This is a genomic window from Bosea sp. 685, assembly GCF_031884435.1.
Classification (GTDB): domain Bacteria; phylum Pseudomonadota; class Alphaproteobacteria; order Rhizobiales; family Beijerinckiaceae; genus Allobosea.
On sequence record NZ_CP134779.1, the window covers coordinates 6173275 to 6285798 of the forward strand.

Here is a 112524-nt window from a genome sequence, read left to right on the forward strand (position 1 = left end):
GGCCCGCATAGCAGATCAGCACCACGATCAACGACGCCGTGCCGATGAGGCTGGCGAAATGGCGCCGGCCCTGGGGCAGCAGCATGCCCGAACCGGCGATCGTCAGCACCACCAGCGTGAAGCGGAAGGCGCGCATCGAGACGTCGGGATTGGCGGACTGGATCACGCCGATCGTCATCCAGGTGATCAGCAGGATCCAGCTCGGCCTGAGATAGGCCTGGGCCGCCCGGCCGCCCGACAGGGCGGCGCTCGTGATGCCGAGCACGGCGATCAGCGAGAAGCTGAGCTGGTTGATGACGTTCGAGGTGTCCTCGTTGGGAACGTCGTAGCTGCCCTTGAACGGGCCGGTCGAGATCCAGACCAGCAGGAAGGCCGCAACGAAGACGAAACCGCGCAGATAGAGGCCGGCTTCGCTTCCGGCCACTGCGGGCGTCGCGCGCGCCTCGATGCCGGTCGCGCTCATCAGGCTTCGTTGACGACGAAGCCGCGGATCTTGGCGGCGTTGGGGCCAAGTGCGTCATGGGCCTGCGCCAGATCGCCGGCGGCGACCTCGCCCTTGCGGATGACGAGGATGATGTCGTCGACGGCGTCCGCGAAGCGTTGCGACAGGCCGTCGCTGCCCAGCGCCGCGCCGTCGATCACGATGGGTCCAAAACGCCGCGCTGCAGCGAAGAAGCTATCGCTGATCTGCTCCGGCGTGACGAGATCGACCCGCCCGACGCGGGGCAGGAAGAACAGCCCAGTGCCTTCGTCCTGCAAGGCGGCGCGCACGAGACCGGCCGCCCCCGTCGCGATCTCATAAAGGCCGGTTTGCGCGTCCCCCGCGAACACCTTGGTCAGGCTGTTCTCGCCGAGGCCGGCATCGACCAGCAGCGCGGGCAAGCCCTCCTGCGCCGCATCGAGCGCGAGATTGAGCGCGAGCGTCGAGGCGCCGGCATTGGCGCGCAGCCCGAGCACCAGGACGCGGCGCCTGGCACTGGAGGCGCCCTCCTTGGCCAGCGCCATCCCGGCTGTCCTGATCGCCTTGGCGAAGGCGGCGTTGGGCTTGTCGAGCACATCGACGAGATGCGCCTTGGACTGGAAGACCGAGCGCGGCTCGTCCTCGTTGCGCCGCCAGCGCCGGTGCCTGACGGCCGGCAATGTGGCGAGCAAGGGAGCGGTGGCGGCCTGGACGATCTCGGGAAGGCGCTCGGCCTGCCCGCCCTGGATGGTGGTGAAGCGCCGCCAGCCCGTCTTCGCGCCAGCGGGCTGGGGGGCTGGCGCGGTCGGAGTTGTGTCCGGAACAGGAGCGGGAGCGAGATCTTCGGGCGGGCTCGCTTCGGCGGCAGGCGCGTCCGGCTCTGCGGGCGCTGGCATGCGCGCCCGACGCCGCCAGAAGCTGAACCCGGCCACGGGCTGCGCGGCGGGCGCCGGAAGCGGGGCGCTGGCCATCAGAGCCAGTCCGATCGCGAGCATGGCGCCCACGCCGCCGCCGCCGATGCCGCCGAGCATCGCGATGGTCCGCCGTGTGATGCCGCTCTTCTCCAGCGGCGGCATGGCCTGGCTGATGATGCGGGCATTGGTGGTGTCGATGCCGGCGAGTTCGCCGGTTTCGCGCGCGCGCCGCAGAAAGGCGTCGTAGACGACGCGAGAGGATTCGACCTCGCGCTCGAGCTCGCGCAGCTCGACCGAGGCGCGGCTCGCGGCATATTGCGTCTTGGTCAGCTGGTCGACCCGCTGGGAGATCTGGCGCTCGGCCTCGACGGCGCGGTCGTACTCGACCTTGGCGGCGCGGCCGATGCGGGCGAGTTCCTCTGCGATCTGCCGGCGCGCATCGCGCACCTGCGCCTGCGCCGAGGCGAGCGCGGGGTGGCGCGCGCCCAGGGAGGCAAGCAGATCGGCCTCCTTGTTCAGCGCTGCGCCGAGCTGCGAGCGCAGCGCCGTCATGGTGTTGGAGGCGACGGCCTCGGGCACCGCGCCGGCCTCGATGCTGGCGGCGCGTGTCGCCAGCGTCTGGTCATATTTCGCCTTGGCCTCGGTCGCCCGCGTGCGCAGCGCCACAAGCTGGGCGTTGTTCAGCGCGAGCTGCTCCTCGGTCATCGATTTGCCGCCGAAGCCAACGATGTTGTTGGCTTCCTTGTATTTCTCGGCCTTGTCCTCGGCGAGGCGCAGGCGGTTGCGCAATTCTTCCAGGCGGCCGGTGAGGGCGCCGGTGGCGCGCTGCGCGGCATCGGCCCTGACCGAGGCCTGGTCGTCGAGATAGGCGTTGGCCAACGCATTGGCGATGCGCGCGGCCTTCGCGGCCTCCTTGGACGTCACGGAGATGTCGATGACGAAGGTGCGCTCGCCGCGCCGGACAGCAACGCTCTTGTCGAGCGCGGCCAGCGCGTAGAGCATGCCTTCATGGGCCGGTGCGCCACTGCCCGGCAGAAACTCGGACAGGATGCGCATCAGTCCGGACTTGCTGGCCTCGCCGCCGAATTCAGGATCCTTGTCGAGCCCTTCACTCTCGACGACGCGCGATTTGATGCTGTCCGAGGCGATGACGCGCGCCTGGCTTTCGAGATAGCCGGTGATCGAGGTCGGGTCCCCGCTGACCGCGTTCGGCGAGACCTCATTCTGGAGCACGCGCAGGTCGCGGGGGTCGATGAAGAGCTGCGCCGTCGAGATGTATTTCGGCGGCAGCATCAGGCTCGCCAGCCCGGCGAGAACGAGGCCCAGCAGCGCCGAGAGGATGATCAACCCCTTGCGGTTCCAGAGCGTGGCGGCGAGCCAGGCCGGATCAGTCAGGCGCGCGAGCGCGTCGGGCGCAGCTGCGGCTGCAGCCGGGGCCTGTGCCTGCTTGCGGCGCTCCGGCGGTTTTTCGGCGGGCTCGTCCGCTGCCGTTTCAGTGGTGGTGAACATTATACCACGCTTCACTCTGTCGCTCCTGCCTGAGCGTCGACGGCGCTGATCGCCGCTCCGCAGGCATGCATCCGGCCAGGCATCAACCCGCGCTCCGTCGATAACGGTTGAGCACGTTCATCATCAGTTTCGGCTTGTAGTCGGCGTCCAGCGGCAAGGGCCGCGCCTTCGCCGTGTCTTGCCGCGGAAAAGTCTCGTGAATCCAGGAATAGCGGTCGCTCAACCCCCAGGTCACGATCGCCTTGGGCGGGCGGGCCGTGGTGACGGCGTTGAGATAGGTCGAGACCAGGCTGGCGGCGGCGCGATCGCGCGTCGCCGCGTCGGCCGGCAGCTTCCAGTCGATCACATCGAGCTCGGTGACCTCGACATCGAGCCCGAGCTTGCCGAGCGCGGCGACGAAGGCCTGCACGGCCGCGGCATCGATCGGCTTATCGGCGTAGAGATGGGCCTGCATGCCGACGCCATGGATCGGGATGTTTTTGTCCTGCAGCTTGCGGACGAGGTCGAGCGCTGTCTGCCGGCGCGCGGCGATCAGCGGGCTCGGCTCCTCGAAGGCGAAGTCGTTCAGCACGAGCCGCGCCTTGGGATCGACCCTGGCGGCGGTGCGGAAGGCGATCTCGACATGTTCGGGGCCGAGCAGGCGTTGCCAGAGCGTATCGCGCATCGGCTCAGGGCGCGGATCGAAGCGGATGACCTCGTTGACCACATCCCAGGTCGCGATCCGGCCCTTATAGCGGTCGACCACCACCTCGATATGGCGGATCAATTCGCGTTCGGCCTCAGCGCGGCTGGTCATCGCCTTGGCCCATTGCGGCAAGGCCTCGCCCCAGAGCAGGGCATGGCCGCGCAGGGCCTGACCGTTGCTCTGCGCGAAGGCGACGAGCTCGTCGGCGCCCGAGAAGTCGAACCCGGCCCGGTCGTGCCGCAGCGCCTCCCATTTCAGGTCGTTCATCGGCACGATCACGTCGCAATAACGCTTCAAGGCGTCGCGATAGAGCGGGTCGGCGCGGAAGGTCTCGATCTGCGCGGCCGAGCCGAATGGAATCGGGGCGGGCTGCGCCGCCGCGCGCGAAGCCGTGAGCCCGGCCGCAACCAGCCCGGCGCCAGCGAGCAGCGCGTCGCGCCGCGTCGAAGGCGCGTCATACCGGGGCAAGGCGGGCTCGTTCATCGTGCGGTCAAAGCTCCGTTTCGTTTAGGGTCGCTCAACGCCTCTCGGCTAAGGAAGACGGGAAATTCGGCAAAGCGCAGGCACGAGCCGAGCCAGCCATCGCTGCTTCAACGGGTTCCATGTCGCCTGACCGCTCCACCATCCTGACCTACCTCACGATCCTGAGCGGCTCGGCAGGTCGGCTCGTCATCTCCCTTGTCTACTTCCTCATCGTTGCGAATACGTTGACTCTCGGCGAATTCGGTTTGTTCGCGACCGCCTCCGCCAGCGGCCTGATCCTATCGCGCTTGCTGGCCTTCGGCTTCGTCTCACCGGTCTACCGCGTCGCCACCGTCAAGCCGCGATTGCTCGGGGCCTATCTCGCCGGCTTCGCCGGGCTTGCCTGCCTCTCCGTTCCGGTCATCATCCTTGCGGCGGCAGGCGTCTACCTGGCCCTGTTCGCCGATCGGCTCGCGCTCCTGCCCTTCGCCCTGATCATCGGCGCCGAGATCGTCGGCTGGCGACTGGTCGAGGTCGTCGCCATCATCAATAACGGGCTGCGGCGCTTCCGCGAGGCGGCGCTGCTCGTCATCATCGGCTCGTCGCTGCGGACGCTGGCCGCGATCCTGTTCTATCTTTACGGCCATGCCAGCCTCGCCGTCTGGGCCTGGGCCTATCTCGCCACCACGCTGGCGACGGCGCTGCTCGCGCTCGCATTCTTCCTGCCGAAACTGCGCTGGCGCCTTGCGCATCGGCTTTATCCGCGCCGCATGGCCGACGCGCTCTACGCCAGCGCCGCCGAGATCGTCTTCTATATCCAGGCCGAGCTGGACAAGCTCCTGGTGCTGGCGCTCGCCGGAGAGCGCACGGCCGGGCTCTACGCCATCGCGCTGCGTGTCGTCGATCTGACCGCGATGCCGGTGCGCAGCTTCAATCAGATGCTGGTGCAGAAGATCATGCAGGAGCGCGGCCTTGGCGGCGGGCTCGGGCGGCGGGCGCTGATCGAGTTCGGCATCGCGCTGATCTCGGTCGCGGGGCTTGCCGCCATCATCCTGCTGCTGAAGCCGTTTCCGGGCGCGCTCGGCCGCAACGTCTCGGAGGCGGCTTATCTCTTCCTGCCGATGCTGCTGGTGCCCGCCTTCCGCAATCTCATCGAATATCACGCCGAATTGCTCTATGCCCGGGAGCTCACCGGTTCGCGCATCGTGCTGCTCTGCGCCGTGACGGCGCTGAAAGCCGCGCTGGTCTCCTGGGTGATGACGCGCTTTGCCGCCGGCGATGCCTGGGCGCTCTGGCTCAACGCCGTCTTCGGGCTGGTCTACATCCTGTCGGCGGCCGTGACCTACCGGCTGCTGGCTACTGCGCCTCGAACAGCGCCTTCAACCGCTCGACCGGCTGGCCGATGAAGGATTGCACGCCGACCGCGACCTGGCCCTCGTCGAGGACATCCTCGAAGGAGCGCAGGCTCGCAAGCCCGCCGGCATCGCCACCCCAATAGACCTTGCAGAGTTCGAAGCCGTCCGGGGTGTGGCCCGCAGCCTCGAGGCCGAGCACGCGCTCCACGAAGTAGCCATAGATCATATATTCCGAGAATTGCCGCTGGGAGGCGATCGCGCTGACCCAGTCGCGACCACTGATCTGCTCGATACGCGTCAGCAGCGCCCGGACATTGTCGCTGCGCCAGCTCACCAGATTGTTGATGTAGTCGGGGCTGGGCATGGCCGGCTGGGGCAATCCGAGCAGCCGCGCCGCCATCTCGCACCAGGCGACATGCTCGCTCATGTCCGCGGTGATGCCGGCGGGCTTCACATAGAGGCGGACCGCCTGGCCCTCGCCGAGATAGGTCAGATCGAACGGGCGCAGGAACAGCATGTCGGAATCGGCGAAGAGGATCACGTCTTCGCCGCTGACCAGCGGCAGGGCGAATTTCCGCAATTGCTGGGCGTGCCAGCCGCGCAAGGGCGGGATGCCGCGCCGCAGCGCGCGAAAACCGGTCCAGACCCGCCGCCGGCCGAGCGCGAGCGGATCGGGCCGGGATTTGAGCCAGGATGGCAACAGCGCGGATTCGGCGATCACCTGCCGGCGCGGACCTGCCAGCGGCTTGAACAGCGCGACGTCCTTATCCTCGACCAGCAGGTAATGCATCGCATGGCCGGTGACGAAGCGGTCGATGCTGGCGCAGAGCAGCCGGCAGCGCTCGATGTCGCCGGCATAGCTCGGCGTGGCGATGGCGTAGCTCGGTTTCATCGCGTGGATCGACGCTCGAACAACCGGGCGCGCAGCATGCGCAGGACGAAGACCGGATTGCCGAGCACGTAACGGCGCCAGAGCCGGCTGGGTTCCAGCCAGAGCCGGAAGAGCCATTCCAGCCTCAATTGGCGGAACCCCTCGGGGGCGCGCGGAACCTCGCCGGCCAGGAAATCGAACAGGGCCCCGACGCCGGCCGCAACCGAACAATGCTGCGCACCGAGCCTCCCGGAGATCCAGCGTTCCTGTCGAGGATTGCCGAAAGCGACCAGAAGCAGGTCCGGCGGTGTGGCCTCCAGCTTCGCCAGCAGCCCGGCCTCCTCACTGGGAGCAAAATAACCGTGACTGAGCACGCTGAAGCGATGCTCGGGATATTGCAGGGACAGGCGCACGGAGGCGCGGGCGGCGACACCAGGGCGCCCGCCGATCAGGGCGACGCGCAGCCGCCGCTTTTCCATCGCGAGCAGGCCGGGGATGAAGTCCGTGCCGTTGAGATTGGCCGGGAAGCCGGCGCCATGCAGCAGCCAGCCGCCGAGATCGACGCCAAGCCCGTCGGCGAGGACCAGGAAGCCCGCAAGCTCGCGGCGCAGCGCCTGGTCATGTGCCGCCAGATTGACGAGATGGGCGTTGCAGAAGGCGAGCTTGAGATGCCGGCGATTGGCCATTGCGTCGCCGACTTCGGCAAGCGCGTCAGCACGCGTCAGCACCGCGATCCCGATGCCGCCAATATCGCGCGTGGCGAAGCCGGGCTTGGCCGGGGCGTTCGCATGGCTCGCGAGATCAAGGGATAGGGTGGCGACCACGGGTTCACGTCTTGCTCAATGGAACTGGAGCTTACGTCAGCGCCGATAGGAGCTATGGGTCAAGTTGAACCAAACGGGAGGGTGAACGGCTTCTTCCTGCAATTGTAGCTACCGGGTTAATCGAAAAGCGCCGTAAATCGAAGGTCTGTTTCGATCCGGCACGTTGTCGAGACGTCGCTTGCGCAATTGCAACTAGGCGTTGAAAAATCTGAACTTTCTGCGGCGCACGCTTCATTTTGGCACGGCGCCTACCGGCTCGACGATTACCGATATGGTTACTGAAATCTACCGTTTGGCATCACGTTTTAATGCAGCCCGGGTAACGGCGCGTTCCTGGCTGGCCTCTGCTCCAGCCGAACCCGCGCTTCCTGCGGGCGGGGCCTTATGCCGGAACGGGTTCACAGCCTCGGCGATCACGCACGAGAACCGGATGATGTCAGATTGGATTACTTGGTGATCCCATCTGACATCTGAATCCGTCTCTCAGCCAAGAGCGAGAGCAGGATGCGAAAAACCGGTTCCCACTTTTTCGCATCCTGCTCTAGGTTGCGGCACCACCGAGCCAGGGGCCGAAGATGAACCAAATCGATTTAAGGAACCGCGTCGCCATCGTCACCGGCGGAGCCCAGGGCATCGGCCGCGCCGTCGCCGAGCGTTTCGCCGCCAGCGGTGCCAAGGTCGCGATCTGGGATCTCGACGGCGATCTCGCGCGCAAGGCCGCAGCCGAGATCGGCGGCGAGGCGACGGGCCTCGCCATCGACGTGACGGACGCGGCCGCCGTGAAGGCGGCGAGCGACGCGCTGGACGCCCGGCATGGCAGCGTCGACATCCTCGTCACCAGCGCCGGCATCGCCGGCCCCAACCTCAAGACCTGGGAATACCCGCTGGAGGAATGGGCGCGGGTCATGCGCCTCAATGTCGACGGCACGCTGCATTGCTGCCAGGCGGTGATCCCGGGGATGATCAAGCGCAATTACGGCCGCCTCGTCCTGGTCGCCTCGATCGCCGGCAAGGAAGGCAATCCCAACGCCTCGGCCTATTCCGCCTCAAAAGCGGCGGTGATCGCGCTGACGAAGTCTCTCGGCAAGGAATTGGCGACGCAGGACATCGCGGTGAATTGCATCACCCCGGCCGCAGCCCGCACCCGCATCTTCGACCAGATGAGCGAAGAGCATATCGGCTACATGCTCGCCAAGATCCCGCGCGGGCGCTTCCTGCTGCCCGACGAGGTCGCCGCCATGGTCGCCTTCCTCGCCTCGGCCGAGAACAGCTTCACCACCGGCGGCGTTTTCGATCTTTCAGGCGGCCGGGCGACTTACTAAGCTTGATGACATGACTCAGATGCTTCCCTCCGCCGCCGTGCTCGGCGCGCGCGCCTTTGCTGCGCTTCAAGGCCTCAACCGTTTCACCGACGAGCCGGGCAAGCTGACGCGGCTTTATCTCTCGCCGGCGCACAGGCAGGCGGCCGAGTGGACCAAGGGCGCCATGGAGGTAGCCGGACTGACCGCCTTCATCGACGCCGCCGGCTCCGTGCAGGGTCGGCGCGAAGGCGCGACGCCCGGCCTGCAGGCGGTGATGATCGGCTCGCATATCGACACGGTGAAGGATGGCGGGCGCTTCGACGGCAATCTCGGCGTCGTCGCCGGCATCCTGGCGGCGCAGGCCTTGCGGGATGCAGGCATCGTCCTGCCCTTCGCGCTCGAGGTCGTGGCCTTCGGCGATGAGGAGAATGTCCGCTTCCCCACTCATCTCTCGACCTCCTGCGCGCTCGCCGGCGATCATGATCCGGCCTCGCTCGAGGCGCGCGATTCCGATGGGACGCGGCTCGCCGACGCGCTCGTCGCCTTCGGCGGCGATCCCTCCGCCATCGCCAAGCTGGCTCGCAAGCCCGGCTCGGTGAAGGCCTATCTCGAAGTCCATATCGAGCAGGGCCCGGTGCTCGAGGCCGAGAACGAGGCGGTCGGCATCGTCACCGCGATCAACGCGCAAAGCCGCGCGCGCATCCGCGTCACCGGCGAGGCCGGCCATGCCGGCACGGTGCCGATGAGCCTGCGCAAGGATGCGCTTGCTGCCAGCGCCGAGATGGTGCTGGCGCTTGAGGCGATCGCGGCGGCCCATGACCAGGCGGTCGGCACGGTGGGCGTGCTGCGGCCCGACCCCGGCGCCACCAATGTCGTGCCCGGAGCCGTCGATTTCACGATCGATTTCCGCAGCCCCTCGAACGAGACGCTCGCGCTGGTGGAGGCCGATATCCGCGCCCGCTTCGCCGAGATCGCGGCGCGCCGGGGCGTGACGATGGCGCTGACGCCCTACGCCAAGGCCGAGGCCGTGCCGATGGATGAGGGCCTGCAGGCGGCTTTCGCTGCAGGCATTGCCCGCACGGGCGCGAATCTGAGCGCGCGGCGGTTGCCATCGGGGGCCGGCCATGACGCCATGACGATGGCGAAGCTCTGTCCGGCCGCGATGCTGTTCGTCCGCAACGAGAGGGGCATCAGCCATTCGCCGCTGGAGAATATGACCGAGGCCGATGCCGGTATCGCGATCCGCGTGCTATTGGAGACGCTGCTGGAACTCGCGCGCCGGGAAGCTTGAGGCGCGATCGGGGCATTTCCCCCGCGACACCGCGTGCCATTTCGCGCCTGCGCCGGTTTGCGTAGGAAGTAGGCCGTCAGGAGGCTTCCGATGGACTACGAGAACTTCTTTCGTGCAGAGCTCGACGGGCTCCACAGGGAAGGCCGCTACCGGGTCTTCGCCGATCTCGAACGCCATGCCGGCCATTTTCCGCGCGCGACCTATCACGGCACGCAGGGCCCGCGCGACGTCACCGTCTGGTGCTCGAACGACTATCTCGGCATGGGCCAGCATCCCGATGTGCTCGCCGCGATGCATGGCGCCCTCGATGGCTGCGGCGCCGGCGCCGGCGGCACGCGCAACATCGCCGGCACCAACCATCACCATGTGCTGCTGGAGCGCGAGCTTGCGGATCTACACGGCAAGGAATCAGCCCTACTGTTCAACTCCGGCTATATGTCGAACTGGGCTTCGCTCTCGACGCTCGCGTCCCGCCTGCCCGGCTGCGTCGTGCTGACGGACGCGCTGAACCACGCCTCGATGATCGAGGGTATCCGCCATTCGCGCGCCGAGAAGCACGTCTTCGCCCATAACGATCCCGAGGATCTGCGCCGCAAGCTGAAGACGATCGACCCTGGTCGACCCAAGCTGATCGCCTTCGAGTCGGTCTATTCGATGGATGGCGACATCGCGCCGATCGCGGCGTTCTGCGACATCGCCGACGAGTTCGGCGCCATGACCTATATCGACGAGGTCCATGCGGTCGGGCTCTACGGCCCGCGCGGCGGCGGCGTCAGCGAGCGTGAGGGCTTGAGCCATCGCCTGACCGTGATCGAGGGTACGCTTGCCAAGGGATTCGGCATCATGGGCGGCTATATCGCCGCTTCCACCGCGACCTGCGACTTCATCCGCAGCTTCGCCTCGGGCTTCATCTTCTCGACCTCATTGCCGCCGGCATTGGCTGCCGGTGCGCTGGCCTCGATCCGCCACCTCAAGCAGAGCCAGGCCGAGCGTCAGGGCCAGCAGGACCGCGTTGCCGCCGTCCGCGCCCGGCTCGACATTGCGGGTATCCCGCATCTGCCCAACCCCAGCCATATCGTGCCGGTGATGGTGGGCGACGCCGTGTTGTGCAAACGGATCAGCGACGAATTGCTCGAGCGCTTCGACATCTATGTCCAGCCGATCAACTACCCGACCGTGCCGCGCGGCACGGAGCGCCTGCGCATCACGCCCTCGCCGATGCATTCCGACGCCGATATCGACCATCTCGTCGGCGCGCTGACGGCGATCTGGGGCCAGGTCGGGTTGAAGCGCGCAGCGTGAGGCGTGTCATCCCGCACGCGCCGCAGCACGCAGTGCTGCTGCGCAGATGCGGGATCGTAGGACGTCAGGGCGCCTATTCCTGATGGCGGTCCCGTGTCTGCGCCGCGGCACTTCATGCCGCAGCGCGCACGGGATGACCGCGGTTCTCAGACCGTCGCCAGCGCCTGCTTGATATCCGCGATCAGGTCATCGGGATGCTCGAGCCCGATCGAGAGCCGGATCATTCCGTCGGTCACGCCCATCGACGCCCGCACCTCGGGCGTGAAGCGCTGATGCGTCGTCGTGGCGGGATGGACGATCAGGCTCTTGGCATCGCCGAGATTGTTGGAGATGCGGATCAGCTTCATCGCGTTGAGCAGACGGAAGGCTGCGTCCTTGCCGCTGGCGACCTCAAAGGCGATCAGCGTCGAGGGGCCGCTCATCTGCTTGGCGATGGTCGCAGCCTGGGGATGGTTCTTGTGGCCGGGGAAGATGACCTTGGACAGCTTCTCCTGGCCGGCCAGCCAGTCGGCGATGATGGCCGCGCTCTGCGCCTGCCTCCGCACGCGCAGCGGCAAGGTCTCCAGCGCCTTCAGCATCACCCAGGCGTTGAAGGGTGACATCGCCGGGCCGGTCTGGCGCAGATAGGTCTGGATCTCGGTCTGGATGAGTTCCTCGGAAGCGAGCAGCAGCCCGCCGAGACAGCGTCCCTGGCCGTCGATATGCTTGGTGGCGGAATAGACCACGATGTCCGCGCCCAGCTCCAGCGGCCGCTGGAAGAGCGGCGTCGCGAAGACGTTGTCGACGATGAGCTTGGCGCCGACTTCCCTAGCGATCGCCGCCACCGCCGCGATGTCGATCACCTCCAGCGTCGGATTGGAGGGGCTCTCGAGGAAGAACACCTTGGTGTTGGGCCTGACCGCCTTGCGCCAGGCCTCGATGTCGGGCCCGTTCACCAGCGTCGAGGCGACGCCGTAACGCGGCAGATGCTCCTCGACGACATAGCGGCAGGAGCCAAACAGCGCCTGCGCGGCGACGACATGGTCGCCGGCGCGCACCAGCCCCATCACCGCCGCGGTGACCGCGGCCATGCCCGTCGCGGTGGCGCGGCAGGCCTCGGCGCCCTCGAACGCGGCCATGCGCTGCTCCAGCATGGTCACGGTCGGGTTGGAGAAGCGGGCATATTGGAAGCCCGGATCCTTGTTCAGGAAGCGCGCCTCGCATTGCTCGGCGCTGTCATAGACATGACCCTGCGTCAGGAACAGCGCCTCGGAGGTCTCGCCGAATTGCGAGCGCAAGGTGCCGGCATGGACCAGCCGTGTTTCGGGGTGCAGGCTCGCCCCCTTGTCTTGTCCGGTCATGATCACTGTCCTGTTCGTTATAACGGACGAAAGCGATAACAGATCAAAACTGGTCCGTAAAGACGAACGATCTGCCTCGCTAGAGCCGTTGTCGCAACGATTTTTCTCCAGAGGCATTCACCCGGCCGCCGCAGGCCGCCGGCTGGCCAAGCCTGGAAATCTCGGCCAAGGTCCTAACCTCTCCTCAGCAGACAATCCGACTTCGAGACACAAGCGATGCGCCTGGGCGACTGCCATAATTTCCATGATTTCCGGGCGATGGCGAAGCGGCGGCTGCCGGGGCCGATCTTCGATTATATCGACGGCGCAGCCGATGACGAGGTGACTCATCGCCGAAACAGCGAGAGCTTCGAACGCTGCGATCTGGTTCCCAACGTCCTGCGCGGCGTCGGGCAAGTCGATATGTCGGTCACCGTCATGGGCCAGAAGCTGGCGATGCCGGTCTATTGCTCGCCGACGGCGCTGCAACGCCTGTTCCATCATGAGGGCGAGCGCGCCGTCGCGGCGGCAGCGGCGAAATACGGCACCATGTTCGGCGTGTCCTCCCTGGGGACGACCAGCCTCGAGGAGCTGCGCAAGCGTCACGACACGCCGCAGGTCTACCAGTTCTACTTCCACAGGGATCGCGGCCTGAACCGCGCCATGATGCAGCGCGCCAGGGAGGCCGGCGTCGAGGTGATGATGCTGACCGTCGACAGCATCACCGGCGGCAACCGCGAGCGCGACCTGCGCACCGGCTTCTCGATTCCATTCAAGCTGACGCTTGCCGGCATGCTGCAGTTCGCGCTCAAGCCGGCCTGGGCCCTGAACTATCTGACGCATGAGCGCTTCAAGCTGCCGCAGCTCGACCAGCATGTCGACATGGGCGGGGGCGCCATGTCGATCAGCCGTTATTTCACCGAGATGCTCGACCCGACGATGAGCTGGGACGATGTCGCGGAGATGGTCAAGCTCTGGTCGGGGCAGTTCTGCCTGAAGGGCGTGATGTCGGTCGCCGACGCCAGGAGGGCCGTCGATATCGGCTGTACCGGCATCGTCCTCTCGAACCATGGCGGCCGCCAGCTCGACGGCTCGCGGGCGGCCTTCGACCAGCTCGCCGAGATCGTCGATGCGGTCGGGGACCGGATCGACGTGATCATGGATGGCGGCGTGCAGCGCGGCACGCATGTGCTGAAGGCGCTGTCGCTCGGCGCCAAGGCCGTCGGCCTCGGGCGTTATTATCTCTATCCGCTGGCCGCGGCAGGCCAGCCGGGCGTCGAGCGCGCGCTTGGCGCGATGCGCACCGAAATCGAGCGCGGGATGAAGCTGATGGGCTGCAGCAGCATCGACCAGCTGTCGCGCGAGAACCTGCGCTTCCGGTAGAGCCGGATCGCTCCGACTTCAGGCGCCTTGACCTGCCATGCCGCCCTCTCGCCCCAGCGGCGCCAGGAAGCGGGTCAGATCGTCCGTGACATAGTGCACATGCCCGGCCTCGATCGCGGCCTGCTCCCAGACCTCGCGGAAGGGGTCGGGCGTGCGCGGAATGATCAGCACGGTCTTCATGCCGAGCGCGCTGGGAACGACGAGGTTCTTCTCGATATCCTCGAACATCGCCGCCCGCCCGGGGTCGACCGCATGCTTGGCGAGGAAGTTCTCATAGGTCGCCCGCTCGGGCTTGGGCAGGAAGCCGGCCTGGACGATATCGAAGATGTCCTCGAAATGATGCAGGATGCCGAGCTTGCCGGCGACATTCTCGGCATGGCCGCGCGAGCCGTTGGTCAAGATCAGCTTGCGCCCGGGCAGGGCCGCGATCGCGTCTCCCAGCGCCGGGTCGGGATCGAGCAGGGTCAGGTCGATCTGGTGGGCGAAATCGAGGAAGTCGTCGGGATCGACGTCATGCTCCTCCATCAGCCCCTTCAGCGTCGTGCCGTAGCGCTCGTAATAATAGCGCCGCAGCGCATGCGACGACAGGCCATCGAGGCCGAAGAGTTCGAGCAGGAACAGCGTGATCCGCTCATTGACCTGCGGCCAGACCTTCGCCTCGTGCGAATACAGCGTGTTGTCGAGATCGAAGACCCAGTGATCGACATGGGCGAAGGCCTCCACGGGCAGCGGCGGCACGGAGGCGGGAGGTGAGGCGTGCGTGTTCATGGGGACTCGGAAATGTGGAGCGCCCAGCCTGACATGCAAGTCCTCTGCTAAGGTTTAAGCACGAGGCCGGCTCCACGCCGTCATTGCGAGCGCAGCGAAGCAATCCAGCTGGCTGCGCGCTGCGGCCCTGGATTGCTTCGTCGCCATGCTCCTCGCAATGACGGATGGAGAGGTGCGGATTACCGCCGGATGATCGTGCCCGAGCCGGTATCGGTGAAGAGCTCGATCAGCGCCGCATGCGGCACCTTGCCGTCGAGGATGACGACGGCCTCGACGCCTTTTTCCAGCGCGTAGATGCAGGTCTCGATCTTCGGGATCATGCCGCCCGAGATCGTGCCGTCGGCGATCAACCTGCGGCATTCCTCCACCGTCAGCTCCGGGATGAGCTCCTTGTCCTTGTTCAGGACGCCAGGCACGTCGGTCAAAAGCAGCAGGCGCTTGGCATTGAGCGCACCCGCGATCGCGCCCGCGAAGGTATCGGCGTTGACATTATAGGTCTGTCCGTCGGCCGCCGAGCAGACCGGTGCGAGCACGGGGATGAGTTCGGCCTTCAGCACGGCGTCGAGCACCGTAGTGTCAACCTTGTCGGGCTCGCCGACGAAGCCGAGATCGAGGATTTCCTCGATCTTCGAATCCGGATCGACGATGGTGCGCGTCACCTTGCGGGCGGTGACCATATTGCCGTCCTTGCCGCACAGCCCGATCGCCTTGCCGCCCTCGCGCGAGATGTAGCCGACGATCTCCTTGTTGACCGAACCGGCGAGCACCATCTCGACGATCTCGACCGTCGCCTGGTCGGTGACGCGCAGGCCCTGCTTGAATTCCGACTTGATGCCGAGCTTGGTCAGCATGCGCGCGATCTGCGGCCCGCCGCCATGGCAGACCACGGGCTTCACGCCCGACTGCTCCAGCAGCACGATGTCCTCGGCGAAATCCTCCGCCGTCGCGGCATCGCCCATGGCGTTTCCGCCATATTTGATCACCACGACCTCTTGGTCGTAGCGCTGCATATGCGGCAGTGCGACGACCAGGAGGTCGGCTGATTGCGACGGCGTCAGAAGGGCGGGGTTGATCATCGAGCAGGCTCCGCGAGCGCGCGCAAGACAGCCGCGCCGGTGCGCCTTCTAGAGCATCATGCCGAAAAGTGGAAACCGGTTTTCGGCGATCTCAGTTGCGTGGCGCAAGCGCTGCGGCCACAGCCAGCCCGAGCCAGCCACCGAGCATGAACCAGCCGCCGATCGGTGCGGCGCGCGGGAACAGGCCCTCGTTGAAAAAGCCCCGCCGCGTCAGGTCGGCAGCGAACAGGGCCGCACCCAGGATCAGCGCCGAGATCGCCAGCCGCGCCACGAAATCGGTCAGGAAACCGGCCTTGCGAGCTGCGGTCGCGCCGATCACGGCAGGGGCGTGGAAGAGCAGGATCTGCCCGGCAGTCTGGACATTGACCGTCCCGGTAATATGCGCGGCGGCCGCCAGCAAGGCGACGCCGGCAAACCCCATCAGGGCGGCGAGGGTGAGATGAATCTTCGCGGCGGTCATGGTGATTCTCCAACTGCCCTCGCAACAACCGCGTCGTCATCCTGGGCGCCCGGAGGGCGTCCCGGGATCCATCATAGGGCTATGCGGCGCCCCATGATGGATCCCGGAGCTGCGCCGCTTCGCGGCTTGTCCAGGATGACGGCTGAGTATGTGATGAACCTCTATTCCCGCTCCGCCAGCACGCGGCCCACGGCAGCACGCAATTCGGGGATGCCGAGACCGCTCTCGCTGGAGGTCAGCAGCACCTCGGGGAAGGCGGCCGGGCGGCGCTTGATCTCGTCATAGGTCGCCTCGATCATGAACTGCTGATCGGCCTTCTTGAGCGCGTCGCCCTTGGTCAGCACGACCTGGTAGGAGACGGCGGCCTTGTCGAGCGTCTCCAGCACCGCGCCGTCGACATCCTTGATGCCGTGCCGGGCGTCGATCAGCACATAGACGCGCATCAGGTTGGAGCGCCCGCGCAGATATTCATGGATCAGATTGGTCCAGGCCGCGACCTTGGCCCGGCCGACGGCGGCATAGCCATAGCCCGGCATGTCGACGATGGTCAGGCGCTCATCGGCGCCGACCTGGCGGAAGAAATTGAGCTGCTGGGTGCGCCCGGGCGTATGCGAGGTCCGCGCCAGCGCGTTGCGGCGGGTGACCGCGTTGATCAGGCTCGACTTGCCGACATTGGAGCGCCCGGCGAAGGCGATCTCCTGGCCAACCATCGGCGGCAGGTCGTCGACATGGGTCGAGGCCCAGACGAAGTCCCAGGGGCCTTCGAACAGCTTGCGCGCGCTTTCGATCTCGTCGTCGCCATAAGGCGTGGTCAGGCTCGTCGTCATCGTGCTTGTCTACTCATCGTCCTTGCCTACACGGCCGCGCGCAGCGCGTCGATGTCAGCCGAGGCGATGACGCCGATATTGCGCGCGATTCTCTCAGGCTCCCAGTCCCACCAGCGGATGGAAAGCAATTCGGCCACGATCTCGGGCGCAAAGCGCATCTTCACGACGCGTCCGGGATTGCCGACCACGACGGCATAGGGCGGCACGTCGCGCGCGACCTGCGCCCGCGTGCCGATGATGGCGCCGTCGCCGACCGTGACGCCGGGCATGATCACGGCCTCGCGGCCGATCCAGACATCGTTGCCGATACGCGTGTCGCCGCGAAAGCCGGTGTTTTCACGGGTATAGTCGGGCGCGTTCTCGAAGCCGAACATGCCGAAGGGAAAGGTCGAGAAGCCGCCCATCGGATGGTTGGCGCCGTTCATGATGAATTGCGCGGCTTGCGCGATGGCGACGAATTTGCCGATGATCAAGCGGTCGCCGATGAAGTCGAAATGATAGCGCACGCAGCGCGCAACGAAATGCTCGGGCCCGCGCGAGTCGTCGTAATAGCTGTAGTCGCCGACCTCGATCAGCGGATTGTCGACGATCGCCTTGAGGAAGGCCGTGCCCTTCCAGCCGGGAATGGGGTGGCGGGTCAGGGGATCGGGGAGGGTCATCACGGCCTCCTCGCCATCCCGTCGACCGCTGGTCGACCGGGATGACGGTATCTGGAGCGGCGGCTGGAGTGGTCGCCGCCTTACTTCTCGTTGCTGTTTGCCGGCTTCTCCGGCTCAGGCGTGGCGGCAGCGGGCTCCGACTTCTTGTTGTTGGCCGTCTTCGCCACGGCAGCCTTTGTCGATGCTTTGGAGCCGATGAGCTTGGTCGAGCCGGCCGCAGGCGGCGGTGCAGCTGGCGGTGTCGCCGGCTTCTTGCCGAACAGGCCCTTGATGTTGTCGAACAGCTCGATCTTGGCGCCGTTCTTTTTCATAATGTAGCCCTGCTGGCTCACCGAGAGCAGGTTGTTCCAGCTCCAGTAGATCACCAGGCCGGCCGGGAACGAGCCGAGCAGGAAGGTGAAGAACACCGGCATCCAGGTGAACATCATCTTCTGCACCGGGTCCGGCGGCTCCGGGTTCATCTTCATCTGGATGAACATCGTGATGCCCATGAAGATCGGCCAGGCGCCGATATGCAGGAAGGCCGGCGAGGCGAAGGGCAGGAGCCCGAACAGGTTGACGATCGAGGTCGGATCCGGCGCGGCCAGATCCTTGATCCAGCCGAAGAACGGCGCATGCCGCATCTCGATGGTGATGAACAGGATCTTGTAGAGCGCGAAGAACACCGGGATCTGCAGCAGCACCGGCCAGCAGCCGGCGATCGGGTTGATCTTCTGCGTCTTGTACAGCTCCATCAGCGCCTGCTGCTGCTTCATCTTGTCGTCCGCATAGCGCTCGCGGATCGCGACCATCTCCGGCTGCACGGCCTTCATCTTCGCCATCGAGGCGTAGGATTTGCTCGCGAGCGGGAAGAACAGGCCCTTCAGCAGCAGCGTGACGCCCAGGATCGCGATGCCGAAATTGCCGACATGCTTGTAGATCCAGTCCATCACGAAAAACATCGGCTTGGTGATGAAGTAGAACCAGCCCCAGTCGATCAGCAGTTCGAAGCGCTTGATGCCGAGGTTCTTCTCGTAGCCGTCGATCGCGGCGACTTCCTTGGCGCCGGCGAAGAGATGCGCCTGGCTCGCCGCGCTCGCGCCGGGCGCGACGGTGATGGCCTCGCCGAGAAAATCGGCCTGATAGGTGCGTTGCGACCCGGTCTGGACCGAGGAATAGCGACCTTCATATTTACGCGCCTGGTCGGGGGCGACTGCCGCGGCCCAGTACTTGTCGGTGATGCCGACGAAGCCGCCGACGGCGTCCTTCCAGACCTTGCCGTTGGCGCCGGGCGAGAGCAGCGGCTCCTTGTCGATCTTGTCGTAGGTGTATTCCTGCAGGCCCTGCTCGCCGAGATTACCGATCAGGCCCTCATGCAGGACGTAATAGCCCAGCGTCGCCGGCTTGCCCTGGCGCACGACCTGGCCATAGGGGAAGAGCGAGACGGGCGCGCCGCCCTTGTTCTCGACCTGATTGTTGATCGTGAACATGGCGTTGTCGTCGATGGTGATAACGCGCTTGAACAGCAGGCCCTGGCCATTGTCCCAAGACAGCGTCAGCGGCGTGCCGGAACGCAGCACCGACCCATCGGCGCTCCAGAGGGTCGAGGCGTTGGGCAGCGGCACGGCGGCGCCGGGCGCGGCCACCCAGCCGAAATCGGAATAATAGGCGTTGGGCCCGCCGAGCGGCGAGAGCAGGATGATGTTGGCGCTGTTGGGATCGACCGTCTCGCGATAGGCCTTGAGCGAGACGTCGTCGATGCGCGCGCCGGTGAGGGCGATCGAGCCGGCGATCTTGGCCGTCTCGATGCGGACGCGTGGGCTGCGGGCGAGCGCCTGCTCGCGGGTCTCGGAGGCCAGTGTCGCGGGGACGGCGCCCGGAGCGGCTGTGCCGGCAGGCTGGCCGGGCACGGTCGAGGGGGCAGGCGTCGTGGCGGGCGAGCCGGCGGGCGCGGATTGCGCCTGCTGGTTCTGCTGCGCGATCTGCTTCTGCTTCTCCATCTGCGGCACGCCGTAGAAGAACTGCCAGCCGAGCAGCACGACCACGGAGAGCGCGATCGCCAGAAGCAGGTTGCGGTTGTCTTCTTTCATCATGATCGGAAACAAATCTCGCTGACGCCCGACGGGGCTTAAGGTTTGGCCGGCGCGCTGCCGCTATCGGGCGCGCGTTGCTTGTCTTGCGGGGGCTTGCGGCCGGATCTGGCCGCATAGGGCTTGGCCGGCCGGGCGCGGTCGAGCGCGATCGAGAGATCGGCGACCAGGGCCTCGAAGCCGGCGCTCAGCGTTTCAGTGCGCGCGATGATCACGACATCGCAGGCCCGCCCGGCCTGGGCGCCGAGCGCGAGCGCCGCTGCGGCGCGCAGGCGGCGGCGGATGCGGTTGCGCTTGACGGCATTGCCGACCTTGCGCGAGGCGGTCAGCCCAAGGCGCAGGCCGTCGCGGCCCGCCTCCTCGGCGGCGTCGCGCACCTGCACCGTGAGGACCGACGAACGAAAACGGCGGCCGTGTTCGGCCGCCGCCAGGAATTGCTTGCGTTGGGTCAGACGGGCGAGGCGCATGGCGATTGGCCAGTCTTCCAGACAAGAAGGCGCGCGAGGCTCACGCGCCGGCAGCTCAGGCCGAAAGCTTCTTGCGGCCGTGGGCGCGGCGGGCTGCGATGACCTTGCGGCCGCCGACAGTCGCCATGCGAGCGCGGTAGCCGTGGCGGCGCTTGCGAACCAGCTTGCTGGGTTGATAAGTTCTCTTCACGATCCGTCTCCGGGGCCTTGTCAGCCCGGCGGTCGCGGCTTCCCTCGGGAAGCGTGACCATGCGAGCTTGTCATGCAAAAGGTTCTGCGCCGCCTACAAGGCTGCGCAAGTGGCGGGCTTATGGCGGATGGCTCCGCCCAAGTCAATGCTGAATGCCCGGCCGAATGCCCGGTTTGGGCGCGCCGGCCTGCGACCCTTCGTCCTTGGCGATGGGCTGGGCGATGGGCTGGGCGATCATTTCCTCGCAGCGCCTTGCCTGACGCTGGCCGCGAGGACGCCAAGGCAGCCGAGCGTCAACAGGGCTTCCACCAGCAGGGGCTGGCCGGGGAGGCCGAAGGCGGCGAGCGCGCAAAGGCCGACGACGGCAAGGATGGACAAGGCGAGGCGCTCGTCATCGACGAACAGACCGGTGATCTCGCGCGCGATCAGGCGAAGGGCGTTCATCGGGCGATCTCCGGGGCGGTCTGGCGGATCAGGGCGGCAAGGCCTAGGCCGACGCCAAGGAAGATGGCGGCAAGGCCCAGGATGGCGAGATCGTGCCCAGGCCAGGCCGCGCCGAGCCCCTCGCCCGTCCAGTAGACGCCGAAGGCGGAGAGCATCACGCCGACGCCGAATTTGAGCGTGTTCTCGGGCACGCGCGCCAGCGGCTTGTGAACGATGGCGCCGAGGATGAGCACGAGCAGGCAGGCGGCAAGCGCCCCCAGGCTCGCCGGCCAGATCAAGTCGCGCCCGGCCCCGACGGCGATGACCACGAACACGACCTCGATGCCCTCGAGCATCACGGCCTTGAAGGCGGTGAGGCCGGCCATCCAGTCGAGATGCCTGGCCTCGCGCTCGCGCGCTCTCGCGGCGTTGAGCGCATTCGTCTCCTTCGCAAAGGCTGCGAGCTCGTCATGCAGCGGGATGAAGCCGGCGGAACGCAGGATCGCCTTGCGCAGCCAGCGCAATCCGAACAGCAGCAGCAGGACGCCGATGAAGAGCTGCAACGCTTGCAGCGGAATACTGCCGAGCACGGGACCGAGGACCAGCACCAGCAGCGCGAGCGCGGCGAGCGCGCATGCGGTTCCGGTCAGGGCCGGCTTCCAGCCGCGCACGGTTCCCACCGCAAGCACGATGGTGAAGGCCTCGACCACCTCGACGAGCGAGGCGAGGAAGGCGGCGGATATGGCGGGGGCAGCTGTCGTCCAGGTCATCGGCTGGGGCTCGCTTGCAGGGGCGGCTGGCCGAAGGGAAGGAAGCCTGTCACAATGGCTCTCGCCCAGCGGTCGGTTTGATCGCTTGTAAATGTAACGGCCGTAACATTCAAGAGGTTCCATGGCGTCGCTGGAGTGGCTTTTGCTGACCTATAAGATCCCGGCCGAGCCGGCCCGCAAGCGCGTCTCGGTCTGGCGCAAGCTCAAGGGCATGGGTGCGGTCTATCTGCAGGGCGGCGTCTGCCTGCTGCCGAAGACGGACGACCATCTGCGGCGTCTGAAGGTGGTCGAGAACGAGATCGCCGAGGCCGAGGGCGAGGCGCTGCTGCTGGCGACGGTCGGACTCGACCAGAAGCAGGAGGAGAAGATCATCGGGCGCTTCAATGCCGACCGCGACGACGAGTACAAGGAGTTCGTCGAGAAATGCGTGGCCTTCGAGGCCGAGATCGCGGAGGAGACCCGCGTCTCGCATTTCACCTTCGCCGAGCTCGAGGAGAACGAGCAGGAACTGATGAAGTTCAAGAACTGGATCGAGAAGATCCGCAAGCTCGATTTCTACAAGGCCCCGCGCGCCGATGAGGCGGCTGAGCGCCTCGCCCGCTCCGAGGCCATCCTCGACGCCTACGCCCATAACGTCTTCGCGGCGCAGGAAGAGAACCGGCCCTCCGAGCCGCCCAGGTCGGCTTGAACCGGGGAGTCCGCTTGAACCGGGAACAACGACAGGCAGGCTTGCACACAGGGCAGGCTTGCGCTCGGGCGCGACATCCCCGATATAGCGCCCGGGAGGTTGGCGAGGGACGTCTCACTCGCCAACCGGGTCAGGTCCGGAAGGAAGCAGCCCTAACGAGACCGAACGGGTCTTCGTCCAGCCTCCCACCTCATGCGTATGATCGGCATGCGGCCTGGCGGCGCGATTGCGCCATCTGCGACGCCCTTCAGGCCATTCGCGACAAGACCAGGCCTTGACCGTCACCAGGCCTTGACCGTCACTAAGCGTTGACCGTCGCCTCGCGATTGGCGAAAGCAGTCTGATGACCGACGAGACCGACGCCGCCTCCACAGACGAACCCGGCTTTGCCGGCTTCGAACCGGCGCCCGCCGCGGCTGCGCCGACGCCGTACCGCGTGCTGGCCCGCAAATACCGCCCCGCCCATTTCGGCGACCTGATCGGCCAGGACGCGATGGTGCGCACGCTCACCAACGCCTTCAGCGCCGGCCGCATTCCCCAGGCCTGGATGCTGACCGGCGTGCGCGGCGTCGGCAAGACCACGACCGCCCGCATCCTGGCGCGCGCGTTGAACTATCAGACCGAGGATGGCGGCGGCGCGCCCACGACCGACCTCGCCCGTTTCGGTATCCACTGCAAGGACATCATCGAGGGCCGGCATATCGACGTGATGGAGATCGACGCCGCCTCCAATAACGGCGTCGACAATGTCCGCCAGATCAACGACGCGGTGCGCTACGCGCCGGTCTCGGCCCGCTACAAGGTCTATATCATCGACGAGGTGCACATGCTCTCGGCCGGTGCCTTCAACGCCTTCCTGAAGACGCTGGAGGAGCCGCCGCCGCATGCGCGCTTCATCTTCGCGACGACCGAGATCCGCAAGGTTCCGGTGACCGTGCTGTCGCGCTGCCAGCGCTTCGACCTGCGCCGCGTCGACGCGAGCCTGCTGGTGTCGCATCTCTCGGGCATCTGCAAGGCCGAGAGCGTCGAGGCCGAGGACGAGGCGCTGGCGGCCATTGCGCGCGCGGCCGAGGGCTCGGTGCGCGATTCGCTCTCGATTCTCGATCAGGCCATCGCCCATGCGGCGGGCACGATCATGCTCGACGATGTCCGCTCCATGCTCGGCCTCGCCGACCGGGCTCGCATCATCGACCTGTTCGAGGTGGTGATGAAGGGCGACATCGCCGCCGCGCTCGGCGAACTTCGGGCGCAATATGACGCTGGCGCCGATCCGGTCGTGGTGCTGACCGATCTCGCCGAATTCACCCATCTGGTGACGCGCCTCAAGCTCGTGCCCGAGGCGCTGAAGGACAACACGCTGAACCAGGCCGAGCGCCTGCGCGGCGGCGATTTCGCCCAGCGCCTGTCGATCCGCGTGCTGGCACGGACCTGGCAATTGCTGCTCAAGGGCATCACCGAGGTAAAGCAGGCCGACAGGCCGGTCATGGCGGCCGAGATGGTGCTGGTGCGCCTCGCCCATGCCGCCGATCTGCCGACGCCCGACGAGGCCCTGAAGATGCTGCGCGACGGCTCCGGAGCCATGTCCGGCGGCAATGGCGCGCCCTCCTCCGCGCCGCGCCCGCCCTCGGGCGGCGGCAATACGGCGCTGGCCGCGCGGCCGGTGCTCGCCAGCGCCAACCCGATGCCGGCTCCCATGGCTGCCCCGCGCGCCATGGCCCAGCCGCTCGTGCAGGTGGCTTCGCTGGAGGATGTCGTCGCGCTTGCCTCGCAGCATCGCGACATCACGCTCAAGATCGCGCTCGAGCGCGATGTCCGCCCGGTGCGCTTCGAGCCCGGCCGGATCGAGTTCTCCGTGACCTCGGGCGCATCGCGCACGCTTGCCACCGACCTCTCGCGCAAGCTGAAGGAATGGACCGGCCAGACCTGGATGGTGGCGGTCGTCACCGCCGAGGGCGGCGCGACCCTGCGCGAGCAGGCCGAGTCCGAGAAGGACCGGCGCGAGAGCGACGCGGCCTCGCATCCGGCGGTCAGGGCGGTGCTCGAGCGCTTTCCGGGCGCGCGCATCGTCGATGTCCGCGATCCGCGCGCCGCGGCCTCAGAGGCGCCTGCCGCGGCGTCCTCCGAGGATGATTATCTGCCCGAGGCCGAGCCGCTCTTCGACGATAGCGAGCCGGATTTCGACGGCATCGATTTCTGATTTTCCGATATCCGGTTTCCAAAAGCAGTCAGGGACTACGGGAGAAGCGACCATGCGCGATATGATGGGCCTGATGAAGCAGGCGCAGGAAATGCAGCAGAAGATGGCCAATGTTCAGGCCGAGCTCGACACCATCGAAGTCGAGGGTGCCGCCGGCGGCGGCATGGTCAGCGTCACCATGACGGCCAAGGGCGCGGTCAAGGCTGTGAAGATCGACCCGGCTTTGATGCTCGCCGATGAGCGCGAGATCCTGGAAGACCTGATCGTCGCCGCCTGCAGCGATGCGCGCGGCCGCTCCGAGCGGGTCATGCAGGAGCGCATGGCCGAGATCACCAAGGGCCTGCCGATCCCGCCCGGCATGAAGCTGTTTTGAGGCTCCGCCGTCATGCTCGGGCTTGACCCGAGCATCTTGTGCAGGAATGCCTCTGGATGAAGAGTTGGTCGGCTCAGGGCCGACCATGACGCGAGCCTCAAGGCCCCACATGTCCCGCGCCATCGCCGGCCCCGAGATCGAACGCCTGATCCAGCTCCTGGCCAAATTGCCGGGGCTCGGGCCGCGTTCGGCCCGGCGCGCTGCGCTGCACCTCGTCAAGAAGCGCGAGCAATTGCTCGGCCCGCTCTCGGAAGCCATGGCGGTTGCCCGCGAGCGTATCGTCGTCTGCTCGAACTGCGGCAATATCGATACGAGCGACCCCTGCTCGCTCTGCCGCGATACGCGCCGCGACGACGGGCAGATCGTGGTGGTCGCCGACATCGCCGATCTCTGGGCGCTGGAGCGCTCGGGCGCGGTCCAGGGGCGTTATCACGTGCTGGGCGGGATTCTGTCGGCGCTGGACGGCGTCAGGCCCGAGCATCTGACGCTCGAGGCGTTGGTGGCGCGCGCCTCCGATCCCGCGGTCAAGGAAATCATCCTGGCGCTCAACGCCACGGTCGACGGCCAGACCACGGCGCATTTCGTCACCGACCTTCTGGCGCATCTGCCGGTCAAGGTGACCAAGCTCGCCCATGGCGTGCCGGTCGGCGGCGAGCTCGACTATCTCGACGACGGCACACTCGCCGCCGCGATTAGGCAGCGTACGGGTTTCTAGGGCTTGTGGGGATTCATCGAGAATTGATGACGGCAGCAGAGAGGTAGATCATTGCTGAGAAGCTTTGGTCGGTTTTGTCGGCGCGCATGGCGACGCGCTTGAACTCCTTGAGCTTGCAAAAGAAGTTTTCGATGAGATGGCGCCATTTGTAGAGTTCGCGGTCGAGCGGCAGCGGCTTGGTGCGGCGCGGGTGCTGCGAGATGACAACCTTGGCGCCGCGCTTATTGAGATCGGCGACGATGACGTTGCTGTCGAACGCCTTGTCGGCGATCAGGCCGCCAAAATCGATACCCTCGATCAGTGGCTCGACGCCCACCGTATCGAAGCGATGGCCAGGCAGGAGTTGGAAGCGCACAAGGTTGCCGAGCGCATCGGTGAGCGCGAGGATCTTGGTGGTCATGCCGCCTTTGGAGCGGCCGATGGCCTGGCTTTGAGTCCCCCTTTTGCGCCCTGTCCGTGGCGGTGGACCTTCACGATCGTGGCGTCGACCATGGCATATTCCATATCGGGCTCTTCCGAGCAGGCGTCGAAGAGGCGTTTGAAGACATCGGCGGCGCGCCAGTCGCGGAACCGTCGAAACGCCGTGCTCCAATTCCCAAAATGGGCCGGCAGATCACGCCACGGACTGCCCGTGCGCGCGATCCACAGCACCGCCTCGACGAAACGCCGGTTATCACCTCCGCTACGCCCAGGATCAGTCGGCTTACCCAGGCAATGCGGTTCCATCTTCGCCCATTGGGCGTCCGTCAAAACAGAGCGATCCATCCAAAGCTTGAATCACATGCAAACCGTCTTGTGAATCCCCACGAGCCCTAGAGCGCTTCTGGCCCGTTTCCATCGTCATTGCGAGCGAAGCGAAGCAATCCAGGAGTGCGCCTGAAGCTGGATTGCTTCGCCGAGCCTGTACTTGGGCTTGCCGAAGGCAAGACCCGGGTGCTCGCAATGACGGGGACTGGCGCGCAGAACCGCCGCCAGCATCCGCTCAGAATTTGTAGGCGAGGCTCGCCCGCACGGTATGCGTCTTCGCCTCCTGCTCGCCGGCGAGGCCCAGCGCGGTGTTCCGGGCAGTGGGGTCGAACTTGCCGTAATCGGTGTAGCGGTATTCCGCTCCCAGGATCAGATTGTTGGTCAAGGCGTAGTTGACGCCGCCGCCGAGCGTCCAGCCGGCCCTGGAAACCTGCGTGCTCCCACCGAGGCCGGAGGCGGGATCGTAGGATCTGAGATTGAATTCGGTGAAGGCCGCGCCGCCCGTGCCGTAGATCATCACGGTGTCGAAGGCATAGCCGATGCGGCCGCGCAGCGAGGCCTGCCAGTCGCGCTGGCTGCGTCCGAGGCTGAAGCTGCCACGCTCCTGCAAGGCTTCGAGATCGCCTTCGAGGCCAAGCACGATCGAGTCGAACTGGACATTCAGGCCGGCCTGCCCGCCGCCGAGTGCGCTTCCGGGCGTGCTGCGGAAGGCGCCGGCATAGCCCAGCCCAGTGGCGGAGAGCTGCCTGATCCTATCCGAACCCCAGGAGTAACCGCCTTGCGCGCCGAGATAGAAGCCGGTCCAGGAGTAGAAGCTCGGCAAGGCCGGCGCGGGCGGCAATTGCTTGCCCGAGGATAGATCGGCGGCCATGGCGCCACCGCCAGTCAGGACCAGCAGGGCGGCCAGCGCGGTTCTCAGCGGCGTTCTCATCACGATCTCAACTCTCAAACGACATCTGGGACTCAAGGCTCTGGCGCCGCGCCTTGCAGCGCGGCCCATCGGGAGCATCCGAGCCCTTCCGCGCGTTCGTCACGCGCGCCGGTCCTTGAACAGAAGAAAGCGTTAAGGTTAACAATCACCTAAGCCACCGCATCGGGGCTGATACGGAACAAGCGTTGCGCTGCGTTGTTGCAGCTACGCTGTCGTCATGGCGGTGGAGACGATCAGCCGATGGCCTTCCTGAAACGCATTGCCGGGTTGGCCAGCGCGGCCGTGGCTCTGGGCTATGCCTATGGCGCGGTATCGCGGCGCTTTACACGGAGCTCGCGGGAGGCTGCGCGCGGGCGCACAGCCTCCTCCCCGCTGGAGATGACCTGGCTCGGCTGGAAGGACGTGCTGCTGCGCTTTTCCGGCAATGTCGCCGACAACCGGCTGGCCTCGCTCGCCGGAGCGGTCGCCTTCTACACCTTGCTGTCGCTGGTGCCGGCGCTCTCGCTCCTGGTGACGATCTACCGTTCCTTCACCGATCCCTCGACCATCGCCGAGCAGCTCGACGGCCTCACCATCGTCTTCCCGCAGGCTGCGCGCGACCTGATCCATGAACAGGCCATGCGGCTTGCCGGGCAGAGTTCCTCGGCCCTGTCGCTCACCGTCCTGATCAGCGTCCTCGTCGCCTTCTGGAGCGCAAACGCCGCCGTGAAGGCGATTTTCGATGCGCTCAACATCATCTATCGCGAGCGCGAGAAGCGCAGCTTCCTCAAGCTCAACGCCCTATCGCTGATGACGACGATCAGCGGCGTGGTGCTGCTGGCGGCGGCGTTGATCGTCATCGCCTCCGTGCCTGTCGTGACCGCGCTGTTCCCCTTCGCCTATGAGCTGGAGCGGCTGTTGCGACTGGTGCGCTGGCCGTTCTTCCTCATCGTCGCGATGCTCTCCATCGCCTGTCTCTACTGGATCGGCCCGAGCCGGCGCGCGGTGCGCTTCGCCTGGGTGATGCCCGGGGCGGTCGGTGCGGCCTTGCTCTGGGCCGCCGCGTCCTGGGCCTTTTCCTGGTATGTCGGAACGCTCGGCAACTACACCGCGACCTATGGGTCGCTTGCGACCGTCGTGGTGTTCATGACCTGGCTCTGGCTTTCGGCAGTGATCGTGCTCGCTGGGGCCGAGTTCAACGCCGAGCTCGAACACCAGACCGCTCACGACACCACCATGGGCAACCCGAAGCCGCTGGGCCAGCGCGGCGCGGCCATGGCCGATTCGGTCGGCGGGCCGACGGCGGATTGAGGCTGATGCTCGATCCCGACACCACCCGCCAGGACGATCTGCGCAGCGGCCGCGGCCCATGGCTCGCTGGCCCGGCGCGTCCAGCCAGCGAAGAGCTGGAGGCCGATATCCAGTGCGATGTCGCGATCGTCGGCGGCGGCATCACCGGCGCGATGGTGGCGGAACATCTCACCGCCTTCGGCCACAAGGTCGTCGTGATCGACCGCGAGCGGGAGGGTTTTGGCAGCACGGCTGCAAGCACCGCCATGCTGCAATGGGAGATCGACCTGCCGCTGCGCCGGCTGGCGGAGCTTTACGGCTTCGACCGCGCCGCCGATCTCTATCGCCGCAGCTTCCGCGCCGTAGCGGGCCTGGGCGAGCTGGTTGCGCGGCTGGAACTCGGCGCGGCCTTCGTCTCGCGCGACACGGTCTATCTCGCGGCGGGCGAGGTCGGCCCGCGTGAGCTTCGGGACGAGCATGCCCTGCGCGAGCGGGCCGGGCTTCCCGGCGCTCTGCTCGACCATGCGACGCTGCTCGGCGCCTTCGGTTTCGACCGGGCGGCCGCGCTCGTCTCGCCGCGCTCCGCCGAGGCCGATCCGCTCAGCCTGTGCCACGCCTTGCTGGCGCGAGCCACTGGGCGCGGCGCGCGCCTGATCCGGGACGAGGCGGTTGCTTTCGAGAGCAGCTCGCAAGCTGCCGCCGTCAAGCTCGCTGGCGGCCGGACTGTCGAAGCCGGCCATGTCGTGCTCGCGACGGGCTATGTGATGCCCGCTTGCGTGACGAGCGACCTGCACAGAACCGCCTCGAGCTGGGCAATCGCAACCCTGCCGCAGCCGCCGGCGGCGCTCTGGCCCGGTCCGGCGCTGATCTGGGAGGCTTCTGAGGACTATATCTACTGCCGCACGACGACCGATGGCCGCATCGTGCTCGGCGGCGAGGATGAAGCGACCGAGGATCCCGAACTGCGCGAGCAGCTGGGGCCGCAGAAGACGAAAGCCTTGCTCGGCAAGCTCAAGGCGCTTCTGCCGCAGGCCGAAGCGACGCTTGGCCATGCCTGGTCGGGCGCCTTCGGGCAGACTTCGGACGGGTTGCCATTGATCGGGCGGGTGCCCGGGCAGGCGCGCATGCTCGCAGCCTATGGCTATGGCGGCAACGGCATCACCTTCAGCTTCCTCGCCTCGCGCATGCTCGCTTCGCTGATCGGCGGGGTGGAAGCGCCATGGTTCCAGCATTTCGCGATCGACCGGCGCGACCCGACCAAGCCTTGAGCCCTGTGTCCTGAGCCCTACCCGCGATTGCGCTGCTGCAATCATGAGCTTGCCACCACCAGGGGCGACAAGGCGGGCGAAGATCACCATCTTCCGGCTCACACGGCCAGTGAAGGCCGGCTCATTTTCGGAGGCTGCCATGCTCGCGGTCCAAGATTCCAACCGGGATTCTAAATCCGCCTCGCCCGTCCGGCTCGAAGCGCTGGATGCGCCCTTCCATATCGGCGCGGTGGCGTTGAGGGTTCACGACCTGGCGAAGCTGACGGCGTTCTATCGTGACGCGATCGGCCTTGCTTTGATCCATCAGGAGCCCGGCCTCGCCACGCTCGGCGTCGATGGCGAGGTTCTGGTGCGGCTGGAGGCGGGCGCCGAGCGCCCAACCTCGCTGGCAGGCCTGTTCCACCTCGCCATCCTGCTGCCCTCGCGCAGCGCCCTGGCCGATTGGGTCGGCCATGCCGCCAATGCGCAGATCGCGCTCGAAGGCGCCTCTGACCATCTCGTCAGCGAGGCGCTGTATCTGTCGGACCCCGAGGGCAACGGCATCGAGATCTATCGCGACCGCCCGCGCGCCGACTGGCCGCGCCGCGACGGTGCGATCAAGATGGCGACCGAGCGGCTCGATCTGCAGGCGCTGCTAAGCGAAGCCCAGGCTAGCCCCTATGCCGGCATGCCCAGCGGCACGCGCATGGGCCATATCCATCTGCGCGTCGGCGAGACGGCTGAGGCCGAGGCCTTCTATGCCGGCAAGCTCGGCTTCGAGCTGATGGTACGCTATCCCGGCGCGAGCTTCCTCTCCAGCGGCGGCTATCATCACCACATCGCCGGCAATATCTGGAACAGCCGTGGCGCCAGCGCACGCGGCGAGGGCGAAGCGGGGCTCGGCTTCTTCGAGCTGGTGGCTCGCGATGCCGGGGATTTCGAGACGATGCGCCAGCGCATCCTGGCGGCCGGCGGCAGCGAGGATGCCAAGGGACCCTCGATCGCCGATCCCTGGGGCAACAGGCTCATACTGCGTCGCTAACAGGTGGCCGGGCTTAGCGCTCCAGCAGATGTGTGCGCGTCGCGCCGCTGAGATCGCGCCGAAAACCTTCCGCATCCCAGAAGGCGGCGGCGCGGTCGTCGGCAGCGCGGAGGGAGAGCCGCGCCGCCACGGCAAAACCCTGCTGGATCAGGGCCGCCGCAATGGCGCGCCCGACACCATGGCGGCGCCAGGCGGGACGCACATAGACATGGCGCAGCCGGGCGAGATCCGGTTCCGGATCGTAAGGGTCGGGTGTGAGGCCGCCCAGCCCCGCCAATTCGCCCTCCGCGAAGGCTGCGAAGAGCACAGGCAGATCGCCATCGCCGGCATAGTCGCCGCGCGCGACCTCGTCAGTCAGCCGGTCGAGGAAGGCGTAATCCTCCCCGGCCGCCTCTTGTCGCAAGGCCTCGAAACCGTCCGGCAGCGCAGCACCGACGCGGACGATCTGAATCGTGGCCGGCGTCACAGACCCTCGAACAAGGCGCTCGAAATATAGCGCTCGGCGAAGGAGGGGATGATCACGACGATGGTCTTGCCGGCATTCTCCGGCCGCGCGCCGACTTCGAGCGCCGCAGCAACTGCCGCGCCGGACGAGATGCCGGCTGGGATGCCCTCGCTCTTGGCAAGGGCGCGCGCCGTCTCGAAGGAGGTCTGGTTGCCGACGGTGACGACCTCGTCGATGACCGAGCGGTCGAGGATGCCCGGCACGAAGCCCGCCCCGATGCCCTGGATCTTGTGCGGGCCGGGCGCGCCGCCCGACAGCACCGGCGAATCCTCGGGCTCGACCGCGATGATCTTCACGCCGGGATTGCGCGCCTTGAGCACCTGGCCGACGCCGGTGATGGTGCCGCCCGTGCCGACGCCGGAGATGAAGATGTCGACCTTGCCGTCAGTGTCGTTCCAGATCTCCTCGGCGGTCGTCTTGCGATGGATTTCCGGATTATGCGGGTTCTCGAATTGCTGCGGGATGATCGAGCCCGGAATCTCCGCCTTGAGCTCCTCGGCCCGGGCGACAGCGCCGCGCATGCCGCCGGGACCGGGCGTCAGCACGAGCTCGGCGCCGAGCAGCGCCAGCATCTTGCGGCGCTCCAGCGACATCGTCTCCGGCATCACCAGGATCAGGCGATAGCCGCGCGCGGCGGCGACAAAAGCAAGCGCGATGCCGGTATTGCCCGAGGTCGGCTCGATCAGCGTGCCGCCCGGCTTCAACGCGCCGGAGGCCTCCAGCGCATCGACCATGTTGACGCCGATGCGGTCCTTGACGCTGGAGATCGGGTTGAAGAATTCGAGCTTGGCCAGGATCGTCGCCTTGACGCCGCGCTCGGCCGGCAGGCGGTTGAGCTTGACCAAGGGGGTGTCGCCGATGGTGTCGGTGATCGATTCATAGACCCGGCCGCGGCCTGGGGCCTTGCTCGGAGCGGAGTGGAGCGTGCGCGCTGCCTCGGTCATGGAATCCTCCTGGGAATGATCGTGATTTATGGCGACGCTAGTTCAATTCACAGTCCATGTCGATGATAGACATTATATACAAATTTAGATTGTGAAATCGGTGGTCGCGCTTGCCCCGTCAAAGGCCGCGCTGCGCTCCGCCTGCTGGCACAGCTCCTCGACGGTGACCCCATCCAGTGTCGAGAGAAAGGCCTGCGAGGCTCGTTCCACCTGCGGGCCGACCACGAGGTCGATCAGGCGCGATTGCGGCATGGGCCCGAGTCCATCCTCGCCAACCTCCTGCATCGCCGCGCGCGCGATCTCGCCGGCGGTGATCCGGCGGCGCTCGCGCGCCAGCTCATAGCCGCCGCGCGGACCGCGCACGCCCTTCAGGATGCCGACCCGGACCAGCGCCTGCAGCAGCGTCTCGAGATGGCGCGGTGGCAGATCATGCCGCGCCGCCAGCATTTTGGCCGCGACCGGCGAGGGCCGCGCATGCAGGGCGATATCGACCACCGCCGCGATGGCGAGCAGGCTGCGGCGCGAGAGCAGGTTCACGCGACCGCTCCCTTGTCCGTGTCCGACTTGACGGTGTCCGATTTGGGCATGTCCGAGACGCCGGTCGAGCCAAAGCCGCCGGCGCCGCGCGCGGTTTCGTCCAGGATTGTCGTCTCGACGAGATTGGCCTGCGTGACCGGCGCGATCACCAATTGCGCGATGCGGTCGCCGCGACGGATCGTGAAAGGCTCCTGGCCGAGATTGATCAGGATGGCCGTGACCTCGCCGCGATAGTCGCTATCGACCGTGCCCGGCGCGTTGAGCAGGGTGATGCCATGCCGCAACGCCAATCCCGAGCGCGGGCGCACCTGCGCCTCGAAACCGGCCGGCAATTGCAGGGCAAGGCCGGTGGGAACCGCAATGCGCTCGCCGGGAGCCATGACGAGCGTGTCGCCCTCTGCCAGCGCCGCGCGCAGATCGAGCCCGGCCGCGCCCGCGCTTTCATAGGCCGGCAGCGGCAGCCCGGCGCCATGTCCGACGCGGCGTACGGGGATCGTGACCATGCCTAGGCTCCCGCCTTCGAGACGCCCGTCAGCCCGGCGAGATGCGCGATCAGGCGGCTCGCGACCTCCTCCTTCGCCAGGGTCGGCCAGGTCTCGACGCCGTCGCGGGTGACGAGATGGACGGTGTTGGAATCGCCGCCCATCACGCCGGTGCCGCCGACGTCATTGGCGACGATCAGGTCGCAGCCCTTCCTCGCGAGCTTGGCGCGGGCATAGTCGATGACGTTTTCCGTTTCCGCCGCGAAGCCGACGACGAGAGCCGGCCGGCCGGTCTTGCGATGAGCGACGGTCGCCAGGATGTCGGGGTTCTCGACCAGCGCCAGGGCCGGCGTCCCACTAGTGCCCTTCTTCATCTTCTCCGGCGCTGCGTCCGCGACGCGCCAATCGGCGACGGCGGCCGCGAAGACCGCGATGTCGGCGGGCAGCGCCGCCTCGGTCGCCGCCAGCATCTCGCGAGCGGATTCGACATGGATCGTGGTGACGCCGTCGGGGTCGGGCAGGCCGACGGGGCCGGAGACCAGCGTCACGCTGGCGCCAGCGGCTGCAGCTGCGGCCGCGATTGCATGACCTTGCTTGCCCGAGGAGCGGTTGGCGATGTAGCGCACCGGGTCGATCGGCTCATGCGTCGGTCCCGATGTCACCAGCACATGCTTGCCGGCGAGCGGCTTCTGCGCGATGGCCGCGCCGCCCGGCGTGCGACCGAGGAAGCCGATCGCACGCGGTTGTGCCGCCATATCGCCGGCCAGAGCACGCTCGATCGCGGCCAGGATCTCGAGCGGTTCGGCCATGCGGCCCGGCCCGTTCTCGCCGCGCTCGGCCATGGCGCCGGAATTGGGCCCGACGACGAGCACACCGTCCTTCTCGAGCTGCGCCATGTTGCGGCGCGTCGCCGGATGCTCCCACATCCTGGGATTCATCGCGGGCGCGATCAGGATGCGCTTGTCGGTGGCGAGCAGCGCGGTCGAGGCGAGGTCATTGGCAAGCCCCGTCGCCATCTTGGCGATGAGATCGGCGGTGGCGGGCGCGACGACGATGAGGTCGGTCGAGCGCGACAGCGCGATATGGCCGATATCGGCCTCGTCGGTCAGCGAGAACAGATCGGTGAAGCAGCGTTCGCCGGCGAGCGACGAGACGGAGAGCGGCGTGACGAACTCCTCGCCCGCCTTAGTCAGGATGCAGCGCGAGGCGATGCCATGATCCTTCAAGCGCCGGATCAGCTCCAGGCACTTATAGGCGGCGATGCCGCCGCCGATGATCAGGAGGATGGAGCGGGAGGCGGGCAAGGCGGAGGTTCCTGAGCCGGGATACCCTTCACCTAGCATCCGGCGGGCGGGGCTGTCATGGGGCGGGCCGCCTTGCCGTCATGCTCGGGCGCAGACCCGAGCATCTCCTGCCAGAGATTCTCGGGTCTGCGCTTCGCTAAGCCCGAGAATGACGGCAACGAGCCTCACCGAAACGGCGGCTCGTCGAAGCTCCTGAGCTTGCGCGAGTGAATGGTCGAGCCCGCTTCCTTGAGCTTCTCCAGCGCCGCGAGCCCGATCTTGAGATGCTCGCCGACGGCGCGCTCATAGAAGGCGTTCGCCGCGCCGGGCAATTTGATCTCGCCATGTAGAGGCTTGTCGGAGACGCAGAGCAAAGTGCCGTAGGGCACGCGCAGACGGTAGCCTTGCGCTGCGATCGTGCCCGATTCCATGTCGACCGCGATGGCGCGCGAGAGGTTGATGCGGCGGCGCTCCTTGGTCCAGCGCAGCTCCCAGTTACGGTCGTCCTGCGTCACGACGGTGCCGGTGCGCAGCCGGTTCTTCAGCCGGTCGCCCTGCTCGCCCGTCACTTCCGCCGCCGCCTGTTGGAGGGCGACCTGGACCTCGGCGAGCGCCGGGATCGGGATGTCGGGCGGCACCAGCTCGTCCAGGATGCCGTCCTGCCGGAGATAGGCATGGGCCAGGACATAGTCGCCGATGATCTGCGTCTGGCGCAGACCGCCGCAATGGCCGACCATCAGCCAGCAATTGGGCCTGAGCACCGCGAGGTGGTCGGTGATGTTCTTGGCATTGGAGGGGCCGACGCCGATATTGACCAGCGTCACGCCGTCGCCCTTGCTGCGGATCAGGTGATAGGCCGGCATCTGGAAGCGATGCCAGGGCGCCGACATCACCCGCTCGGCTGCCGAAACGTCGATGCCGTCGCGCTCGATCCGCACACCGCCCGGCGTCACCAGGGCCTCGGCCGTGCCGGCTTCGATCTCAGCCAGCGCCAGCCGCACGAACTGGTCGACATAGCGGTGGTAGTTGGTCAGCAGCACCCAGGGCTGCACGGCGCGCCAGTCGGTGCCGGTGTAGTGCACCAGCCGCCGCAGCGAGTAGTCGACCCGCACCGCATCGAACAGCGAGAGCGGGCGCGGCTCGCCCTCGACGATGTCGAAGGTGCCGTCGGCGATCTCGTCGCCGACCAGGGAGAGCAGGGGCGTCGGGAAATGCCGGGCGAGCTCGGCCGCCGTGACCTTGCCGCGCCCGAGCTCGTCGCCGCCTTCGAGCGCATAGGGGTAGGGGATTTCCTGATGGCTCACACCGGTCTCGATCGTGGCGCCATATTCCTCGACGAGCGGCTGCAGCTGGTCGAGCAGATAGGCGCGGAATTCGGCCGGCTGCGTCACCGTGGTCGAATAGATGCCGGGCGCTGCGAATTTGGCGAAGCCGCGCCGCGTCGCGGCGGGCAGCTTCGAGGGCTCGTAGGTGACGCGCAGCAGCGGATAGCGATAGCGCGCGCGCTCTTCTAGCGTCGGCGCCTCGCCCGTATCGAAAAAGCGCTGCAGATCGCCGCGCAACGCCGTCTTCGCGTCCGCATAGAGCAGCTCCAGCCGGTCGACGGCGGCGTCTGGCGTGGCGGCGGTCTCGAATGTCATGGGGCGAACGTACCTCTCGTTCGGTCGAGCTTCTAGCTGCGCCACTGCCCCGCTGACAACAGGGATGGGTCCCATGCAGGCCGGTTGGAGTGTGGCGCTGCCCGCTTGACAGCGAAGCGGCACGGCATTATTGAACCATCAAGTTAATTAACTCATCGGTTTAATTCAATGTCGAGCGACCCGCTCAGCCTCACCCTGTCCGCCCTTGCCGACCCGACGCGGCGCGCCATCCTGGCGCGGCTGTCGCTGGGCGAGACCTCGGTGACGGAGCTGGCCGAGCCCTTCGCGATGAGCCTGCCGGCCGTCTCCAAGCATCTCAAGGTGCTGGAGCGGGCCGGGCTGATCACGCGCGGCCGCGAGGCGCAATGGCGGCCCTGCCGGCTCGACCCCGGCCCTCTGCGCGAGGTGTCGGAGTGGCTGGAACATTACAGCCGTTTTTGGGACCAGAGCCTGGGACGATTGGAGGAGGTGCTGCGCGAGATGCAGGCAGCGCCGGCCGAGGACGGTCAACCGTAACGCGGTTTCGAACGAAGCGGACATCGGTCCGCGTAAAGAAAACGCATTGAAACAAAAGCAAGAGCCGCGTGGCGGCGTCAAACGAGGAAAACCCATGCTCAAGACCGTTCTTCTCAGCCTGCTGACGATCCTCGCCATCGGCATCGTCGTGGTGCTGATCCTTGCCGCAATGAAGCCCGACAGTTTCCAGGTCCAGCGCGCCATCGCCATCAACGCGCCGCCCGAGCGCGTCTACCCGCTGATCGCGGATTTCAGGGCCTGGGGCGCCTGGTCGCCCTGGGAGAAGAAGGATCCCAACCTGAAGCGCAGCTTCAGCGGGGCCGAGACCGGCAAGGGGGCGATCTATGCCTGGGCGGGTGACAAGAATGTCGGCGAAGGCAGCATGGAAATCGTCGAGGCCGAACCGTCAAGCAAGATCGGGCTCAAGCTCGACTTCATCAAGCCCTTCGAGGCCCATAACGCCGCCGTCTTCGCACTGCAGCCGCAAGGCTCTGCAACGAACGTGACCTGGACGATGACGGGACCAACCCCGTTCTTCGCCAAGATCATCCATGTCTTCTTCAACATGGACCGGATGGTCGGCGGCGATTTCGAGGCCGGCCTCGCCAGCCTCAAGGCGCAGGCCGAGCGCCGGTAGCGGCCAAAGACGACGCGGACACAGAGCCGCGCTTTCGACAACCACATGATCAGGGAGATCGCCCGATGCTAGCCGAACCACGCAAGGAACACGCCTGGCTCCAGCAATTCGTCGGAGAATGGGCATCCGAGATGGAGTGCTCGATGGGGCCGGACAAGCCGCGCCAGACATCGACCGGGACCGAGAGCGTGCGCTCGCTCGGCGGCCTCTGGACGCTGGGCGAAGGCAAGGGCGAGATGCCCGGCTGCGGCCCCGCGACGACGCTGATGACGCTCGGTTTCGACCCCGAAAAGGGCCGCTTCGTCGGCACCTTCACCGGCTCGATGATGACGCATCTATGGGTCTATGACGGCTTCCTCGACGAGACCGGAACCGTGCTGACGCTGGAGACCGAGGGGCCGAGCTTCGCGGGCGACGGCAAGATGGCGAAATATCGCGACATCATGACTGTCCTGAGCCCCGATCACCGCGTCCTGACCTCCAATGTACCAGGCGAAGACGGACGCTGGACCGAATTCATGACAGCCCATTACCGCCGGACCGCGTGAGCGCGGCCTTATCCCCTCCAGATGCAAGGACAGATCCCATGAAGATCGCCCCCTATCTCTTCTTCCCCGGCAATTGCGAGGAAGCCTTCACCGCCTATGAAAAGATCCTCGGTGGCAAGATCATCGCCATGATGAGCCATAAGGGCACGCCAGCCGAGGGCCAGGTCGCTCCCAACTGGGTTCCCAAGATCATGCATGCCTGCCTCCAGCTCGACGGCGGGCAGATGCTAATGGCGTCCGATTCCCCGCCCGAGCGCAGCGAGGGGCCGATGCAGAGCGTTTCGGTCAGCGTCACGGTCAAAGATACGGCCGAGGCCGAACGCATCTTCGCCGCGCTCTCGGATGGAGCCAGGATCAAGATGCCGCTGGAGGAGACCTTCTGGGCGCCGCGCTTCGGCATGCTCCAGGACCGCTTCGGCACGCATTGGATGATCAGCAGCGCCCCTGCGGAAGCCTGCGTGGTGGCCTAAGCGATCTGCTCCACCTCCCCGTCATGGTCGGCCTTGTGCCGACCATCCACGTCTTGCGACCGCGATGAAGCAAAGACGTGGGTGCTCGGGACAAGCCCGAGCATGACGGCAGTGGCTGGGCCTATGTCGAGCTTATCCCAGCACCGCATAGGCGATCAGGCCCGCGATCAGCCAGAGCGCCCAATTGCCCCAGCGGTTGCGCTGAGCCTCGGCCCGGCCGATCGCCTCGATGCTGCGCTCATCCAGCGTAAAGCCATGCCGTGAGGCATCTTCGAGCTGGCCGAGCACGCGCTCCGCCCGGCCGACGGTCTCGGGCAGGCTGGCGAGGCTGAAGGCGAGCGAGCGCGCCCCGCGCCCGACATCCTCGATCTTGCCCAGCGGCCCGAGATTGCGGGTGATCCAGTCGCGCACCACGGGCTCGGCCGTGGTCCACATGTCGAGATGCGGATCAAGCGTGCGCGCAACGCCTTCGACCACCACCATGGTCTTCTGCAGCATCACGAGCTCGGTACGCGTCGCCATGTCGAACAGGCCGGTGATCTCGAAGAGCAGGGTCAGGACCTTCGCCATCGAGATCTGGTCGGCGCTCTTGTCGTGGATCGGCTCGCCGACCGCACGGATCGCCTGGGCGAAATCCGCGACCGCGTGGTGGCCCGGCACATAGCCGGCCTCGAAATGCACTTCCGCCACGCGGGTATAGTCGCGGGTGATGAAGCCGAGCAGGATTTCGGCGAGGAAGCGCCGCTCCTTCAGTCCGAGCCGGCCCATGATGCCGCCATCGACGGCGACGAGCCGCCCTGACGAGTCGACGAACAGGTTCCCCGGATGCATGTCGGCATGGAAGAAGCCGTCGCGGATCGCATGCTTCAGGAAGGACTGGATGACGGTGCGGCTGAGCAGCTGGAGATCGTGCCCGGCGGCCCGCAACGCTTCGATGTCGGAGAGCCGGACGCCGTCGATCCATTCATCGACCAGCATTTCGCGCGCGGTGAGCTGCCAATCCGGCGTCGGCACGCGGAAATCGGCATCGTCCTTGGTGTTCTCGGCGAATTCGGAGAGGGCGGCGGCCTCCAGCCTGAGATCCATCTCCATCGTCACGGAGCGCGCCAGCGTCTCGACCACACCCGACATGCGTAAGCGACGCGCCTCGGGCGAACGTCGTTCCGCCATCTCCGCGCCGAAGCGCATCGCCGCGAGGTCGCGGTGGAAGCGGTCGCGGATGCCGGGCCGCAGCACCTTGACCGCGACCTCCGAGCCATCCTTCAGCCGGGCGCGATGCACCTGCGCGATCGAGGCGGCGGCGACGGGCGGCCCGAATTCGGCGAAGATCGCCTCGACCGGCCGGCCATGGGCGGCCTCGATCGCGGCGCGCGCCTGTTCCATCGGGAACGGGGCCATCCGGTCCTGCAGAGCCGAGAGATCCTCGGCGATCTTCATGCCGACGACATCGGGCCGTGTCGCCAGGAACTGGCCGAATTTGACATAGGACGGTCCAAGCCGCGTCAGCGCCGCTGCAAGCCGCGTCGCGGACGAGCCGGCGCCCTTGCGTTCGATCAAGCGCCCGAGCCGGATCGCGGCGCGCGCCAGCGGCGGCAGGACCGAGGGATCGACGAGCGCAAGCGCGCCCTCGCGGGCCAGCACGAAGCCGACCCGCGCGGAACGGGCGAGATGGGCGGTGGCAGTGATCATGCGCGGCAACCGATCACGAGGTTGGCCGCAGCTGAGATCCAATTCGCGCCGTCATCCCGGGCGACCGAAGGGAGACCCGGGATCCATTCCTGAACGGTTCCCGCATGGGGCCCGGGTCTGCGCTTCGCTCCGCCCGGGACGACGGCGCGGTTAAAATAGCCGGGATTCACAGCTTCCAGCCGGAATGCAGCGCCACGACCCCGCCGGTCATCGGCGTGAACTTCGCCCGCCGGAAGCCGGCATCCTCGATCATGCCGGCGAAGGCCTGCGGCTTGGGGAATTTGCGGATCGATTCGACGAGATACTGGTAGGGCTCGGCCTCGCCCGTCACCATCCGCCCCATCGGCGGTATCACATTGAAGGAATAGGCCTCGTAGACCTTGTCGAGCAGCGGCACGTCGACATGGCTGAATTCGAGGCAGAGGAAGCGCCCGCCGCGCTTGAGCACGCGAAACGCCTCGGACAGCGCCTTGTCGATGCGCGGCACGTTGCGGATGCCGAAGGCGATCGTATAGGCGTCGAAATGGTTGTCCGGCAGGCCGAGCGCCTCGGCATTGCCCTGGACGAAGCGGATGCGATCGTCATCGGGAAAACGCTTCTGCGCCCGGTCGCGGCCAACGCTCAGCATCTCAGCATTGATGTCGAGCACGGTGACGTCGGTCTGCAGCCCGCCGGCTGCGAGCACCTGGAAGGCGACGTCGCCGGTGCCGCCGGCCACGTCGAGATGGTGGAAGGGCCGGTCCTTCGCTGGCTTCAGCGTCGTGATCAGCGCATCCTTCCAGAGCCGGTGCAGGCCCGCCGACATCAGATCGTTCATCAGATCGTAGCGGCTGGCGACCTTGTGGAAGACGTCGTCGACCTTGGCCTGCTTCTCGACGAGCGGCACGGTCTCAAAACCGAAATGAGTGGTGTCGGAGGCTGCTGTCACGGCGCGGGCTGCTCTTGTGTTCTGGTGAGGCGATGAATAGCGAAACGAGCGGGGCTTGTCGCGGCCCGTCTCGACGCAGGCTTGAGAGTGCACTGGAATGCCCGAACTTCCCGAGGTCGAAACCGTTCGTCGTGGGCTGGAGCCCGCCATGCTGGGGCAGGTTTTCGCGCGCGTCGAGCAGAACCGGCCCGATCTGCGCTTCCCCCTGCCCGATCGCTTCGTCGCACGCCTGACCGGCCGCAAGGTCGAAGCCCTGTCGCGGCGCGCCAAATATCTGATCGTCGATCTCGATGACGGCCAGGCGCTGATCATGCATCTGGGCATGAGCGGGCGCTTCGTGGTGGAGGCGCCTGGCACGCCGCCGACCGAGCCTGGCGCCTATTACAACGAGATCGGCCGGCACCTGCAGCACGACCATGTCGTCTTCCATCTCGGCTCCGGCGCGCGCGTCACCTATAATGATGTCCGCCGCTTCGGCTTCATGGACCTCGTTCCACGCGCCGATCTCGCGACTTCCAAGCATTTCGCCGGTATGGGCATCGAGCCGCTGGGGAACGAACTCTCCGGCGAGACGCTGGCGAAGCTGTTCGCGGGAAAATTCGCGCCGCTGAAGGCGGCCCTGCTCGACCAGCGCCTCGTCGCCGGCCTGGGCAACATCTATGTCTGCGAGGCGCTGTTCCGCGCCGGGCTCCACCCCGAAGCCGAGGCCGGTTCGATCGCGACCGCGACAGGCCGTCCGCGACCGGCGGCACATGCGCTGGCGCAGATCATCCGCGAGGTGCTGGAAGAGGCGATCATCTCCGGCGGCTCGACGCTACGCGACTTCGCCCATGCCGACGGCTCGCTCGGCTATTTCCAACACCGGTTTCGCGTCTATGACCGCGAGGGGCAGGCCTGCGTGACGCCGGGCTGCGGTTTTGTGGTCAAGCGGCTCGTGCAGTCCGGCCGCTCGACCTTCTATTGCGAAAGCTGCCAGCCGCGGCGCTGATCAGCGGGCGGCAACGGGGGGCGGCTGGTTCGGACAGGACGGCACGCCGGTGTCGGTCAGGCCCCAGGACGGTGCGGACGCGGTCCAGATGAAGCCCTCAGGCTTGCCGAGCTCGCGGTCGTCGAGCGCGCCGGCGCGGACCACGACCATCTCCGGCCGCGATGAGGAGGCGCTGAACAGGGGCGTGCCGCAATGCGGGCAGAAGCTGCGGCGCATCACGTTGCCGCCGTCGGAGAGGCTGACATAGTCGCGGACTTCGCCCTCCAGCTCCCGGCTCACCGCGGGGAAGATCAGGTTGATCGAGGCGTTGCCGGCCGAGAGATACTGGCAGTCGCGGCACCAGCAGGCTCGCTTCGCCACCGGCGGCTGATTGAAGCGGAAGCGTATGGAGCCGCAGAAGCAGCGGCCAGTAACGGGCTCGGTCATGGGGTCGCCCTCCTCCTGCAAGATGGGGCGAGTGAAGGTGATCCGGCCCGCTACGGCAAGGCCTGGTCACGGGAGTGCCCAAGCTGGTCGCTGGAGCACCCATGTCCGCGTGCGCTCCCTCGCATGGACCGCGCTCCTCCCGCCCGCTAAACGTGGCCCAACGAAGCATCCGGGAGGCCGCCATGGCTTATGAGACCATTCTCGTCGAGGTGAAGGGCAAGGTCGGCGTCGTCACGCTGAACCGGCCGCAGGCGCTGAACGCGCTGAACGGCCAGCTCATCGACGAGGTCAACGCGGCCATCGACGGCTTCGAAAAGGATCCCAATATCGGCTGCATCGTCCTGACCGGCTCGGAGAAGGCCTTTGCCGCCGGCGCCGACATCAAGGAGATGCAGGGCCGGACCTTCCCCGGGACCTATCTCGACGACAAATTCGCCGATTGGGACCGCATCGGCCAGCGCCACAAGCCGATCATCGCGGCGGTTGCGGGCTTTGCGCTCGGCGGTGGCTGCGAGCTCGCCATGATGTGCGACTTCATCATCGCCGCCGACAACGCCAAATTCGGCCAGCCCGAGATCAATCTCGGCGTCATTCCCGGAGCCGGCGGCACGCAGCGCCTGACCAAGGCGATCGGCAAGGCCAAGGCCATGGATCTCTGCCTCACCGGGCGGATGATGGACGTCAACGAGGCCGAGCGCGCCGGCCTCGTCGCCCGCATCGTGCCCTTGGCCGATCTCATGGCCGAGACGATGAAGGCGGCTGACGGCATCGCCGCCAAGTCGCTTCCTTCGGTGCTGATGGCGAAGGAGGCGATCAACCGCGCCTTCGAGGTGGCGCTGAGCGAAGGGCTGCGCTTCGAGCGCCGCGTCTTCTCCTCGCTCTTCGCGACGCATGACCAGAAGGAGGGCATGACCGCCTTCATCGAGAAGCGGAAGCCCGATTTCCAGAACAGGTGAGGCACGCCTTTCCGTCGTTCTCGAGCATGTCCGCGTTTCTCCGAATCGCGAACATGCTCTGCCTCCTCCGGCAAGAGATGCTCGGGTCAAGCCCGAGCACGACGGCGTGCTTCTGGGCCTATGGCCGCCCGGCCGGCACGCCTTCGCGGATTTTTTTCGAAAACTCGGGATCTTCGAGCGACATGGTTCGCGCCCGCTCGCTGATCCGCCCCTGCCGGACCAGTTCGTCGAGCGGGATGTCGGTCCTGACCGCGCCGATGCGCTGGAGATAGCCCGGCAGATAGCCCGACAGCAGCACGCGCGGATCGAGCGGCAGCGAAAACGTCCAGCCGGGCGCGACCGTGCCGACGAGATGGTAGACCACCGTCGTGCAGTTCGTCGTCAGCGTATTGTACCAGCGCGGCGTTGCCGCCAGCCGGTTGACGTCGGCGACATAGGCCAGGAGCACGTCGCGCGCCTGGGCAGGCGTGGCGGCCAGCCGGAACAGCCGGACATCCTCCTTGCGGGCATGGCTGCGCAGGCCGACGATGTCGCGTTCATCGGCGGCGACATAGGCCATCTCATAGCTGCGGAAGAAACCGGCGAGCGAAGACCACTCCTCGCCCTTCTCGCGCCTGACCTCGATCGAGAAGGTCAGCGGCACCGAATCCTTGAAGGTGAAGCTGACCAGGAGATGGGCGATCGCCTCGCCCGACCAATAGGACAGGAACAGGTCCGCGCCCTCGATCCTGGTCAGGTCGTAGCTGCGCGTCTCCCAGCGCTGGTCGTAATCGGCCTCCGTGCGCCAGCGGAAATCGCGCAGATTGCCGACGGTGATCGTCTCGCCCTCGCGCGTGATCTGCGGCAGCTTGGCGAGTTCGGGAATCCAGTCCCGGTCGTGCGACGGCACTATCCCGTTCCACCAGCCGAGCAGGCCGAGAAACAGCACCGCGAAGGAAAGCGGCAGGCGCGCCGCGCCGGTCCAGATTCCGATCGCACCAGCCAGACCGGCAAGGCCGAAGCCGATGGCGGCCAGCGTCGCGACCGTACCGGTCAGGCGAAACAGCAGGAGGCCCGAACCCCATGCCGTCGCGCTGAGGACGATCAGGGTGGCCAGGAGTTGGGCAGTGACAAGAAGAAGGCGGCTCATCGCCGCCTTCCCATATCACAGCTGGAGCCGGAAGCGCTCACGCCGCCAAAGAATTCACCGGCGCCGCGGCCTTGACCGCATCGTCGACATGGCCCTCGAAGCGCTTGAAGTTCTCGCGGAACATCCCGACCAGCCGCTTGGCGGTTTCGGCGAATTCGGCCTTATCCTGCCAGGTCTTGACCGGATACAGGATATGCGGCTCGACACCGGGCACCGAGGTCGGCACCGCGAAGCCGAAATAGGGATCACGGCGGAAATCGGCACGGTTGAGCGAGCCGTCCAGCGCCGAGGTCAGCAGGCGGCGGGTGACACGGATCGGCATGCGCCGGCCGACACCGTATTTGCCGCCGGTCCAGCCGGTGTTGACCAGCCAGCAATCGACATGGTGCTTGGCGATGAAATCACGCAGCAGATTGGCGTATTCCGACGGGTGGCGCGGCAGGAAGGGCGAGCCGAAGCAGGTCGAGAATTCCGGCTCGACGCCGGTGAGGCCGCGCTCGGTGCCGGCGACCTTGGCGGTGTAGCCGGAGAGGAAGTGGTACATCGCCTCCGCCGGCGTCAGCTTGGCGATCGGCGGCATCACGCCGAAGGCGTCCGCCGTCAGCATGACGATGTTCTTGGGCACGCCGGCGCGACCGGTGCGCGAGGCGTTCGGGATGAAGTCGAGCGGATAAGCCGAGCGGGTGTTCTCGGTCTTGCTCTGATCGTCGAAATCGACGACGCGGGTGAAGGGGTCGAGCACGACATTTTCGAGCACCGTGCCGAAACGCTGCGAAGCGGCGAAGATCTGCGGCTCGGCCTCGGCCGAGAGCTTGATCGTCTTGGCGTAGCAGCCACCCTCGAAGTTGAAGATGCCGTTCTTCGACCAGCCATGCTCGTCATCGCCGATCAAGGTGCGGTCGGGATCGGCCGAAAGCGTGGTCTTGCCGGTGCCCGAGAGGCCGAAGAAGATCGCCGCATCATCGTTTGAACCGACATTGGCCGAGCAGTGCATCGGCACGACGCCCTTGGCCGGCAGCGTGTAGTTCAGATAGGTGAAGACCGACTTCTTCATCTCGCCGGCATAGGCCGAGCCGCCGATCAGCACGATCTTGCGGGTGAAATCGATCGCGATCACGGTCTCGCTGCGGCAGCCATGGCGCTTGGGATCGGCCTTGAAGCTCGGCAGGTCGACGATGGTCAGCTCCGGCACGTAGCCGGCGATCTCCTCGAGCTCGGGCCGGATCAAGAGGTTGCGGATGAACAGCGAATGCCAGGCGAATTCGGTGAAGACGCGCGCCTTGACACGGTGCACCGGGTCAGCGCCGCCATAAAGGTCCTGCGCGAAGAGCTCCTTGCCCTCGGCATGCTTGAGGAAATCGGCCAGCAGCGCCTCGAAATGCTCGGGCGACATCGCGCCGTTATTCTCCCACCAGACCGTGCCTTCAGTCATGGCGTCGCGCACCACGAACTTGTCCTTGGGCGAGCGCCCGGTATGCGTGCCGGTATCGGCGCAGAGCGCGCCGCCTGCAGCCAGCCCGGCTTCGCCGCGCTTCAGGGCCTGCTCGTAGAGCTGCGGCGCCTGTAGGTTCCAGGACAGGGATTTCAGCTTGCGGAAGCCGAAGGTTTCGGCGCCGTGAGCGGCGTTGAACTGACCAATGGTTTCCACTGGGATACTCCCGAGGCATGCCATTCAAGGCAAAAGCGCTGTTTTAAAGATACGCGACCAGAAATCGTCGCGCAGACGAGGCAGGCTTTAAAATTTAAGTGGCAGGCTCCTTAGGCCCATGATGACGCCGGCTCAACCCGTCGAAAAGGCCCTCAACCGAAGAAAATTCTTTAAAACGTTTAAAATGGCCCGAAATGGTAAACCCGGTTCAAGCCCGGTGAATTTGTGGAAGATGCTGGCGGGCCTTTGCTGCAAGCTCCGCCAAGATCTTTCGCAAACTCGCCGGGCCATCCACGGAAGCGGGAAATCCGAGCCGCAGCACGGCATCGCCGAGTGCGAGATCGAGCCCGTCCGGATCGAGCCCGGTCGCTCGCCAGGCCCCGTCGCGCGCGCCGAGCAGCACCCGCGCATAGAGCCTGAGCGCCTCGGCATGGTCGGCATTCATATGCGCGACCGCGCCCTCCTCGATCTCGGCCAGGGCCTGCGCCTGGGTCGATTCGCTCAGGATATCCGCCGGCCCCAATTCATAGGCCTTGCCGAAGCCGCCATTCAGGCTCGCGGCCTCGATACCGAGGGCAAAGAACGAGAAATCGCCGAAATCGGCATAAAGTGCAGCCTTGGGCTGGCGCGCCAGGAAGCGGCGGCGGATCCGCAGGCCCTCCTCCGTCTCGCGCGCAATGCGCCGCGCCCTGAGCTTGAGCGTGATGCGGGCATGGGCCAGCGGATCGCCCTTGCCACCCGGCGCGATCAGGAGCGAGGCGCGCGGATCGGCGATCAGGTTGCCGGTATGGACTGAGAGCGCCGAGACCAGGATCAATGGCGTGCCGTCGCTGTCGGTGGCGAGGCTGGTCAATGTCGCGGCCGGATGGCCGTCCTGACCCAAGGTCGCGAGCGAGCCGAAGCGCGCGCTACGCAAGAGATTTCGCGCCAGCCCGCGCGCCGTCTCATCGGTAGGCCTGATCGGATTGGTCGTTCGGGCAGGGTTTCCGGTCGGTCCGACGGGCTCGTTATTCGACCTGACGGGGTCTTCATTCCGCCTGACGGGGTCTGGATCCAGCCTGACGGGGTCTTGCACCACGGAACCTCTTCGCCTTTCCGGCCTTATTCTGATGAAACGGTAGCGGAACTGTCACGCCATCGCTAGATTGCAGCCACGGTTTGGCCGCTCTCTCGCGAGAGTGGACCCAGTTATTGCAACGCGGCCAAGAGACAAAGAGCTTATGCCAACCATTGCGCTGGTCGATGACGACCGTAACATCCTGACCTCGGTGTCCATCGCGCTCGAAGCCGAGGGCTACCGGATCATGACCTATACCGACGGCGCCTCGGCGCTGGACGGGCTGAAGCAGAACCCACCGGACCTGGCGATCTTCGACATCAAGATGCCGCGCATGGACGGGATGGAGCTGCTGCGCCGGTTGCGCCAGAAGTCCGACCTGCCGGTGATCTTCCTGACCTCGAAGGACGAGGAGATCGACGAGCTCTTCGGGCTGAAGATGGGCGCGGACGACTTCATCCGCAAACCCTTCTCGCAGCGGCTCCTGGTCGAGCGCGTCAAGGCGATCCTGCGCCGCGCCGGCGCCAAGGATGTCGGCGCGCCTGCCCGCCCAGAGGACGCCAAGGCGCTCGAGCGCGGCCTGCTGCGCATGGACCCGGAGCGCCACACCTGCACCTGGAAGAACGAGCCGGTGACGCTGACCGTGACCGAGTTCCTGATCCTGCAATCGCTGGCGCAGCGCCCGGGCGTGGTGAAGAGCCGCAACGCCCTGATGGACGCCGCCTATGACGACGAGGTCTATGTCGACGACCGCACCATCGACAGCCACATCAAGCGCCTGCGCAAGAAGTTCAATCAGGTCGATGTCGATTTCGACATGATCGAGACCTTGTATGGCGTCGGTTATCGCTTCAAGGAAAGCTGAGCATCGGGGGACGGGTTTCAGCTCTCATCCCGGAGAACCGCGAAGCGGCGTCTCGACCGATGCGCCACTTCGCAGCGGCAGCGCTCACTGAACCGTCCCTCGCGGCGCGATCCTCCGGATCGCTCCGCGGGATGAAGGCTTTGGACTAGGCTGCTCAGGAAAATGCAGGGCGCTTGAGGCCTATGGCGACGGTCGACGACGAACGCAGGATTGTGATCCGCACGCAGCGCTTCGCGCCCATGCTGCGCAAGCGTCTGGCCGTCTTCGGCCGGCGCAGCCTGCGCGCCATCTCCTCGCGCGCCGCCTCCAGCCTGACGCGGCGCATCGTCGTCCTCAACCTGGCGGGGCTCGTCGCGCTGCTGCTGGGCTTCCTCTATCTCAACCAGTTCCGCGAGGGTCTGATCGAATCGCGGGTGCAGAGCCTGCTGACGCAAGGCGAGATCATCGCCGGCGCGATCTCGGCCTCGGCGACGGTCGAGACCGACACCATCACCATCGACCCCGACAAGCTGCTCCAATTGCAGGCGGGCGAGAGTGCCGGCATCCCCGAAGACCCGCTCGATTTCTCGATCAACCCCGAAAAAGTCGCGCCGCTGCTGCGGCGGCTGGTGACGCCGACCAAGACGCGGGCGCGGGTCTACGACAAGGACGGGCTGCTGACGCTGGATTCGCGCAATCTCTATTCGCGCGGCGACGTGCTTCGGCTCGATCTGCCGCGCGTCGGCGAGCCCGACGAGGCGCCCTTGCTGGAGCGCACATGGAACATGCTGCGCAACCGGCTCGGCCGGGCCGATGTTCCCACCTATGACGATTTCGAGAACGCCAACGGCAAGTCCTATCCCGAGGTGGCGCGCGCGCTGAACGGCACCCCGGCCAGCGTCGTGCGCGTCAACACGCGCGGGCAGACCATCGTTTCCGTCGCCGTGCCGGTGCAGCGCTTCCGTGCGCTGAAGGGCGTGCTGCTGCTCTCGACGCAGGGCGGCGACATCGACGCCATCATCGCCTCCGAGCGCTACGCGATCCTCCAGGTCTTCACGGTGGCCGCCGGCGTGATGATCGTGCTCTCGGTGCTGCTCGCCGGCACCATAGCGGAGCCGATCCGCAAGCTCGCCGAGGCGGCGCAACGCGTCCGCAAGGGCGTCAAATCGCGCGAGCAGATCCCCGATTTCGCCGGCCGGCATGACGAGATCGGCCATCTCTCGGGCTCGCTGCGGGAGATGACCAAGGCGCTCTACAGCCGGATCGAGGCGATCGAGAGTTTTGCCGCCGATGTCGCCCACGAACTGAAGAACCCGCTGACCTCCCTGCGCAGCGCCGTCGAGACGCTGCCGCGTGCCAAATCCAACGAGTCGCGTGGCCGGCTGCTCGCGGTGATCCAGCATGATGTGCGCCGGCTCGACCGCCTGATCTCGGATATTTCCGACGCCTCGCGGCTCGACGCCGAACTCGCCCGCAACGACGCCGCCCCGGTCGATATAGGGCAGGTCCTCGATGCGGTCGTCTCGGTGCAGAACGAGACCCGCCATGAGGCGCGCGCCAGCATCGAGCTCAAGACTGAGCGGCGCGGCCAGAGGCCGGGCGGGCGCGACGGCTTCCTGGTGATGGGCCATGATTCACGGCTGGGCCAGGTTCTCGTCAACCTGATCGACAATGCCCGCTCCTTCTCGCCGGCCGACAAGCCGGTGCGCGTCATGCTGTCGCGCGAAGGGGCCGACGTGCTGATCACCGTCGAGGATGACGGCCCCGGCATCGAGCCCCACGCGCTGGAGCGCGTCTTCGAGCGCTTCTACACCGACCGGCCCAATGAGGGTTTCGGCCAGAATTCGGGCCTCGGCCTTTCGATCTCGCGCCAGATCATCGAGGCCCATCGCGGCTCGATCCGGGCCGAGAACCGCCTCGGCCCGGCTGACGGGGACGGCGAACAGCCGCGCATCGGCGCCCGCTTCATCGTCCGGCTGCCGGCCGTGCCGCTGGCGGCCTGAAGCCGATGAGCGCGACGAGCGAGCAATCCAGCGGCATTCTTGCCACCCGCACACCTGCCAGCCGCATCCATGCCAGCACCATCGCGATCGGCGAGGCCGGCATTCTCATCCGCGGCCCGTCCGGTTCGGGCAAATCGACGCTGGCGCTGGCGCTGATTGCGACTGCCACGCAAGCGGGATCCTTCGCCAGGCTGGTGGCCGATGATCGCACCGAGATCGCCGGCCATGCCGGCCGCCTGCTCGCCCGCCCGGTCGCGCCGCTGGAAGGGCTCGTCGAGCGGCGCGGGCTCGGCCTGACGCCTGAGCCCTATCTGCCCGCGATCCAGGTCCGGCTGATCGTCGATCTGCTCGCGGAGGAACCGGCGCGCATGCCCGAACCGGAGGATCTGATCGACCGATTGGCGGGCATCGACCTGCCGCGCCTCAGGCTGGCGGGCCGTTCGGGCGACGAAAGGCTGGTGCTGGCAGCCTTAAAATTGTTTCTGGATCAGCCTTAAGTCGGGATTTCGACAAGTTTTAAACGCGCCGGCTTGCGCATATCTCGCACCTGCCGCATAAACCGCGACCTTGTCCGGGCGCCACGCGCGCTCTCCAGGCGCCATAGTGAATGATCGGACTCGTCCTCGTGACGCATGGGCATCTGGCGACGGAATTCCGCGCCGCGCTCGAACACGTCGTCGGCCCCCAGAAAAACCTCGCCACCATCGCCATCGCCCCCGATGACGACATGGAGGGTCGACGCCGCGACATCATCGCCGCCGTCGAGGAGGTCGAAACCGGCCGGGGCGTCATCGTGCTGACCGACATGTTCGGCGGCACGCCCTCGAATCTCGCCATCTCGGTGATGGAGCCGGGCCGCATCGACGTCGTCGCCGGCGTCAACCTGCCGATGCTGATCAAGCTCGCCAGCGTGCGCGAGGAAAAGAGCCTCGACGAGGCCGTGACCAGCGCGCAGGATGCCGGACGGAAATACATCACCGTCGCCAGCCGCGTTCTGGCCGGCAAATAGGCGCTGACCAGATGAAGACGAGCAGCCAGGTGGATGAGAGGCAAGACGACGAGGATTGCGACTGCCCCGAGCCGGTGATCCCGACCGGCTCGCTCTATTGCGAATTGCCGATCGTCAACAAGAAGGGGCTGCACGCCCGGGCCACGGCGAAATTCGTGCAATGCGCCTCGAATTTCGACGCCGACATCACCGTGACCCGCTGCGGCGAGACGGTCGGTGCGACCTCGATCATGGGCATCCTGACGCTGGGAGCCGGCATCGGCTCGACCATCACCGTGGTGGCGAAGGGCCGTGAGGCGAAAGAGGCGCTGAAGGCGCTGGAAGCGCTGGTCGCTGACAAGTTCGGCGAGGGCGAGTAGTTCGCCATCAACCGGTCGGGCATGCCTGGGCCGATCCAGGCACCGTCATCGCGCACAGGACATTCGCCAGCACACGCGTCGCCTGCATGAAATCGGCGATCGCCATGGCCTCGGCCGGGTTGTGGCTACCCTTGTCGTTGCGCACGAAGATCATCGCGGCCGCAATGCCGGCATCGGCGAAATCCTGGGCGTCGTGCCCGCCGCCGCTCGCCATGGTCAGGAACGGGATCGACAACCCGCTTGCGCTGGCCTGAAGCGCCGCGACCAGCCCGGCATCCATCAAGCCGGGCGTCGCCCGGTCGAACGGGTCGAGCCTGAAGGAGACGCCGCGCCGGGCCTCGATGTCACGGGCGCTCGCGCGCAGAAAAGCTTCCATGCCGTCGAGCACCGCCACATCCTGGCTGCGGATGTCGATCGCGAAATCGACCTGGCCCGGCACCTTGGTGATCGAGTGCAGCTCCGCCTCGGTCGAGAATTTCCCGACCGTGACCACCAGGTCTTCCCCCGCAGTGCGGCGGCAGGCCCACTCGCCGTCCAGCGCCATCACCAGATCGGCCGTCGCGAAGACGGCGTCCTGGCGGTATTCATGCGGAACGGCTCCCGAATGCGAGTAGGCGCCGAGCGCGCTGGCAGTACGGGCGCGATAGGCGCCGCGGATGCCGGTGACGATGCCGACGGGAAGCGCGCGGTTCTCCAGAATCGGCCCCTGCTCGATATGCAGTTCGATATAGCCCGCGATATCGGCGGGGTTCAGGATCGGTGGCCCGGCCTCGATGCGGGCCGCATCGAAACCGGCCTCGTTGATCATCGCGCGCAGCGAACGGCCGGTCGCGACATGGATCGCGCTGTCGAGTTCGCCCTCCCAGAGCCGGCCGAGCGCGGCGCGGCTGCCGAAATGGCCGCCATGGCGCCCGACGAACCAGGCGCTGCTCTCCTCCGCCCTGAACGCCATCAGGACGATGTCGCAATCCGGCTGGAGCCCGGCATCGGTCATCGCCGCGATCGCGACCAAGCCGGCGATGACCCCGGCCGCTCCGTCGAAATTGCCGCCCTGGCGCACCGAGTCCAGATGCGAGCCGCTGACCCAGGCCGGCAGCTCCGGCCGCCTGCCGGCGAACCGCGCCGACAGGTTGCCTGCGGCATCGACGGAGACCGCAAGGCCCAGCCCGCGCGCCAGATCGGCGATCAGATCATGCGCTGCCTGCTCGCCCGCCATATAGGAGGTTCGGGTCACGCCCGGCCCGTCCAAGCTCAAGGCGCGCAGAGCCTCAAAGATCGAGACGGCGAAGGCCTCGCGGGCGATGACGGCGGCGTCGAGCACGGGGCAAGGCTGAAAGGCTGCGGCGGTGGCGGTGGCGGTGGCGGACAAGGCTGTCTCCGAAGTGGCGTCGCAGGCGTCGCGCAAAATCTGCTGTCTCCTCCTAGCCCAGCAAAGCGCCGGCCAACAGGAGCGGCCCTGCGTCGCTGACTCTCCTCCTCGAACGGATCAAAGACATAAAGACATCTTTATATCTTTGATTGCGCTCCGCCGCCTGCGCTGCTAAAGACCCGCCCGTCATTCTAGAACCAGCAGTGGAGCAGCCCCCGTGTCGAAGACCGATTACATCGTCAAGGACATCAGCCTCGCGGAATACGGCCGCAAGGAAATCAACATGGCCCAGGACGAGATGCCGGGCCTGATGGCGATCCGCGCCGAGCACAAGGGCAAGAATCCGCTCAAGGGCGCGCGCATCGCCGGCTGCCTGCACATGACCATCCAGACCGCCGTGCTGATCGAGACGCTGACGGAACTCGGCGCCGATGTGCGCTGGTCGTCCTGCAACATCTTCTCGACCCAGGACCATGCCGCCGCCGCGATCGCCGCGACCGGCGTTCCGGTCTTCGCCATTAAGGGCGAGACGCTGGAAGAGTATTGGGAATACGTCCTCAAGACCGCGACCTGGGGCGACGGCGGCACGCCCAACATGATCCTCGACGATGGCGGCGACCTGACCATGCTGATCATCCTCGGCGCCGAGGCGGAAGCCGGCAAGGCCGAGTTCCTGGACAAGCCGGGCAATGAGGAAGAGACGATCTTCTTCAAGCTGATCAAGCGCGAGCTCAAGGCCAATCCGGGCTGGTTCACCAAGACGCGCGCCGCGATCAAGGGCGTCTCGGAAGAGACCACCACCGGCGTGCATCGCCTCTACGAGCTGGCCAAGGCCGGCCGCATGCCGTTCCCGGCGATCAACGTCAACGATAGCGTCACCAAGTCGAAATTCGACAACCTCTATGGCTGCCGCGAGTCGCTGGTCGACGCCATCCGCCGCGGCACCGACGTGATGATGTCGGGCAAGGTCGCCTGCGTCGCCGGCTATGGCGACGTCGGCAAGGGTTCGGCCGCCTCGCTGCGCCAGGCCGGCTGCCGCGTGCTCGTCACCGAAATCGATCCGATCTGCGCGTTGCAGGCGGCGATGGAGGGCTATGAGGTCGTCACCATGGAAGACGCCGCTCCGCGCGCCGACATCTTCGTGACCGCCACCGGCAATCTCGACGTGATCACCGTCGACCATATGCGCGCGATGAAGCACCGTGCCATCGTCTGCAATATCGGCCATTTCGACTCGGAGATTCAGGTTGCCGGCCTGAAGAACTTCAAGTGGGACAACGTCAAGCCGCAGGTCGACGAGGTCGAGTTCCCCGGCGGCAAGCGCATCATCCTGCTCTCGGAAGGCCGCCTGGTGAATCTCGGCAATGCGACCGGGCACCCCTCCTTCGTGATGTCCTGCTCGTTCTCGAACCAGACGCTGGCCCAGGTCGAGCTCTGGAACCACCACGCCAAATACGAGAACAAGGTCTACACCCTGCCCAAGCACCTCGACGAGAAGGTCGCGGCGCTGCATCTGGCCAAGGTCGGCGCCAAGCTGACCGTGCTCAACGATGCCCAGGCCAAGTATCTCGGCCTGGCTCCGACCGGCCCGTTCAAGCCGGAACTCTACCGCTACTGACAGGCGGCATCGGCAAAATCGGATCAGGCCCGGCGCAATCGCCGGGCCTTTTTCTTTTTTGGAACAGGCGCGAATTTCACTAAAACTACTACTAATAGTAACTCGACACGATCTGCCGCCTACTGCTTGACGATCGCCGGAGATCTGTGGCGCGATTTCGAGATTCGCCCGATTTACCATCCATTAAGCACTTCCTGCCGGAGTCTACGGACGATTAGAGTGGGGCTGATTCGGGCCCGCCCCTTTGCGTGGGCCGGATCGACGCTCTGATCTGGTTGGCGTGGTGGCAGGCGTTGCGTCGGGTCCAGGAGGACGGCGTAACGACCGGCCTCAAGCCCGATTCTCAAGCGTGCTTGGGTGGCCAGGCAGGCTACCCGCCGCCTTCAACGATAACGGACGCAGGATGAGACGGTCGAGGCGACAGAAACGAAGCGGCGGCGGTTGGCGCAGCCACGCGGTTCTTCCCGGCCTCGCCATCGCGCAGGCGCCAACCGCGACATTCGCCCAGGCCGACTGGCTCGCCCCGCTGCGTAGCGAGACGATGAGCACGGGGAGCCTGTCGCTCTTACTCATCGGCCTTACCGTCTTCGCCACGACGACCTCGCTGATCTATGTGCGCGAACGGGGACGCTGGCAGCGCCGCGAAGCCGAGATGGCCAGCGAACTCGAGACCGCGCGCGGTCATCAGGACCGCCTCGCCGCCTTGCTCGCCGCCGACCCGCAGGTCGTGGTCAGCTGGAGCGGGCGCGACGCCCAGCCGATCTTCGAAGGCGATAGCGGCTTCCTCGGCGCGCCGGGCGCGACACTGGCGCTGGCCTACGGCGCCTGGGCCCCCCCGGTCGAGGCCAAGAAGCTGGAGCTCGCCACCGATGCGCTGAAGGAGCGCGGCGAGGCCTTCGGCTTTACGCTGCGCGCCAAGACCGGTCCCTATATCGATGTCGAGGGCCGTCCCGTCGCCGGGCGCGCGGTGATCCGCTTCCGCGAGGTCACCGGCGAACGTGCACAGGTCATGACCTTGCGCGGCGACCTGGAGCGCCTCTCGTCCGATCATTCCGCCCTGATCGCCTTGCTGGCGGGTCTGCAGCAGCCGGCCTGGACGCGCGCAGCGGACGGACGCCTGACCTGGTGCAACGCCGCCTATGCGCGCGCCGTTGAGGCGACCGACGGCCCCGAAGTGACCAAGAGCGGCCTTGAGCTGCTCGACCGGGGCGAGCGCGAGGCCGCGGCCAAGGCCAGGCGCGAGGGGCGCATCTTCTCGGTACGGGCGCCGGCCGTCGTCGCCGGGCAACGCCGGACGCTCGACATCCTCGAACTGCCGACGCCTGTCGGTTTTGCCGGCATCGCGACCGATATGAGTGAATTGGAGGCCGTGCGGACCGATCTGCAGCGCCAGATGGACGCTCATGTGCGCACGCTCGACCGTTTGAAGACTGCAGTCGCGGTATTCGACGCTACCCAGCACCTGGTCTATCGCAATACCGGTTTCGACACGCTCTGGTCGCTCGACGCCGGCTTCCTCGACGGCCAGCCGAGCGACAGCGAGATCCTCGACCGGCTCCGGGCCGAGCGCCGCCTGCCCGAGCTCGGCGACTACCGCAGCTGGAAGGCCAGCGTGCAGGCCGCCTATACCGCGACACGCGCCATCGAGGATTGGTGGTATCTGCCCGATGGGCGCACGATCCATGTCGTCGCGAGCCCCAATCCGCAGGGCGGCGTGACCTATCTGCTCGACGACGTGACCGAGCGCTTCACGCTGGAATCGCGCTTCAACGCGCTCTCCCGCACCCAGCGCGAGACGCTGGATTCGCTGCGCGAGGGCGTCGCCGTGTTCGGCTCGGACGGGCGTCTCAAGCTCTCCAACCCGGCCTTCGCCCAAGCCTGGCGGATTCAGCCCGACATTGCCGGCGCCGCACCCCATATCGACGAGATCGTCAGGCTGTGCCGGCCGCTCTTTCCGCAGGACGAGGTCTGGAGCGAGCTGCACAGCGTCATCACCGGCGTGCGCGACGCGCGCGAGGATTATGGTTGCCGGATGGAGCGGCGCGACGGCTCGGTGCTCGACTGCGCCGCGGCGCCGCTGCCGGACGGCGCGACCCTGATCTCGTTTGCCGACGTGACCGCGAGCGTGAACGTCGAACGCGCCCTGACCGAAAAGAACGAGGCGCTGGAGAAGGTCTCTCGCCTGCGCGAGGACTTCGTCCACCACGTCTCCTATGAGCTGCGCTCGCCATTGACCAACATCATCGGCTTCGCCCAGCTGCTGGGAACGGAGGCGATCGGCGCCCTGAACGAGAAGCAGCGCGACTACACCTCCCATATCGTGCGCTCCTCGGGCGCGCTGCTTGCGATCATCAACGACATCCTGGACCTCGCCACGATCGACAATGGCGCGCTGACGCTGGAGCTGAACGACGTCGACGTCGCCGAGACCATCGCCGAGGCGGCGGCGGGGCTGCACGACCGGTTGACCGACAGCAAGATGAAGCTGCAGGTCGAGATCGCTCCACAGACGGGGCCGTTGCGGGCCGACGGCAAGCGGCTGCGCCAGGTGCTGTTCAACCTGATCTCGAATGCGATCGGCTTCTCCTCGCCGGGTCAGACCATCACGGTTGGCGCGGTGCGCAGCGGGGGCCAAGTCCGCATCACCGTCAGCGATCAAGGCCGCGGCATCCCCGCCGAGGTGAAGGAGAAGGTGTTCGACCGCTTCGAGAGCCATTCGCTCGGCTCCAACCATCGCGGCGTCGGCCTGGGCCTCTCGATCGTGCGCTCGATCGTCGAACTGCATGGCGGGCGCGTCGAGCTCGATTCGGCGCCGGGGCGCGGCACGCGGGTGACCGCCGTGTTCCCGTCCGAGGGCCTGCCGCTTTCGGATGCGGCGGAATGAGCGAGGAGCTGGCGAAAGGCGGCGCGCATCGGCTCCTGCTGGTCGACGAGGCGGCGACCGCGCGGCTGGCGGCCGATCTCGCCGCCATCCTGAAGCCGGGCGACATCGTCGCGTTGTCAGGCCATCTCGGCGCCGGGAAATCCGCATTGGCGCGGGCGATCCTGCGCGAACTCGCCGGCGACCCGGCCCTGGAAGCGCCGAGCCCGACCTTCACCCTGGTGCAGAGCTACGACACCCCGCGCGGGCCCGTGCTCCATGCCGATCTCTACCGCGTCCGTTCACCCGACGAGCTCGACGATATCGGGCTGATCGAGGATCTCGATCGCATCGTCACCCTGGTCGAGTGGCCCGACCGCGCCGGCACGCGGCTGCCCGCCGGACGCCGCCTCGACATCGTGCTCGACGTCGATCCGGCAAACCCCGAGACGGGCCGCATCGCGATGCTTGCCGGCGGCGTGCTCTGGCGTCAGCGGCTCAGCATCGCGATCGCGACGCGGCATATGCTCGACGATGCCGGCTGGGGCGAGGCGCAGCGCGACTTCATGCAAGGCGATGCCTCCAGCCGCGCCTATGAGCGCTTGACGCGCGGCAATGGCGAAAGCGCGATCCTGATGATCTCGCCGCCGCGTCCGGACGGACCCGCCATACGGCAAGGCAAGCCCTACAGCGCCATCGCGCATCTGGCCGAGACCATCGACGCCTTCGTGGCGATGGATCGCGGCCTGCATTCGCTGGGCTATTCCGCGCCGGAAATCCTCGCCCAGGATCTCTCGACCGGGCTGCTGCTGATCGAGGATCTCGGCGAGGAGGGCGTGCTTGACGCGGACGGCCCGATCCCGGAGCGCTACGAGACCGCCGCCCGGCTGCTCGCCGATTTGCACCGCCATACCTTGCCGACGATCCTGCCCGTCACTGAGGGCCGCGACCATGTCGTGCCCGATTACGACCGCGGCGCGCTGGCGATCGAGACCGAGCTGATCCTGGAATGGTATGCGCCCCATATCGCCGGCGTGACGCTGCCGGCGGTGACCCAGGCCGAGTTCGGGCGGATCTGGGGCCGGCTCTTCGACGAGATCCTGGAAGCGCCCTCGACCTGGACCTTGCGGGATTTCCATTCGCCCAACCTGATCTGGCTACAGAGGCGCCAAGGGCTTGCTCAGCTCGGATTGATCGATTTCCAGGACGCGGTGCTCGGGCACCCCGCTTATGACCTCGTCTCATTGGGCCAGGATGCGCGCGTCGACGTGTCCGCCGCCCTGGAATTGCGGCTGCTTGCGGCTTATGGCGCGGCGCGGCGCGGCGACGATCCCGCTTTCGACCTCGCCGGCTTCGCCCGCGCCTATGCGATCCTCGGCGCGCAACGCAACACCAAGATCGCCGGCATCTTCGCGCGGCTCGACCGGCGCGACGGCAAGCCCGCCTATCTCGAGCACCTCCCGCGCATCGAAGCCTATCTGCGCCGCAATCTCGAGCATCCCGCGCTCGAAGAGCTCAAGGGCTGGTATCAGGCGCATCTGCCGAAGCTGTTTGCGGTCGGGTGATCTCCCCATAGTGCTGCAAGGCATCCGTCTCATACCCGCGACGTCGTCCCGGACAAGCGGCGAAGCCGCGCTGATCCGGGACCCATGCCTGAACCGTTCCGGCATGGGTCCCCGGTCTCACGGAGCCTGCCATCGGGCCGGCCGAAGGCCGGACCCGGTGGGTCGCCCGGGACGACCGACGCGGACGTCTGATAAGCTTATTCAATCGAGGGAGATTCGCGTGACGGAAGCCGCATCGCCACCAATCCGCCGGGCAATGGTTCTGGCGGCAGGGCTGGGCCAGCGCATGCGGCCGATCACCGATACGCTGCCCAAGCCGCTGGTCAGGATCGGCGGCAAGGCGATGCTCGACCATGCGCTCGACCGGCTGGCCGAGGCCGGGGTCGAGGAGGTGGTCGTCAATGTCCACCACCTCGCCTCGCAGATCGAGACGCATGTCGCGGAGAGGACGAACCCCCGGATCGTGATCTCCGATGAGCGGGCCGAGCTGCTGGAGACCGGGGGCGGCACCAAAAAGGCGCTGCCGCTGCTCGGCGACGGGCCTTTCTTCAGCGTCAATTCGGATACGCTCTGGAGCGAGACCGGCATCTCCAATCTCGCGGCGATGGCGCAGGCCTGGGATCCGGCGCGCATGGACATGCTGCTTCTCCTGGCCCGGCGCGAGACCAGCGTGGGCTTCACAGGAGCCGGAGATTTCGTCAGCGACGATGCCGGGCGTCTGACCCGGCGCGGCCAGGCTGCGAGCGCGCCTTACATCTTCGCAGGCGTCTCCGTGTTGACGCCTGCTTTCTTCGCCGGGACACCGGAAGGGTCGTTCTCGCTCAATCTGCTGTTCGACCGCGCCATCTCCACGGGCCGGCTCTTCGGCCATCTGCTCGAAGGGCAATGGCTGCATATCGGCGCACCGCATGAAATCGCGCCCGCCGAAGCCGCCCTCGCGGCGGCGCAGGCGCTCGATGCCTGAACTCAACCTCTTCAGCATTCCCGCTGGCGCGCCCTTTCTGGAGGTGCTGGCGCAGGCGATGCTGGATGGCCGCTTCGGCAGGATCCACGACCCCGACGATCCCGCAGCGATGGCGCGCACGACGCTCTATCTGCCGACGCGCCGGGCCGCGCGCGCCTTCGCCGCCAGCCTTTCGGACAAGCTCGGCGGCCAGCCGCTGCTGTTGCCGCGGATCGTGCCGCTCGGCGATGTCGACGAGGCCGAGACCGCCCTGGTCGGCGCCGGCGCCTGGACGGATGAGCGCGTCGCGCCGATCGACCCGCTGGTCAGGCGCATGCTCTTGACGCGGCTGGTCGACGCCTGGGGCAAATCAGCCAATCGCAGCCATCTCAAGCTCGATCCGGCCGAGCCTTCGCTCGTCCCGGCCACCCTCGCCGAGGCTTACGGGCTTGCCGGTGATCTCGCCGCGCTGCTCGACCAGTTGCAGACCGAGGGCGTCCCGGTCGAGCGGCTGCGGACGCTGGATGCGACGCGCTTCGACAAGATCTGGCAGCTCAACGCCAGCTTCCTGGCGATCCTGGGCGAGGCCTGGCCGGCGATCCTGGCCGAGCGCGACGCCTGCGATCCGGCGGCCTTCCGCAACGCCATGCTCGCGGCCGAGCGGGAGCGATTGCTCGCGGGCGGCGCGACGGGGCCGATCATCGCCGCAGGCTCGACCGGCACGATCCCGGCGACGGCGCGGCTGCTCGCGGCTATCGCGCGCCTGCCCAACGGCGCGGTGGTGCTGCCGGGCCTCGATCTCGCTTTGCCGGAAAGAGCCTGGAGCGCGATCGAGACCGAGCCTGCACCGTCGCATCCGCAGGCGGCGCTGCATCATCTCATGCAGATTCTCGAAGCCACCCGTGCCGACGTCCGCTCATTGGCCGAGCCCGACGCCAGCCGCGCGAGCCGGGAGGTCCTGCTGCGCGAGGCCTTGCTGCCGGCTTCCGTGACCGAGGCCTGGGCCGATCTGGCGGATCGCATCAACGTTGCGAGCTCCGAGGCCGGTTTTCGCGATCTGCGCATCGTCGAGGCCTCGGCCGAGCGCGAGGAGGCGCTGGCTGTCGCGATCGCCCTGCGCGAGACGCTCGAGGAGCCGGGCCTGCAGGCGGCTTTGATCACGCCCGATCGCGGGCTGGCCGAGCGTGTCGGCATCGAGCTGCGGCGCTGGGGCATCGAGATCGACGATTCCGCCGGCCTGCCGCTGGCGCGCTGGCCGGCAGGTGCGCTGCTGCGATTGATCCTGGAGGCCGCCTTGACGCAGGCGAGCCCGGCGAGCCTGGTCGCCTTGCTGGCGCATCCGCTCTGCCGGTTGGGGTTGACGCCCGAGGCCGTCGCGCGTGGAGCAGCCACGCTGGAGATCGGCAGTTGGCGCGGTGTCTCGGTGGCCAAGGGGCTGGACGGTCTGTGCATCGCCCTGGCCGGCCTGGCGGGGCTCAAGCTGGAACCGCACGCGCCGGGCCCGCGCCGGCGGCTCAAGCCCGAGGATCAGGCCGCCGCCGCACTGCTTCTCGATACGCTTTGTGCGGCGCTCGGCCCATTGATCGATGCCTTGCGGGCGCCAGACGCCTCGCTCGCTACCACCACTGCCGCGGCAAAATCCGCGATCGAGGCTTTTGCCCGCGACCCGGACGGAAACACGCTCGCCTTCACAGGTGCGGATGGCGAGGCGTTGGCGGGGCTCTTCGACGATCTCACTGGTGCGGAAGCCGACATGCCCGCAGGCGGGCGGGCCCAGGATTTCATCGCGATCCTCGACGGGCTGCTGGCGGAGCGCGTGGTCAGGCGGTCGGGCGGCGGCCATCCGCGCGTCAAAATCTGGGGCCTGCTCGAAGCCCGCCTGCTCGAAGCCGACCATATCGTGCTCGGCGGGCTGAACGAGCTGGTCTGGCCGCCGGAAACGAAGACGGATTCCTTCATCAACCGGCCGATGCGGACCGAGCTCAAGCTGTCGCAGCCGGAACGGAGGATCGGCCAGACCGCGCATGACTTCTTGCAGGCGCTGATGGCAAGGCAGGTGACGCTGACGCGAGCGCGCAAGGCCGGCGAATCCGAGACCATCGCCTCGCGCTTCTGGCTGCGGCTGAAAGCGGTGACGCCACCCCCGCTCTGGAGCCAGGCGAGCGCGGCCGGTGACCGATTGATCGCTTTGGCCGACCAACTCAGCACGCCCTCGCCAGTGCGGCCAACGGGGCGGCCCGCGCCGAAGCCGGCGCGGCATCTCCAGCCGCTCTCGCTCAGCGTCACCGATGTCGAGACGCTGTATCGCGACCCCTACCAGATCCACGCCCGCAAGATCCTGAAGCTCGACGCGCTCGACCCCTTGATCGAGGATCCCACAGCCGCCGACCGTGGCAGCCTGCTGCACGACATCGTCGCGACCTTCGCGCAGACCTATCCCGAGCAATTGCCGGCCGATGCGCTTGGCCGCCTGATCGCCATCGCAGACCGGCTGTTCGAGGATTTCACTGATACCCCGGAGGTGCGCGCCTTCTGGTGGCCGCGCTTCCTGCTCACGGCGGACCATTTCATCGCCTGGGAGGAGAGGCGGCGCGGGACATTGGCGCGTGTCGCTGTCGAACGCGGCACGGGCTTCGCCTTCACGCTCGCTGACGGCGCCGAATTGCGCTTGAGCGGCCGGGCCGACCGTATCGAGGTGACGCATGAGCCGAAGCTCAGGATCATCGACTTCAAGACCGGCGCGCCGCCGAGCAAGGCGCAGGTCGAGAAGGGTTTCGCGCCGCAATTGACGCTGGAAGCGGAGCTCGCGGCCCGCGCCGGCTTCCGCGACCTGATCGGCCCGACGCCGGTCGAGGCGCTCATCTATCTCAAGCTGCATCATGATCCGAAGGCCTGGGCCAAGGACAAGCCGCTCGATTTCGACGGCGAGCCTTTGGCCGATGTTGCCGCGCGCCATCTGGAGCGCCTGCTGCAGCATCTCGACGCGCTCCGCAGCGGACGCGAAGCCTTCGTCTCGCGGCGCGCGCCCGACTACATCAAATATGCCAGCCCCTATGACCAGCTCGCCCGCGTCAAGGAATGGTCGGCCGCCTCCAGCGAGGATGAGGGGGGCGAGGCATGAGGTCGGCACCCCAGATTCCGCCGCTGACCCAGCAAAGGCAGGCGCTCGCCGCAAACCCGCGCCTCAGCGCCTGGGTCTCGGCCAATGCCGGCTCGGGCAAGACCTATGTGCTGGTCAACCGCGTGCTGCGATTGCTGCTCGACGGCGTCGAACCCGGCCGCATGCTCTGCATCACCTATACCAAGGCGGCCGCCGCCAATATGGCGAACCGCATCTTCAAGGCGCTCTCGGAATGGGCGACCATGCCCGATGCCCACTTGGCGGAGCTGCTCACGGCGCTGACCGGGAAAACCTCCTCCCCCGACCAGCGCGCGACGGCGCGGCGGCTCTTCGCGCAGGCGCTGGAGACGCCGGGCGGCCTGAAGATCGAGACCATTCACGCCTTCTGCACGCGGGTGCTGCAATCGGCCCCCTTCGAGGCGAATGTGCCGCCGCGCTTCGAGGTCGCGGATGATCTCGCCCAGGCCGAGATGCTGCGCGATGCGCGGCGCGCCTTGCTGACGCTGATCGCAGCCGATCCGGAAGGCGCGGAGGCCAAGGCGCTCGACCTGCTCGCCCGGCAGGCGGCGCAGGACACATTCGATGCGATGATGCAGGAGGCGCTGCGCCAGCGCGCCCTGTTCAGCGATGCGCAGGGGCGGGCACGAGACGCCGGCGAGATGCGCAACGGCATGGCGGCCTTTCTGCGCATCGCGCCCGATCTGAGCGCCGAGGAGGTGCAGGCCTCCTTCCGCCGGATGCTCGCCGGGATGGGCGGGCTGCCGCGCCTGATCGCCGGGCTGGAAGCAGGCAGCGCCACGCGGCAGCTTTTCGCCGCGAATCTGCGCGCGCTGCTCGCCGAACAGGGCGATAGCGACCCGGTCGCCCAGTGCCGGCGCGGCTTCATCACCGAGGCCGGCAGCATCAACGCCAATATCCGCGGCAAGGGCAAATCCGAATTCGAGCCGGATCTGCTCTCGGTGCTGGAAAGCCTTGCAGCCGGCGTGCTCGCGGCGAGCGACCAGCTCAACGCCATCGCCATTCGCGACCGCAGCCATGCCCTGGCGCTGCTGGTGACGCGGATGCTCGCCTCCTATCAGCGCTTGAAGAGCGAGCGCTCGCTGCTCGACTATGACGACCTGATCGCCAAGACGCGCTCGCTGCTCTCCCGCGTCGAGGCGACCTGGGTGCTCTACAAGCTCGACGCCGGCATCGACCACATCCTGCTCGACGAGGCGCAGGACACCAGCGAGGCGCAATGGGCGATCCTGGGCAAGCTCGCCGAGGAGTTCAGCACCGGTCTCGGCGCAGGCGAGGATGCGCTCAAGCCGCGCACCGTCTTCGTCGTCGGCGACGAGAAGCAGTCGATCTACGGCTTCCAGGGCGCGATGCCGAAGGCTTTTGGCGACGAGCGCCAGCGGCTCGGCCGACGCATCGAGGAGGCCGGGCAGCGTTTCGAGCCGGTCAGCCTCAACACCTCCTTCCGTTCGACCAGCGACATCATGCAAGCGGTCGATGCGGTCTTCGCCGCGCCCGACCATGCCCGCGGCCTGGTCTTCGACGGCGCTATGCGACCGGAGACGCATGACACGGTGCGCCGCAACGACCCCGGCTGCGTCGATCTCTGGCCGCTCTGCGCCAATGACCAGGGCGAGCCGCCCGACGCCTGGACGACCCCGGTCGACGCGGCTGAGCGGCGCAGCGGCATCGTCAAGCTCGCCTCCCGCATCGCCAGCGTGCTCGGCCGCTGGAGGCGGGCCGGGCAGGACGATCTCGGCCACCCCTTCGCGCCCGGTGACGTGATGATCCTGCTGCGCCAGCGCGGGGCGCTGTTCGAAACGATCGTCAAGGCGCTGAAGGACGAGGGCGTGCCCGTCACCGGCCGCGACCGTCTGACGCTCGCCGACCACCCGGCGGTCGAGGATCTGATCGTGCTCGGGCGGACGCTGCTGCTGCCCGATGACGACCTCACGCTCGCGACCGCATTGAAGACGCCTCTGATCGGGCTCGACGACGACGATCTGCTGCGCCTGGCGCCCGAGCGTGCCGGCTCGCTGCGCGAGGCCCTGCGAGAGGCCGGCGCCAACGAGCCGCGCTATGCGGCCGTCGAGCACAAGCTGGCTGCTCTGGCGGAGGAGGCCGGGCGCTCCGGGCCGTTCCGCTTCTTCGCCGGGCTGCTCGGCCCGGGCGGCGGGCGCAATCTCGCCTTGGCGCATCTGGGAGCCGAGGCCGGCGACGCGCTCGACGCCTTCCTCAATGCGGCGCTCGACCATGAGCGCCGCCACGGCCCTTCGCTCGCCGGTTTCCTGCAGCATATTTCCGGCACGGCGGCCGATGTGAAGCGCGACCTCTCCGCCAGCGCCGGCGAGGTTCGCGTCATGACCGTGCACGGCGCCAAGGGGCTGGAGGCGAAGATCGTCATCCTGGCCGACCTCGCGCCCGAACCCGGCGCCAAGCGTTTGCCCAAAATCCTCGCCGTCGACCCGCCACGCGGCCTGCCCGTGCCGCTCTGGCCGCCGGCCGGCGCGGAAGATGCGGAGGCGACGCGGGCGGCCAAGGCGCTGGTCGTGCAGCAGATGGTCGAGGAGCACCACCGCCTGCTTTATGTCGCGCTGACGCGGGCAGAGGACCGCCTGATCGTCTGCGGCGCACAGCCCAAGGGCGAAGCTCCCGAAGGCAGCTGGTATGCGATGGTCGCGGCCGGGCTCGCCGCCTCCGAACAGGGCCTGCAAGATATGCCGGCGCCCGACGGCCAGGGCGTGATCCAGCGTTTCCGCGTTTCCGCGCCGCGCGTTGCCGAGCCCGCCAAAGCGCTGGAAGCGCGTGGCGCGATCGAGATCCCCGCCTGGTTCGGCCGCCCCGCGCCGCGTGAGCACGAGCCCGCACCGCCCTTGAAGCCGTCGAGCGCGCTCTCTGCCGCCGACGGCACTGAGCGGCCAGGCGACGGACCCTTCCTTGCCCAGGCCGCAAGCGCGGGCCGGTTGGCCCATCTGCTGCTGCAGATACTGCCCGAAGTCGAAGCCGCACGGCGCGAGGCGGTCGCGCAAGCACTGGCGGCGACGCGCGGCGGCGGCTTGCCGGCGGAGCGGCGCGCGCGGATCGTCACGGCGGCGCTTGCCTTGCTGCGCGAGCCGGCGCTGGCCGCGCTCTTTGCTGAAGGCTCGCTTGCCGAAGTGCCTATCACCGGCGCGATCTCGCTGGCGGACGGCTCCCGGCGAGCGGTGTCGGGCCAGATGGACCGGCTCGCAGTGACGAAGGATGAAGTCCTGATCGCCGATTTCAAGACCACGGCGCGGCCCCCCGCGAATGCAGCCGCGATCCCGCCCACGACGCTGGCGCAGCTTGCGGTCTATCGCGCGCTTGTCGGGGCGATCTATCCCGGCCGCCGCGTGCGGGCGCTGGCGATCTACACCGCGACGCTGACGACGCTCGAGCCGGAAGCGGATGATCTCGACGCCGTTCTGGCGAAAATGGCAGGTTAGCCTTGCTTCGAGGGCCTGCGACCGTGCCTTGACCCGGGCCTTGCGCGTTCATAGCTTCACCCCGAGCGCAGCGCTGCTGCCAAACAGATTGTGAAAGGCGACCAAGCCATGGCGACGACCAAAGTGACCGATGCGAGCTTCGAGGCCGATGTCCTGAAGTCCTCCGAGCCGGTCGTGGTGGATTTCTGGGCGGAATGGTGCGGACCCTGCCGCATGATCGGCCCGGCGCTCGAGGAAATCGCCGGCGAGATGAACGGCAAGGTCAAGATCGTGAAGATGAACGTCGATGAGAACCAGGCGATCCCCGCCCAGTTCGGCATCCGCTCGATTCCGACCCTGATGCTGTTCAAGGACGGTAAGCTGGCCTCGCAGAAGGTCGGTGCGGCCCCCAAGAGCGACCTGTCGCGCTGGATCGCCGGCTCCGTCTGAGGCATTCGCCTATTCGACAAAAAGAAGCCCGCCTTTCCCTGGGAAAGGCGGGCTTTTTTCGTATCCGTGGTCGAGGCGAGCTCGATCAGGCCTTGCTGCGATTATCGACGCTCCAGGCGCCGGCGCCGGCGACGAAGAGATAGAGGAAGATGAAGCAGTACAGGATCGCTGCGTCGCCGCCATTCGCGATCGGGTAGAAGCTCCGGGGGGCATGCGCCATCCAGTAGGCGACAGCCATCTCGCCGGCCAGGATGAAGGCGACCGGGCGCGTCATGAAACCAGCCAGGATGGCGAGGCCGCCGACAAATTCCAGAATCGCCGCGGTCCAACCCAGCGTGAACATGGCCGGCAGGCCGCTTCCGGGCGGGATTGGGAAGCCGAAGAGCTTTTGCGTGCCATGAGCGATGAAGATCAATGCCGTGACGATGCGCAGCACGGCCAGCATCTGGGGCGAATAGCGCTGGAGGGAGTTAAGGGCCTGCATGTATCTCTCTTTCTGTAGCTTGCGATTTCGACATTGAATCTTCGTCGATCCGCGGAGAATCGATCGAGGCATCACCACCCGACGGCTTATTTTGCGTTTGATAGGCAGATTGTCGCAGGCGGCGCAATATTCTCCGCGCGGCGATACAGGCTTGCATGATTGCAACATCTTCACGTTCACGTGACGCTGCGACGCATCCCCGCCAGCCCCAGGCTTAACCGCCCCTTAAAAGCGCCATGTTTCACTCCTGTTTGACGCGAGGGCAGCTTTACCTTTTTGAGAATGTGCCGGCAGGCTTGAACGGGGCGGAATGAACGACAAGGCGAGACGAGGCGAGCGGCGCGAGCCGTCATTCGAACGCGGACGCGACGAAAGCCGCGACGATTTCGACATGCGTCTGTCCGACGACGATCGCCCTGGGCGCGGCAACCGCGCGCCCGCAGGTTACGATGAGCGGCGCGAAGCCCCGCGACGCGACAAGCGCAGCAGCGGCGGTGGCGGCAATGGTGGCGGCCGGCGGCGCAAGCGCAGGGGCCGCTCGCTGCTCGGGGGCCTGTTCTACTGGACGATGGTGCTCGGCCTCTGGTGCGCCATCGGGCTGGGCGGGCTGATCGCCTATCACGCCGCGCAATTGCCGCCGATCAACCAGCTCACCGTGCCGAAGCGGCCGCCCAATATCGCGATTCTCGCCGCCGACGGCACATTGCTCGCCAATCGCGGCGAGACCGGCGGGCGCACCATCACCATCGGCGAGGTGCCGCCCTATCTGCCCAAGGCCTTCGTGGCGATCGAGGACCGGCGCTTCTACGAACATTTCGGCATCGACCCGGTCGGCCTGGCGCGCGCCATGGTCAACAACCTGCGCCGTCGCGGTGGCGTACAAGGCGGCTCGACGCTGACGCAGCAGCTCGCCAAGAACCTGTTCCTGACCCAGGAACGCACCGCCGCGCGCAAGATCCAGGAGGCGATCCTGGCGCTGTGGCTGGAGCGGACCTACTCCAAGAACCAGATTCTCGAACTCTACCTCAATCGCGTCTATTTCGGTTCGGGCGCCTATGGCGTCGAGGCCGCGGCGCAGCGCTATTTCAACAAATCGGCGCGCTCGGTGACGATCGCGGAGGCGGCGATGCTGGCTGGCCTCGTGCAGGCGCCCTCGCGGCTCGCGCCCAACCGCAACCCGGACGCCGCCGAGAAGCGGGCGCAGCTCGTGATCGCGGCGATGGCCGATCAAGGCTTCATCTCGCAATCTGCCGCCAAGACGGCGCTGACAGCGCCTGCCGAGGTGCCGGAACGCAGCGGCGCCGGGTCGGTGAATTATGCGGCCGATTATGTGATGGACGTACTCGACGACTTCATCGGCGCGGTCGAAGGCGACGTCACCGTGCTGACGACGATCGACACCAAGCTGCAGGCTTCGGCAGAGACGACGCTGGTCGAGGCTCTGGCGGCGCAAGGCGGCAAGCTCAATGTCAGCCAGGGCGCGGTCGTCTCGATGGCGCCGGACGGGGCGTTGCGCGCCCTGATCGGCGGGCGCGACTACACCAAGAGCCAGTTCAACCGCGCCACCGCCGCCAAGCGCCAGCCGGGTTCGTCCTTCAAGCCCTTCGTCTATCTGACCGCGCTGGAGCAAGGCCTGACGCCGGACACGATCCGCGACGATTCACCGGTCTCGATCAAGGGCTGGGAGCCGGAGAACTATTCCCGAAGCTATCGCGGCCCAGTGACGCTGCAGACAGCCTTCGCCCATTCGCTCAACACCGTCGCTGCCAGGCTCATCCAGGAGGTGACGCCGAAGGAGGTGGTCCGCACGGCGCAACGCCTTGGCATCTCGTCGAGCCTGCAGCCCAATTTCTCGCTGGCGCTGGGCACCTCCGAGGTCACGCCGGTGGAGATGACGACGGCCTACGCCACCTTCGCCAATGGCGGGCAGTCGGTGCTGCCCTATGTCATCCGCGAGGTGAAATCGGCCTCCGGCAAAGCGATCTATGCCCGCAAGGGCTCGGGTTTCGGCACCGTGGTGCAGCCGCAGACGCTCTCGATGATGAACACCATGTTCCACGAGGTCATGATCAGCGGCAGCGGCACCAAGGCCAACATTCCCGGCTGGGAGGTCGGCGGCAAATCGGGCACCACCCAGGATTTCCGCGACGCCTGGTTCGTCGGCTTCACGGCCCGCCTCGTCACCGCCGTCTGGCTCGGCAATGACGACAACAGCCAGATGAAGCGGGTCGCCGGCGGCGGGCTGCCGGCCGAGATCTGGGGCAAGTACATGAAGGCCGCCCATGCCGGCATGCAGCCTGCGCCCCTGCCGGGCGGGCTCTGGCGCAGCGGGCCGAAATCGATCTTCGACAATGGCGCGCCGGTCGCGGCCGCCCGCCCGCCCGCCAATACGCAGACGGCCGACAGCGAACGCAGCTGGGTGCCGCCGGCGCCGCAGGGGAAGAACCTGCTGCAGAAGCTGTTTGGCGGCTGATGCTCGGTGGCGGAGTCTTGCTCGGTGGCAGAGACTTCGATGAAGGAACCCTGGTTCACCTCGTCAAGACTCGGCCGCTTTTTTCCCGTGCATTGGAAGGGCTGGGCCTGCATCGGCGCTCTTGCGATGACGCTCATGACGGGCGCGGTGCTGGACAACGTTCTGCGGTCACATGGCGACGCCGTGCTGTACTATGTCGTGATGTGCCCGATCGGCGTCGTCGCATTGGTCCTTGCCGGCGTGATCGCAGGCAAAACCGAGCGGACGTAGGGGTCGAAGCATCGGCTCGAGCAGCGAATGCAGTTTTCGAAACAACCCGTGCGAACTCGAGAATCTAGAGCGTTTTCAAGTGAAGCGGATACCGGTTCGCGTGAAGAAAACGTGTTAAAACAATGGTCTAGGTTTTTTCGGCCCGAACCGCAGCGCTTGCCTTGAACAGCACCAGCGCGGCCACGCCGAGCGCCGACATCACCAGCGGCAGCGGCAGCGCCGTGCCCTTCAGGGCATGGCCGACGAGAAGCCCGACGCAGGCCGAAAGCAGCATCTGGCAGAGCCCGTTGAAGGACGAGGCCGCGCCCGCCCTGTCGGGAAACGGCATCATCGCCGAGGCTTGCGACTGCGGCATGGTCAGCCCGATGCCGCAGGCATAGAGCGCCATCGGTACGACCACGCCGAACGGCCCGCCGATACCAGCCGCGACGCAAATCAGCATCGCCACGCCACCACCGGCGAGACAGGCCACGCCGATCGCGATGACGCCGTCCAGCCCGCGCGAGCCGACGAGGCGCTGGGCGAGGATGGTGCCGCCGATGAAGCCGAGGACGCCGAAGCCGAAGGACAAGCCATACTGCACCGGCGACAGGCCGTAGATGCCGATCAGCACGAAGGACGAGCCCGAAATGAAGGCGAAGAGCCCGGCATAGGCCAGCGCCGTCAAGCCGACATAGACGCGAAAGGCGCGGTTCTGCAGCAGCACGCCGAAGCCGCGGAAGATCGCGGGGATGGAGAGGGCGCCGGGCGTGCGCGCCCTGAGCGTCTCGGGCATGACGAGAATGATCGTCGCGGCGAGGCCGAGCGCGAAGACGAGCGAGGCGACGAAGGTCGAGCGCCAGCCGAAAGCGTCCTGCAAGAGGCCGCCCAGGACCGGCGCGACCGCCGGCACCAGCCCCATGATCATGCCCATGCGCGCCATTTCGCGGCCGGCGCGCGGCCCCTCATAGAGATCGCGCACCATGGCGCGGCCGAGCACGATCGGGCCGGACGCGCCAAAGGCCTGGACGGCGCGCGCCGCCGTCAGCGCCCCGATCGAAGGCGCGAGCGCGCAAGCCAGCGTCGCCAGCAGGAAGAGGGCCAGCCCGGCGAGCAGGATGGGCTTGCGGCCGAGCCGGTCGGAGAGCGGGCCCCAGATGACCTGACCGCCGGCATAGCCGAAGAGGAAGGAGGACAAGGTCGCCTGCGCGCCCGCGACATCCGTTTCCATCACCCGCACGATCTCAGGCAGCGACGGCAGGTAGAAATCGGTCGAGAGCGGCCCAAGCGCCGTCAGCATGGCGAGGACGGCGGTCATCGCCAGCGTATCGGGACGGAGTTTCATGGAGGTCGCGACCCTTGGGCTGGCTGTGCCCGCTATCTAGAGCAGGATGCGAAAAAGTGGAAACCGGTTTTTCGCTTCGATCCTGCTCTAACTCCTTGATGAAAGACGGATTCAGATGTCGGATGGGATCACTTTGTGATGCCATCCGACATCATCCGGCTCTCGGCCGGGAGCATTGTGCTGTCGAGTTTCAGCCGAAGCCGTGCAGCCCCGCGCCATGGCGCTTGAGCCAGGCTTCCGCCTCTTCCGTGCGCGGGCAGAGCTTATGGGTCAGGGTCCAGAAGCGGTGCGAATGGTTCATCTCCTTGAGATGGGCGACCTCATGGGCGGCGAGATAGTCGAGCACCAGCGGCGGCGCCAGGATCAAGCGCCAGGAGAAGTTCAAATGGCCCTTGGACGAGCACGAACCCCAGCGGCTGGTGGTGTCGCGGATGGTGATCTTGCGTGCCGGGATGCCGAGCGTCGCCGTGTGCGTCCTGACGGCGCGCTCGAGATCCTCGAGCGCGGCGCGGCGCAGGAAATCCTTGACGCGGCGAGGCACATGCACGGCCTCCCCCGCCACCGCGATGATCGCCGCACCATCCTTGTCGGTCGTCGCATGGGTGACGCCGCGCACCTTCGACCAATGCACGATGCGGTGCGGCGCGCCGCGATAGGGGATACTCTGGCCGGGCTCGAACGGAACCGATAGCGGCCGCTTGGCGAGGCGCGCCGCGATCCAGCCGCCATGCTTCTCGGCGAATAGCCGGCCCGTGGCGAAATCGGCGCGTTCGGGCAAGGTCAGCGTGATCTCGCCCGTCGCCTGCGAGACGCGCAAGGTCATGCGGCGCGCGCTCGCCCGCCGCTTCACCGCGACCGGGTAGATCGTGCCGGCATGGGGAACCTCGATCCTGTCGGGATCGGGTTGCCGCTTGAACAGAGAGAGCCGCATCGCCTGCGATTGTGCGAGATTCGCGGGCGTTGCGGAAGGGGCAAGAACCAGTTGGGTGTCAGCTCGCGATCTTCAGCGCCTTGCGGGCCTCGACCGCGCTCGCATCGCGCCGGCTCTTGGCCACCTCCATGTCGAGGCTGACCATGAAGTCCGAGATGCGCGGGGCGATCTCGGAACGGAAGCGCGAGCCGTTGAAGACGCCGTAATGACCGACGCCCTTCTGGAGGTAATGGACGCGCTTGTCGGCCGGGATATTGGCGCAGAGATCATGGGCGGCCTGGGTCTGGCCGACGCCGGAGATGTCGTCGTTCTCGCCCTCGACCGTCATCAGCGCGACGCGGCGGATGGCCTTGAGATCGACCGGCTTGTCACGATGCATCATCGTGCCCTTGGGCAAGGCATGCTCGACGAAGACGGTCTCGACGGTCTGGAGATAGAACTCGGCGGTCAGGTCCATCACCGCCATGTACTCATCGTAGAAGTCACGATGCTTCTCGGCGGAATCGCCATCGCCCCGAACCAGATGCTTGAACATGTCGTAATGGGCAGTGACGTGCCGGTCGAGATTCATCGCCATGAAGCCCGAGAGCTGCAGGAAGCCGGGATAGACGGCGCGGAAGAAACCCTGGTTCGGGAAGGGCACGGTGGTGATGCAGTTGTTGCGGAACCAGTCGATGCCGCGATCCATCGCAAGCTTGTTGACCTCGGTCGGCGAGCGACGCGTATCGATCGGACCGCCCATCAGCGTCATCGAGCGCGGAGCGGAAGGGTCGTTCTCCGCTTCCATGCGAGCGATCGCGGCGAGCACCGGCACGGAAGGCTGGCAGACGGCCATGACATGGGTGTCGGAGCCGAGCATCTGCAACATGGCGATGACGTAGTCGATATAGTCGTCGAGATCGAAGCGGCCGGCCGAGAGCGGCACATGGCGAGCATCGACCCAATCGGTGATGTAGACCTCATGGCCGGGCAGGAAGGCCTCGACCGTGCCGCGCAGCAGCGTGGCGTAGTGGCCCGACATCGGCGCGACCAGCAGCACCTTGGGCTGCGGCTTGCGGCGGCCTTCGATCTTGCGGTCGAAATGGATCAGCTTGCAGAAGGGCCGTTCCCAGACGGTGCGCTCCTCGACAGCGACCTTGACGCCGTTCATCGTGGTCTCGGCCAAGCCAAAGGTCGGCTTGCCATAGCGGCGCGTGCTGCGCTCGAACAATTCGCAGGAGGCGGCGATGGTGCGGCCAAACGGCGTGTAGCTCAGCGGATTGGCCGGGTTCTTGAAAGCGAGCTGCATCGCGTCGGAGAGGCCGCGCGCGGGCCCCACCATCATGTGCACAGCTTCGAAGGCATGGTAGGCAAACGACATGGCGGCCCCGTACATGCGAAATCGGTCTTTCGGTCGCGGCGACATTTCATGATGCGCCGCAACAGGGAACGCACCGTAGGTGGTATTTGTTCTCATACAACCCGGCTAAAGACTAAGATTTCGCTGCGATGCCGATCTGCCACAGGATATTGCTGACGATGCCGCACCGGCCCGCGTCCGGAACAAAGCCGTGACGCCCCCCGATTTCCTGGAGTCGGCGCTCGCGCGGTCGAGCCGGCATTTGCGCTTGGACACGCTGGTCAGGCTGCGCTGGCTCGCGATCTCGGGCCAGAGTCTGGCTGTGGCGGGCGTGCATTTCGGGCTCGGCTTCGTCTTGCCCTTTGGCTGGTGCTTTGCCGTCATCGCCGTCTCGGCCTGGCTCAATATCGCGCTGCGCATCCGCTTTCCGCTCAGCCACCGCCTGACGGCGGGTGCTGCGACCGCGTTGCTGGCCTTCGACATCATCCAGCTCGCCGCGCTGCTCTACCTCACCGGCGGATTGCAGAACCCGTTCTCGATCCTGTTCCTCGCGCCGGTGATGATCTCGGCGACGGCGCTGCCGCCACAGCGCACCTTGCTGCTCGGCATGCTCGGCGTGGCGCTGGCGACAGGGCTCAGCTTCGCGCATCTGCCGCTGCCCTGGGCCGGCGAGGGCCGCCCGGTGCTGCCACCCTATTACCAGGCCGGAAACTGGATCGCGCTCGTGCTGGGCTTGGGATTTACCGGCATCTATGCCTGGCGGGTCGCCAAGGAGGCGCGCGACCTCTCCGACGCGCTCACCGCCACCGAGCTCGTGCTGGCGCGCGAGCAGCATCTCTCGCAGCTCGACGGGTTGGCCGCCGCCGCAGCCCATGAGCTCGGCACGCCGCTCGCCACGATCGCGCTGGTGGCGCGCGAGCTCTCGCGCCTGGCGCCGGCGGAAGGCGAAATGGCCGAGGACATCGCGCTGCTGCGCGAGCAGGTCGAGCGCTGCCGCGGCATCCTCGGCAAACTCACCTCGCTGCAGGACGACGATGGCAGTCCTTTGGACGAGCTGTCGCTTCGCCTGCTGATCGAGGAAGCGGCCGGGCCGCAACGCCCCTTCGGCATGCCCTTCGAAATCGCGATGCAGGGCGAGAAGCCCGAACCCATCTGCCGCCGCAACCCAGGCATGATCTATGGCCTCGGCAACATCGTCGACAATGCGGTCGATTTCGCCCAGGCGGCCGTGACCATCACGGCGCGCTGGGATGACAGTCAGGTCACGCTGATCATCGCCGATGACGGGCCGGGCTTTCCAGCGGACGTGCTGATGCGCGCCGGCGAACCTTACCTCACCCATGGCGCGGGCGAGAACCGCGCCGGCGGCGGGCTGGGCCTGGGCCTCTTCATCGCCAAGACGCTGCTCGAGCGCGGCGGGGCGGCGATCGAATTCTCGAATCTGCCCGCGCCTGCAAGCGGGGCCTCGATCAGGATCAGCTGGTCAAGAGCTGTGTTCGAGGCCGGCCTGCGTCCGCAAGGGGCTACAAACCCGGGCGCTTCGGCCCTACATAGGGCTGGCTGACCCCCTGCCGGATGCGCAGCGGAGGCAACCGCGCTACAATTCCGTCGGGACAGGCCCGGCGGAAGGAGAGTTCCGATGCAAGATGTGCTGAGCGAAGCCGCCCCGACCGAAACGTTGGCGGACATGTCCCTGCTGCTGGTCGACGACGACAAGCCGTTCCTGACCCGGCTGGCGCGCGCCATGGAGGGACGCGGCTATCTGGTGCGGACCGCTGAAAGCGTCTCGGCCGGGCTTGCCGCCGTCGAAGAAGCCGCCCCGGCCTTCGCCGTGATCGATCTGCGCCTCGCCGACGGCAACGGACTCGACGTGATCGCGCGGTTGAAGGAACGCAGGCCCGACGCGCGCGGCATCGTGCTGACCGGCTATGGCAATATCGCGACCGCCGTCAGCGCCGTGAAGCTCGGCGCCTTCGACTTCCTCGCCAAGCCCGCCGACGCCGACGAGATCCATTCGGCCTTGGCCGCCTCGCGCAATGCCCGCCCGATGCCGCCGGAAAACCCGATGTCGGCCGACCGGGTGCGTTGGGAGCATATTCAGCGCGTCTATGAATTGTGCAGCCGCAATGTCTCGGAGACGGCGCGCCGGCTCGGCATGCATCGGCGCACCTTGCAGCGCATCCTGGCGAAGCGCGCCCCGCGATAGGTATCTGAGCCACTCTCTTCCGTCATTCCGGGCTCAGGCCTTCGGCCTGCCCCGGAATGACGGGCGGTTCCCGACCTCTCACACCGGCGGCGGGTTGATCTGCCTGAATCCGCCTTCGCGCCAATAGGGATAATGCGGGTAGGCCGGTGTCACCGCGCTCGCCCCATCGAGCCGCGCGACCTGCTCGGGCGTCAGGCTCCAGCCGACAGCGCCGAGATTCTGGCGCAGTTGCTCCTCATTGCGCGCGCCGATGATGACGCTGGAGACGCTCGGGCGACGCAGCAGCCAGTTCAACGCGATCTGCGGCACGCTCTTGCCGGTCTCCTCTGCGAGCGCATCCAGCACATCGACGATGGCGTAGAGCCGCTCATCGTCGACCGGCGGGCCGAAATCGGCACTTTCATGCAGGCGGCTGCCGGCGGGAAGCGGCTGGCCACGGCGGAGCTTGCCGGTCAGGCGGCCCCAGCCGAGCGGGCTCCAGACCATCGCGCCGACCTTCTGATCGAGCCCGAGCGACATCAGCTCCCATTCATAGTCGCGCCCGACCAGCGAGTAATAGACCTGATGGGCGACATAGCGCGGCCAGCCATGGCGGTCGGCGGCGGCGAGCGACTTCATCAATTGCCAGCCGGAGAAGTTGGAGGCGCCGACATAGAGCAGCTTACCGGCCCGCATGAGCGCGTCGAGCGCGCTCAGGACCTCCTCGACCGGCGTCGCGGCGTCGAAAGCGTGGAGCTGCAGCAGGTCGATGCGGTCGGTGCGCAAGCGCTTCAGCGCCGCCTCGACGCCCGCGATCAGGCGCAGGCGCGAGGTGCCCGCCTGCAAGGGGCCGTCGCCCAGTGGCAGACCGAGCTTGGTCGAGATCAGCGCCTGATTGCGCCGGCCCTCCAGCGCCTCGCCCAGGATCGCCTCCGACGCGCCGCTGGAATAGACATCGGCCGTGTCGAACAGCGTGACGCCCGCCTCCAGGCAAATGTCGACGAGGCGCTTGGCCTGCGCGACATCGGTGTCGCCCCAGGCGCTGAAGAGCGGGCCCTCGCCGCCGAAGGTGCCGCAGCCGAAGCTGAGGGCGGGGACTTTCAGGCCGGATGCGCCGAGCTGTCGATAATCCATGAGGTTTCTCCTGTCAGGCGACGTGATTGAGCTGTTCAGATGGTGGCGATGCGGGCGCTGCGCCGCTCGATCGCGAGGCTCCAGGCGGCGAGGCCAAGCGCCGCCAGCGGCACCAGGGCGGCGATCGGAGCGATGCCGGCAAGGCCCGGACCATGGCTGATGACGAAGCCGCCGAGCCAGGCGCCGAAGGCATTGCCGAGGTTGAAGGCGGCGATATTGAGGCTCGACGCCAGCCCCTGGCCCGCACCGCCGGCCTGCTGCAGCACCCGCATCTGCAGCGGCGCGACCGTGGCGAAGGCGGCAGCTCCCAGCGCAAAGGCCGCGACGACAGCGCCGACCTTGCTTTGGAAGGCGAAGCCGGCTGCGACCATCACCAGCGTCAGCAACAGCAGCGTGCCGATCAGGGCCGGCTGGAGGCTGCGATCGGCCCAGCGGCCACCGAGCAGATTGCCGACGACGAGACCGGCGCCGAAGACCAGCAGGATCGGCGAGACCGCCTCCTGGCTGTAGCCGGAGAGTTCGACCAGCAGCGGCTGGATATAGGTGAAGACCGCGAAGACCCCGCCGAAGCCGAGCACGGTGATCAGCAGGCCGAGCTGGACCTGCGGCCGGGCCAGCACCGCAAACTCTTCCGAGAGCGGTGCCAGCGACGCGGTCTCGCGCGCCTTGGGCACGAATAGCGCCAGGATGACGAAAGCCAGGATGCCGATCGCGGTCACCGCCCAGAAGGTCGCGCGCCAGCCATAGGCCAGGCCGAGCCAGGAGCCGAAGGGCACGCCGAGCAAGGTCGCCAGCGTCAACCCCGTGAACATCACGGCGATGGCCGAGGCCTTGCGCTCCGGCGCGACAAGCCCGGTCGCGACGACCGAGCCGACGCCGAAGAAGGTACCATGCGCCAACGCCGTGACGATGCGCGCGGCCATCAGCCAGCCGAAGCTGGGGCTGAGCGCGCAGGCGAGATTGCCGAGGGTGAAGATCGCCATCAGGACGAGCAGGGTCGTCTTGCGCGGCAGCCCGCGGGTCGCGATCGTCAGGATCGGCGCGCCGACGAAGACACCGAGCGCATAGCCGGTCATCAGCAGACCGGCGGTCGGGATCGAAATGGCGAGATCACCCGAGACCTGCAGCAGCAGACCCATGATGACGAATTCGGTGACGCCGATACCGAAGGCGCCGACGGTGAGGGCATAGAGTGCGACGGGCATGACGGCTTTCCCAGGAATGGTGACGAGGCGGGATATGGCCGTTCGCGCGCCTATGAATTAGATTGCCGTCAGGACATTGATTTGTGAGGTGAAGTCATCATGCCGCGGCCGGACATCAACCGCTCCGGCGAGATGGAGGTGTTCGCGCGGGTCGTCGAGCTCGGCGGCTTCTCGCCGGCGGCGCGCTCCCTGCGGATGACGCCCTCGGCGGTGAGCAAGCTGATGGCGCGGCTCGAGGCGCGGCTCGGCGTGCGCCTGATCATCCGCTCGACCCGCAAGCTCCAGCTCACCGAGGAGGGCGCGACGTTTCACGCCGGCGCGTTGCGCGTACTGGCCGATCTCGACGAGGCCGAACGCTCGGTCGCCGCCTGCCAGATTCCGCGCGGACGGTTGCGGGTGAATTCGAACGTGCCCTTCGGCCGGCTTTATCTGCTGCCGCTCGCACCGCGCTTCATGGCCGCCCATCCCGGCGTGCAGCTCGACATCACCATCACCGACCAGGTCATCGACCTGATGGACGAGCGCGCCGATGTCGCGATCCGGGTCGGGCCGATGCGCCCCTCGCAGCTCGTGGCGCGCAAGCTCGGCGCAGCCGCGATGGCGATCGTCGCCTCGCCCGATTATCTCACCCGCCGTCCGGTGCCCCGAAGCATCGCCGACCTCGCGCAGCACGACCTGATCACCTTCAATTTCGCCCGCCATTGCGACGAATGGCCGTTCTGTCTCGACGGCAAACGCCTCTTCGTCCCGGCCCATGGCCGCGTCACGGTCGGCGACGGCGAAAGCGCGCGGCAGCTCGCTTTGAACGGGCAGGGGCTGGCGCGGCTCTCGCTCTTCCATATCGGCCACGACATCGTGGCCGGCCGCCTTGTGCCGGTGCTGGAGGATTTCAATCCCGGCGATGCCGAGGAGATCAACGCGGTCTATGTCGGCCATGGCGGCCGCTTGCCGGCCCGCGTGCGCGCCTTCATCGACTTCCTGGTCGAAACGGTAGACCTGACGGCACCGCCGGTGACGGCCGAACCGAGCCCTGCCTAAAGCCCCGGATCCTCCAGCAGCGCCAATCGCCCGGCCGCGAGCTTGGCGAAGGCGATGGTCAGCGCCTTGCGCCTGGAGCCGCTGAGCGGGTGGCGGGGCGCGTCGCGCAGCATCTCGCCGCCATAGGCGTCGGCGACGATCAGCCCGACATCCTCAGGCAGGATCTCGCGCGGGAATTCCGGCGCGACCGCGAAGAGGAAGCCGTCGCAATAGTCGCGATAATCCGGCCATTTGCCGTCGACGCGGTAATCCTCGATCCCGGATTTAACCTCGACCACGAGCAATTCACCGGCAGGCGAGAGCGCGACGATATCGCCGCGCCGGCCATTGGCGAAGGTCATCTCCTTGACGATGGCGTAGCCGCGCTCGCGCAGATGCCGGCCCGCGCCACGGCAGACGGCGCGGGTGATGTCGGGCCGCGTCGGTGGCGGGTTCAGGCGGGTGTCGGTGAGGGACATGACCGCATGTTCCCTGTTTGTGCCAGGTACGGCAAGTCGAATTTTCTTTCAGCCGGCGTGTTGGGGCCGCCCTGCCACGCCGCCATCCGCGCTAAAGCGAAGCGCCGGGATCCCAAGCGCGTCATGGTCGGGCTTGACCCGACCATCTCGTAAACCAGAGCGCTCTGGTCATGAGATTCTCGGGGCAAGCCCGAGAATGACGCTCTACGATGGATTCCGGGTCAGCGCCGCTGACGCGGCTTGTCCGGAATGACTGGTGATGGTTCTAAGCGAGATCATCGCCCTCTAGGCATTTGCCTCGACTTGCTTATGGTGCCGCCGCCTTGGACAGCTTTCTCGCCCCCCTCCTGATCCTGATCGCCGCGGCCGCCATCTCGGCCGTGCTTTGTATCGCCTTGCGGCCGCTGCTCACGCGCTATGCGCTTGCGCGCCCCAATGCACGCTCCAGCCACAGCATCCCGACGCCGCAGGGCGGCGGGATCGCGGTCCTGGCCGGGGCTTTCCTGGCGCTCGGGTTCAGCCTGCTGTTCGGTCCCGGCCTTCTGCTCAGCTCACTCCCAGCCGGGGCGCAAAACGATCTCCTGCTGGTCGGCGCTGCTGCGATCCTGCTCGCCATCGTCGGCGCCTGGGACGACATCCGGCCGTTGCCGGCGAGCCTGCGGCTGGTGCTGCAAGCAGCCTGCGTCGGGCTTGTCATCGTCTATGCCGCGCCCGGCTTGCGGCTGTTTCCCGATCTCATGCCGCTCGCGCTGGAGCGAGCCGTGGCACTGTTGGCCGGTGTCTGGTTCGTCAATCTCGTCAACTTCATGGACGGGATCGACTGGATCACCATTGCCGGCATCGTGCCCCTGACCGGCGCCTTGGCGCTGGCTGGACAGGCGGGCGCGCTCGATCTGGGCAGTGGCTGGCTGGCGGCGGCGCTCTGCGGCGGGCTGATCGGCTTCGCGCCCTTCAACAAGCCCCGCGCCCGGCTCTTCCTCGGCGATGTCGGCTCGCTGCCGATCGGCCTGCTCACCGCCTATCTGCTCTACAGGCTTGCCGGAACCGGCGCCTTCGCGGCGGCGCTGATCCTGCCGCTCTACCATCTCTGCGACGCCACCCTGACGCTGCTGCGCCGATTGGCGCGTGGCGAAAAAATCTGGGAGGCGCATCGCTCGCATCTCTATCAGCAGGCGACCACGAACGGCTTCAGCGTGCTCGGCGTCGTCACGCGCATCGCCATGCTGAACCTGATCCTGATCGCGCTGGCTGCGCTCAGCCTGCGTATCCCCGGCCTCTGGGGGCAGCTCGCCTGCCTTGCGGTGGCGCTGCTGCTGACCGCGGCTCTGCTGCGCAGCTTTGCGCGCCCGAAGGCCGTCCATGGCTGAGCCGCGCATCCTCGTGACCGGCGCGAGCGGCTTCGTCGGCCCCCATGTCGTCGCGGCGCTGCGCGATGCGGGCTATCGCCTGCGGCTGACGCAGCGCCGAGCCGCCACCGCCCCGCCCGGTATCGAGACCGTCGTAACCGGAGACATGAGCGCGCCCATCGACTGGCGCGCCGCGCTGGAAGGCGTCGACCATGTCGTGCACATGGCCGGGCTCGCCCATGCCGGCCCCGGCCTCAATAAGGCGCTCTACCAACAGATCAACACGCAGGCGACGCTGGATCTCGCTGAAGCCGCCCGCCAAGCAGGCATCGTGCGCTTCATCTATCTCTCCTCGATCAAGGCACTGACGGGGGCTTTCGACGGCCCGCCCTTGCGCGACGACGACAGCCCTGCGCCCGATGACGCCTATGGCCGCTCCAAGCTCGCCGCCGAGCAGGGGCTCGCCGCACTCGATCTCGACTGGGTCAGCCTGCGCCCGGTCTTGATCTACGGGCCGGGCGTGAAGGCCAATATGGCGGCGCTGCTCAGGCTCGCACGCCTGCCGTTGCCGCTACCGCTCGGCGGCCTGACCGCGCCGCGCTCGCTGCTGGCGGTGGGGAACCTGGCTGACGCGATCCTGTTCGCACTGACGCCGGCCTGCCCGTCCCGCAGGAGCTATATCGTCTCGGATCCCGAGCCGATCAGCGTCGCGGAGATCATCACGGCGATGCGGGCGGGGCTGGAGCGCAAGCCCGGGCTGATTCCCCTGCCCGCACGATGGCTCGGCCTTGCCGCCCGGCTTGCCGGCAAGCAGGACGCCTTCGCCAAGCTGAGCGGCGGGCTCGTTGCCGCGCCGGACGGTCTGCTCAGGGCCGGTTGGCGGCCACGGGTCGCGACTGCGGCAGCTCTGGCGCAGCTTGCGGCTTCGCCCGCAAGCTGAAATCGGGGATGGCCTCGTCGAGGATGGCCTCGGCAGCGGCACGCTCGTCGTTCTTGATGCCGGCTTCGAGCCGCGCCAGCCAGCCCTGCATGCGCGAACGCCCGGCGAAGATCGGCTTGGCCGCCATGACGCCGTCGAGCCCGGTCTCGGCCTTGGGCTCGTCGCGTGCGAACAGGATCTCGTTGAGGCGCTCGCCTGGCCTGACGCCGGTGACCGCGATCTCGATATCGATACCGGGCTCATAGCCGGCCAGCCGGATCATGCGCTCGGCAAGGTCCATGATTTTGACGGGCTGGCCCATCTTGAGGATGTAGACAGCGGCGCGCTCGGCCTCCGGTTCATCGCCGCGCGCATGCGAGGCGGCGGTCAGGACGAGATCGCAGGCCTCGCGGATCGTCATGAAATAGCGGATCATCTCCGGATCGGTCACCGTCACCGGCCCGCCGCGCTCGATCTGCGCCTTGAATTTCGGCACGACCGAACCGACCGAGCCCAGCACATTGCCGAAGCGCACGGCGACCAGCCGCATGCCGGCCGCGGCCGCGACGAACTCGGCATCGCGCGACTGGACATACATCTCGGCGAAACGCTTGGTCGCGCCCAGCATCGAGACGGGCTCGATCGCCTTGTCGGTCGAGATGAGCACGAAGATCTTGGCGCCGGCCGCGATGGCGGCGTCCGTCACATTCACCGAGCCGAAGATGTTGGTCTTGATGCCTTCCGTCCAGTCGGCTTCCAGATAGGGCACATGCTTCAGCGCCGCCGCATGGATGACGATATCGGGCGCGAAGGCGGTGAAGAGCGGCGTGATGCGGGCGCGGTCGCGTACATCGGCCAGCGCGCCATTGACCACGGTCTGGTGGCCCTGGGCGATGAGCTCCTCGGTGATCTGGAAGAGCGCCGGCTCCGAGCTCTCGACGATCAGCAGTTCGGCGGCCCCGAAGGCGGCGCAGCGCAGGCAAATCTCGGACCCGATCGAGCCACCGCCGCCGGTGACCAGCACGCGCTTACCCTTCAGGAAGGAGCCCAGCCGCTCGCGATCGATCGTGACCGTGGGGCGAACCAGCAGATCCTCGATCTCGAGCGGTGCGAGCTCGGTGTCGCGCATACCCTCGCCCAGGCTGTCGACGCGCGAAATCGGCAAGGCGAGCTTGCGCGTGCGCGCCAGCCATTTGTCGGGCTCGGCCTCGGGAACCAGCGCGCTCGCGGTTGCGACGATGCGGCGGAAGGGCTCGCCGCGCTCGGCGGCGTCCAGCGCCACCGTCTCGATCTCCGCCAGGAGGCCCAGCACCGGAACGCCGCGGATCGACTGGCCGAGATCATCCGCGCGCGGCGACAGGATGCCGGCCGGCCGCAGATTGCGCATGGTGCCGGCCTCCATGGCACGGATCACCATCTCGACATCGACGCCGCGCCCGAGCAGCAGCGCCGGCAGGCTCTGGCCGCGCTGCGCCAGATGCTTGGAGCGGGAGTATTTGAAATAGCGATAGGCCAGCCGCGGGCCGCCGAGCAGCGCGTTCTGCACCAGCCAGTAGAGCGCGATCGTGATCTTGCCGAAGAAGAACGTGCCATAGAGGTTCGGCGCGACCAGGACATAGTCGACCACGAGCAGGGTCAGGCTCAGGATCGTGACCGCCTTGACGATGTTCGACAGGTCCGGCAGCGAGGCGAAGCGCCATTTCGAGCGGTAGAGCGAGAAGAACCAGTAGACCAGCCCGGCATAGGCGACGAAGAACGGCAGGCCGCGCGGCAGGTGCCTGAGATGCTCGGCAAGCTGCCAGTTCTCGAAACGGATGACGAAGACGAGCCAGATCGCCAGCGCCGTGACCACGAGATCATGGGCGATGACGGCGAGCTTCTTGAGATTCTGTTTGGAGAAAGAGGCCATGGCAGGCGGGGTATCCCGCTCCCCGGAGGGCTTGTCAACGCAAGCGAGGGCCGGAGCAGCTCAAGCGGCGCCGACCGGCGGCTCCAGCGCGGCCATGATGAAGTCGATCATCTCGTCGATGCTGGGCCCCGGCATGCGCGAGCATTGCGACATCAGCAGCGGGTGATGAAAGCGGATCATCGCCGTGCGGATGCAGCGGGTGGCCTCACCGGGATCGACCTTCCGGAACGCTCCGCTTGCGACGCCCTCCGTGACGACTTTGCACATCAAGGCGTCGAACCGGGCGATATGGCCCAGGATCGCGTCCCAACTCTCCTCCATCGCCGCGCAGACCATCTCATGCATGCGCTGCTGGTCGGCATAGCGGGCCTGGTTGATGCGGTAGGAGGTCTGCAGCATGTCGCGCAAGCGATCGGCCACGGGCCGGTCCTCGGCCGCGATCTCAGCCAGCGCCGCCTCGTGCTCGCCCTTGTAGCGAGCCAGAACCGCCTCGTTGATCGACTTCTTCGAGTCGAAAAAGCGATAGACGTTGGCCGGGCTCATGCGCAGCGATTTGGCGATGTCGGCGACCGTCGTCTTCTGGTAGCCGATGTCGCGAAAGAAACGCTCGGCCGTGTCGACGATGGTTTGCCTCGTATCGCGTTCAGGATGGCTCAACGCGGTTGTCCGATGTGCTGATTGGCAGGCAGTCTTCGGAATTTATTGGTATGACGAATTTCATCATTCGTCAACCTCATGACAGACAAAGACTTTAGCCGATTTTGGCATGACGGCGATTGCACATTCTTGCTGCCGATCGCGCCCAAGCCGGACAGCGGGCGATCGCAACCGGTTTCAGGCGAAGCCGGCCCTCTGCCGCGCCAGCGCCAAAAGCGCCTCGACATCGAGATGGGCCGCGAGATGGGCGGCAAGCCGGTCGAGCGTGGCCTCGACATCGGCCTCGTAGGAGAATTCAGAGGCAACGCCGCCAATCGCCGCAAGCCAGGCCGTGCGGACCGGATCGGCCGAGAAGACGCCATGCAGATAGGTGCCGACGACGCGGCCATCCGGGCTCGCTGCACCCTCAATACGGGTACCGACGCGAAACGGCGCCCTTATGGTGTCGGCGCCCTGCGTATAGCCGAGATGGATCTCATAGGCGCGGCCGGCGGCCCCGCTCGCCGCATGGGCGATATCGACCTCGCGCACGGTCTTTTCGCGATCAAGCACCGTTTCGACATCGAGCAGGCTCAAGCCCGCAGCCTCGCCGGCCGGCCCCTCCAGGCCCAGCGGATCGCGCACGACGCGGCCCAGCATCTGATAGCCGCCGCACAGGCCCAGAACGCGCCCGCCACGCCGCCGATGCGCCAGGATATCGATGTCCCAGCCCTCGGCCCGCAGGACGGCGAGATCGCGCAGTGTCGTCTTGGAGCCGGGCAGGATGATCAGATCCGCGTCGCCCGGCAGTGCTTCGCCGCGCCGGACCAGGACGAGATCGACACCGGGCTCGGACTTCAGCGGATCGAGATCGTCGAAATTGGCGATGCCCGGCATCACCGGAACCGCGATCTTCAGGCCGGCCCCGGGCTTGCGCGCGCCCGAGCGCAGATCGAGCCCGTCTTCCGCCGGCAGCCTCGCGGCTTCCGCGAACCAGGGCACGACGCCCAGGCAGGGCCAGCCGGTCGCGGCCCGGATCGTCTCGACGCCGGCGCCAAACAGGCTGGCGTCGCCACGGAAACGGTTGATGGCAAAGGCCCGGAGCATGGCGCGATCGGCCTCCTCCAGCACCGCATGCGTGCCAATGAGGCTGGCGATGACGCCGCCGCGATCGATATCGCCGATCAGGATCGCAGGCACATTGGCCGCGCGGGCGAAGCCGAGATTGGCGATGTCGCGCGCGCGCAGATTGGTCTCGGCCGGCGAGCCCGCGCCTTCGACGATGATGAGGTCAGCCCCGGCGCATAATCGCTCGAAGCTCTCCAGCACTTGAGGCAGAAAGTCGCCGCGCCTGGCATAATCGCCAGATGCCAGATGGCCCGCGACACGACCCTGCAGCACGATCTGGCTGCCGGTCTCGCTTTCGGGCTTGAGCAGCACCGGATTCATGTCGACATGGGGCGCCATGCGGGCGGCGCGGGCCTGCAAGGCCTGGGCGCGGCCGATCTCGCCGCCCGGCGTCGCCGCCGCATTGTTGGACATGTTCTGCGGCTTGAATGGCGCGACCTTCAGCCCGCGATCGGTGAAGAGGCGGCAAAGCCCCGCGACGATCAGGGATTTCCCGACATTGGAGCCGGTGCCCAGGATCATGATTGCGGGGGTGCGCGCTAAGCTCATGCGCTGTGATTAGAGCATGCCCGCGCAAAGGGGGAGCCGGTTTTCGGCCTCATACCCGCACCGTCGCCGAAAGCTGCGTGCAGCCGCCCGGCCAGGCTCTAAAGACGCGATGTGAAAGGGAGGGTCACCGGTTCACGCCAATATCCCGCAACGTCAAAGGGGCGAAGCCGCCGCGGGCGCCCGTCGTGAACCGGCTTGAACAGATAAGCATTGATCGCTGACGAATGTCAACATTCATCATTCCATATTCCGGCAGGCCAATTCTGACGAACTCTCGCTTGACCATCCGGGATGCGCTGGGGCCCGTGGCATGGTAGAGGCCCTGCCTGTTTTCGCCCAGAACACCCTCGCTTGAGCCGGCCCGATGACGATGAACCCGATCTTCTCCGCCCTGCAGACCAGCGTTTTCGAGGTGATGTCGCGGCTTGCGCGCGAGACCGGCGCCGTCAATCTCGGCCAGGGCTTTCCCGATGACCCGGGCCCTGAGGATGTCCGGCGCAAGGCGGCCGACGCCGTCATCAACGGCTGGAACCAGTATCCGCCGATGATGGGCCTGCCCGAGCTGCGCCAATCCGCCGCAACCCATTTCAAGCGCTGGCAGGGGCTCGATCTCGACCCCGACGCCGAGGTGATGGTGACCTCGGGCGCAACCGAGGCGATCGCCGGCGCGCTGATGGCTCTGATCACGCCGGGCGACGAAGTCGTGCTGTTCGAGCCGATGTACGACGCCTATGTGCCGCTGGTGCGCCGCGCCGGCGGCATTCCGAAATTCGTGACGCTGACGCCGCCGGCCTTCGGGCTGAGCGAGGAGGCGCTCGCCAGGGCGTTCTCGCCGAAGACCCGCGTCGTGCTGTTCAACAACCCGCTGAACCCGACCGCGACGATCTTCAGCGAGGCCGATCTCGATCTGCTCGCCGCTTTCTGCGTCCGGTTCGATGCGGTCGCGATCTGCGACGAGGTCTGGGAGCATGTCGTCTTCGACGGCCACAGGCACAAGCCGATGCTGTCGCGGCCAGGCATGCGCGAGCGCACGGTGAAGATCTCCTCGGCCGGCAAGATCTTCTCGCTGACCGGCTGGAAGGTCGGGATGGTGATGGCGGCGCCGAACCTGATGCGGGTGCTGGCCAAGGCGCATCAATACATCACCTTCACCACGCCGCCGAACCTGCAGGCCGCAGTCGCCTACGGACTCGGCAAGGATGATTCCTATTTCGAGGGCATGCGCGCCGATTTCCAACGCTCGCGCGACCGTTTCGCCGCCGGCCTGACGGGGCTTGGCTTCAACGTCCTGCCCAGCGTCGGCACCTATTTCCTGAATGTCGACATCGGCGCGCTGGGGGAGAGCGACGATGTCGCCTTCTGCCAGCGCCTGGTCATGGAAAACGGTGTCGCGGCGATTCCGGTCAGCGCCTTCTATGCGGAAGGCGCGGTCAAGACCGTGGTGCGCTTCTGCTTCGCCAAGCATGATTCGACGCTGGACGCCGCGCTGGAGCGGCTGGCCGATTGGCGAAAAGCGGCCTGATCTAAGCCTTGTGCAGCGACTCGACCAGCGCGCCGGCCTTGATCAGGCGCGCCTCGAGATGTTTGGCATTGGCGGCAAAGCCGGCCGAGCGCAGGGCCTCGATGGCGACAGCGATCTGCGTCAAGGCCTGCCTGGCGAGAGCTGGGTCCTTGCGTCGTTCCGCAAGCCGCATCATCGGCAGCGCCTGATTGGCTGAACTCGTCGCCCAGAGCAGTGGCACGCTCTCGCGCCGACGCTCCTCCAGCGCGGCAGCGAAGACCGCGATTGCCTCCTCGAATACGACCGGCTCGCGGTAGCGCTCGCCCATGGCGACAAGCACACCGCCCATCTGGTCCTGCAGTTCGGCCCAGCGCAACGGCTCCCGGGCGCGATCAACCGCCTTGGCGACCCGATTAAAACCGTTGAAGGCGCGCTCGAGCAGAGCGAGATCGCTGCGGCGCCCGCCGAGTGCGGCGCGGGCGCGCGAGATCATGTGCTCGGCCTCAAGCCAGCGCGCTTCGTCGCGATTGCGATCCCAGACGGCGAGGACCGTGGCGAGCGCCGTGACCGCCTCCTCCAGCAGGGCATCGTCCTCGCGCGCTTCGCCGAGCGTGACGGCGAGCCGGCCGAAGCGGACCGTCAGCGCGTGCCAGAGGAGCGGCGCTTCGTCGCGATGGAGATGCTCCACCCCCGTCCGGCAGCGCGCGAGCGCCTCGACGCGGAGATCCTCTTTGCCGGCAATCTCGGCGAGAGCTTCAAGTGTGGCGGCCAGCGCGTCCTGAGCGCCGGCGAAAGCAACCGTGTCCTCCAGGCTGTCGAGCCCTTCGAGCAAGCGGTGCAGCACGGTCACGGCGGCATCATAGCCGTCGCGCCCGCCGAAATCCTCGCTGAGCCGCGCCAGCGCCTGCGCCTGGGCGAGCGCGACAGCGCGGCTGCGGTCGATATCGGCGAGGCCGATCAGGGCGGAAGCCTCGCCATAACGGCCAGCGGCCTCGCGATAGGCCTCCGGCGTCGTTCGCAGGAAGCTGATTCCCGCCCGGTCGGCACGATTCTCGCCGATCCGGAGCCGCTGTGCGACCGGCAGCGTCGAGAGATCGCTCGCGCCTCCGATCGAATGGAGTTCAGCTTGGGCAAGCGCCTTATCTGCGTCGGCGAAGCGTCCGTCTGCAAGCGCAGACGCCGCCTCGCTGCGCAGGCGATGAGTTTCCTTGTCGCCGAGCGGCGCGCCAAGCCGGCTGGCCAAAGCGAGGAAATCCACCGCCCGGCGTTCCAGCAGCGCCTCCCTGGGAGGCGCGGAGCCGGGACGACGCAGCCAATCGGCGACCATGGCCGGCAGCACCACCATAGGCAGGCCGTGACGCCCGGCGACGCGCGCCAGGAGCGGCGCAAGCTCCTCGGACTGACTGATGGCTGCCTCCCGTCCCGGCTTGGCGCTCGATCACGTCGCCTTCGCGACGGTTCCGTCCGAAGGCGAAAAACGTGATCGATCCTAAAAGTCTAGAGCATTGCTCTTGCGAAAAACCGGTACCCACTTTTTCGCGCAATGCTCTAGCGCCTTACTTCGCCGCGATGACCGCGATCTCGACCGTGAACTGCGGCGCGGCGAGCTTCGCCTCGACCGTGGCGCGGCCCGGTGTCGCGCCGGCAACGATCCACGTGTCCCAGACGCCGTTCATCTCGGCGAAGGTCGCCATGTCGGCAAGCCAGATGTTGACCATCAGCAGCTTCGTCTTGTCGGTCCCGGCCTCGGCCAGCAGCGAATCGATGATGCCGAGGATATCCGCGGTCTGCTCGGCGACGCTCTTGCCGGCTGCCTTGTCGGCAACCTGACCGGCGAGATAGACGGTGCCGCCGTGAACGACGGCCTTGGACATACGGGGGCCGACGCCGATGCGCTGAATGCTCATGCTCTTATCTCCTGAAAAAGGGCGCTTGCTGGTAGCCCGAGCCGGAGGCTTTCGCAAACTCTAGAGCATTACGCGGAAAAGGGGGCACCGGCTTTTCGCAAGAGCAATGCTCTCAACTCTTGGAATCGATCACGTTTTTCGCAATCGGACGGAACCGTCCGAATGCGACGCGATCGAGCAAACCCTCAGGCCAGCGTCATCCAGCCGGCCCAGAGCGCGCCATAGCGCGCGGCCTTGCCGAGGAGCACGAGCCCGATGAAACGCCCAAGCGGATAGTTCAGCGTGCCCGCCACGAATGTCAGCGGATCGCCCAGGACCGGCAGCCAGGCGAAGAGCAGGGACGGCCAGCCGAAGCGCTCGAACCCGCGCTGCGCTTTGGCAAATTTCTCCGGATCAGGCCGCAACCTTGCCGGCAGGCGCTCGACGCCGCCATGGGCGATCAAGCGGCCGAGCCACCAGTTGACGACCGAGCCCGCGGTGTTGGCTGCGCTCGCGACCAGGAACAGCGCCAGCGGATCGACGGTCTTGGCCGCCAGCAGCCCGACGAAGACAATCTCCGACTGCGCCGGCAGCAGCGTCGCGGCAACGAAGGCCGCGCCCGCCATCAGACCGAGGGCGGAAAGATCGAGCAGCTCCAGCACCGCCAAAGGTTCCTATCGCGCCGAACGAGAGCAATTTCCGGAAAACGCTCCAGCTGGCCAGGGCATCAGTCCAGCATCGCCGCAAGCGCATTGACGGTGTTGGCATTGCGCAGCGTGCCGATGCCTAGCTTTTTGGTCGTCAGATGCGAGAGCAGCTTCGTCTCGCTCGGTGTGCCGCCGAAATCGATCCATAAATCGCCATCCGCAAGGGCGAGCCCAATACCGGGCGTGGCGAACCTGCCGAGCCTGGACAAGGCGTCCGCGCCGAGCGGGCTTCGCATGACGCGGATGCCGATATCGGCGCTGTTCCCTCCCGGGAAGGGATTTTGGGCGGTAAGCCGCCGCCAGGCCGGCGCCGTGCGCAGGATGATATCGACATGCTTGCCGAAACGCGTGCGGAAAGCCGCTTCCAATCGGCTCTCGATCGCTGGGAGGGGCGCATCGTCGCCCTCGAAGATCAGATTGCCGGTGGCGACCCAGCTGCGCACATCGCCAAAGCCGAGCGCCGCCACCATAGCCTTCAGATCCGCCATCACCAGCCGCTTGCCGGGGCCGAGCACGATCGAGTGCAGAAGGGCGACATAGGTCGTCATGCCGGTTTCATGACGGCTCTAGAGCCGCCGCAGCGCCACTTGCTGGATGCGATGGCTGGCGCCCTTGGTCAGGATCAGGCCGGCGCGCTGGCGGGTCGGCAGGATGTTCTCCTGCAGATTCGGCAGGTTGATGCCGCTCCAGAGCTTCTCCGCGATCGAAAGCGCCTCGTCCTCGTCGATCTCGGCATATTTGCGGAAGAAGGAGCGCGGATCGCGGAAGGCGGTCTGGCGCAGGGTCATGAAGCGGTTGACGTACCAGCGATGCAGATCGTTCTCGTCGGCGTCGAGATAGACCGAGAAGTCGAAATAATCGGAGACGAAGGGGATGACCTTGCCGTCCTTGGGCATGCGGCTCGGCTGCAGGACGTTCAGGCCTTCCAGGATCAGGATGTCGGGCCGCTCGACCGTGACCTCCTCGCCCGGAATCACGTCGTAGACGAGGTGCGAATAGACCGGGGCGGAGACCGAGGGCTTGCCCGCCTTGACGTCGGAGAGGAAGCGCAGGAGCGCCGAGCCGTCATAGCTTTCGGGAAAGCCCTTGCGCTGCATCAGGCCGCGCCGCTCAAGATCGGCATTGGGCAAAAGGAAGCCGTCAGTGGTGACGAGCTCGACCTTGGGCGTGTTGGGCCAGCGCGAGAGCAGCGCTTTCAACACACGCGCCGTGGTCGACTTGCCGACGGCGACCGAGCCGGCGACGCCGATGATATAGGGAACCTTGACCTCGGCCTCGGCCATCAGGAAGCGCTGCGTCGCCTTGAACAGGCCTTGCGTGGCCGCGACATAAAGCGAGAGCAGGCGCGACAGCGGCAGGTAGATCGCCACGATCTCGTCCAGCGAGATCGGGTCGTTGATCGATTGCAGCTTGGTAAGGTCGTCGACCGACAGCGTCAACGGCGTGTCGGCGCGCAAATGCGCCCATTCATCGCGCGAAAAACTGCGATAGGGCGAGCCCAGCTCGGGATCGGCTGGGGCGGAGATCAGACGCTGGTCCATGAGGCGACCCGCATTCCAGGCTTCGAGGTTCAACGCAGGACTAGCCTCGGCTTCTCAACGGGACCGCGCGGCCTTCTCCGCCAGACCGGAGCGCACCGTGCGAGCCTCAAGCTGGCTCAACACGTCCCGCAATGCAACATCGCGCGACAAAAGCACGACTAACAGATGATAGAGCAGATCGGCGCTTTCGGCGATCAGCTCGTCGCGATCGCCCTTCACAGCGGCGATGACGGCCTCCACCGCCTCTTCTCCGAGCTTTTTTGCAGCGCGTTCAGGCCCCGCCGCGATGAGCTTCGCCGTCCAGGATTCCTCGGGCGAGGCTTTCGCCCGCTCGGCGATGATGGCTTCGAGATCGGCAAGGGAAAAGCTCATGCGATGAGTTCCAAAAGGTCTTTCCAGAGACGTGCGCTAGATGGCCGAGCCGCCCATTGGCAGCGATTTTTCCATCTGCACGCACCCGGCCGCCAAACCACTCAACTCGGCAGGATCCCATTCCGAGCGATGCCAGCCAGTCTTTTCATAATAGCCGACCGCGTCAGCCGCCGCATTGACGCGCAACGCCGTCAAACCGACCCGACTTGCTTCCGCATCGATTAGCTGGCTGAGCGAGCGCCCGTGCCCCCGTCGTTGTCTATCAGCCATGATCGCAACAAGCCGCACGATACCAATGCGACCATGGCGATCCAGCCGAACGACGCCGATCGCCTCGCCCGCAGACATCAGCAAGAACAACGAATTGCTTTCAATCCGATCGTCAGGATGGTTCTCGTCGTACTCGAATGCATGCCGACCGGGCTTGAAAAGGACCGCGCGGCGAATTGCGTGCAGTGCCTTCCAATCCTCTGCCGACCGCACGCGCACGAGCGTATTACTGGCGAGCACATCGACATCGGCTTGCGCCTGATCTGTCGCCGCCATCGACTCAATCCAGCCGCATCGCCAGACCCGCCGCCGCCATGTGGTCCTTGGCCTGCTGGATCGTGTAGGTGCCGAAATGGAAGATCGAGGCCGCGAGCACCGCGCTGGCATGGCCATCACGCACGCCTGCGACGAGATCGTCGAGATCGCCGACACCGCCCGAGGCGATCACGGGAACCGAGACGGCGTCGGCGATGCGCTCGGTCAGGCCGAGATCATAGCCCGATTTGGTGCCGTCGCGGTCCATCGATGTGACGAGCAGTTCGCCGGCGCCGAGCGAGACGACCTCGCGGGCAAAGGCGATGGCCTCGAGCCCCGTGGCGTTGCGCCCGCCATGGGTGAAGATTTCCCAGCGGCCGGGCGAAACCTGCTTGGCGTCGATGGCGACGACGACGCATTGACCGCCGAACTTTTCCGCCGCCTCCTTGACGAAACCGCGATTGGTCACGGCTGCCGTGTTGATTGAGACCTTGTCGGCCCCCGCCAGCAGCAGCGCCCGGATATCCTCGACCTTGCGCACGCCACCGCCCACCGTCAGCGGCATGAAGCAGGCTTCGGCCGTGCGCGTCACGACATCGAACAGGATGCCGCGATCCTCATGACTGGCCGTGATGTCGAGAAAACAGAGCTCGTCGGCGCCCGCCGCATCATAGGCCTTGGCGGCCTCGACCGGATCGCCGGCGTCGACGAGATCGAGAAACTTCACGCCCTTGACGACGCGGCCGTCCTTGACGTCGAGGCAAGGGATGATGCGGGTTTTCAGGGTCATCGCTGCTGCTGGGCCAAGACGAGATCGGATATGAGACGAGATCGGATAATCGAGCGCATATAGCGCCGCGGCCGCCCGGCACGCAAACGCAGCCGCGCAGCGGCCCGGATTGATCGGCGGCGCGTTCCCTGCTCTCCTGTCGCCACAAGCAAGAACAGGGGATTTCCATGACGATCACCACGACATTCAAGGGCCTCACTGTCGGGCTTGGCCTCGCCGTCGGGCTTGGCCTCAGTGCAGCCGCGCTTGCCCAGGCGCCGACGACCCAGCTAGACGCCATCCAGAGCCGCGGCGCGCTGCAGGTCTGCACGACGGGCGACTACAAGCCGTTCACCCTGGCCAAGGACGGCAGCTATGAGGGCATCGACATCGAACTGGCGAAATCGCTCGCCAAGGCGCTCGGCGTCGAGGCCAAGTTCGTCCAGACGAAATGGTCCGACCTCCTGACCGATATGGGGTCGGGGAAATGCGACGTCGCCATGGGCGGCATTTCGGTGACACTCGACCGGCAGAAGAAGGTCTTCTTCTCCGCGCCTTATATCGTCAACGGCAAGGCGCCGATCGTGCGCTGCGCCGACAAGGCGAAGTTCCAGACAATCGCCGATATCGACAAGCCGGAGACCCGCGTCGTGGTCAATCCCGGCGGCACCAATGAGCGTTTCGTCCGGGCGAACTTCAAGAAAGCCGATATCCGCGTCTTCCCCGACAACGTCACCATCTTCGACGAGATCCTGGCCGGCCGGGCCGATCTGATGATCTCGGAATCGATCGAGACCAAGGTCCAGGAGAAGGCCAAGCCGGGCTTGTGCGCCGTCAATCCCGACGAGCCGCTGCAATATGGCGAGATGGGCTACATGCTCCCGCGCGGCGACGCGACCTTCAAGGCCTTCGTCGACCAGTGGCTGCATCTGGCCAAGGCGACCGGCGAATTCGCCGGGATCTACAACCAGTTCGTGAAGTGAGGGATAAAACCGGCAGCGATCGGCGGCTCAGGCCGCCGCCTCGCTTGCGGCCTTCGCCACCCGCGCCAGCGCCGCAGCCGGGTCGATCCGCCCGTCATAGAGCGCCCGGCCCGTGATCGCTCCCTCCAGGATGGCCGCATCGGGCGCACAGAGCCGCTCGATATCGGCCATGGAGGCAAGTCCGCCCGAGGCGATGACGGGGATCGTCAAGGCCTTCGCCAGCGCGATGGTGCCGTCCCAATTGATACCCTGGAGCATGCCGTCGCGCGCGATGTCGGTGTAGACGATCGCCGCGACGCCGGCATCCTCGAAGCGACGGCCGAGATCATCCGCCGCCAGCGCCGAGGTCTCGGCCCAGCCTTCGACCGCGACATAGCCGTCGCGCGCATCGATGCCGACCGCGACCTGGCCCGGAAAGGCCTTTGCCGCCGCTTTGACGAAGCCGGGATCGCGCACCGCGGCCGTGCCGATGATGACGCGGCGCACGCCCTTCTTCAGCCAGCCCTCGACAGTCGCCATATCGCGGATACCGCCGCCGAGCTGCACCGGGAAGGCGACGCGCGCGAGGATCGCCTCGACAGCGGCCGCATTCATCGGCTTGCCGGCGAAGGCGCCGTCGAGATCCACGACATGCAGCCAGTGGAAGCCCTGGGCCTCGAAGGAGGCTCCTTGAGCAGCGGGATCGTCATTGAAGACGGTGGCCTGGCCCATGTCGCCCTGTTTGAGGCGGACGCACTGGCCATCCTTGAGATCGATGGCGGGAAACAGGATCACGGCGTCCACCTGAGGAAATTGGCGATCAGCTTCAAGCCAAGCTTCTGGCTCTTCTCGGGGTGGAATTGCGTGCCGGCAACGTTGCCGCGCGCCACCATCGCGGTGACGGGGCCGCCATGCTCGGTCAGCGCCAGCACATCCTGCGGCCGCTCGGGCGTCAGCGCATAGGAGTGCACGAAATAGGCATGCAACCCTTCCGGCCCGGTCTCGATGCCGTCGAGCAGCGCATGCTCATCCTGCTTGTGCAGGGTGTTCCAGCCCATATGCGGGATCTTGAGGCTGTCATCATTGGGCACGATCAGCCCGACATCGCCTGGAATCCAGCCAAGGCCTTGCGTCACGGTGTATTCGAGCCCGCGCGAGGCCAGAAGCTGCATGCCGACGCAGATGCCCAGGAAAGGCCGCTGCTTCTGGCGGACGACCTCCTCGAGGGTCTCAACCATGCCCGGCACAGCATCGAGCCCGCGCCGGCAATCGGCGAAGGCGCCGACACCAGGCAGCACGATGCGATCGGCCCGCCGCACCTCGGCGGTGTCGCTGGTGACGCGGATGGTCGAACTGAGCCCGGACTCGGTCGCCGCGCGCTCGAAAGCCTTGGCAGCCGAGTGCAGATTGCCCGAGCCGTAGTCGATGATGGTGACGAGCTGGCTCATCGGCCCCGCGCCTCCGGGAACAGGCCGATGATCGGCAGCGAGGCTGCAGGCTGCTGGCGTGCGGGTGCGACAGGGGCCGCGCGCGGCGTCGCGACCTCGCCGGCCAGGGCGCGCTCGAAATAGCGCCGCTCGGCCTCGGGCAGTTCCCGCGCCTCGACGACATCGACTAGGCGCCAGCCCTGGCGCGCGAGCTTGCGGGCGATCAGGTTCTGGCCCTCGAAACCAAGGAACAGCGCCAGCGCCCAATGCGCCAGGATCAACGCGCCGGTGCTGAAGCCGAACCGGCTCTGCGCATAGAACAGCGCGCCCCAGAACAGCGCGAAAACGGCAGTCGCCAGCCAGAGCCGGTTGACCACCAGCCAGAGCCCGCTCAGCACAAAGGCCAACCAGGTAAAGGTCTCCGGCAGCAGGCGCGCCTGCTCGATCTCCTCGCGCGGGCCGCCGGAGCCGGGCGGCGGGATCATCACGGTATAGAACGCCATCGTCGTCTCCTCAGAGAGCGCCCTTGGTCGAGGGCACGCGGCCACCCTCGCGCGGATCGACCTCGAGCGCCTGCCGCAAGGCGCGCGCCAGGCCCTTGAAGCAGCTCTCGGCGATATGATGGGCGTTGTCGCCATAAAGCGTCTCGACATGCAGCGTGATGCCGGCATTCATCGCGAAAGCCTGGAAGAACTCGCGCACCAATTCGGTGTCGAAGCTGCCGATCTTCTCCGCCTTGAACTGCGTGCGGAAGACGAGGAAGGGCCGGCCGGAGACATCGACCGCGACGCGGGTCAGCGTCTCGTCCATCGGCAGATGCACGTCGGCATAGCGGCGGATGCCCTTCTTGTCGCCGAGCGCTGCTTTGAGCGCCTCACCCAATGCGATGCCGGCATCCTCGACCGAATGATGGTCGTCGATATGGGTGTCGCCCTTGACGGTGACGCTGGTGTCGATCAGCGAATGGCGGGCGAACAGGTCGAGCATATGGTCGAAGAAGCCGACACCGGTCGCAATCTCGGCCTTGCCCGTGCCGTCAAGCACGAGCTTGACCGCGATGTCGGTCTCATTGGTGCGGCGCTTCACTTCGCCAGAACGCATGCCGGCCTCTATATGTTTGCGGAATTTCGCGTTTGCGGAATTTCGCCCGCTTTAGCAGGCGGGCACGGCGAAGGCCATCGCGATCCCGACGCGGGCTTAATGCTGTCTCCCAGTTCAACCGCCGTCATTCCGGACAAGCCGCGCAGCGGCGCCGATCCGGAATCCATCGGAGGCCGCCGCTCTCTATGATGGATTCCGGTTCTCCGCTTCGCTGCGCCCGGAATGACGGCGCGGAGGGGGACCAAATCGCGCCAGAAACGCCCTCGCGCGCGGCGTCGCATCATGGAGGAACTGGCCAGGCTCGCGCAGCCAGAGCCCGTCATAGGTTTTCGACTTCACCTCCGAGATCAGCGCGTCCTGCGGGAGCGGCACCAAAGTGCCGTCCCATCCCGGCCACCAGCGCTGCCCTTTCGCCCAGTGATGGGTAATCAGAGCCTGTTCGCAGCGATAGCCATGAAAATCGAAAGCCGTCTCGCCGTTCGTGACGAAGACATGGTTTCCCGTGAAACCCTCCATCGGCCTGATCCAGACCGCATGGAAGCCATGCTCGGGATAGGCCTCCAGAAAAGCATGGGCGAGGATGTGGCAGGCACCGCAGGCGAAGAAGACGCGCTCGGACAGATTCCAGCGTTTCACCGGGTTGCTCTTGATACCGGGCTCCAGCCTGAACATGTTGGCGGCTTCCGCTTGTCCTGAGGCCGAGACCGAATCGCAATGTCAGACGCTAGCAACGCCCCCGTGATGCACGCCACCACCATCCTGATGGTGCGCAAGAGCGGCAAGGTCGTGATCGGCGGCGACGGCCAGGTCTCGCTCGGCCAGACCATTATGAAGGGCAATGCGAAAAAAGTGCGCCGCCTCGCCAAGGGCGCGGTGATCGCGGGCTTCGCGGGAGCCACAGCCGACGCCTTCACGCTGTTCGAGCGATTGGAGACGAAGCTGGAGCAATACCCGACCCAGTTGCTGCGCGCCTGCGTCGAGCTCGCCAAGGACTGGCGCACCGACCGCTATCTGCGCCGGCTGGAGGCGATGCTGCTCGTCGCCGACAAGGAGGTCTCGCTCCTGATCTCGGGCACCGGCGACGTGCTGGAACCGGAGACGAGCGAGCACGGCTCGGTGATGGCGATCGGCTCGGGCGGCAATTACGCGCTCTCGGCCGCGCGCGCGCTGATCGATATAGAACCGGACGCCGAGACGATCGTGCGCAAGGCGATGAAGATCGCCGGCGACATCTGCGTCTACACCAACCACAGCCTCGTCATCGAGACGCTGGAGGCCGCATGATCGGCGAGGGCGATCTGCAGGCCGCGGTCTCCGAAGGCATCATCGACCAAGCGCAGGCCGTGCGGATCGCGCATCTCACGCGGATGCGGCAGGCGACTGCCATTGCCCGGCACGACGCCGTCGAACCCGCGACAATCGATCCCGACGACGAGCGTTTCCGCCTGATCGGCGGCTTCAACGACGTGTTCGTGGCGATCGGCGTCTGCCTGCTGGCCGGCGCGCTGTTGGGTCTGGCGCGGGTTCTCGGTTTTGGCAATGCCTTCGCCGGCGTCGCGCTGCTCGCCGCATGGGGGTTGAGCGAGATTTTTGCCCGGCGGATGCGTTTGGCTCTGCCGTCGATCCTGCTGGCCGTGATGTTTGCTGGCTCCGCAGCGTGGCTCGCCTCGCCATTGGCGACGGACCTACGTACCGAAGCCGCTGGCGGCGCCGCATTGGGCGCTGGCGCTATCGGTTTCGCGATTGTGATCGCGTCAAGGCTGCATCGCTGGCGCTTCGGCGTGCCGATCAACAGCGCGATCACCGCGATTGGCTGCATCGCGCTTCTCTTCGGATTGCTGATCATGGCGCCTTATCACCTGTCCACCAATTGGATCGCCGTCATCGTCGGACTCATCGTCTTTGCAGTCGCCATGCGCACCGATATGGGCGATCCGCAGCGCCTGACCCGGCGCTCCGACAGCGCATTCTGGCTTCACCTGCTGGCCGCGCCGCTGATCGTTCACCCGATGATTCAGCTTGTGACCAGCGGCATCTCGCAGACCGCGCCTTTGCAAGCAGTGGTTATCCTCGTGCTCTTTATGGTGTTCGGCCTGATCGCACTCGTGATCGACCGGCGGGCGCTGCTTGTCTCGGGCCTGAGCTATGCCGGCATCGCGATCGCGTATCTTTTGACCCAGCGTGTGTCCGGCGGCCTTGATCTGCCACTCACTCTGCTTGGACTTGCTGTTGTCGTGCTTGGCCTGTCGGTCGGTTGGCGCAGCTTGCGCGCCAGGCTCGTGCCACTTCTACCGCTCGGCCGGCTCCGCGAGCGCCTTCCTCCCATCGCTTTACCGGAAACAAGATGACTTCCTTCTCTCCCCGCGAGATCGTCTCCGAACTCGACCGTTTCATCGTCGGCCAGAATGACGCCAAGCGCGCCGTCGCCATCGCGCTGCGCAATCGTTGGCGCCGGCAGCAGCTCGAAGGGCCGCTGCGCGAGGAGGTTTCGCCCAAGAACATCCTGATGATCGGGCCGACCGGCTGCGGCAAGACCGAGATCGCGCGCCGCCTCGCCAAGCTCGCCGGCGCGCCCTTCCTCAAGGTCGAGGCGACCAAATTCACCGAGGTCGGCTATGTCGGCCGCGATGTCGAATCGATCGTGCGCGATCTCGTCGAGGTCGCGATCGGGCTGGTGCGCGAGAGCCGGCGCAAGGACGTGCAGGCGAAAGCCCATGTCGCCGCCGAGGAGCGCGTGCTCGATGCGTTGGTCGGCGCGACCGCGAGCCCCGCCACCCGCGACAGCTTCCGCCGCAAGCTGCGCGCCAACGAGCTCGACGAGAAGGAAATCGAAGTCGAGATCGCATCGGGCGGCGGTTCTGCCGCGCCGATGTTCGAGCTTCCCGGCATGCCGGGCGCCTCGATCGGCGCAATCAATCTCGGCGACATGTTCGGAAAGGCCTTCGGCCAGAAGGGCAAGCCGAGGCGCGTACTGGTCAAGGACGCCTATGGCCCGCTCCTGACCGAGGAGAGCGACAAGCTGATCGACCAGGAGGCGATCGTCCAGGCCGCCATCCGCGAGGTCGAGAACAACGGCATCGTCTTCCTCGACGAGATCGACAAGATCTGCTCCCGCGAAGGCAAAAGCGGGGCCGACGTTTCGCGCGAGGGCGTGCAGCGCGACCTCCTGCCGCTGATCGAAGGCACGACAGTCGCGACCAAGCACGGTGCGGTGAAGAGCGACCACATCCTGTTCATCGCGTCGGGCGCCTTCCACGTCTCGCGGCCCTCCGACCTCTTGCCGGAACTGCAGGGCCGCCTGCCGATCCGCGTCGAGCTGCACCCGCTCGATGTCGAGGATTTCAAACGCATCCTGACCGAGACCGAAGCCAGCCTGATCAAGCAGACGGTGGCGCTGATGGCGACCGAGGAGGTCACCATCCACTTCACACCCGATGCGATCGACGCGATCGCGCGCATTGCGGTGGATGTGAATTCGACTGTCGAGAACATCGGCGCGCGCCGGCTGCAAACCGTGATCGAGCGCATTCTGGACGAGATTTCCTTCACCGCGCCCGACCGCTCCGGCGACACGGTCACGATCGACGGAGCTTATGTCGAGGCGCGCATCGGCGATCTCGCGAAGAACGCGGATCTGAGCCGGTTCATTCTCTGAGCCGCTCACTGGGCCGCGTCGCGGCGCGCATGGAGCGATAGCGACTTTCGGGCACGGACCGACGATCAATCAGGCGCCAATCGACTTCGTCGCGGTGCGGGTGTGCAGGTGAGCCACCCGCAGGTGCGGTGCCGGACGGCTGCCGCCCCTTAAACGCGCCCAAATCAGTTGAAATTTCAGATTTCAAATCTGAAATTGTTTGATACTCTCCCCTCGCGCGGCCTGGCCGATGAAGCCATGACCACGTCAAGAAATAGCTGGGACGTCGTGCCGCCTGTTCTGATGGGCTGCGCGAACGAAAACAGCGCGTTCGGCCTCGGATCGAGGCGCGACAACGGGGGAAATGCGATGAAGACGACACGCAGGCATTTCAATATGTTGGCGACGGCCAGCTTGGCGGCAACCGCCTTCGGCGGCGGGGCCTTTGCGCAAACGGGTGGCAACATGACGCTCTACGTCGCAGTGGGGCCTGAACTGACGCAATACACGGTCGGCGGCGCGACGATCGCGCCGGTCGAGGGCAGTACGGTCAGCGTCCCTGCCGCGATCCAATATGTCTGGCAGCACCCAAAGAAGCCGATCGCCTATGTGGCGTCGAGCAACCGCTTCACCTCGACCACGGACGACCTCCATCACATTACCGCCTTTGCCATCGCCCCCGGCAGCGGCAAGCTGACGATGATCGGCCAGCCCAAGCTGCTGGGCTCGCGGCCGATCAACATTTCGGTCGACCAGACGGGCGACTTCCTGCTCGTCGCCTATAACGGCCCGGCGAACATCACCGTGCATCCGATCGGAGCGGACGGCACCGTCGGCGACGCGGTCAAGCAGGACGGCAAGCTCGATACCGGGGTCTATGCCCACCAGGTGCGCATGCTGCCCTCCAACCGCACGGCGCTGCTGGTCACGCGCGGCAACGACGCCGCCGGCGGCAAGCCGGAGGATCCCGGCGCGCTGAAGCTCTTCGCCTTCAACAAGGGCAAGCTCACCAACAAGCAATCCGTGGCGCCTGGCGACGGCTACGGCTTCGGCCCGCGCCATGTCGATTTCCACCCGAACAAGCCCTGGGTCTATGTCGCTATGGAGCGCGAGAATCAGCTCCAGACCTTCGTCATCGGTCCCGGCGACCGACTGTCCCCCGTGCCCGCCTTCGTCAAGACGACGCTGGCCGAGCCCGGCAAGGTCCGTCCCGGCCAGGTCGCCGGCGCGATCCATGTCTCGCGCGATGGCCGGTTCGTCTATCTGTCGAACCGTGCCGACGGAAAGACGGATCTGAACGGCAAGAAGGTCTTCGTCGGCGGCGAGAACAGTATCGCGGTCTTCGCCATCGACCAGAAGACCGGCGAACCGAAGCTGGTTCAGACGCTCGACACGCAGAGCTATCACGTCAGGACCTTCGCGATTGATCCGACCGGCAAGACCCTCGTCGCCGCCAGCGTCGCGCCGATGGACGTCGCCTCCGGTGCCGATGTCTCGACCACGGCCGCGACGCTCTCGGCCTTCGCGATTGGAGCCGACGGCAAATTGACCTTTACCGGCAAACGCAGTGTCGATACCGCCAAGGGCGCGATGTTCTGGTGCGGCTTCCCGCCCCTGAGCTGAGGCACGGCATCGCCGGCGCCAGGCGTTGGTGAAAACGACTTGCGGCGGACATGATGACCCCCGACGACCGACCGGCGCGTGACGTTCCCTCCCAGATCGCACGCGATTCCACGATCGTCGGCGCCGCGACCGTCGCGTCCAGACTGCTCGGCTTCCTGCGCGACGTCATGATCGCGAGGTTGCTGGGGGCTGGTCCCGTCGCAGACGCCTTTCTCGCCGCGCTGCGCCTGCCCAATCTGGCACGGCGCGTGCTCGGCGAAGGCGGGTTGAACGCGCCCTTCGTGCCGCTCTATCTCGCCATCAAGGCGGAGCGCGGAGAGGAAGCGGCCAGGCGGTTCACCGGTGAGGCGACCGGACATCTCGGCTTGCTGTTGCTTGGCTTGGTCGTGCTCGGCGAAATCTTTGCGCCCTGGGTCGTGCTGGGCCTGGCCGGCGGCTTCGCGGAGGAGCCGCAGACGCTCGCGCTCGCCGCGCATTACACCAGGCTTATGCTGCCTTTCCTGCTGCTGACGACGCTGGCCGCCATGCTGGCGGCAGTGCTCAACGCGGAGAAACGCTTCACGCTGGCCGCACTCGCGCCGGCGCTGATGAACGCGCTTCTGGTCGGCTTCCTCATGATCTCGCTGGGGCGCGGCCTGGAGGCCGAGCTTGCAGCGCAATCGCAAGCCATCCTGGTCAGCCTGACCGGGCTCGCCCATCTCGGCCTGATCCTGTTTGCCCTGCGCAAGATGTTTGCCCTGCACGAGACAGGGCTTGCGCGCCCGAGCCTGCGCTGGTCGCCTGAGATGACACGGTTGGTCCGGACGGGTGGCGCGACCCTGCTGGCGGCCTCGACCGCGCAGCTCGTGCTGCTGGTGGCGACGCAAATCGCCTCCGCCGAGCCCGGCTCGGTCGCCGCGCTGTATTATGCCGACCGCGTCTTCCAGCTGCCGCTCGGCTTCGTCGGCGTGGCGATGGGCACCGTCGTCTTGTCCGAAATGGCCGATTCGGCCCAGGCGAGCGGGCCGGACGCCCGGCTCGGACAGGCGCTCGCGCTGGGCCTGGCATTGGCGCTGCCGGCGGCGCTCGCACTTTTCGTGCTGGCGGAGCCAATCGTCTCCGTGCTGTTCGAGCATGGCCGCTTCGGCGCGGAGGACCGCGCCCGCACCGCCGCCGCGCTCGCTGGCTTTGCGCTCGGCCTGCCCTTCGCCGTCGTCGCGAAAGTCTTCGGACAGGTCTATTTCGCCCGCCAGACGCCGCGCCTGCCCTTGCTGACGGGGTGTCTCGCCGTCCTTGTCGCGGCGCTGGCCGGCTATGCGCTGGCCGGAGACGGCAACGCCGCCCGGATGGCGGCCTGTGCGGCAAGCCTGGCTTTCCTGGCGCAGGCGGTGCTGCTTGGCATTGCGCTGCTGCGTGACGGAATCTGGCGCCCCAGCGTTACGAATCTGCGTCCCATCGTCGCCAGCCTCGCGGCCAGCGCCATCATGCTGGGCGTTCTGCTGGTTCTCTCATCCCTGCTCGCCGCCAGGCTGGCGCCGACGCAATCGACGCCCTGGCGGGTCGTGGCGCTGGCGGCTCTGTGCACTGGGGGAGCCTTTTCCTATGGCGCTGCCGGCTTGCTGCTGGGCGCCTTTGGCGCCTTCCCCTTGCCGCGCTACTTGCGCAAGCGGCGGGCATGAGCCAGAAGCCCCCCTCCTTTTCCTCGTTCGTGATCACGGAGCGCCCGATGGCGACCTTTCACCAGCGCGTCTTCTCAGGCATGCAGCCGACTTCGACGCTGCATCTCGGCAATTATTTGGGCGCGCTGACCAACTGGGTCGCGATGCAGCAGACGCATGAATGCATCTATTGCGTCGTCGACATGCACGCGATCACCGCCTGGCAGGATCCCGCCGACCTGACGCGGGCGATCCGCGAGGTCACCGCGGCCTATGTCGCCGCCGGCGTCGACCCCAAGCAGAGCATCATCTTCAACCAGAGCCAGGTGCATCAGCACGCCGAGCTCGCCTGGGTGTTCAACTGTGTCGCCCGCCTCGGCTGGCTGAATCGCATGACCCAGTTCAAGGAAAAAGCTGGCAAGGACCGCGAGAACGCCTCGGTTGGGCTCTACGCCTATCCGGTGCTGATGGCGGCCGACATCCTGCTGTACAAGGCCACGCATGTGCCTGTCGGCGAGGACCAGAAGCAGCATCTCGAGCTGGCGCGCGACATCGCCCAGAAGTTCAACAACGACTTCGCCGACCAGATCGCGGCCAAGAATCTCGGCACCAGCAATCTCGGCTTCTTCCCGCAGCCCGAGCCGATGATCCAAGGCCCGGCACCGCGCGTCATGAGCCTGCGCGACGGCACCAAGAAGATGTCGAAATCCGACCCGTCCGATTATTCGCGGATCAACCTGACCGACGATGCCGAGACCATCGCCCAGAAGGTGCGCAAGGCGAAGACCGATGCGGAGGCGCTGCCGTCCGAGGAAAAGGGGCTGGAAGGCCGGCCCGAGGCCGAGAACCTCGTCGGCATCTATGCCGGGCTGGAAGGCGTCACCAAGGCGCAGGTGCTGAGCCAGTTCGGCGGCGGGCAGTTCTCCGGCTTCAAGGCGGCGCTGGTCGATCTCGCCGTCGCCAAGCTCGCGCCCATCGCCGGTGAAATGCGCCGTCTGCTCGCCGAACCCGCCCATATCGACGCGATTCTCGGCAATGGAGCGGAGCGCGCGCAAGCCATCGCCGCGCCGATCCTGGCCGACGTCAAGGACATAATCGGCTTCGTCCGGCGCTGAGTTTTCCGCTGCAAGCTCGGCGGGCTTGCGCTGACGCTGCGGCGCGGTTCACCATGCCGGCTCCTGGCGCGCGATCGGTTCGGGACGACACATCCCGAACCGTGAATCGTCCGCCTCTGTTTTGAGTGAGAGCCGGTCACACGCCTCGGATCGAAAACGATCCAAGACGCCCCAACTCTCGAAGCGGCGACAGGTCATCCCAATGGTCAAGCGACGACGGTCCTATGAAGCGGGCCATCGCCCGAAATTCCTTGCAGTGGTCGACGACAGCGCGGAATGCGCCAAGGCGGTGCGCTTCGCGGCGCGGCGCTGCGCTCGCGTCGGCGCCTCGATCGTGCTGCTCGGCGTGATCACTCCGCCCGAACACGAGACCTGGCTCGGCGTCGGCGAGGTGATGCAGGCCGAAGCCGAGGCGCAGGCGCAGGCGCTGATCGACGCGGCAGCGAACGCCGTGCGAACCCTGGCCGGGCTCGAGCCCGAAAAGGTCGTGCGCACCGGCGTGAAGGCCGACGAGCTGGTCAAGCTGATCGAGGCCGATGAGGACATCTCGCTGCTCGTGCTCGCGGCCAGCGCCGGGCGCGACGGACCGGGGCCGCTCGTCAGCGCACTCGCTGGCAAATCGGCCGCGACCTTCCCGATCCCCGTCGCGATCGTGCCGGGGCATCTGGCGGACGAGGAGATCGACGCGCTGGCGTAACGAAGAGCGCGCTTCCTGCTGGAATGATTCCAACGCCGGGCCTATATCGGGAGCAGGAACGGCGGCCTTGACCCGCCGGCGCCGGAGGTTAGCCATGTTCATCCAGACCGAAGCAACACCCAACCCCGCTACGCTGAAATTTCTGCCCGGCCGCGCCGTGATGCCGGACGGAACACTCGAACTGCGTGATTCCGAGCAAGCCGAGCGCTCACCGCTGGCCCAGCGCCTGTTCGGCGTGAACGGCGTCTCCGGCGTCTTCCTCGGCTCCGATTTTATCACAGTGACCAAATCCGACGGCGAATGGCCCCATCTCAAGCCCGCGATCCTGGGCGCGATCATGGAGCATTTCATGTCGGGCGCGCCGGTGCTCGCGAACGGCTCGGAAGCGGATGTGATCGAAGAGGGCGAGTTCTTCGCACCCGAGGACGCCAAGACGGTCGAGACGATCAAGGATCTGCTCGAGACCCGGATCCGCCCGGCGGTGGCCGGCGATGGTGGCGACATCACCTTCCGTGGTTTCAAGGACGGCACGGTCTATCTCGCCATGAAGGGCTCCTGCTCGGGCTGCCCCTCCTCGACCGCGACGCTGAAGCACGGCATCCAGAACCTGCTGCGCCACTTCCTGCCGGATGTGCGCGAGGTCGAGGCGATCTGACGGTTTCAGCTTGATCCGCACGCCATTTTGGCTTTGTTGGCAAATCAATCCGCGCCGTCATCCTGGGCGTAGCGAAGCGCCGATCCAGGATGACGGCGCCTTTCCCTCACTTTCGAAGACGGGCCTGGCAAGACACCGATGCGCATCCTCGCGATCGACACCGCGCTCGGCGCCTGTTCCGCCTGCGTGCTGGAAGCCGGCCAGGCTGAACCGCTGGCGATCGAGCAGATCGCGATGGAGCGCGGCCATGCCGAGGCGCTGATGCCGCTGGTCGAGCGCGTCATGAAGGCGGTCGAGGGCGGCTTCGCCTCGCTCGACCGCGTCGCCGTCACCGTCGGTCCGGGCAGCTATACGGGCCTGCGTGTCGGCATCAGCGCGGCCCGCGCCATCGCGCTCGCTGCCGGCATCCCGGCAATTGGCGTCACCACGCTGGCCGCGACCGCAGCCCCCTTGATCGGACGCGAATCCGGGCGAGTGATCGCAGCCGCCCTCGACGCCAAGCATGGCCAGGTCTGGTTCCAGGCGCTGAGCTCGCAAGGCAAGCCGTTGGTCTCGCTGCGTCAGGTCAACCACCGCGACGCCGCCCGCGCCATCGGGGCGGGGCCCGTCAGCCTGGTCGGCTCGGCGGCGATGGCTGTCGCCAACGAAGCCTGGGCGATCGGGCTCGACGCCCTGGTGCTCGACGAGAGCAGGGCGCCCGACGTGACCTGGGTCGCGCGGCTCGGGCTGATCGCCGATCCCGAGGATGCACCGCCGCGCCCGCTCTACCTCAAGGCGCCGGAAACGACGCCGCAGGATCGCGCCCGGCTGCCGCGGCGCTGAATCAGCACTTGGGCGCCGAATCAGGACTTGCCAGCGGTTCAGTCTGTGCCATCAAGCGCCATGGACTGGCTGCGCAGATTGCTCCACCCCGAATCAGCCCCGGCCCGTACCGGACGCCTCGACGTGCGCCATGCGCGCCATGTCGCAGCGCTGCACCACCAGGGCGGCTTCGCGCGTGGCTGGGAACCCGGTGAATGCGCCGCGCTGCTCGCCGATCCCGCTATCATCTCCGAAGGCGTCTTCGCGGGGAACGGCCCCCACCCCGCCGGCTTCGTGATCTCGCGCAAGGCGGCCGACGAGGCCGAAATCCTCAGCATCGTGGTGGGGCGCGCCCATCGCCGCGACGGGCTCGGGCGGGCGCTGCTCCACGCCCATCTCGGCCAGCTCGCCGCCAGCGGCGTCCAGCATGTCTATCTGGAGGTCGAGGACGGCAATTTGCCGGCCGAACAGCTCTACCGCCATTTCGGCTTTCGCGAGGTCGGCCGGCGCAAGAACTACTACGCCAAGAGCGACGGCAGCCGTACCGGCGCGGTGACGATGCGGCTCGATCTCGCGTGACCGGGGCCCCCCGCGCATGAACGGACTTCGCCCCGGCGCGACCCTGAGGCTCGCCGCACTGGCCGTATGCGCGCTCCTGCTCCTGCCAGCGCAGCTCGTCGCGATGCGGCTCGGACCCCGCCATGGCGCCACGATTCCCCGCCTGTTCCATCGCCTCACCTGCCGCTGCCTCGGCGTGCATCGCCGCGTCAGGGGCACACCACCGCCGCCAGGGGCCGCGGGGCTGATCGTCGCCAGCCATGTCTCCTGGCTCGACATCGCGGTGATCGGGGCTTTGCGGCCCTTGTCCTTCGTGGCCAAGAGCGAGGTCGCGGGCTGGCCGGTGATCGGCTTCCTGGCAAGGCTGCAGCGCACCGTCTTCATCGATCGGATGCGCCGCGGCGCCACCGCCGATGTGGCGGCGGAAATGGGCGCGCGGCTCGCGGCCGGCGAATCGATCGTGCTCTTCGCGGAGGGGACGACGGGCGACGGCACGCGCATCCTGCCCATGCGCTCCTCCCTGCTGGGAGCAGCGCATGAGGCGCTCGGCAAAAACGAGGGCCGCGACATCCCGGTCTATCCGCTGACCATCACCTATACCGGCTTCCACGGCCTGGCCGGCGGCCGGGCCGAGCGCACCGCGCTCGCCTGGTATGGCGACGAGGACTTGGCGCCGCATCTCAAGACCGTGCTCGATGCGGGTACGATCGATGTCGAACTCGTCTGGGGTGCGCCGATCGCGATGGGTGCCCGGACCTCGCGCAAGGAAGCGACTCGACTGGCCGAGGCCGCGATCCGCCAGGCGCGGCGGGAGGCTGTCACCGGGCGGCAGGGCGCCTGAGCGGCGTGGCTGCACGGCATCTGGCTCGGTTGTTGCTTTGCCGATCAGCGCCTCGCGGAGCATGGTCATTTCCTCGCGACGCAATCAGGAGTAAGGAGACGGTTTGGAGACCCGACCCGCCGCGATGAAGAAAGTCCACATCAAGTCCTTCGGCTGCCAGATGAACGTCTATGACGGGCAGCGCATGGCCGATATCCTGAGCGAACAAGGCTATGAGGAGACCGCGACGCCCGAAGGCGCGGACCTGATCCTGCTCAACACCTGCCATATCCGCGACCGCGCCGTGCAGAAGGTCTATACCGAGCTCGGCAAGCTGCGCGATCTGAAGGTCGCGCAGAAAGCCAACGGACAGCACACGAAGATCGTCGTGGCCGGCTGCGTCGCCCAGGCAGAAGGCGCGGAGATCCAGCGCCGGCAGCCCGCGGTCGATCTCGTCGTCGGCCCGCAGGCCTATCACCGCCTGCCCGCCCTGCTGGCGGAGGCCGCGAGCCGGCGCACCGTCGATACCGACCTGCCGATCGACGACAAGTTCGGGCATTTGCCGCCGCCCACGCCCCAGGCCATCCGCCAGCGCGGTATCTCGGCCTTCGTCACGGTGCAGGAAGGCTGCGACAAGTTCTGCGCCTTCTGCGTCGTGCCCTATACGCGCGGCGCGGAATTCTCGCGGCCGGTCGCGCAGATCATGACCGAGATCGAGCGATTGGCGGCCTCGGGCGTGCAGGACGTCACGCTGATCGGCCAGAACGTCAACGCCTATCACGGCGAAGGCCCGGGTCATGGCGAAGGTCATGGCGGCGCCGTCTGGGGCCTGGCGCGCTTGATGCAGCGCGTCGCCGAGGTGCCTGGCATCGGTCGCATCCGCTACACCACGAGCCATCCGCGCGACATGGCCGACGACCTGATCGCCGCCCATCGCGACCTGCCGCAGCTGATGCCCTTCCTGCATCTGCCGGTGCAGGCGGGCTCCGACCGGATCCTGGCGGCGATGAACCGCAAGCATACCGCCGACGAGTACCGCCGCCTGATCGAGCGTATCCGGACGGCGCGACCCGATATCGCCTTGTCCTCGGACTTCATCGTCGGCTTTCCCGGCGAGAGCGACAGCGATTTCGAGGACACGCTGCGCCTCGTCGACGAGATCGGCTTCGCCTCGAGCTATTCCTTCAAATATTCGCCGCGCCCCGGCACGCCCGCCGCCGATCTCGGCGAGCAGGTCGCGCCCGAGGTGATGAGCGAACGCCTGCTGCGCCTGCAGGAGCGCATCGAGCGCCACCGCCAGGCTTTCAACCATGCCATGGTGGGGCGCACCGTCGAGGTGCTGCTGGAACGTGTGGGCCGCCATCCCGGACAGCTTGCGGGAAAAACCCCCTACCTTCAGGCTGTGCAGATCGAGACTGAGTCGAATCAGATCGGCGACCGGGTTCAGGTGGTGATCGAGCGGGCAGGGTCCAACTCGCTGTTTGGCCGCAAGGCCGGGCCGGACGAGGTTCCGAGAAAGGAACTGGCGGCTTGAACGCGACCCGGTTCGACCCGATTTTCCTGGGGCAGGGCAACGCCTGTCATCAGACTGAGATTGTTGCGTTCGGTTATGTTGCAGGACGACGCGTTGCAAGACTCCGCATTGCAAGACGATCCGGCCTCACGCTCCTGTCCGGCCGGCCCACCCGCCAGGGAGACGACGCTATTGGCACAGGCTGACCAGGTGACCCCGAGACCGGAACGAGGCCCACGGCGCGAGACGACGCCGGCACGCGTCGAGACCCTGACGCGCGACGGACTGCCCGCCACCGAGGTCCTGCTCTCCTTCGACGACAATCGGCTGGCGAGCCTTGTCTTCGGCGACTACGACCAGAATCTCGCGCATCTGGAGCGCCGTCTCGGTGTCGTGATCAGCCCCAACGGCAACCATGTCACCATCAGGGGACCGCGCGAGACCGCCGAACAGGCCGGGCGCGTGCTGAAGACGCTCTATACGCGGGCCAAGGCCGGCGCTTCCGTCACCCTCGGCGAGGTCGATGGCGCGATCGAGGAGAGCAATGTACAGCGCTCCTTCTTCCCGGCCGCCGACGCCGGCAAGGCCTCTTTTGACGCGATCGTGACGCGCAAGCGCGGCCCGGTGCGCGCCCGCAACGCGGCGCAGGACGCCTATCTGCGCCAACTCAAGCGCCATGAACTCGTGCTTGCCGAAGGCCCGGCCGGCACCGGCAAGACCTGGCTCGCCGTCGGCCATGCCGTCTCGCTGATCGAGCAGGGCGTGGTCGAGCGCATGGTGCTGTCGCGCCCGGCTGTCGAGGCCGGCGAGCGGCTCGGCTTCCTGCCCGGCGACATGCGCGAGAAGGTCGACCCTTACCTGCGGCCGATCTACGACGCGCTGAACGACTTCATGGAGGCCCGCCATGTCGAGCGCGCCCTGCAGACCGGCATGATCGAGATCGCGCCGCTCGCCTTCATGCGCGGACGCACGCTGACCAACGCCGTCGTGCTGCTCGATGAGGCCCAGAACGCGACCTCGGTCCAGATGAAGATGTTCCTGACCCGCCTCGGCGAGGGCTCGCGCATGATCATCACCGGCGACCCGACCCAGATCGACCTGCCGCCGGGCCAGCGCTCGGGCCTGATCGAGGCCGTCAAGCTGCTCTCAGGCGTCGAGGGCGTCGGCTACGCCAAGTTCGAGGAGGGCGACGTCGTCCGTCACGATCTCGTGCGCCGCATCGTCATGGCCTATGAGGGCGCGGCCCGGCGCGAGCGCGAGGAACGTGAGGAGCGGCTGCGCGCACCCGAGCCCCAGCCCCCGATCGAAGACGATACCGAGGGCCTGAAGCGCACCTTGTCGCGGGAGCGGCCGCGATGAACGACCGACCTCGCATGCGGCGCTCGGCGCCGCGTGCTGACAGGCCCGCGCCGGAGTTGACCCTGGCGCTGAGGATCCAGGCGAAACGCTGGCGCGAGCTTGCCGATCTGCGCCAGCGCGTGGCGGATGCGACGCAGGCCGCGCTCACTGTTGCGCCTGTCACGCCGCTCGAAGGCGCCGAGCTCAGCCTGCTGATGACCGATGACAAGCGCATCCGCGTGGTCAACCGCGACTGGCGCGGCTTCGACAAGCCGACCAACGTCCTCTCATTTCCAGCCGCGCCACCCGAGCGGATCGCCAGCAGCCCGGTTCTCGGCGACATCGTCCTGGCCTATGAGACGATTGCCCGCGAGGCGCAGGACGAGGGCAAGGATTTCGGCGACCATGTCAGCCATCTTGTGATACACGGCCTGCTGCACCTGCTCGGCGAGGATCACGAAACACCAGCGCAGGCCGAACGGATGGAAGCGCTCGAGATCGCAGCACTCGCCCGGCTCGGCATCGCCGACCCCTATGCGGACTCAGAGCCGCTCGCCCCAACCCCGGTTCTCTCCACAGCATCATGAGCGACGACAGTCGATCTACCCAGACAGACGCCACCGGTCGTGGCCTCTCCCATTGGCTCGGCCAGTTCCTCGAACGGCTCGGCATGCGCAGCGGCGCGACGATCCGCGAGGATATCACCGAAGCACTGGCGCAGGACCGCGACAGCGGCCAGTCGGCCGATCTGAGCGCGCAGGAGCGCGTGATGCTCTCCAATGTGCTCAGCCTGCGCGAGCGCCGCGTCGGCGACGTGATGGTGCCGCGCGCCGATATCATCGCCGTTCCAGCCGATGCGACGCTGGACGAATTGCTGGCGCTGTTTCGGACGGCGGGCCATTCGCGACTGCCGGTCTTCGACGATTCGCTCGATGACCCGCGCGGCATGGTCCATATCCGCGACTTCCTGGAATTCATCGCCGAACAGGGCAAGGCCGAGCCAAGCCCTGGCCTGTCGGAGCCGGCGCTGCACAATCTCGCCGCTGTCGACCTCTCGACCACGCTGGCGAGTGCGAAGATCCTGCGCCCCGTGCTCTATGTCCCGCCCTCGATGCCTGCGGTCGACCTGCTCGTGAAGATGCAGGCGACACGGACGCATATCGCTCTCGTGATCGACGAGTATGGTGGGACGGACGGGCTGGTCTCGATGGAGGATCTCGTCGAGATCGTCGTCGGCGACATCGAGGACGAGCACGATCTCGACGAGGCTCCCGCGATCACAGCCACGGGCGAGGACCGCTTCACCGCCGATGCGCGCGCGACATTGCACGAACTCAAGGATGCGACCGGCATCGATCTCTCGGACACGGAAGTTGCCGAGGAGATCGACACGCTGGGCGGGCTGATCGTGACGCTGGCCGGCCGCGTACCGGCGCAGGGCGAGACGATCGAGGGG

107 protein-coding genes, 1 other RNA gene and 1 pseudogene (2 of these 109 cut by a window edge) are annotated in these 112524 nt (G+C 66.8%); 55 read left to right on the plus strand and 54 right to left on the minus strand.

Going from position 1 to position 112524, the window contains the following annotated elements; all coding sequences use genetic code 11:
* The 3 genes from RMR04_RS30030 to RMR04_RS30040 form a co-directional block, all read right to left on the minus strand.
* Positions 1-463: the start of an O-antigen ligase family protein gene (locus tag RMR04_RS30030; RefSeq protein WP_311912154.1), read on the minus strand. It extends 839 nt beyond the left edge of the window; only the first 463 of its 1302 coding nucleotides appear in the window; the start codon lies at positions 461-463; its stop codon lies beyond the left edge, outside the window.
* Entirely contained in the window at positions 463-2898 is a 2436-nt protein-coding gene (locus RMR04_RS30035) for a Wzz/FepE/Etk N-terminal domain-containing protein (protein ID WP_311912155.1), read from the minus strand. Before RMR04_RS30035 ends, RMR04_RS30030 begins: the two co-directional genes overlap by 1 nt.
* A gap of 67 nt (positions 2899-2965) precedes the next feature.
* Complete coding sequence (locus RMR04_RS30040) at positions 2966-4051, minus strand: endo-1,4-beta-xylanase (RefSeq protein WP_311912156.1); 1086 nt, start codon at positions 4049-4051, stop codon at positions 2966-2968.
* Positions 4052-4170: 119 nt separating this feature from the next.
* Between RMR04_RS30040 and RMR04_RS30045 the strand changes: the two genes are divergently transcribed.
* Positions 4171-5436, plus strand: coding sequence for a lipopolysaccharide biosynthesis protein (locus RMR04_RS30045; RefSeq protein ID WP_311912157.1), 1266 nt, complete (start codon positions 4171-4173; stop codon positions 5434-5436).
* Here the strand turns inward: RMR04_RS30045 and RMR04_RS30050 are convergent.
* Positions 5387-6277 carry a DUF6492 family protein gene (locus RMR04_RS30050; protein WP_311912158.1) on the minus strand — a complete coding sequence of 297 codons (891 nt, stop codon included), beginning with the start codon at positions 6275-6277 and terminating at the stop codon, positions 5387-5389. The two genes, RMR04_RS30045 and RMR04_RS30050, sit on opposite strands and share 50 nt — an antisense overlap.
* Positions 6274-7080, minus strand: coding sequence for a WecB/TagA/CpsF family glycosyltransferase (locus tag RMR04_RS30055; RefSeq protein ID WP_311912159.1), 807 nt, complete (start codon positions 7078-7080; stop codon positions 6274-6276). The genes RMR04_RS30050 and RMR04_RS30055 overlap by 4 nt, the downstream gene beginning before the upstream one ends.
* A gap of 575 nt (positions 7081-7655) precedes the next feature.
* On the opposite strand from RMR04_RS30055, the gene RMR04_RS30060 reads away from it, so the two are divergent.
* From RMR04_RS30060 to hemA, 3 genes are all read left to right on the plus strand, one after another.
* Positions 7656-8402 (plus strand): SDR family NAD(P)-dependent oxidoreductase, encoded by a 747-nt coding sequence (locus RMR04_RS30060; protein ID WP_311912160.1) that lies wholly within the window; start codon positions 7656-7658, stop codon positions 8400-8402.
* Between the two features lie 19 nt (positions 8403-8421).
* The gene (locus RMR04_RS30065) at positions 8422-9672 is read left to right on the plus strand and encodes an allantoate amidohydrolase (protein WP_311912161.1); all 1251 of its coding nucleotides are present in this window, start codon (positions 8422-8424) and stop codon (positions 9670-9672) included.
* Between the two features lie 90 nt (positions 9673-9762).
* Positions 9763-10974, plus strand: a complete 1212-nt coding sequence (hemA, locus tag RMR04_RS30070) for a 5-aminolevulinate synthase (RefSeq protein WP_311912162.1) — start codon at positions 9763-9765, stop codon at positions 10972-10974.
* 146 nt (positions 10975-11120) lie between these two features.
* Here hemA and RMR04_RS30075 read toward each other — a convergent pair whose 3' ends face one another.
* Entirely contained in the window at positions 11121-12314 is a 1194-nt protein-coding gene (locus tag RMR04_RS30075) for an O-succinylhomoserine sulfhydrylase (RefSeq protein ID WP_311912163.1), read from the minus strand.
* 216 nt (positions 12315-12530) lie between these two features.
* Here RMR04_RS30075 and RMR04_RS30080 point away from each other — a divergent pair, with 216 nt between their 5' ends.
* Positions 12531-13676, plus strand: coding sequence for an alpha-hydroxy acid oxidase (locus tag RMR04_RS30080; RefSeq protein WP_311912165.1), 1146 nt, complete (start codon positions 12531-12533; stop codon positions 13674-13676).
* Between the two features lie 18 nt (positions 13677-13694).
* Here the strand turns inward: RMR04_RS30080 and RMR04_RS30085 are convergent, their stop codons facing one another.
* From RMR04_RS30085 to RMR04_RS30130, 10 genes and pseudogenes are all read right to left on the minus strand, one after another.
* Positions 13695-14444, minus strand: a complete 750-nt coding sequence (locus RMR04_RS30085) for a pyrimidine 5'-nucleotidase (protein ID WP_311912166.1) — start codon at positions 14442-14444, stop codon at positions 13695-13697.
* Positions 14445-14623: 179 nt separating this feature from the next.
* Positions 14624-15520, minus strand: coding sequence for an acetylglutamate kinase (argB, locus tag RMR04_RS30090; protein WP_069689189.1), 897 nt, complete (start codon positions 15518-15520; stop codon positions 14624-14626).
* A 91-nt stretch (positions 15521-15611) separates the two neighbouring features.
* Entirely contained in the window at positions 15612-15980 is a 369-nt protein-coding gene (locus tag RMR04_RS30095; RefSeq protein WP_311912167.1) for a DUF423 domain-containing protein, read from the minus strand.
* Positions 15981-16141: 161 nt separating this feature from the next.
* On the minus strand, positions 16142-16807 hold the full coding sequence (yihA, locus tag RMR04_RS30100; RefSeq protein WP_069689186.1) for a ribosome biogenesis GTP-binding protein YihA/YsxC: 666 nt from the start codon (positions 16805-16807) through the stop codon (positions 16142-16144).
* Between the two features lie 26 nt (positions 16808-16833).
* Positions 16834-17466: a CatB-related O-acetyltransferase gene (locus RMR04_RS30105; protein WP_311912168.1), complete on the minus strand. Its 633-nt coding sequence runs from the start codon at positions 17464-17466 to the stop codon at positions 16834-16836.
* 224 nt (positions 17467-17690) lie between these two features.
* Positions 17691-19535: pseudogene (gene yidC / locus RMR04_RS30110) on the minus strand (membrane protein insertase YidC); the annotation flags it as partial.
* Between the two features lie 38 nt (positions 19536-19573).
* Entirely contained in the window at positions 19574-20002 is a 429-nt protein-coding gene (rnpA, locus tag RMR04_RS30115) for a ribonuclease P protein component (protein WP_311912169.1), read from the minus strand.
* A 55-nt stretch (positions 20003-20057) separates the two neighbouring features.
* Complete coding sequence (gene rpmH / locus RMR04_RS30120; protein ID WP_054142617.1) at positions 20058-20192, minus strand: 50S ribosomal protein L34; 135 nt, start codon at positions 20190-20192, stop codon at positions 20058-20060.
* Positions 20193-20426: 234 nt separating this feature from the next.
* Positions 20427-20636 carry a hypothetical protein gene (locus RMR04_RS30125; protein WP_311912170.1) on the minus strand — a complete coding sequence of 70 codons (210 nt, stop codon included), beginning with the start codon at positions 20634-20636 and terminating at the stop codon, positions 20427-20429.
* On the minus strand, positions 20633-21385 hold the full coding sequence (locus RMR04_RS30130) for a COG4280 domain-containing protein (RefSeq protein WP_311912171.1): 753 nt from the start codon (positions 21383-21385) through the stop codon (positions 20633-20635). The genes RMR04_RS30125 and RMR04_RS30130 overlap by 4 nt, the downstream gene beginning before the upstream one ends.
* A 121-nt stretch (positions 21386-21506) precedes the next feature.
* Between RMR04_RS30130 and RMR04_RS30135 the strand changes: the two genes are divergently transcribed.
* The 5 genes from RMR04_RS30135 to recR all read left to right on the plus strand — a co-directional run bounded on the left by RMR04_RS30135 (position 21507) and on the right by recR (position 25358).
* Positions 21507-22073 carry a Chromate resistance protein ChrB gene (locus RMR04_RS30135; protein WP_311912172.1) on the plus strand — a complete coding sequence of 189 codons (567 nt, stop codon included), beginning with the start codon at positions 21507-21509 and terminating at the stop codon, positions 22071-22073.
* Positions 22074-22166: 93 nt separating this feature from the next.
* Positions 22167-22263, plus strand: an RNA gene (ffs, locus tag RMR04_RS30140) — signal recognition particle sRNA small type.
* 153 nt (positions 22264-22416) lie between these two features.
* Entirely contained in the window at positions 22417-24270 is a 1854-nt protein-coding gene (locus RMR04_RS30145) for a DNA polymerase III subunit gamma/tau (protein WP_311912173.1), read from the plus strand.
* Positions 24271-24322: 52 nt separating this feature from the next.
* Positions 24323-24643: a YbaB/EbfC family nucleoid-associated protein gene (locus RMR04_RS30150; RefSeq protein WP_311912174.1), complete on the plus strand. Its 321-nt coding sequence runs from the start codon at positions 24323-24325 to the stop codon at positions 24641-24643.
* 109 nt (positions 24644-24752) lie between these two features.
* Positions 24753-25358, plus strand: coding sequence for a recombination mediator RecR (gene recR / locus RMR04_RS30155; protein WP_311912175.1), 606 nt, complete (start codon positions 24753-24755; stop codon positions 25356-25358).
* Positions 25359-25371: 13 nt separating this feature from the next.
* Here recR and RMR04_RS30160 read toward each other — a convergent pair.
* Both RMR04_RS30160 and RMR04_RS30165 read right to left on the minus strand, forming a co-directional pair.
* Positions 25372-26123, minus strand: a protein-coding gene (locus tag RMR04_RS30160; RefSeq protein WP_311912176.1) for an IS5 family transposase whose coding sequence is annotated in 2 segments (ribosomal slippage) — positions 25372-25793 and positions 25793-26123 — 753 coding nt in all. Because the reading frame shifts where the segments join, the coding sequence is not laid out codon by codon here.
* Positions 26124-26340: 217 nt separating this feature from the next.
* Positions 26341-27036: an outer membrane protein gene (locus RMR04_RS30165; RefSeq protein WP_311912177.1), complete on the minus strand. Its 696-nt coding sequence runs from the start codon at positions 27034-27036 to the stop codon at positions 26341-26343.
* A 240-nt stretch (positions 27037-27276) separates the two neighbouring features.
* Here RMR04_RS30165 and RMR04_RS30170 point away from each other — a divergent pair, with 240 nt between their 5' ends.
* From RMR04_RS30170 to RMR04_RS30180, 3 genes are all read left to right on the plus strand, one after another.
* Entirely contained in the window at positions 27277-28326 is a 1050-nt protein-coding gene (locus RMR04_RS30170) for a YihY/virulence factor BrkB family protein (protein ID WP_311912178.1), read from the plus strand.
* Between the two features lie 5 nt (positions 28327-28331).
* Complete coding sequence (locus RMR04_RS30175; RefSeq protein ID WP_311912179.1) at positions 28332-29573, plus strand: NAD(P)/FAD-dependent oxidoreductase; 1242 nt, start codon at positions 28332-28334, stop codon at positions 29571-29573.
* Between the two features lie 139 nt (positions 29574-29712).
* Positions 29713-30594, plus strand: a complete 882-nt coding sequence (locus RMR04_RS30180; protein ID WP_311912180.1) for a VOC family protein — start codon at positions 29713-29715, stop codon at positions 30592-30594.
* A 13-nt stretch (positions 30595-30607) separates the two neighbouring features.
* On the opposite strand, the gene RMR04_RS30185 is transcribed toward RMR04_RS30180, so the two are convergent.
* From RMR04_RS30185 to RMR04_RS30210, 6 genes are all read right to left on the minus strand, one after another.
* Positions 30608-31060, minus strand: coding sequence for a GNAT family N-acetyltransferase (locus RMR04_RS30185; RefSeq protein WP_311912181.1), 453 nt, complete (start codon positions 31058-31060; stop codon positions 30608-30610).
* Positions 31057-32043, minus strand: coding sequence for a cysteine synthase A (cysK, locus tag RMR04_RS30190; RefSeq protein ID WP_311912182.1), 987 nt, complete (start codon positions 32041-32043; stop codon positions 31057-31059). The genes RMR04_RS30185 and cysK overlap by 4 nt, the downstream gene beginning before the upstream one ends.
* 84 nt (positions 32044-32127) lie before the next feature.
* Positions 32128-32580: an RrF2 family transcriptional regulator gene (locus RMR04_RS30195; RefSeq protein ID WP_311912183.1), complete on the minus strand. Its 453-nt coding sequence runs from the start codon at positions 32578-32580 to the stop codon at positions 32128-32130.
* On the minus strand, positions 32577-33083 hold the full coding sequence (gene dut, locus RMR04_RS30200) for a dUTP diphosphatase (RefSeq protein WP_311912184.1): 507 nt from the start codon (positions 33081-33083) through the stop codon (positions 32577-32579). The genes RMR04_RS30195 and dut overlap by 4 nt, the downstream gene beginning before the upstream one ends.
* Positions 33084-33085: 2 nt before the next feature.
* The gene (locus RMR04_RS30205) at positions 33086-34405 is read right to left on the minus strand and encodes a phosphopantothenoylcysteine decarboxylase domain-containing protein (RefSeq protein ID WP_311912185.1); all 1320 of its coding nucleotides are present in this window, start codon (positions 34403-34405) and stop codon (positions 33086-33088) included.
* 125 nt (positions 34406-34530) lie between these two features.
* Positions 34531-35985: an AMP nucleosidase gene (locus RMR04_RS30210; protein WP_311912186.1), complete on the minus strand. Its 1455-nt coding sequence runs from the start codon at positions 35983-35985 to the stop codon at positions 34531-34533.
* Between the two features lie 168 nt (positions 35986-36153).
* On the opposite strand from RMR04_RS30210, the gene RMR04_RS30215 reads away from it, so the two are divergent.
* The 4 genes from RMR04_RS30215 (at position 36154) to RMR04_RS30230 (ending at position 38156) form a co-directional block, all read left to right on the plus strand.
* Positions 36154-36501: an ArsR/SmtB family transcription factor gene (locus RMR04_RS30215; RefSeq protein WP_311912187.1), complete on the plus strand. Its 348-nt coding sequence runs from the start codon at positions 36154-36156 to the stop codon at positions 36499-36501.
* 94 nt (positions 36502-36595) lie between these two features.
* Positions 36596-37138 (plus strand): SRPBCC family protein, encoded by a 543-nt coding sequence (locus RMR04_RS30220; RefSeq protein ID WP_311912188.1) that lies wholly within the window; start codon positions 36596-36598, stop codon positions 37136-37138.
* A gap of 65 nt (positions 37139-37203) precedes the next feature.
* Positions 37204-37686: a DUF1579 domain-containing protein gene (locus RMR04_RS30225; RefSeq protein WP_311912189.1), complete on the plus strand. Its 483-nt coding sequence runs from the start codon at positions 37204-37206 to the stop codon at positions 37684-37686.
* Positions 37687-37724: 38 nt separating this feature from the next.
* Positions 37725-38156, plus strand: a complete 432-nt coding sequence (locus RMR04_RS30230) for a VOC family protein (RefSeq protein WP_311912190.1) — start codon at positions 37725-37727, stop codon at positions 38154-38156.
* A 132-nt stretch (positions 38157-38288) separates the two neighbouring features.
* Here the strand turns inward: RMR04_RS30230 and ubiB are convergent, their stop codons facing one another.
* Together ubiB and ubiE are read right to left on the minus strand one after the other, a co-directional pair.
* On the minus strand, positions 38289-39845 hold the full coding sequence (gene ubiB, locus RMR04_RS30235) for a 2-polyprenylphenol 6-hydroxylase (protein WP_311912191.1): 1557 nt from the start codon (positions 39843-39845) through the stop codon (positions 38289-38291).
* A 166-nt stretch (positions 39846-40011) separates the two neighbouring features.
* Positions 40012-40773, minus strand: coding sequence for a bifunctional demethylmenaquinone methyltransferase/2-methoxy-6-polyprenyl-1,4-benzoquinol methylase UbiE (gene ubiE, locus RMR04_RS30240; RefSeq protein ID WP_311912193.1), 762 nt, complete (start codon positions 40771-40773; stop codon positions 40012-40014).
* A gap of 97 nt (positions 40774-40870) precedes the next feature.
* On the opposite strand from ubiE, the gene mutM reads away from it, so the two are divergent.
* The gene (gene mutM / locus RMR04_RS30245; protein WP_311912194.1) at positions 40871-41761 is read left to right on the plus strand and encodes a bifunctional DNA-formamidopyrimidine glycosylase/DNA-(apurinic or apyrimidinic site) lyase; all 891 of its coding nucleotides are present in this window, start codon (positions 40871-40873) and stop codon (positions 41759-41761) included.
* Here the strand turns inward: mutM and RMR04_RS30250 are convergent, their stop codons facing one another.
* Positions 41762-42187, minus strand: coding sequence for a GFA family protein (locus RMR04_RS30250; RefSeq protein WP_311912195.1), 426 nt, complete (start codon positions 42185-42187; stop codon positions 41762-41764).
* Between the two features lie 182 nt (positions 42188-42369).
* On the opposite strand from RMR04_RS30250, the gene RMR04_RS30255 reads away from it, so the two are divergent.
* A complete protein-coding gene (locus RMR04_RS30255; RefSeq protein ID WP_311912196.1) occupies positions 42370-43143 on the plus strand; it encodes an enoyl-CoA hydratase in 774 nt (257 codons plus the stop codon).
* 118 nt (positions 43144-43261) lie between these two features.
* On the opposite strand, the gene RMR04_RS30260 is transcribed toward RMR04_RS30255, so the two are convergent.
* From RMR04_RS30260 to RMR04_RS30270, 3 genes are all read right to left on the minus strand, one after another.
* Positions 43262-44272, minus strand: a complete 1011-nt coding sequence (locus tag RMR04_RS30260; protein ID WP_311912197.1) for an Lnb N-terminal periplasmic domain-containing protein — start codon at positions 44270-44272, stop codon at positions 43262-43264.
* 37 nt (positions 44273-44309) lie between these two features.
* Positions 44310-45944 (minus strand): phosphoenolpyruvate carboxykinase, encoded by a 1635-nt coding sequence (locus RMR04_RS30265; RefSeq protein WP_410492171.1) that lies wholly within the window; start codon positions 45942-45944, stop codon positions 44310-44312.
* A gap of 184 nt (positions 45945-46128) precedes the next feature.
* Positions 46129-46836, minus strand: coding sequence for a HugZ family pyridoxamine 5'-phosphate oxidase (locus tag RMR04_RS30270; protein ID WP_311912199.1), 708 nt, complete (start codon positions 46834-46836; stop codon positions 46129-46131).
* 304 nt (positions 46837-47140) lie between these two features.
* Between RMR04_RS30270 and RMR04_RS30275 the strand changes: the two genes are divergently transcribed.
* The 5 genes from RMR04_RS30275 to RMR04_RS30295 all read left to right on the plus strand — a co-directional run bounded on the left by RMR04_RS30275 (position 47141) and on the right by RMR04_RS30295 (position 51192).
* Complete coding sequence (locus RMR04_RS30275; protein ID WP_069689160.1) at positions 47141-47842, plus strand: response regulator transcription factor; 702 nt, start codon at positions 47141-47143, stop codon at positions 47840-47842.
* A gap of 182 nt (positions 47843-48024) precedes the next feature.
* Positions 48025-49824, plus strand: coding sequence for a stimulus-sensing domain-containing protein (locus RMR04_RS30280; protein ID WP_410492172.1), 1800 nt, complete (start codon positions 48025-48027; stop codon positions 49822-49824).
* Between the two features lie 5 nt (positions 49825-49829).
* On the plus strand, positions 49830-50321 hold the full coding sequence (locus RMR04_RS30285; protein WP_311912200.1) for an HPr kinase/phosphorylase: 492 nt from the start codon (positions 49830-49832) through the stop codon (positions 50319-50321).
* Positions 50322-50431: 110 nt separating this feature from the next.
* Positions 50432-50833, plus strand: coding sequence for a PTS sugar transporter subunit IIA (locus RMR04_RS30290; RefSeq protein ID WP_069689157.1), 402 nt, complete (start codon positions 50432-50434; stop codon positions 50831-50833).
* An 11-nt stretch (positions 50834-50844) separates the two neighbouring features.
* Entirely contained in the window at positions 50845-51192 is a 348-nt protein-coding gene (locus RMR04_RS30295; protein WP_311912201.1) for an HPr family phosphocarrier protein, read from the plus strand.
* A gap of 7 nt (positions 51193-51199) precedes the next feature.
* Here RMR04_RS30295 and RMR04_RS30300 read toward each other — a convergent pair whose 3' ends face one another.
* Complete coding sequence (locus RMR04_RS30300; protein WP_311912202.1) at positions 51200-52561, minus strand: hydantoinase/carbamoylase family amidase; 1362 nt, start codon at positions 52559-52561, stop codon at positions 51200-51202.
* Positions 52562-52778: 217 nt separating this feature from the next.
* On the opposite strand from RMR04_RS30300, the gene ahcY reads away from it, so the two are divergent.
* From ahcY to trxA, 7 genes are all read left to right on the plus strand, one after another.
* The gene (gene ahcY / locus RMR04_RS30305) at positions 52779-54179 is read left to right on the plus strand and encodes an adenosylhomocysteinase (protein ID WP_311912203.1); all 1401 of its coding nucleotides are present in this window, start codon (positions 52779-52781) and stop codon (positions 54177-54179) included.
* Positions 54180-54582: 403 nt separating this feature from the next.
* Positions 54583-57063: a sensor histidine kinase gene (locus RMR04_RS30310; RefSeq protein WP_311912204.1), complete on the plus strand. Its 2481-nt coding sequence runs from the start codon at positions 54583-54585 to the stop codon at positions 57061-57063.
* Positions 57060-58604, plus strand: coding sequence for a tRNA (adenosine(37)-N6)-threonylcarbamoyltransferase complex ATPase subunit type 1 TsaE (gene tsaE, locus RMR04_RS30315; RefSeq protein ID WP_311912205.1), 1545 nt, complete (start codon positions 57060-57062; stop codon positions 58602-58604). The genes RMR04_RS30310 and tsaE overlap by 4 nt, the downstream gene beginning before the upstream one ends.
* A gap of 220 nt (positions 58605-58824) precedes the next feature.
* Entirely contained in the window at positions 58825-59568 is a 744-nt protein-coding gene (locus tag RMR04_RS30320; protein WP_311912206.1) for a nucleotidyltransferase family protein, read from the plus strand.
* Positions 59561-62668 (plus strand): double-strand break repair protein AddB, encoded by a 3108-nt coding sequence (gene addB, locus RMR04_RS30325; protein ID WP_311912207.1) that lies wholly within the window; start codon positions 59561-59563, stop codon positions 62666-62668. Before RMR04_RS30320 ends, addB begins: the two co-directional genes overlap by 8 nt.
* The gene (gene addA, locus RMR04_RS30330; protein WP_311912208.1) at positions 62665-66129 is read left to right on the plus strand and encodes a double-strand break repair helicase AddA; all 3465 of its coding nucleotides are present in this window, start codon (positions 62665-62667) and stop codon (positions 66127-66129) included. The genes addB and addA overlap by 4 nt, the downstream gene beginning before the upstream one ends.
* 108 nt (positions 66130-66237) lie before the next feature.
* Complete coding sequence (gene trxA / locus RMR04_RS30335) at positions 66238-66558, plus strand: thioredoxin (RefSeq protein WP_069689150.1); 321 nt, start codon at positions 66238-66240, stop codon at positions 66556-66558.
* Between the two features lie 85 nt (positions 66559-66643).
* On the opposite strand, the gene RMR04_RS30340 is transcribed toward trxA, so the two are convergent.
* The gene (locus tag RMR04_RS30340) at positions 66644-67042 is read right to left on the minus strand and encodes a DoxX family protein (RefSeq protein ID WP_311912209.1); all 399 of its coding nucleotides are present in this window, start codon (positions 67040-67042) and stop codon (positions 66644-66646) included.
* Positions 67043-67352: 310 nt separating this feature from the next.
* On the opposite strand from RMR04_RS30340, the gene RMR04_RS30345 reads away from it, so the two are divergent.
* Complete coding sequence (locus RMR04_RS30345) at positions 67353-69515, plus strand: transglycosylase domain-containing protein (protein WP_410492173.1); 2163 nt, start codon at positions 67353-67355, stop codon at positions 69513-69515.
* A gap of 24 nt (positions 69516-69539) precedes the next feature.
* Positions 69540-69785: a hypothetical protein gene (locus tag RMR04_RS30350; protein ID WP_311912211.1), complete on the plus strand. Its 246-nt coding sequence runs from the start codon at positions 69540-69542 to the stop codon at positions 69783-69785.
* Positions 69786-69912: 127 nt separating this feature from the next.
* On the opposite strand, the gene RMR04_RS30355 is transcribed toward RMR04_RS30350, so the two are convergent.
* From RMR04_RS30355 to RMR04_RS30365, 3 genes are all read right to left on the minus strand, one after another.
* Entirely contained in the window at positions 69913-71109 is a 1197-nt protein-coding gene (locus RMR04_RS30355; protein ID WP_311912212.1) for a multidrug effflux MFS transporter, read from the minus strand.
* Positions 71110-71299: 190 nt separating this feature from the next.
* Entirely contained in the window at positions 71300-72040 is a 741-nt protein-coding gene (locus tag RMR04_RS30360; RefSeq protein ID WP_311912213.1) for a M48 family metallopeptidase, read from the minus strand.
* A gap of 58 nt (positions 72041-72098) precedes the next feature.
* Positions 72099-73400 carry a polyhydroxyalkanoate depolymerase gene (locus RMR04_RS30365; protein WP_311912214.1) on the minus strand — a complete coding sequence of 434 codons (1302 nt, stop codon included), beginning with the start codon at positions 73398-73400 and terminating at the stop codon, positions 72099-72101.
* A gap of 190 nt (positions 73401-73590) precedes the next feature.
* Here RMR04_RS30365 and RMR04_RS30370 point away from each other — a divergent pair, with 190 nt between their 5' ends.
* Complete coding sequence (locus tag RMR04_RS30370) at positions 73591-74943, plus strand: ActS/PrrB/RegB family redox-sensitive histidine kinase (RefSeq protein ID WP_311912215.1); 1353 nt, start codon at positions 73591-73593, stop codon at positions 74941-74943.
* A gap of 75 nt (positions 74944-75018) precedes the next feature.
* Positions 75019-75585, plus strand: coding sequence for an ActR/PrrA/RegA family redox response regulator transcription factor (locus RMR04_RS30375; RefSeq protein WP_311912216.1), 567 nt, complete (start codon positions 75019-75021; stop codon positions 75583-75585).
* Positions 75586-75663: 78 nt separating this feature from the next.
* Here RMR04_RS30375 and RMR04_RS30380 read toward each other — a convergent pair whose 3' ends face one another.
* Together RMR04_RS30380 and RMR04_RS30385 are read right to left on the minus strand one after the other, a co-directional pair.
* Positions 75664-76698: an aldo/keto reductase gene (locus tag RMR04_RS30380; RefSeq protein WP_311912217.1), complete on the minus strand. Its 1035-nt coding sequence runs from the start codon at positions 76696-76698 to the stop codon at positions 75664-75666.
* A gap of 35 nt (positions 76699-76733) precedes the next feature.
* Entirely contained in the window at positions 76734-77903 is a 1170-nt protein-coding gene (locus tag RMR04_RS30385; protein WP_311912218.1) for an MFS transporter, read from the minus strand.
* A gap of 99 nt (positions 77904-78002) precedes the next feature.
* Here RMR04_RS30385 and RMR04_RS30390 point away from each other — a divergent pair, with 99 nt between their 5' ends.
* Complete coding sequence (locus RMR04_RS30390) at positions 78003-78941, plus strand: LysR family transcriptional regulator (RefSeq protein ID WP_311912219.1); 939 nt, start codon at positions 78003-78005, stop codon at positions 78939-78941.
* Here the strand turns inward: RMR04_RS30390 and RMR04_RS30395 are convergent.
* Complete coding sequence (locus RMR04_RS30395) at positions 78938-79399, minus strand: MmcB family DNA repair protein (RefSeq protein WP_311912220.1); 462 nt, start codon at positions 79397-79399, stop codon at positions 78938-78940. The two genes, RMR04_RS30390 and RMR04_RS30395, sit on opposite strands and share 4 nt — an antisense overlap.
* A gap of 323 nt (positions 79400-79722) precedes the next feature.
* Between RMR04_RS30395 and RMR04_RS30400 the strand changes: the two genes are divergently transcribed.
* A complete protein-coding gene (locus RMR04_RS30400; RefSeq protein ID WP_311912221.1) occupies positions 79723-80766 on the plus strand; it encodes an MraY family glycosyltransferase in 1044 nt (347 codons plus the stop codon).
* Positions 80759-81685, plus strand: a complete 927-nt coding sequence (locus RMR04_RS30405; protein ID WP_311912222.1) for an NAD-dependent epimerase/dehydratase family protein — start codon at positions 80759-80761, stop codon at positions 81683-81685. The genes RMR04_RS30400 and RMR04_RS30405 overlap by 8 nt, the downstream gene beginning before the upstream one ends.
* Here the strand turns inward: RMR04_RS30405 and RMR04_RS30410 are convergent.
* The 3 genes from RMR04_RS30410 to RMR04_RS30420 form a co-directional block, all read right to left on the minus strand.
* Positions 81612-83573, minus strand: a complete 1962-nt coding sequence (locus RMR04_RS30410) for an SDR family NAD(P)-dependent oxidoreductase (RefSeq protein ID WP_311912223.1) — start codon at positions 83571-83573, stop codon at positions 81612-81614. The genes RMR04_RS30405 and RMR04_RS30410 overlap by 74 nt on opposite strands.
* Before the next feature lie 60 nt (positions 83574-83633).
* The gene (locus RMR04_RS30415) at positions 83634-84230 is read right to left on the minus strand and encodes a TetR/AcrR family transcriptional regulator (RefSeq protein WP_311912224.1); all 597 of its coding nucleotides are present in this window, start codon (positions 84228-84230) and stop codon (positions 83634-83636) included.
* A gap of 177 nt (positions 84231-84407) precedes the next feature.
* Positions 84408-85886 carry a cobyric acid synthase gene (locus RMR04_RS30420; RefSeq protein WP_311912225.1) on the minus strand — a complete coding sequence of 493 codons (1479 nt, stop codon included), beginning with the start codon at positions 85884-85886 and terminating at the stop codon, positions 84408-84410.
* Between the two features lie 370 nt (positions 85887-86256).
* On the opposite strand from RMR04_RS30420, the gene RMR04_RS30425 reads away from it, so the two are divergent.
* The gene (locus RMR04_RS30425) at positions 86257-87408 is read left to right on the plus strand and encodes an aminotransferase (RefSeq protein WP_311915992.1); all 1152 of its coding nucleotides are present in this window, start codon (positions 86257-86259) and stop codon (positions 87406-87408) included.
* Position 87409: 1 nt separating this feature from the next.
* Here RMR04_RS30425 and RMR04_RS30430 read toward each other — a convergent pair whose 3' ends face one another.
* The 8 genes from RMR04_RS30430 to hisF all read right to left on the minus strand — a co-directional run bounded on the left by RMR04_RS30430 (position 87410) and on the right by hisF (position 93208).
* Positions 87410-88714 carry a hypothetical protein gene (locus RMR04_RS30430; RefSeq protein ID WP_311912226.1) on the minus strand — a complete coding sequence of 435 codons (1305 nt, stop codon included), beginning with the start codon at positions 88712-88714 and terminating at the stop codon, positions 87410-87412.
* A gap of 229 nt (positions 88715-88943) precedes the next feature.
* On the minus strand, positions 88944-89294 hold the full coding sequence (locus RMR04_RS30435) for a RidA family protein (RefSeq protein ID WP_311912227.1): 351 nt from the start codon (positions 89292-89294) through the stop codon (positions 88944-88946).
* Between the two features lie 185 nt (positions 89295-89479).
* Entirely contained in the window at positions 89480-89935 is a 456-nt protein-coding gene (locus RMR04_RS30440; protein WP_311912228.1) for a YqaA family protein, read from the minus strand.
* Positions 89936-90000: 65 nt separating this feature from the next.
* Complete coding sequence (locus RMR04_RS30445) at positions 90001-90528, minus strand: DUF1697 domain-containing protein (protein WP_311912229.1); 528 nt, start codon at positions 90526-90528, stop codon at positions 90001-90003.
* Positions 90529-90546: 18 nt separating this feature from the next.
* Complete coding sequence (coaA, locus tag RMR04_RS30450; RefSeq protein WP_311912230.1) at positions 90547-91521, minus strand: type I pantothenate kinase; 975 nt, start codon at positions 91519-91521, stop codon at positions 90547-90549.
* 54 nt (positions 91522-91575) lie between these two features.
* A complete protein-coding gene (locus RMR04_RS30455; protein WP_311912231.1) occupies positions 91576-91893 on the minus strand; it encodes a phosphoribosyl-ATP diphosphatase in 318 nt (105 codons plus the stop codon).
* Between the two features lie 36 nt (positions 91894-91929).
* Complete coding sequence (locus tag RMR04_RS30460; protein WP_311912232.1) at positions 91930-92439, minus strand: GNAT family N-acetyltransferase; 510 nt, start codon at positions 92437-92439, stop codon at positions 91930-91932.
* Positions 92440-92443: 4 nt separating this feature from the next.
* Complete coding sequence (gene hisF / locus RMR04_RS30465; protein WP_311912233.1) at positions 92444-93208, minus strand: imidazole glycerol phosphate synthase subunit HisF; 765 nt, start codon at positions 93206-93208, stop codon at positions 92444-92446.
* 167 nt (positions 93209-93375) lie between these two features.
* Here hisF and RMR04_RS30470 point away from each other — a divergent pair, with 167 nt between their 5' ends.
* Positions 93376-94170 carry a transporter substrate-binding domain-containing protein gene (locus RMR04_RS30470; RefSeq protein ID WP_311912234.1) on the plus strand — a complete coding sequence of 265 codons (795 nt, stop codon included), beginning with the start codon at positions 93376-93378 and terminating at the stop codon, positions 94168-94170.
* 27 nt (positions 94171-94197) lie between these two features.
* Here the strand turns inward: RMR04_RS30470 and hisA are convergent, their stop codons facing one another.
* The 5 genes from hisA to RMR04_RS30495 form a co-directional block, all read right to left on the minus strand.
* Positions 94198-94953, minus strand: coding sequence for a 1-(5-phosphoribosyl)-5-[(5-phosphoribosylamino)methylideneamino]imidazole-4-carboxamide isomerase (hisA, locus tag RMR04_RS30475; protein ID WP_311912235.1), 756 nt, complete (start codon positions 94951-94953; stop codon positions 94198-94200).
* Positions 94941-95597 carry an imidazole glycerol phosphate synthase subunit HisH gene (hisH, locus tag RMR04_RS30480; RefSeq protein WP_311912236.1) on the minus strand — a complete coding sequence of 219 codons (657 nt, stop codon included), beginning with the start codon at positions 95595-95597 and terminating at the stop codon, positions 94941-94943. Before hisH ends, hisA begins: the two co-directional genes overlap by 13 nt.
* Positions 95594-96079 (minus strand): DUF2628 domain-containing protein, encoded by a 486-nt coding sequence (locus RMR04_RS30485; RefSeq protein WP_311912237.1) that lies wholly within the window; start codon positions 96077-96079, stop codon positions 95594-95596. Before RMR04_RS30485 ends, hisH begins: the two co-directional genes overlap by 4 nt.
* Before the next feature lie 10 nt (positions 96080-96089).
* A complete protein-coding gene (gene hisB / locus RMR04_RS30490; protein WP_311912238.1) occupies positions 96090-96677 on the minus strand; it encodes an imidazoleglycerol-phosphate dehydratase HisB in 588 nt (195 codons plus the stop codon).
* Between the two features lie 183 nt (positions 96678-96860).
* Positions 96861-97349 carry a hypothetical protein gene (locus RMR04_RS30495; protein WP_311912239.1) on the minus strand — a complete coding sequence of 163 codons (489 nt, stop codon included), beginning with the start codon at positions 97347-97349 and terminating at the stop codon, positions 96861-96863.
* 42 nt (positions 97350-97391) lie between these two features.
* On the opposite strand from RMR04_RS30495, the gene hslV reads away from it, so the two are divergent.
* From hslV to RMR04_RS30570, 15 genes are all read left to right on the plus strand, one after another.
* A complete protein-coding gene (gene hslV, locus RMR04_RS30500; protein ID WP_311912240.1) occupies positions 97392-97961 on the plus strand; it encodes an ATP-dependent protease subunit HslV in 570 nt (189 codons plus the stop codon).
* On the plus strand, positions 97958-99025 hold the full coding sequence (locus RMR04_RS30505; protein ID WP_311912241.1) for a hypothetical protein: 1068 nt from the start codon (positions 97958-97960) through the stop codon (positions 99023-99025). Before hslV ends, RMR04_RS30505 begins: the two co-directional genes overlap by 4 nt.
* A complete protein-coding gene (gene hslU, locus RMR04_RS30510) occupies positions 99022-100332 on the plus strand; it encodes an ATP-dependent protease ATPase subunit HslU (protein ID WP_311912242.1) in 1311 nt (436 codons plus the stop codon). Before RMR04_RS30505 ends, hslU begins: the two co-directional genes overlap by 4 nt.
* 348 nt (positions 100333-100680) lie before the next feature.
* Positions 100681-101934 carry a lactonase family protein gene (locus RMR04_RS30515; protein WP_311912243.1) on the plus strand — a complete coding sequence of 418 codons (1254 nt, stop codon included), beginning with the start codon at positions 100681-100683 and terminating at the stop codon, positions 101932-101934.
* A gap of 53 nt (positions 101935-101987) precedes the next feature.
* On the plus strand, positions 101988-103592 hold the full coding sequence (murJ, locus tag RMR04_RS30520; protein WP_311912244.1) for a murein biosynthesis integral membrane protein MurJ: 1605 nt from the start codon (positions 101988-101990) through the stop codon (positions 103590-103592).
* A 47-nt stretch (positions 103593-103639) separates the two neighbouring features.
* Positions 103640-104686 (plus strand): tryptophan--tRNA ligase, encoded by a 1047-nt coding sequence (gene trpS / locus RMR04_RS30525; RefSeq protein WP_311915993.1) that lies wholly within the window; start codon positions 103640-103642, stop codon positions 104684-104686.
* A 202-nt stretch (positions 104687-104888) separates the two neighbouring features.
* Positions 104889-105383 carry a universal stress protein gene (locus tag RMR04_RS30530; RefSeq protein WP_311912245.1) on the plus strand — a complete coding sequence of 165 codons (495 nt, stop codon included), beginning with the start codon at positions 104889-104891 and terminating at the stop codon, positions 105381-105383.
* Positions 105384-105477: 94 nt separating this feature from the next.
* Positions 105478-106038 carry a NifU family protein gene (locus RMR04_RS30535; protein ID WP_311912246.1) on the plus strand — a complete coding sequence of 187 codons (561 nt, stop codon included), beginning with the start codon at positions 105478-105480 and terminating at the stop codon, positions 106036-106038.
* 138 nt (positions 106039-106176) lie between these two features.
* Entirely contained in the window at positions 106177-106860 is a 684-nt protein-coding gene (gene tsaB / locus RMR04_RS30540; RefSeq protein WP_311912247.1) for a tRNA (adenosine(37)-N6)-threonylcarbamoyltransferase complex dimerization subunit type 1 TsaB, read from the plus strand.
* A 45-nt stretch (positions 106861-106905) separates the two neighbouring features.
* Positions 106906-107418, plus strand: a complete 513-nt coding sequence (locus RMR04_RS30545) for a GNAT family N-acetyltransferase (protein WP_311912248.1) — start codon at positions 106906-106908, stop codon at positions 107416-107418.
* 16 nt (positions 107419-107434) lie between these two features.
* Entirely contained in the window at positions 107435-108238 is an 804-nt protein-coding gene (locus RMR04_RS30550) for a lysophospholipid acyltransferase family protein (RefSeq protein ID WP_311912249.1), read from the plus strand.
* A 124-nt stretch (positions 108239-108362) separates the two neighbouring features.
* A complete protein-coding gene (gene miaB, locus RMR04_RS30555; RefSeq protein ID WP_311912250.1) occupies positions 108363-109751 on the plus strand; it encodes a tRNA (N6-isopentenyl adenosine(37)-C2)-methylthiotransferase MiaB in 1389 nt (462 codons plus the stop codon).
* Between the two features lie 249 nt (positions 109752-110000).
* The gene (locus tag RMR04_RS30560) at positions 110001-111089 is read left to right on the plus strand and encodes a PhoH family protein (protein ID WP_311915994.1); all 1089 of its coding nucleotides are present in this window, start codon (positions 110001-110003) and stop codon (positions 111087-111089) included.
* Positions 111086-111655: an rRNA maturation RNase YbeY gene (gene ybeY / locus RMR04_RS30565; RefSeq protein WP_311912251.1), complete on the plus strand. Its 570-nt coding sequence runs from the start codon at positions 111086-111088 to the stop codon at positions 111653-111655. Before RMR04_RS30560 ends, ybeY begins: the two co-directional genes overlap by 4 nt.
* Positions 111652-112524, plus strand: partial view of a hemolysin family protein gene (locus tag RMR04_RS30570; protein WP_410492174.1) — the 5' portion only. 117 nt of this gene lie beyond the right edge of the window; the window shows 873 of its 990 coding nt (coding positions 1-873); it begins with the start codon at positions 111652-111654; its stop codon lies off the right edge, out of view. Before ybeY ends, RMR04_RS30570 begins: the two co-directional genes overlap by 4 nt.

Coding starts and splice junctions, on each gene's coding strand:
- RMR04_RS30105 (WP_311912168.1), bottom strand. CDS start 17,466: ATGACCCTCCCCGATCCCCTGACCCGCCACCCCATTCCCGGCTGGAAG.
- trpS (WP_311915993.1), top strand. CDS start 103,640: ATGGCGACCTTTCACCAGCGCGTCTTCTCAGGCATGCAGCCGACTTCG.
- RMR04_RS30085 (WP_311912166.1), bottom strand. CDS start 14,444: ATGAACACGCACGCCTCACCTCCCGCCTCCGTGCCGCCGCTGCCCGTG.
- mutM (WP_311912194.1), top strand. CDS start 40,871: ATGCCCGAACTTCCCGAGGTCGAAACCGTTCGTCGTGGGCTGGAGCCC.
- RMR04_RS30310 (WP_311912204.1), top strand. CDS start 54,583: ATGAGACGGTCGAGGCGACAGAAACGAAGCGGCGGCGGTTGGCGCAGC.
- rnpA (WP_311912169.1), bottom strand. CDS start 20,002: ATGCGCCTCGCCCGTCTGACCCAACGCAAGCAATTCCTGGCGGCGGCC.
- RMR04_RS30210 (WP_311912186.1), bottom strand. CDS start 35,985: ATGACATTCGAGACCGCCGCCACGCCAGACGCCGCCGTCGACCGGCTG.
- RMR04_RS30435 (WP_311912227.1), bottom strand. CDS start 89,294: ATGAGCATTCAGCGCATCGGCGTCGGCCCCCGTATGTCCAAGGCCGTC.
- RMR04_RS30535 (WP_311912246.1), top strand. CDS start 105,478: ATGTTCATCCAGACCGAAGCAACACCCAACCCCGCTACGCTGAAATTT.
- RMR04_RS30205 (WP_311912185.1), bottom strand. CDS start 34,405: ATGCTAGGTGAAGGGTATCCCGGCTCAGGAACCTCCGCCTTGCCCGCC.
- RMR04_RS30360 (WP_311912213.1), bottom strand. CDS start 72,040: ATGCGGCTCTCTCTGTTCAAGCGGCAACCCGATCCCGACAGGATCGAG.
- miaB (WP_311912250.1), top strand. CDS start 108,363: ATGAAGAAAGTCCACATCAAGTCCTTCGGCTGCCAGATGAACGTCTAT.
- RMR04_RS30365 (WP_311912214.1), bottom strand. CDS start 73,400: ATGTCGTTTGCCTACCATGCCTTCGAAGCTGTGCACATGATGGTGGGG.
- RMR04_RS30150 (WP_311912174.1), top strand. CDS start 24,323: ATGCGCGATATGATGGGCCTGATGAAGCAGGCGCAGGAAATGCAGCAG.
- addA (WP_311912208.1), top strand. CDS start 62,665: ATGAGGTCGGCACCCCAGATTCCGCCGCTGACCCAGCAAAGGCAGGCG.
- argB (WP_069689189.1), bottom strand. CDS start 15,520: ATGATCAACCCCGCCCTTCTGACGCCGTCGCAATCAGCCGACCTCCTG.
- yihA (WP_069689186.1), bottom strand. CDS start 16,807: ATGACGACGAGCCTGACCACGCCTTATGGCGACGACGAGATCGAAAGC.
- RMR04_RS30175 (WP_311912179.1), top strand. CDS start 28,332: ATGCTCGATCCCGACACCACCCGCCAGGACGATCTGCGCAGCGGCCGC.
- RMR04_RS30420 (WP_311912225.1), bottom strand. CDS start 85,886: ATGAGCTTAGCGCGCACCCCCGCAATCATGATCCTGGGCACCGGCTCC.
- murJ (WP_311912244.1), top strand. CDS start 101,988: ATGACCCCCGACGACCGACCGGCGCGTGACGTTCCCTCCCAGATCGCA.
- RMR04_RS30260 (WP_311912197.1), bottom strand. CDS start 44,272: ATGAGCCGCCTTCTTCTTGTCACTGCCCAACTCCTGGCCACCCTGATC.
- RMR04_RS30375 (WP_311912216.1), top strand. CDS start 75,019: ATGCAAGATGTGCTGAGCGAAGCCGCCCCGACCGAAACGTTGGCGGAC.
- RMR04_RS30550 (WP_311912249.1), top strand. CDS start 107,435: ATGAACGGACTTCGCCCCGGCGCGACCCTGAGGCTCGCCGCACTGGCC.
- RMR04_RS30265 (WP_410492171.1), bottom strand. CDS start 45,944: ATGGCATGCCTCGGGAGTATCCCAGTGGAAACCATTGGTCAGTTCAAC.
- hslV (WP_311912240.1), top strand. CDS start 97,392: ATGTCAGACGCTAGCAACGCCCCCGTGATGCACGCCACCACCATCCTG.
- addB (WP_311912207.1), top strand. CDS start 59,561: ATGCCTGAACTCAACCTCTTCAGCATTCCCGCTGGCGCGCCCTTTCTG.
- RMR04_RS30395 (WP_311912220.1), bottom strand. CDS start 79,399: ATGTCCCTCACCGACACCCGCCTGAACCCGCCACCGACGCGGCCCGAC.
- RMR04_RS30275 (WP_069689160.1), top strand. CDS start 47,141: ATGCCAACCATTGCGCTGGTCGATGACGACCGTAACATCCTGACCTCG.
- RMR04_RS30230 (WP_311912190.1), top strand. CDS start 37,725: ATGAAGATCGCCCCCTATCTCTTCTTCCCCGGCAATTGCGAGGAAGCC.
- RMR04_RS30180 (WP_311912180.1), top strand. CDS start 29,713: ATGCTCGCGGTCCAAGATTCCAACCGGGATTCTAAATCCGCCTCGCCC.
- dut (WP_311912184.1), bottom strand. CDS start 33,083: ATGGTCACGATCCCCGTACGCCGCGTCGGACATGGCGCCGGGCTGCCG.
- RMR04_RS30355 (WP_311912212.1), bottom strand. CDS start 71,109: ATGAAACTCCGTCCCGATACGCTGGCGATGACCGCCGTCCTCGCCATG.
- RMR04_RS30080 (WP_311912165.1), top strand. CDS start 12,531: ATGCGCCTGGGCGACTGCCATAATTTCCATGATTTCCGGGCGATGGCG.
- RMR04_RS30215 (WP_311912187.1), top strand. CDS start 36,154: ATGTCGAGCGACCCGCTCAGCCTCACCCTGTCCGCCCTTGCCGACCCG.
- RMR04_RS30095 (WP_311912167.1), bottom strand. CDS start 15,980: ATGACCGCCGCGAAGATTCATCTCACCCTCGCCGCCCTGATGGGGTTT.
- RMR04_RS30385 (WP_311912218.1), bottom strand. CDS start 77,903: ATGCCCGTCGCACTCTATGCCCTCACCGTCGGCGCCTTCGGTATCGGC.
- RMR04_RS30065 (WP_311912161.1), top strand. CDS start 8,422: ATGCTTCCCTCCGCCGCCGTGCTCGGCGCGCGCGCCTTTGCTGCGCTT.
- trxA (WP_069689150.1), top strand. CDS start 66,238: ATGGCGACGACCAAAGTGACCGATGCGAGCTTCGAGGCCGATGTCCTG.
- tsaB (WP_311912247.1), top strand. CDS start 106,177: ATGCGCATCCTCGCGATCGACACCGCGCTCGGCGCCTGTTCCGCCTGC.
- RMR04_RS30280 (WP_410492172.1), top strand. CDS start 48,025: ATGGCGACGGTCGACGACGAACGCAGGATTGTGATCCGCACGCAGCGC.
- RMR04_RS30380 (WP_311912217.1), bottom strand. CDS start 76,698: ATGGATTATCGACAGCTCGGCGCATCCGGCCTGAAAGTCCCCGCCCTC.
- RMR04_RS30405 (WP_311912222.1), top strand. CDS start 80,759: ATGGCTGAGCCGCGCATCCTCGTGACCGGCGCGAGCGGCTTCGTCGGC.
- coaA (WP_311912230.1), bottom strand. CDS start 91,521: ATGGACCAGCGTCTGATCTCCGCCCCAGCCGATCCCGAGCTGGGCTCG.
- hslU (WP_311912242.1), top strand. CDS start 99,022: ATGACTTCCTTCTCTCCCCGCGAGATCGTCTCCGAACTCGACCGTTTC.
- RMR04_RS30495 (WP_311912239.1), bottom strand. CDS start 97,349: ATGTTCAGGCTGGAGCCCGGTATCAAGAGCAACCCGGTGAAACGCTGG.
- RMR04_RS30170 (WP_311912178.1), top strand. CDS start 27,277: ATGGCCTTCCTGAAACGCATTGCCGGGTTGGCCAGCGCGGCCGTGGCT.
- hisH (WP_311912236.1), bottom strand. CDS start 95,597: ATGAGCCAGCTCGTCACCATCATCGACTACGGCTCGGGCAATCTGCAC.
- RMR04_RS30135 (WP_311912172.1), top strand. CDS start 21,507: ATGGCGTCGCTGGAGTGGCTTTTGCTGACCTATAAGATCCCGGCCGAG.
- RMR04_RS30060 (WP_311912160.1), top strand. CDS start 7,656: ATGAACCAAATCGATTTAAGGAACCGCGTCGCCATCGTCACCGGCGGA.
- RMR04_RS30460 (WP_311912232.1), bottom strand. CDS start 92,439: ATGGCGGCGACAGATCAGGCGCAAGCCGATGTCGATGTGCTCGCCAGT.
- RMR04_RS30040 (WP_311912156.1), bottom strand. CDS start 4,051: ATGAACGAGCCCGCCTTGCCCCGGTATGACGCGCCTTCGACGCGGCGC.
- RMR04_RS30145 (WP_311912173.1), top strand. CDS start 22,417: ATGACCGACGAGACCGACGCCGCCTCCACAGACGAACCCGGCTTTGCC.
- RMR04_RS30470 (WP_311912234.1), top strand. CDS start 93,376: ATGACGATCACCACGACATTCAAGGGCCTCACTGTCGGGCTTGGCCTC.
- RMR04_RS30225 (WP_311912189.1), top strand. CDS start 37,204: ATGCTAGCCGAACCACGCAAGGAACACGCCTGGCTCCAGCAATTCGTC.
- RMR04_RS30045 (WP_311912157.1), top strand. CDS start 4,171: ATGTCGCCTGACCGCTCCACCATCCTGACCTACCTCACGATCCTGAGC.
- RMR04_RS30430 (WP_311912226.1), bottom strand. CDS start 88,714: ATGGTCGCCGATTGGCTGCGTCGTCCCGGCTCCGCGCCTCCCAGGGAG.
- RMR04_RS30290 (WP_069689157.1), top strand. CDS start 50,432: ATGATCGGACTCGTCCTCGTGACGCATGGGCATCTGGCGACGGAATTC.
- RMR04_RS30295 (WP_311912201.1), top strand. CDS start 50,845: ATGAAGACGAGCAGCCAGGTGGATGAGAGGCAAGACGACGAGGATTGC.
- RMR04_RS30345 (WP_410492173.1), top strand. CDS start 67,353: ATGAACGACAAGGCGAGACGAGGCGAGCGGCGCGAGCCGTCATTCGAA.
- ubiB (WP_311912191.1), bottom strand. CDS start 39,845: ATGATCACTGCCACCGCCCATCTCGCCCGTTCCGCGCGGGTCGGCTTC.
- RMR04_RS30515 (WP_311912243.1), top strand. CDS start 100,681: ATGAAGACGACACGCAGGCATTTCAATATGTTGGCGACGGCCAGCTTG.
- RMR04_RS30165 (WP_311912177.1), bottom strand. CDS start 27,036: ATGAGAACGCCGCTGAGAACCGCGCTGGCCGCCCTGCTGGTCCTGACT.
- tsaE (WP_311912205.1), top strand. CDS start 57,060: ATGAGCGAGGAGCTGGCGAAAGGCGGCGCGCATCGGCTCCTGCTGGTC.
- hemA (WP_311912162.1), top strand. CDS start 9,763: ATGGACTACGAGAACTTCTTTCGTGCAGAGCTCGACGGGCTCCACAGG.
- RMR04_RS30285 (WP_311912200.1), top strand. CDS start 49,830: ATGAGCGCGACGAGCGAGCAATCCAGCGGCATTCTTGCCACCCGCACA.
- RMR04_RS30445 (WP_311912229.1), bottom strand. CDS start 90,528: ATGACGACCTATGTCGCCCTTCTGCACTCGATCGTGCTCGGCCCCGGC.
- RMR04_RS30250 (WP_311912195.1), bottom strand. CDS start 42,187: ATGACCGAGCCCGTTACTGGCCGCTGCTTCTGCGGCTCCATACGCTTC.
- RMR04_RS30530 (WP_311912245.1), top strand. CDS start 104,889: ATGGTCAAGCGACGACGGTCCTATGAAGCGGGCCATCGCCCGAAATTC.
- RMR04_RS30130 (WP_311912171.1), bottom strand. CDS start 21,385: ATGACCTGGACGACAGCTGCCCCCGCCATATCCGCCGCCTTCCTCGCC.
- RMR04_RS30050 (WP_311912158.1), bottom strand. CDS start 6,277: ATGAAACCGAGCTACGCCATCGCCACGCCGAGCTATGCCGGCGACATC.
- hisB (WP_311912238.1), bottom strand. CDS start 96,677: ATGCGTTCTGGCGAAGTGAAGCGCCGCACCAATGAGACCGACATCGCG.
- RMR04_RS30425 (WP_311915992.1), top strand. CDS start 86,257: ATGAACCCGATCTTCTCCGCCCTGCAGACCAGCGTTTTCGAGGTGATG.
- RMR04_RS30125 (WP_311912170.1), bottom strand. CDS start 20,636: ATGAACGCCCTTCGCCTGATCGCGCGCGAGATCACCGGTCTGTTCGTC.
- RMR04_RS30485 (WP_311912237.1), bottom strand. CDS start 96,079: ATGGCGTTCTATACCGTGATGATCCCGCCGCCCGGCTCCGGCGGCCCG.
- RMR04_RS30075 (WP_311912163.1), bottom strand. CDS start 12,314: ATGACCGGACAAGACAAGGGGGCGAGCCTGCACCCCGAAACACGGCTG.
- recR (WP_311912175.1), top strand. CDS start 24,753: ATGTCCCGCGCCATCGCCGGCCCCGAGATCGAACGCCTGATCCAGCTC.
- RMR04_RS30390 (WP_311912219.1), top strand. CDS start 78,003: ATGCCGCGGCCGGACATCAACCGCTCCGGCGAGATGGAGGTGTTCGCG.
- hisF (WP_311912233.1), bottom strand. CDS start 93,208: ATGACCCTGAAAACCCGCATCATCCCTTGCCTCGACGTCAAGGACGGC.
- ybeY (WP_311912251.1), top strand. CDS start 111,086: ATGAACGACCGACCTCGCATGCGGCGCTCGGCGCCGCGTGCTGACAGG.
- RMR04_RS30340 (WP_311912209.1), bottom strand. CDS start 67,042: ATGCAGGCCCTTAACTCCCTCCAGCGCTATTCGCCCCAGATGCTGGCC.
- RMR04_RS30220 (WP_311912188.1), top strand. CDS start 36,596: ATGCTCAAGACCGTTCTTCTCAGCCTGCTGACGATCCTCGCCATCGGC.
- RMR04_RS30455 (WP_311912231.1), bottom strand. CDS start 91,893: ATGAGCTTTTCCCTTGCCGATCTCGAAGCCATCATCGCCGAGCGGGCG.
- RMR04_RS30505 (WP_311912241.1), top strand. CDS start 97,958: ATGATCGGCGAGGGCGATCTGCAGGCCGCGGTCTCCGAAGGCATCATC.
- RMR04_RS30410 (WP_311912223.1), bottom strand. CDS start 83,573: ATGGCCTCTTTCTCCAAACAGAATCTCAAGAAGCTCGCCGTCATCGCC.
- RMR04_RS30255 (WP_311912196.1), top strand. CDS start 42,370: ATGGCTTATGAGACCATTCTCGTCGAGGTGAAGGGCAAGGTCGGCGTC.
- cysK (WP_311912182.1), bottom strand. CDS start 32,043: ATGACCGAGGCAGCGCGCACGCTCCACTCCGCTCCGAGCAAGGCCCCA.